This window comes from Paenibacillus sp. YSY-4.3, assembly GCF_054767475.1.
Window position 1 is genome coordinate 1 of the sequence record NZ_BAABMC010000006.1, and the last position, 115,343, is coordinate 115,343.

Consider the following 115,343-nt stretch of genomic DNA (forward strand, 5'->3'; position numbering starts at 1 on the left):
GAAGCACTGCTGATCTTTGTATCAGCAGTGCTTCTTTGTGTTTTTTAGTGTGATTTGCATAAGACACGCGGTCTAACGGACAAGAGATTCGCTATTTACTGTATTTTCGCGAAATCGGCAAGCTAACGGACACAGAAGTCGCTATTTAGTGAATATGAACATCGAAGCCATCGATTTTGCACGAATAAGGTCTGCTGTGTCCATTAGTTCCAGAAAAAGCAGCATTTATGCGAAATAGCGGAACCAGGGTCCGTAGGAGATCAACAGAACTAAATACAGAGGCAGCAACCCAGTTACTCGTTAATAGTCGACGCCCCCACACACCACGCCCTCCACACACCACGCCCCCCACGCACTGTGTACAGAACCCTACCAACCTTTCATTCCGTAGAATCCCTTTTCACGCTTTTCAACGGTACTAAACTCGCATATTGATGCGACAGGGGGGATACGTTGCAACTTTATTGATGAAGAATCAGAAAAATATCAACCATAAATCGCAATATCGCCATCTCAAAATCATTCCCTGAATTCGATAGACTTACGATGTAAAGATTTACACATTCGAAAGGGGTCTTGAAATGGATAGAATGAAACGCTTGGCGGTCGTTCTGGTTGCAGTCCTGCTGGTTGCTTCATTAGCGGCATGCGGCGGTGGCGGTAACAAGAATACGGCAAACGGTAATGCAGAAAATACGCCTGCTGCTACGGACAATGCTAGTGAAGGTGCAAAAACGGATTCTGGTGAGAAAATTGAGCTTACGTTCTGGTCGCTTGGAACGACAAATTATGAGGAACTGGCTAAAGAGTATACAAAAGAGCATCCGAATATTACTGTGAAGTTTCAAAATACGTCTGACCAAACCGCACATCATAACAATTTAACGACAGCTTTATCCGCTAATTCTGGAGCACCAGACATCTTTATGTTGGAAATCGCATTTATGGAGCGCTATATCAATGCTCAGGATAAGTTCTACAATCTATATGATCTGGGCGCCAAAGATATTGAAGGCGATTACCTGGATTGGAAGTGGAAGCAGGCAACTTCTTTGGACGGCTCCTTCCAATTGGGGCTGCCAACGGACATTGGGCCAACGGTTGTATATTACCGCACAGATCTGATTGAACAAGCCGGATTGCCAAAAGACCCGGATGAATTAAGTGCAGCGATCGATACATGGGATAAGTTCGCGACTGTAGCAAAGCAATTCAAAGAGAAGACGGGCAAACCATTTGCTGATTTGACGGATTTGGTTTATCACGGGGTGCGAGACCAAGCGGACGGTGAAATTTATTTCAGTAAGGCTGACGGCTCCTTCATTGGAGATAAGAATCCGCAAGTGAAGAAAGCTTATGACTTCACGGTAAAAGGCATTCAAGAAGGCTGGATCGGCAATACGCTGCTATGGTCTCCTGAATGGAACAAGGCGATTAATGACGGTGATTTCGGCGTCATGTTAGGCCCTGCGTGGATGGCTGGTACGATTCGCAACGCACAGGATTCCGCAGGCAAATGGGCCATCGCTCAGCTTCCTGAAGGTGCAGGCAACTGGGGCGGTTCATTCTTGACCCTGCCTAAAGAAGGCAAGCATTCAAAAGAAGCTTATGAGTTCATCTCCTGGCTCGTAAACAAGGATAACCAACTGAAATCCTTCAAAAGCAAAGGATTGTTCCCTTCGATTCCGGCAGTCTACTCGGAGCCGGCATTCAAAGAAGATAAGGACGAATTCTTTAGCGGACAAGTCATTTCCGAAGCTTACGCCAAATCGGCTGAACGTGTAAAACCGGTATACTATGGTCCGCTTCACGACCAAGTAGACACGATGTTCAAGGATGCGCTCAAGAACGTGCTTGAGAGAAAAGCGGATCCGGCCAAAGAGTGGGAAAGCGCAATTAAGCAAGCTAAGACATTGGCAGAACGCAGCTAATAAATGGTCGTTTCTTTATAGCTTGTCACCCAAATTCGCAAGAAGATGGTATCTTCTTGCGAATTTGGATTTATTAAAAACTGCCCTGGAGGTGCATCGATGGCTGACATAGCTACTGCCAAACCGATTCAAAATGCAAGTAAAAAGCCGTTTTGGACAGAGACAAGGCGAAGCCGCTTGACGGCGTATACGTTTATTTCCCCTTTCTTTATTCTGTTTAGCATTTTTGGGCTATACCCGATCTTCTTTACGATTTATTTGTCATTTTTTAAGTGGGATGCTCTCGGACCGATGAAATTTGTCGGATTCAAAAATTACGAGCTGATCACCAGCGATCCGACGTTTTGGATTTCTTTCAGCAATACGCTAATTATGGCGTTAATGGGGACTGTTCCGCAGCTCATTTTGGCGTTATTTGTCGCTATTATGCTAAATTCGGCTTTGAACAAGTTTAAGAATACGTCCCGGATATTGTTCTTCATGCCGAATATTACTTCCATTGTCGCCGTGACGCTCGTCTTCAGCACGATGTTCGGCAACAACGGGATGGTCAATTGGCTGTTAAACAGCATGGGGCTGGAAAACGTAGCCTTCAACTCGGGATGGTGGGGCGTAAAGATCGCGATCTCTACAATGGTCATGTGGCGCTGGATGGGCTATAACGCCATCATCTTCCTCTCCGGTCTGCAGAGTATTCCTACGGATATTTATGAAGCTGCGAAAATTGACGGGGCAAGTCGAGGACAGCAAATGATCTACATTACGCTGCCACTCCTGCGGCCGTTTATCATTTTCGTAACGCTGATTTCCACGATCGGGGCGCTTCAATTGTTTACCGAGCCTTACGTTTTCCTGGGCCAAACGGGAACAGGTTCTACTCGTCAGGAAGGGGTTACGATGGTCACTTATTTGTACAGTGAGGCGTTCCGTAACGGCTTTTTCGGTACAGCGGCCGCAACGGCGGTCATGCTGTTTATTTTCACCATTGTTTTCTCCGTCCTCAATATGATGATATCCAGCCGCATGGGCGGAGATACAGGAGGGACAAAGGCATGAGCACAGCCGCAATGAACGTGAAAAGAAGAAAACCGGACGATGCCGGGATCGCAGTCAAAGTATTATTCTATATCTTCATGGTGGTAGGCGCCCTCGCTTCCATATTCCCGTTCTACTGGATGTTCGTGATCGCGACAAATGACAAGTCCGCCGCATTCCATATTCCGCCGCTGCTTGTGCCTGGAACGGAGTTCTTTAATAATTTCGGACGCGTCTTGGAACGGACGGAGTTTTTCAGAGCTTTGATGAATTCTGTCGTCGTAGCATCAACAGTGACGGTATCCGTCGTATTTCTGTGTACGTTGGCGGGTTATGCTTTCGCGAAATATGAGTTTCCGTTAAAAAAAGTACTGTTTGTCTTCGTTATTGCCACCATGCTGGTACCCGTTCAACTCGGGGTTCTGCCGCAATACGTCATCATGGCAAAGCTGCACTGGATTGACAGCTATAAGGCGCTGATTGTTCCGGCTATGGTTAACGCCTTCGGCATATTCTGGATGAGGCAGTATATATCCTCAGCCGTTCATTCTGAGTTGATTGAGGCTGGGCGGATCGATGGCGGCGGCCATTTTCGGATATTCTGGAATATTGCGATACCTGTCGTTACGCCAGCAATGGCTACGCTCGCCATTTTGAATTTCATGAACGTCTGGAACGACTTTTTCTGGCCGCTCGTCGTGCTGAAGAACAAAGAAAACTACACGATTCAGCTTGCACTACAGCAGCTGTTCACGAACCGGGACGGCCTTGATTTCGGGATGATCATGTCAGCAACCTTTACGGCGACGCTTCCGCTCCTAATCGTGTTTCTGCTGTTTAGCCGCTGGGTCATCGCCGGACTTACTTCGGGAGCGATCAAAAGCTAGCAAGGAATATTGAACACGATGAAGAATAATACAGTTAGAAGATGGTGGGGAGGCAGCAAACGTTATGAAGCTCCGTCGAAAAATCTTACTGGCGATTATACTTCTCGTGTTCATTCCGGTTATCCTGATGGGCGGGGTGTCGTATTTCAGCTTCGCGAATGCCATGGAGAAGAAGTCGAGTCACTTCTATTGGATCTCTTTGCAGGAGAGCGACCGGAAGCTGAAATTTGCGCTAAATGAAATAACGACCATTTCGAACTCAGCGATTACTCAGGATGTTATTCAGCAGACGCTGAAGGTGCCGGAGGCGGGAGTAAGCTACGAGAACAAGCAAGAGATAAGCAAACTATTCAATCATCCGATGATTACTTCGTTTGCATTGTACACTGAACATCAATTGCTCTACAGTTCTAATGACTCTATGGCATTCCAAGAGCTGGATCAGCAGAGCTGGTACGACAAGATGAAATTGGCCGAAGGAAGACCGGTGTGGATCGGACCCGGGGAGAACGGTTCGGTCGCAACGGGGAAACCGGTACTCATTCAGGCCCGTTCGATCAAAGATTACTATTCATTAGAGGATATTGGGGCTCTCGTAATATATATCAAGCCGGACATTCTGGATCAGGTGTTCTGGGAAGCAGCAACGCTGAAGCAAGGAGATATACTGCTGGTGAATACCCAGGGGAATATCGTGTTTGACAAGTCTGGTGAGCATATCGGGGAACAGACTTCATTTCCCTTTCTTTCGGCTGGGTATTCCAACAGTAAAGGATATTATGTGGATAAGTATCTTGGAGAGAAATCGCTGATCACCTATCTGCCCTCGCATAATAAAGATTGGGTATTGGTAGCGATTACACCATTTAAGCTGATCGCATCGGAGTCTATGTCGATCCGCAACATCGCCGTGATTCTTGTGCTGGTGTCCCTGGTATCGGCGTTCCTGTTTGACCGCTTCTTTGTACGCAGGCTGGTCGGCAGCATCATTAGCGTCGTGAACGGAATGAAGCGAGTGCAGCAGGGGATATTTGTGCCTATTACTGCTGGGCTTCCGGCGGATGACGAGCGGGATTTGCTGGTGGACGGATTCAACCGGATGAGCACGCAAATCGACGAGCTGATCGAGCAGGTCGAGACCGAGCAGAACCGCAAGAAAGAGGCAGAGCTGCAGGCGCTCGTAGCGCAAATCAACCCGCATTTTATTTATAACTCCCTGGAATCCATCAATTCCATGGCTGTGCTGCAGGGGAACAAGAGCATCAGCAAGATGGTCGTCTCTCTCGGCAAGCTGTTGCGGATCAGCATCAGCGAGAATCAGGAGCTGATTCCGCTGCAGATGGAGATGGAGCATGTCCGGCATTACATGGATATTCAAAAATTCCGCTTTGAGGATAAGTTTGCTTATGACATGCAAATATCGGATGAGTTGAAATATTATAAGACGCAAAAGCTGATCGTTCAACCCATTGTCGAGAACGCGTTATACCATGCGATCGAGCCGATGGAAGACAGTGGATTGATCACGATCCGGGCGGAGGAGCAAGGCAGTGATATTTTCATCTATGTTATGGATAACGGGCTTGGGTTTGATCCGGAAACGCTGCAGAAGATGTGGAATAAGGACTGGGGCAAGCTGAGAAAATACCGGGAAAACGGCGTAGGCCTTAAAAATGTGTATGAACGGCTGCGTATCCGGTTTGGCGGACATTACGGCATCATGATATGTTCCTCCCCGGGATTCGGATCTACGATTCGAATTCGGATACCTAAGATTGTTTCATAAAATAACGATAGGTAAACAGGGGGGATCATGATGAAATGGCTGCTAAATTGGGGTTGGATGCTGCTATATGTTATCGTTCTCGCCGTATCGGTTCTTCTAATTACGGCGGGCAATCGCGATCCGATCGAGGAGAGTCAGACCGATAAGATTACGCTTACCTTCCGCCATTTTTGGACGAAGGAGCATGATCGGCCAATGCTGAGTATTTTTGAGGACGTAGTCGCGGACTACCAGAAACTTCACCCGAACGTTAAAGTGAATTTCGAAGGGATGGACCAGACCACGCATCGCGAGCAGCAGTTGAAGAGCGAGATGGTGACAGGAACTCCTCCGGATATGTTCGTCTTGTTCGGAGGAGCTGAAATCGAGCCCTATGCACGGGCGAACCGGTTGATGGATTTGAGTCAGTTCGTGAAGGACCGGGGGCTTCAGGGTCAATTTCACGATCTGAAGTTATGGACCTTCGACAACCATGTTTACGGGCTGCCGATTGAAGGCAATGCGGAGCCTTTGTATTACAATAAGACGATTTTTGACTCGCTTGGTCTTGAGGCGCCAAGCACGCTGGCTGAATTGGACCGTGTCATTCAGGTGCTGAGGGATAACGGTTATATTCCGTTTGCACTGGGCAATGAAGACCGCTGGCCGGCGGCCATTTTCGCTCATTACCTTATGGATCGGTATGCGGGATCCGAACTGATCCAGTCGCTGTCGCAGGGCGAAGAGGGATTTGATTTCCGAAACGAAAAATACTTGAAAGCCTATGAACACCTGGCCAACTGGGTCGAGGCAGGAGCGTTTGCCTCCTCGGCAAACAGCTATACCACGGAAGAAGCGATCACCCAGTTTACAATAGGCAGGGCAGCCATGTATTTGAACGGGAATTGGGATATCAATCTGTTTCGCCGCAGCGACGCGGTTGACGGTTCTGCATCGAGTTTTCAAGATGAGGTCGGCGTCATCCCATTTCCAGCGATGCGGCTTGGAGCAACGAGATCGATTGCCGGCGGGTATACGATCGGCATCGGGCTATCGTCCAATTTGGATGATGCGAAGAAGGAGGCTGCGCTGGATTTGCTGGAAGGTTTCTATACGAAGGAAGTGCAGAGCCGCATCGTTTATGAAGGGTTGCGTTTGCCGTCGATCAAACTCAACTTTGATCCCGAGAAGACGGGGCCGGTGTTTGCCCAGGTCATTACTTTGATGGAGCAGAGTACACAGAGCTTCGTACCTTATGACAACATTTTGTCGCCGGAGGTCAAGAGATCCTTTCTCAAGGGCGTAATGGAAATGATCGGCGGCCAACTGGATGCAGAGGAAGCGCTGAAAGAATTGCAGCTGAGCTCCACGCTTTATTGGAATCAGCGAAGAAGTTCTTTACCCTTTAAGAATTCGGGAGGTGCCACAAATGGGGTCGACGGAAGAGAAATACAGAGTGATTCTGGTCGATGATGAGCCTATTATTTTGCGCAGTTTGAAAGCGGCTATACCGTGGGAGGAGCTTCGATTGGAAATTGCCGGGGAAGCCAGAAACGGAGAGCAAGCCCTTCAACTGGTGCGCGAGACGGCACCGCATATGATTATTAGCGACATCCGGATGCCGGGTAAAGACGGAATCGCTCTGATGAAGGAAGTATTGGCCGAGAACCCGCAGAGATTGTTCATCTTCATTAGCGGTTATGGCGAATTTGAGTATGCAAGAGAGGCACTGCGTGAAGGGGCTTTTGACTATTTGCTGAAGCCGATTGATCATGATGAATTGATTGAAATGATTATGCGGGCCAAGAAGCATCTCAACAAGCAGCAAGAGAACGATAAGCTGCTCCACTCGGTTCAGGTGCTGTCTTTGCTTGCCAGGGAGAGGCTGTTTGCCGAGTTTATCGAAGGAAATCAGAGTCCGCTGCAGCATATGCGCTGGCTGGAGAACAGCGAGCTGGAGCAGGGATATTTCATGGCCGTCGTTCAGCTGGATCATTTTGTGAAGCTTAATGAGCAGTGGAGCATCGAAGAAAAGCGCCTTTGGCTGTTCGCAATACGGAACATCGTTAGCGAATGGTCGCTGAATCAGGGAGGGCTTACCGCCTTTCCTTTTCATAGTGGTGAATGGGTGATCTTGTTTCCCGATAAGCTGAGCGAGCGAAAGACGAGCTTAGGTAATGATTTGATCCGTCAAATCAAAGCGAATACGAAGCTGTCATGCTCTGCGGGCTTCAGTCCGAGCCTGGTCGGCATCGATCATTTGAACGAAGCTTACCAAATGGCGGCGAAGGCCTTGTACCAGCGTTTCTATTCCGGTGAGGAGGGTGTATACGTATACTCAGACAGCGACGAGACTGCTATAGCCTCTGAAGTGAAGTATCCGAAGAAGCTCGAAGAGTCGCTGCTGGAATGCGTTCGTAAACTAGACCGCCAACGGATGCTGCAGCTCTTTGACGAGACGAAGAGCGAATTTGAGAATCAAGCGTTAACGAAGGATCAGGCGGAGCGTATGATCGTTGAGCTGACTGTCGTGCTGTACCGGCAGTTCGAAGCGATGAATTTGCTGCTGGAGTGGTCATTGGAAGGATTGCTGCAGGAGATTCACGCTCTACCTACGCTAAGCGAGATGATTGCCGTCTTGAAAGACTGCTTTGGAGAGTGGATATTGCAAGGCAAGGACAATTATTCGCGGGGAGATGTTCAGGCCGTCATTGCCAAGGCGACCTCGTACATTACTCACAATTATCATAAAGATCTCAGCATTGAAGAGGTCTGCGAAGTGGCCGAGCTGAGCATAAGCCATTTCTGTATGTTGTTCAAGCAGGAGACCGGGTATACTTTCCTGGAATATTTGACGAAGTGCCGCATCGATAAAGCCAAGTTCATTTTACAGAATACGAACGTAAAGGTGTATCAGGTGGCTCCGCTGGTCGGATACCAGGATCCCCGGTATTTCAGTCAGGTGTTCAAGAAAATAACGGGGAAAACCCCTTCTGAATATCGGGAGGAGGCCGGTTAAGATTATTACAGGTAAGGATCATTTAGACAAGGACGGCCGGAAATTCCGGCCGTCCTTATACTACTATTAACTTAGCTATGCTCGATTAGCGATTTCTCTGCATGGAACCCATGATCAGACTGACGATGAAAACAAGGAGGATCGCCCCTATCAACGCCGGGACAAAATAGAAGTTGCCGATCACCGGCCCCCAATTGCCAAGAATGAGGCTGCCTAGCCATGCCCCGATGAATCCGGCAATAATGTTGCCGATCACACCGCCAGGGACATCTCTGCCCATAATCAATCCTGCGAGCCAGCCAATCACTCCACCGATAATTAATGACCATAAGAAACCCATTCTTATCACCTCTATCTTTGGATTAGCTTGTCTGTCTACTATTAACCACCTCCATCGATTTTAAACATAATGACCCTCCTTTTGACGTGAATTTGAGTTGGTCATATAATGATATTTTTAAAAAAATAATTTTTTTGTTAAAAAGGGTTGTTTAATAGGCAGCTGATCTGGTAAAATCCAACACAACAACTACCAAAAATAAGCAAAACTTACATTAATCTTATTGAAAGCACTTACATCAAGGCGTTTTGTAGTGGAGTTGATGTGGAGTGAAGGGAGGTAATGATTTTTTTAGCCTAAAATACAAACGTTTGCACTAATTATGGAATTACGGCTGTTAGAGGTGAATTGGGGAAGTTTTGCCTTTTGTGCAAACATTTGCACAAAGAGGGTGAAAGAGCTGAGGACTGGTGCTGAAAGTTAAGTTTATAAGATTGAGGAGGAGAAGTCATGTATAAGCAAGCTCAAAAGTTTATTGCCTTATGGTTGAGTATTATTTTTGTGGCAACTTCGCTCTTAATGAATCCTTTGGGGGCTGTAAAGGCTGAGAACACCCAGGAATTTCCACAACCCCAAGCTGTCAATGAGCCGCTTGTGCAGCTGGCCGCTGCAAACGCCGCCGCTCAGGCAAGTGCCGCGGAACCACAAAACGGGATTTTTAGCTGGGATAATGCAAACGTTTACTTTGTGCTGATGGATCGGTTCCTGGACGGAGATTCCAGCAATAACAATTCCTATGGGCGCCCGCAAAGGGACGCCACCGGGAAAAATATCGGCACGTTTCACGGCGGGGATTTGAAGGGCATGACGCAGAAGCTCCGGGAGGGTTATTTTACCGATTTGGGCACGAATGTGATCTGGATCTCTGCTCCCTATGAGCAAATGCATGGCTGGGTCGGGGGAGGAAACGGCGGAGACTTTGCCCATTACGGCTATCACGGATACTACGCGCTTGATTATACGATGATGGATCGCAACATGGGGACGGTCAGCGATATGCGGGAGTTTGTGGATTTGGCGCATACCCAGGGCATCCGTGTCGTATTGGACGTCGTTCTGAATCATCCGGGATATTCCACTCTGAAGGATATGGAGGAATACGGCTTCGGGGCAAGAAACGGCATCGGTGCCAGCTGGACGCCGGGCAGCGGCCAAACCTGGCATAGCTTTCATGACCTGATCGATTATAATAATGCGTCCGCATGGTCAAGCTGGTGGGGCAGTTGGGTTCGGGCAGGCATCGCGGGGTATGAGAATTGCGGCGGCAGTGACTTGACCCAGTGCGTGGGCAACCTGCCTGATTTCCGGACGAATGTGACCAGCAATGTGGGGCTTGCTCCTATTTTGAAGACGAAATGGGCGAAGGAAACGGCCGGGCATGATGCTTGGATTGTGCCGGCAGCCTCTGGTTTGCGCAAGGATCTGGGTATCGCTCCGGCTGATCATATTGTGAAAATGCTGGCTGCTTGGGTGGAAGAGTTCGGAATTGACGGCTTTCGGGCCGACACGGCAAAACATGTGGAGCTTAGCCGCTGGCAGCAGCTGAAGAACGAGAGCAATGCAGCGCTGCAAAGATGGAGACAGAACAACCCGAGCAAGCCGGGAGCGGATTGGAAGGACGGCTTCTGGATGACCGGAGAGGTCTGGGGACATGGCGTCGGCAAAAGCGAATATTTCAATTACGGCTTCGATTCGGTCATTAATTTCAGCTTCCAGGACAGCAATCTGAATGCCTTGGAAGGCACTTATGCTGATTATGCCTCCAAAATCAACAGCGATCCGAATTTCAATGTGCTGAGCTACATTTCATCGCATGACACCCGTTTATATGACCGCAGTCGGCTGATCCAGGCGGGCAGCGCCCTGCTGCTGCTGCCGGGAGCAGTACAAACGTTCTACGGGGATGAGGCGGCGAGAGCGTTCGGCGATACGGGCTCGGATCCGCAGCAAGGGACCCGTTCCTCCATGAATTGGAGCAGCCTGAATCAGGATGTCCTGTCGCATTGGCAGAAGGTCGGACAATTCCGCAGCCGGCATCTTGCCATAGGGGCTGGCAGCCATGCCAAGATCGCGGATGCTCCTTATACCTTCAAACGGACGTATTCGAAGAACGGCAGCGAAGATCGAGTCGTGGTCGTGATGGGGGCATCAGGTACGACGAAGGTAAATGTATCATCGGTGTTCTCTGACGGCAGCACGGTGCGCGATGCTTACACGGGAAATGAGACCGTTGTAACCGGCGGGTTGGCTACGTTTACACCGCATGCAAATGGTTTGATCTTGATCGAACAGACGGCCGAGTCGAACCTGCCTGCGGTGTCTGCATCGCCTGCGGGAGGAAGCTTCAAAACAAATAGCTTAACCGTTACGCTCCATGTCAAAAAAGCGGAATCTGGAAAATACACGCTGGATGGCAGCGACCCATCGCAGGGCATTCCGTATACAGACGGTACGGTAATTACGATCGGGAACACTATCGGATTTGACGAATCCATCACGTTGAGGCTGTATGCCGCGAACGGGGAGGGTTCTTCTGCACAGCAATACAGTTTTACGAAGAAGAATCCCGATGCCGGGCTGACCATTTACTTCAAGAAGCCAGCAGATTGGGGAGCACCTTACCTGTACTACTATAACACCTCGCCAAAGGTAAGCGAGCCGACATGGGCCGCATCTCCGGCGATGACGAAGGTTTCGGGGGATTGGTATTCCTATAAAATCGCAGGCGTGGACAGTGCAACGGTCATATTTAAAGACAGTTCGGGCAAACAGAACCCGGGTCAGAACCAACCGGGATTCGTCCGCACCTCGGATGGCTGGTATGACGGTCAGCAGTGGCATGACTCGAATCCGGACGGGACGGGCAGTCCTGGAACGGGTGGAAACAAGGTGACTGTCTACTATAAGCATGGCTTCACCGCGCCGTATATCCATTATCGTCCCGAAGGAGGAACATGGACGGCGGTTCCGGGCGTGGCGATGGAAGCCTCCGGGGCGGCGGGCTACAGCAAATACACCGTAGATATCGGAACGGCTTCCCGTCTCGAAGCCTGCTTCACGGATGGCAAAGGCAACTGGGACAGCAACAATATGAATAACTATTTCTTTGCAACTGGAACGTGGACGTACAACGGGAATGGACAAATCGTAGCGGGCGCTCCGGCAGCTGCAGGGTCTGCGAATGTATTGTATCTTGTGCCAGGGGCAGAGAGTTCTCAACCGGCAGAGGAGGAATTCTCGCTGGAAGAAGCTCCGCAGGAAGGTGCGGAGGCTGCTTAAAATAAGCAGGCAATTATTAATAGAAAATCAAATAGAGAATGCCCCGGGCATCTGTGATACCGGGGCATTCTTGCATATGGCCAAGCTATAGAAGTTGGGGCGAGGTTTCTAATATGCTAAAGCCGCTTTCGCCGGAAATAAAATACGAATACACAGGCAGCGAGCAAGGCAAGCAGCGATATGCCCGCTGTCATGGCCTCTGACGTACTGCCCTGCTGCTGCCGGCCTTGCTGTCCGGCCCCCCAAAATTCGCCGGGATCGCCAAAGCCATCTGGAGGGGCAAAGCCCATACCGTCCGGGGCACGTCTTCCGCCTTGGACCCCATCTTGGGGCGCTTGCCCATTAGGAGCAGCTGCCTGATTGCCGAGAGCAGGGGCTGCCCCTTGCTCTGCCGGTGCTCCTTGCTCTGATTGTGGTGAGTTAGCGCCTTGCAGTGCCGTAAGGTCTTGTCCCGTTTGGGCTGCTTCTACCCCCAGCTGATTCGGCGCTTGCTGATCTGCGGAAGCGCCTTGCTCTCCAGCGGCTGCGGGGGCATCGACATTATTGCGGATGCCCGGAGCTGCGCCCGCTCCGAATCTGCCGCCCATGCCGCCACCCATGCCGCCGCTGCCCGATCCGTCCCCGGAGGAAGGAATCGTTCCGGCGAGCTGCCGGGCAATGTTGTCGACCTGCTTCGCATTGGTCGCTAGTAAATCCGATACGCCTTGTTGATATTCTTCATACGTATAGAATGCAGTAGGGTCCTGCTCAACGTATTCGGAGATCATCTGCTTCAATTGCTCCACGCGTGACGAGAAACTATCCTCCGATAAATAGCCTTCGATCGCCTCTCTAATGATGTCGTGGTAATTATCTTTATAAGCATCCACCGCTAGCAGCTTGGCAATGAGAGGGCGATCGGCTAGCGCCCCTTGGGTAGGCTCGTCGATCAGCAGCGCTGCGCCGGTTTGTCCCGGCATCGCATCTGCTGCTTGACCCTCGTTGTTTACAGCAGGCTGCCAGGCGTCGCCGTTTGGCAATTGCGGCGGAGCAGCTGCATTATTTCCCGCATTGCCGTCAGCATTGCTGCCGACATCGGTAATTGCCTCGTCCGCTGCGTTCCCCGCTGTAGGGTTGCGCCACTGGCCGCCGCGTCCCATGCCCATTCCCATGCCGCCGCCCAATCCGCCGAAGGCCATGTTGTAGTCCCAAGGCAGAATGGAGAACACACCGTCTTCTTCGTACAAATAATAGTTTTGCTTGTTGCCGCCGATATAGCTGTCGGTATTGTTCGTGACTACGTTCAAGGCAATATACTTCAAAGCCTCCTCGACAAAGAGCACACTTTCATAGTCAGTGCCATGATTCAATTCGTCCAGCATAGCAGTCAGCACGTTTCCGTTATGGGAATTGGACTTCAATTCCAGCCCGGTGTATGATTCCGGGTTATCGTCAATCCAGAGCAGATCGCTGCCGCTGCCCGTCATGACGCCTTTGTACAAGGCTCCGTAAGCATTATCGAAATGACGCTCCAAGTACGCGGTCCCGATTTGCTCGACGGCCAGGTAGAAGCCCCACAGCTCGTCGTTGATATAAATGTTGACGAATGAATATTTCGGTGTCGGCAGCCCCATCGTTTCCGCCAGCTCGTAAGCGAGATACTCCCGCATATAAGAGGCATCGCTGTAATTGTTGTTCAGATTGATTTTTTCAAGCCCGCCCAAGGTTTGATTGACGTATTCGTTAAAAGACAGCTTAAAGCTGTACCTGTCCGAATCGCTCATTTGTACCACGCTGCGCAGAGTTAAGTTGCCTTTCGTGCGGATGCCGATATTGTCGATCTGCTGTCCGTTATAATTTACGGAGGCGGGTTTATATTCTTCGGCGCTGGCATTGTCCAGCATGTCCTGGAAATCGTCCGGATCGATCGTAATTTTTACGTCGACGACTTTTTCTTTGGGGAAAACAACCTCGTCGAGAAATTGGGCCGCAGCCGACCCGGATGTAGGGTTATAAGTGCTGGTGGCAGCCGTGCCATGATTGCTGGAAGACAAGGAGGCCGGCGCATTGGCAGCGGAGCACGCGGCGAGCCCAATGCACATAAGTACAAGGAACAGCACCTTCAGAGCGCTCTTCAGCCTAAAGATCATGATACATAATCCCCGTTATAGCTGATCAGCACGGCGTTTCTCACTCCGTCCAGCTCGGAGATCCGGTTGACGAACACGCCTTCGCTGTCGCGGAGGCGAACCTCCAGCGTTATCTCGATGTTGCCGGGAGATACGGTTTTTTGCTTCACATTATAGCGTTTGACAAGTCCGGATATGGCCCGGTGAATCGCCTGCTCGCTCTCATCGCCGCTGCAGTTGATCACGAGCAGATAAGGTGTCTCCAATGTGGAGTTCTTAATGAACAGGAATAGTACCAGCCCGATAATGACGGAGCCGATGGCCGCCAGAGTGTAGAAGCCTGCACCGGTGACGATGCCTGCGGCAGCGGCCCAGAACAGGAAGATCAGATCGGTAGGATCTTTGATCGGTGTTCTGAAGCGGACGATCGACAGGGCGCCGACCATGCCGAGCGACAGGATCAGGTTGGAATTGATCGCGATGATGACCATCGCCGTCACCAAGGTCATGCCGATCAACGAGACGTTGAAGCTTTTCGAGTACAGTACGCCGCTGAATACTCTTTTGTATAGAATAAAAATAAAGAGGCCGATGATGAACGCGATGCCTAGCGTGATGAGAATTTTGGACAGGCTGATATCGGATGTAAAGTTGCTTAGCACCGATTTTTTGATAATGTCGCTAAAGGTTGTGGATGATGCATTAGTTGTCGTTTCCATAGTGATCAATAATCCTCCCATGAGTTTTCTTTAAGATATTTGCAGCAAATGACGTATTTCGATGCGGATTGGCGGCTAAGCCCATCAAACTGGAGCGCGGCCCGGATTGTCTCGGGGATGAATTCATCGTATTTGACTTCTAGAATGATGAGCTTATCGTCGATCGCGGATACCGGCTGCAATTGGTGATCGAAAATATCGACCGCATGCAGCCCCGTTCTTAAATCCTTGTCAAACGTAATCCGGACGTTGCCGTTTGCAAAGACGAACGGCTCGCGCACGTAATCCACGATAACCTTCGGTCTGAGCAGCCGGTGGTTCATCTGCTGGTAGAGCTCCATTAGAAGCGGCTTCTCCGGTACGTTAAGAACCTGAAAGTCGCCGTCAAGTATGGAATGGTACATATCGCGGGTGATTGGCTCCTTCACCTTGGCGATGTAGTCGTTCAGTTTAATTTTTTTCTCAAAATGGATCACGTCGTCCTGCATATTGTAGATACGGATGCGGTATTTGCAGCGCTGGCGGATTCCCCCCAGCTTCTCGTGCAGCGCCGTATTATCAATGTCGTCGAAGTAGAGGCTGCGGATGTGGTACTCCCCGTTAGAGCCTGCATGCTGATCATGATCCATCAGGTTAGTCAATCGCTGCCGCAAAAGGAAGTATTGCTGCCGGTTGATTAAAAATTTGAGTTCGTGCCGAAAGTTGAGTTTCGTGTTCATGAATGCTTGTACACCTCTTTTCCTGGGGAATTTGCTATATCGTTCATAGCTGGTTCATACTCGCTGTGTGAGCTCAAGATACATCCTAACAACCGTTCCTGATTTCTCACTTAATGTAAACTGAATGTCAACTGAAAGTTAAAATATGTTTCGATATATTAAATTCGGGTAATGAATAATTTGGATATTATACATAGTCGCTTATTATCAAACAGGGAAAGGAACGTAAGACGAAGATGGCATGGAACCAGATGAAGAAGACAAGGACACACACGCAGAAATGGGATAAAAATAAGGGGCTGCGGCACTTATTTCTCATCGGCTCGATTATGGCTCTGATGGCTATGGTCGTAGCCGGCTGCGGAAAGGAAGGGGACGCCGTGAAGGCGGAGAATGTCCCGCCTGCTTCAGCGATGGATGGGGGCAATGCTTCCAGTGCCCCGCCTGAAATCGATGCGGCGGCAAACGATGGAGACGGCTCCAATGTGAACTTTGAAATCGAGACGAGCGGGAAATCCGAAGATGCTCCGGATGACCAAGGCGATCCAAACGTATGGATTAAAGCAATAGCCAAGCTGGAAAACGAGAGAGTCGTGATTTCGGGTACGACGAATCTACTGCCGGGCGCAAAAATGAAAGCCGATCTCACTGCTGCCGGCTACAATATGTGGGGATACAACGATGAGGCGGACGTGGGACGCGACGGCACTTTCAAGTTCGATATCAAGCAGCCGAATATCAAGGAAGGGACGCTGGACATTACGATCAGCTTCGTACCCAAGGAGCAAGCGGGCGAAATGGAGTCTTACGGCAAGGACGGCAGTAAGCTGACCGGTTCATATATTCACCAGTATGAGGAGTCGGATCAGGTATATCAGAAGGTGTTAGCCTTCATTCGCGTAAGCGCGGACCCGGAGAAAGCCGACAGGGAGTGGGAAACGGAAATTCCCGGAGAGAGGCCGGAGGACTACGGCAGCCCGACCGTATGGATGACCCCGGTAATTTCGTTTGACGGCACCCGCTATCAGATCAAGGCCACAAGCAATCTGCTTGAAGGGGTAAAGGTAAAGGCTGACGTGGACATCCCAGACCATTGGCATTTCGGGTACGGTGAGAGCGCCCGGGTCATGCCGGACGGTTCGTTCAGTCTGCAAATGAAGAAGCCGGACAAAGTGGATACGTTCTATATCATCTTGAAGGTCGTTCCGGACGAGGATATGCCGAAGGCGGCGAAAGAAGCTTATGGGGCTAACGGAGAGAAGTTCGATGGAGAGCTGGTCAAAGCGGAGCAGAGCGATCAAGGCTCCATATCGGTCATCCAGATGAAAATGAAGATAAAAGAAGAACAATGACAACAAGGGAGCCTATGGTATGAAGTTACCAGGGGCCCCTTTTTTATCGGGTGGGCGTTTAAAGCTTGGTCTGCGTATTTACATACCGTTTGCGGCCATGGAGCAGCAGGAGGAGCGCAGGCGGCAGGAAATAAAATATCATATTTATGGAAAAGAGGTACAGCTTGTCCGCAGTGACAAGCCGTACCTCTTTTAGGTTTAGTTCTCGATGACGATCCGATCGAGCTTTAAATTAACCGGGTTGGCGATCGTATCGCCTACCGGGCACTTGCTCTCCAGAAAATGTACGAATTCCTCTACTTTTTCACGAGGGGAGCTGGTTTTGACATAGAACGTATACCGTATATCGGAGTATCCCGGGCGAACTTCCGACCGATTGAAGAAGCCGTCCAAATCGATATCGCCTTCCACTTCCACCCGGAAATCCTCAAGTTTAACATCGAATTTCGGCGCGTATACCCGGGCGACAATCGCCTGGCATGCGCCGAGGGAGGCCAGCAGCGCCTCGACCGGATTCATGCCGGTATCCGTTCCACCCAGGCTCTTGGGCTCATCGATGATCAGTTCAAATTGGCGGGAAGACGTCTTGACTTGTACGCCGTTTTGCAGGTGCGCAGTTGCTTTGAAGGTTTGTACAGCAGACATTGCAGATCTCTCCTTTGCTTAAATCATACTTATCCGCTAGATTTTATTGAATTATAGGCTTGAATTATCCAAATGTCAATGCAAAAGTAAGCGGGTGGGACATTCACACATCCTAGGCTCCTTCAATACTGTGTACTACAAAGGGGGATGGGGAATTCATGCTTTACGATCAAGCTCTTTTGAATGGGTTGTCGCTCAAAGAAGACGGCTGGAAATATGATGCTTATCGGCAGTTTGCGCTTAAGTTGGCCGATACGGAGTATTTATTTCCTTGCATCCCGGCAACTATCGGATTTAAACGGAGACAATTCAGGTACGGATTCGTCAGCGACCCTCGCACAGATCGGGCTGCGGCGGAACTGGCCGGGCTGCTGGGGTGCTTCGGAGAGGAATCGCGAAGCTTCGGGAAGTATGCTTCTTTGGTTCTCTTCTTCGAGACGCCGCAGGAGCTGATCCAGAGCTGTACCGTGGCGGAATACAAGGATATTTTCTGGAGGCTGCTTCTTAAAGTTAGGGAGCTGGATGACCGGGATTGGCCTGTGCATGTTCCGGCAGATCCCCATGATCCGCTCTGGGAATACTGCTTTGGCCAGGAGCAATATTTCGTGTATTGCGCAACTCCGGCCCATCGCCTGCGGCAAAGCCGGTATTTTCCTTATTTCATCATGGCGATTACGCCCCGTTGGGTGCTCGAGGAATTTAATGCGTCCGGCGAAGCAGCAGCCCATATCAGGAATAAAATCAGGGAGCGAATCCTTGCGTATGATGCGGCCAGCATTCATCCCGATCTGAACAGCTATGGAAGCGGTGATAATTTCGAATGGAAACAGTATTTTCTCGGGGATGATTCGGCTCCATCGGCTTCGCGGTGTCCCTTTGCTAATATCCATTTGAACAAAAATTAAATTCGTTAGTCGTACAATCCTTCCTCCGGGAATAAAATGGTACAAGTTCGGGCGCTGATTTGTGCTACGGGAGGAGAGGATGAGGCATGAGCTTATTTGTAAGTTATATTTTGTTGGGGCTGTCGCTGGCTGCGCCGATCGGCCCGATCAATGCCGCGCAGATGGACCGGGGGATTCGCGGCGGGTTCTGGAATTCCTGGCTGCTGGGACTCGGGTCTTTGTGCGCTGATTTTATATTTATCGGTCTCGTATATTTCGGCACGGTTCACTTCCTGCAGGTACCTTTCGTAAAAACCTTTCTATGGCTGTTCGGCAGCTTCGTGCTCCTATACAGCGGCTGGGAGGGGCTCAGGGGAGCGAGGGAGGCAGCGGAATATCGGAACGCCAGGCAGGAGTCGTTATATAAATCCTTTGGCGCAGGCTTCGTTCTGTCGATCTCCAATCCACTGTCGATCATGTTCTGGCTGGGGATTTACGGCTCGCTCCTGGCGAAGGCAGCTCAAACCTACGGCATGAGGGAGCTTGTCTTGTATACCTCGGCGGTTGTTATGGGTCTCGTTATTTGGGATTTGGCCATGGCGGTCATGTCCAGCGGGTTTCGCCGGCTGCTAACCCCGCGCCTCTTAACGGGAATTTCCGTGCTTTCCGGGCTGTCGCTCATTGCCTTCGGCTTTTATTTCGGGTGGCAGGCCTGTCTTGAACTGCTGGGGTAACATCGTAAAAACGCACATAAGCTGCTTAGAGCTGGACATTTGGCGTTGTGGCTTCTTTGGATAATCTGGATATTGTACAGATTAGCACAAAGGAGTGGGAGAGCATGCCAAAGATCGCGGACAAATATTTGGCGGTAGACCCGTGGAAGGTCGTGGAGGAAGGTTTTGACTCGGAGCGGAACCGGGTGTCGGAATCGATTTTTTCATTGGGCAACGAATATATGGGGGTCAGAGGTTATCCAGAGGAAGGATACGGCGGGGATACTCTGCTCGGCAGTTACTTTAACGGGCTGTTCGAGGAAAACAAGGTGGATGCGCATTACAAAGGGATCATTAAATCGCTGCGCTTCATGGTCAATGCGGTGGATTGGCTGTACACGCGGATTACGGCGGATGGCGAAGCCTTTGACATGTCGACTAGCGCGTTCTCGGATTATCGGCGCGAGCTTGATTTCAGGAGCGGAATATACAAACGTGAATTGGTATGGCATTTGGCTAGCGGCAAGAGGCTTAAATTGACGTTCGAGCGTTTTGTCAGCATGCGCATATCGAGCCTGGGCTGTCAGCGTATTAGCTTCGAACCGCTGAATTTCTCCGGTACTGTCCGGGTTGTGGCAGGCCTGGACTTTGCCGTGCTGCATGAGGATCAGGGGCGCACATATTGGGAAGTGCTGCGGCGAGGGGCAGAGAACGGGATCACCGGCATGCTCGGACGGACGGTACAGACGAAGAACCGCCTGTTCTCCGGGTTTCGGTTGGAGGCTTCCAATGAGATAGAGAACGTGGCGTTGACGGGGGAGGACCGGCGCTTTATCGGCCGTGAGCTGCTGTTAGGGGTGGAACAGGGTCAAAGAACGACCATGGACAAGTTGACGATAAATCTGGCGGAAAAGGACACCAGCCGTCCGGATGAGGAAGTATGGAACGATGGGCTGGGACTGGCCTTGCGCTACGCGGACCTCGACTATGACACGGCCGCTGCGCAGCAGCGGGAGTATTGGGCGCATGTGTGGGAGACGTCCGACATTGTCATCGACGGCGATCCAGAGAATCAGCAGGGAATCCGGTTTTGTATTTTTCAGCTGCAACAGACGTATCATGGCGATAATCCGGGCTTTAACATCGGGGCAAAGGGGTTGACAGGCGAAGCCTACCGCGGGCTTGCCTTTTGGGATACGGAGTCGTATTGTCTGCCCTTTTATATATTCAACAATCCGAAGGCGGCCCGGAGCTTGCTGGAGTTCCGCTACAGGTCCCTGCCTCATGCTCTGGAAAGAGCGAAAGAGCTCGACTGCGAGGGGGCGTTCTACCCGATCGCCACGATCGATGGGACGGAGAGCTGCGATTTGTGGCAGCATTCGAACCTGCAACTGCACGTAGGCACAGCGGTGGCTTATGGAATTCGGCATTATGTGAACATTACGGGGGATACGAGCTTTTTACATGAAAAAGGCGCGGAAATGCTGATTCAGATTTGCCGGTTTTACGCCACTCGTGGGCAATTCGGGCAAAAGACGGGCGAATTCGGTTATTTCGGCGTGATGGGGCCTGACGAATTCCAACTGATGGTCAACAACAATTGCTATATTAACTGGATGGCTAAAAAGCTGTTCGAATACACGCTGGAAGTGATCGGTGAAATGCGTGAGGCCGATTTCGGGGCATTTGCTGCGCTGGCGGAGCGTCTTGCCTTGACGGAGGAAGAGCAGGCGGATTGGCGGGAAAAGGCCGCCCGCATGAAAATTCCCCAAGATCAAGAGACGGGAATTTATGAAGAGCATGATGGATTTTTCGATATGCCGCATTTGGATATCCATTCGATTCCGGTGGCGGAATTTCCGTTATACTCGCACTGGTCGTATGACCGGCTGTATCGCTACGACATGATCAAGCAGCCGGATGTGCTGATGTTCATGTTCCTATACAGCAGCGAATTCAACCTCGCGGCTAAGCGGGCTAATTATGATTATTACGAACCGAGATGCATTCACGAGTCCTCCCTCTCGCCGTCGATTCATTCGATTCTTGCCGCCGAGATCGGTCGGCCAGAGGAAGCTTATAAGTTCTTCGAATTCGCTTCCCGGCTTGATCTGGACAATTATAACCGCAACACGCGGGAGGGGCTGCATACGACCTCGATCGCTGCGGCCTGGATGAACATCGTGTACGGTTTTGGGGGCATGCGCTCCGACGGGGAGAAACTGGTCTTCCATCCGGGCATTCCGGATCGCTGGAAGCGGTACAGCTTCCAGGTGTTCTATCGGGGAACCAGGCTGATGGTCGAAGTCAACCAGGAATATGCGACTTTGCGCGTTACCTACGGTCCTGACGTAGAGGTTGATATTTACGGCAGGGGTTATCGCGTTGCTGCCGCCGGGGTAAAGGTCGAGTTGGAACAGGCGAAGGTGGGGTAACGGGATGAGCTGGATTGTGCGGGAAAGCGGTTTTGATCGACGGCGGATAACGGCGAACGGGAATAAATTCATGATCGGCAACGGTTATATGGGTTACCGGGGTACACTGGAGGAGTATGGCCGGACGGAGCTAACGGCAGTGACGCTCGCCGGCCTCTATGACCGGGCAGGAGATCAGTGGAGAGAGCCGGTCAATGCTCCGAACGGCTTGTTCACCCAAATTTACTGCGAGGGAGAACTACTCGGTGTGTTGGCCGGGGAGCCGGTGGAGCATGTCCAAGAGCTGAACATCCGGCATGCGGTGCATCGCCGCCGGACGGTGTATCGCATGCCGGGCTCGGCTGGCGGCCGGGTTACGGTGAGGACGGAGCGGTTCTGCAGCGCGGTGCGGCTGCATCTGCTCGCGAGCCAAACCTCCGTGCAGTGCAGCGAGGATTGCGAGCTGGTGATCCGGACGGGCATAGACGGAGATGTGTGGGATTTCAACGGCCCTCATTTGGAGGGGCTGATGGGCGCGGACGTGGAAGGCAGCCTGCTGGTCTCTGGGCGGACGCAAGAGCTGCTGGTGCCAGTCGCTGCAGCAGAGACATGGGCTTGGGACGGTGCTGGGGAGTCTAGAGATCTATCTGGGGAGAAGGCGGATGTTGGAGCGGCTGGGAGAATGTCCGCAGCGGCTAGGATTGACGTTCCCGGCGAATTGCCGGAAGCAGCCGTGATACAGGAACAGCTGCCGTGGAAGGCCGAAACGAAGCTTGGAGCAGGCTTTGCCTTCCGTGAAATCCGGCTGCGCTGCAAAGCTGGGGAGACTTACACGTTCTATAAGTATGTGTCCGTATTTACAGGTTTGGATGAGGGTGGCGAGGCCGGGGAAGCGGCGCTGAAGTACAGCCAGGAGGCGGCCGCACTCGGATACGAGGCCCTGCTGAAGGAGCATGCTGAGAGCTGGGAGCGGAAATGGGAGCGCTCGGACGTAGTCATTCATGGCGATGATGAGGCCCAGCTTGCTTTGCGGTACAGCTTGTATCAGCTGCATATCATCGCGCCGGGGCATTCCGAGAAGCTGTCCATCCCGGCGCGCGGCTTATCCGGTCAGGTCTATAAAGGGGCGGTATTCTGGGATACGGAGATGTTCATGCTGCCGTTCTACCTGCATACGCAGCCGGAGATAGCGCGCAATCTGCTGATGTACCGGGTGCATACGCTGGACGGGGCACGGCGAAAAGCAGCCGAGTATGGCTATGAAGGCGCGTTTTATGCCTGGGAAAGCCAGGAGACGGGCGACGATGCCTGCACGCTGTTCAATGTCAACGACGTGTTTACTGGCCGTCCGATGCGGACTTACTTTCGTGACAAACAGGTTCACATTAGTGCGGATGTCGCCTATGGCATTTGGCAGTACTATCTTTTTACCGGTGATGACAGCATTCTGCTCGAGGGGGGAGCCGAGGTTGCGTGGGAATGTGCGCGATTCTATTATTCTTACGCGTATTTTAATCCGGGGAAACAGCGCTATGAAATTCTCGATGTCACCGGCCCTGACGAATATCATGAGCGGGTACACAACAATGCTTTTACCAATGTTATGGTCAAAAAGTGCCTGTCCATCGCGCTGGAGGCGCTGGCTTATTTGCGGGAGGAGCATCCTTGGCGATACGAAGCGCTGATGTCCGGGAGCGCAGTCACTCCTGAGCAGCTGCGGGAAATGCATGATCGCTTGTACGTTCCGCTGCCGGATGCGAACAGCCGGCTCATTGAGCAGTTTGACAAATATTATACGCTGGAGGATATGTCCCTCGCAGAGCTGAAATCGAGAATGCTGAATCCGCATGAGTATCTTGGCGGGGGAAACGGACTGGCTGCGACGACGCAAATATTGAAGCAGGCAGACGTGGTGCTCCTGCTGCACTTGTTCGGGGAGGATTATGACAGGGACACGAAGCGGGCTAACTGGGAATACTATGAGTCCCGTACCGAGCACGGTTCAAGCCTGAGCTCCTGCATTTATGCCCTCGTTGCTGCCGATATCGGTATTCCCGACTGGGCTTACCCTTATTTCATGCGGACGGCCACGATCGACCTGACAGGGGACTCGAAGCAGTATGTCGGCGATTTGTATATCGGCGGGACGCACCCGGCGGCCAACGGTGGAGCCTGGATGGCGGCGGTGCTCGGCTTTGCAGGGCTGCGCATGGACGGAGGGGTGGTACGGATCAGACCGTCTTTGCCGAGCAAGTGGCAGGGGGCAGAGTTTCCGCTTTGCCTGCTGAATCAAATCTTTCGGGTCCATGTCGATCAAGCGAAGGTTACCGTCGAGGCGCATGCGGATAACGTTCGCGGCCTACAATTCCAATTGGGGGAGCAAATCGTATTTGTCCAGCCGGGTGAGATGGTTAGTCTAACATATGGATCGTTAAAGGAATGAAATAAGAAATTTGAAATAACGGGGACGGACATGGATCATCAAAGGAGGAGCATCATGCTGGATACGATGAAAGGCGCGATATTCGATCTGGACGGCGTGATCGTGGATACGGCGAAATATCACTACTTAGCCTGGCGAGTGTTGGCCGAGCGGCTCGGATTCGATTTTACAGAAGAAGACAACGAACGGCTAAAAGGAGTTAGCCGCATGGAGTCGCTGCGCATACTCCTTGAGGTCGGAGGCATAGAGGTCGGGGAGACGGAGCGTCTGGAAATGGCAGAGACGAAGAACAGGGAGTACTTGAACTATATCTCCAAGCTCGATCCCTCTGAAATATTGCCAGGTACGAAGGACTACCTGGAATTATTAAGGGGAAAAGGCGTTAAAATCGCTTTAGGCTCAGCCAGCAAAAATGCAGCCACTATATTATCGCGGCTCGGTATCACCGAGTTGTTCGACGCTGTGATCGACGGTACGAAAGTGTCGCAAGCGAAGCCCGATCCTGAGGTGTTTCTAGCAGCCAGCGAGGAGCTGGGGCTTAAGCCGTCCGAGTGCGTCGTTTTTGAGGACGCCGCAGCGGGCGTACAGGCGGGAAAGGCAGCCGGCTGCAAGGTGGTAGGGATCGGCAGCCCCGGCATTTTGCATGAGGCAGACCGCGTGATCGCCGGACTATATGAACTGATTTAATCACACCAAGCAAAATTAAATCTATTGGTTTTAGCGATCCTGCTTTTTTGCAGGGTCGTTTTTTTGGCGTGAAGCATAGAAAAGGGGAAGAGGACAATCCCCGGGTCCTTCGCAGCCAGGACGGGGTGCTGCGTTCCCTGGGCGGGATGCTCCGCTGTGAGTGGTACCCACCCTGGCACATAGCCATACCGAATCCCCCCTTTAATAAACTCCCGTTTAATTCAGGGGGCGTGTAGATAAATCAGTAGTTGTTGGCACTTCGATTGTTGGGACGGTGTTTTGATAGAGATTGATAGAGATTGATAGAGATTGTTAGATCGTTGATGGTGCATCGAGCCCATATCTTTACTAGGTCATTTTAAATCGAAATGCATTTTATACATCTAGTTAAGCTCTTTTAATAAAAAATACATGCGCTAAATGTAAAACATGCAGTTAGTTTGCTGGAATGGAGCTCATTCGTCGAAATAGCTTAAAACTAAATGTAGGTTTTGCAGTTAGTTCCCTCTAACACGACCAAAACCGATGAACTAACTGCAGGAAATACATCTAGCCAACTAGGAACAGTTAAATCTGTTGTCTAATTTATTGGAGAGCAAGACTTCTTTATTAGGGGCCGTGAGAAATAGGCCGTTTATGCAAACTATTGCTGCCAATGTGCAGGAATTTTTCCGGTGCAAGGCTAATTTGATGGAGAGCAGGCGATATTTCTGGACTTTTGCATCATTCGGACAAACCCGTGTGCTATTACATGGACCGAGTAGCGAAATCAAAGAAATGCCAATGATGTGCGTAGAAATGCGCATACTTGCTCGTTTTTGCAATTGATATAGTTGAAGTGCCGGGGGTGCATGGCAGGTGAAGATGAGAATGAAAAATCCGCTCTACAGAATGAATGTAAAACAGCAGCTCATTTTGCTGTTTCTGGTCGTTATTATTCCGTTATTTGTCCTGAACGCTTACGGCAACTACCGGACGGGGCAAATTTTGAAGCAGCATGTGACGAATGCATACATCGAGCTGAATAAGCAAAATTTCAAGCTGATCAGCCGCGATATTGAAGCGATCAACAAGGTGAGTTCCACGGTATTCCAGAATGCGCTGCTGCAAAAATTGAATCCGGTTTCAATGGAGGAGACGGTGCTGGAACGGGTAAAAAACTACGAAAACCTGGAGAAAGTTCTGGCCTCTTATTCCCAGGACAGCGATGAGCGCGAACCGCTCTATTATTCGCTGTACGTTTACGATCCTGACAATACATACAGCTTTGCCCCCTTCTATCCGGGACCTCGCAAATCAGGCGTATATTTCTTTGCCGACGCGGAGAAACCGGAATGGTTCGATGAGGCGATCGGGAAAAAGGGGCGCGGATATTTGCGGCTGGTGGAGCATTTGTCTCCGCCCACAAGAGGGCAGAGCAGCCAAAAAACACTGGCTTATATCCGGGCCATTAACAGCATTTACTCCAATGGTACGATCGGGGTCTTGGTCGTGACGAATTTGGATGCCCGGATCGGTGAATCACTGCGGACGGTATCGCTGCCAGAGGGGGAGCTGTTTTTCACGGATGGGGACAATCGGATTCTAGCCGCGAGTACGCCCGAGCACGAGGCCGTGCTGAACCTGCCTGCAGAGGCAGATTCCGGCGAAGCAATGATCGGAGTGATGGATGTTATTACCGACAAGTTTATTTATGTCATTAATTACAACTACGTTCTTCAGCAGAAGCTCGTATATAAGGTGCCTTTGCAGGCACTGCTCCAGCAGCAAAACGAAATCAAGCAGGTGATCCAGCTTATCTCGATCGTTTATTTTGCGGTTGGCCTGTTTATATTGCTGTATTTCTGGCGTTCGCTGATGACGCCGCTGCAGCGGCTGGTGTACTTCGTGAGGAAATACGAACCCGGAAACGTCGTTCCGGAAACACCGAGGCTAGGGAGGAACGACGAAATCAGTGTGCTGATTTATACGATATACGACATGGCGCGCCGCCTAAACTCGCTTGTGCATTATAAATACGCGATGGATTTGAAGCAGAAGGAAAGCCAGCTGCAGCTTCTGTATCAGCAGATCAATCCTCATTTGCTGTACAACACGTTGGAGAGCATTTATTGGAAAAGCGCGCTGGAGGGCAATACGGCTTCCGCTGAAATGATCAAGGAACTGTCCAAGCTGATGAAAATCAGCCTGAGCCGGGGTAGGGAGTTGATTACGCTGGAGGAAGAACTGGAGCATGCCTCGGCCTATATCAAGCTCCAGCAGCACCGGTACGAATATCAGTTTCGCGTTGGCATAGATATTCCGGTGGAGCTGCTTCCGGCAGCCATTCCCAAAATCACGCTGCAGCCGATTATCGAGAATGCGATCATTCACGGGGTGAAGCATATGGGGGAAGACGGCGAAATATGGATCAGCGCTTCCGGAGACGATGAGCATATGTTCATTCACATTGAGGATAACGGCTATAAGGCCGTTGATTATGAAAGGATCAATCGTCTGCTGCATGAAGAGAATCCTGATCCGGCGTTTGGTTACGGGATCCGTAATATTAACCAGCGCATCAAACTGCACTTCGGAGCGGCTTACGGATTGAGCTATGCCGGGCGTCCGGAGGGCGGAACCAGGGTGACACTGCATCTGCCGAAGACTTTCCAAGGCTGGGAGCAGCAGGAACCGGGCCAAGATAGCAAGCTGAGGTAACAAACAGACGTAGCAAATAGACGTAACAAGCGACATGGCATGCAGACGTAGCAAACAAAGGTAACAACAGACGTAACAAACAAGTGGTAACAAGCTAAACGTAACAACAACATGACAGGCAAGCATAACAAGCGACATAACAGACAGGGGGAGTGCATGTGTACAATATTTTGCTCGTTGATGATGAACCGTTGATTTGCAAAGGCTTGGCCGGATTGCTGGAGGAATCTGGGCTTGATCTGGACTTGGTGCATACCGCATACAGCGGCCAGGAGGCGCTCGATTACATTCGCATGGAAGAGATCGATTTGCTTGTGACGGACATTCAAATGGGAGAAATGAGCGGTATTGAGCTGATGCAGCAGGCCAAGCTGATCAAGCCCTGGGTGCAGACGGTCATTATTTCGGCCCATGAAACGTTTCAATATGCGCAGATGGCGCTTCGACTGGGGGCGAAGGATTATCTGATCAAGCCGCTGAACAGTGAACAATTCCTCGATTCGGTGCGGAACGCCCTGCTCAAAATGGATAAGCCGGTTCCGCCGATCCGTGAGTTTTTGACGCCGGAGGCGGAGCATTTTCAAATGGAGGAGCTGGAGCCGGAGCAGAGCGAAGGGCTGAAGCTCTTGCTGGCTGGCCCAGTCTCTGCTGCTGCCGGCATAGCATTGGATAAGGCCGTGGTGCAGCAAGGCAAGCTAGGGCTGCGGGGGCCTTATTTTGCCGTGATGAAATTGAAGCTGGAGCTGGCGGTCAAAGGCGATGGAGTCTATACATCCCAGGATCGCCGATTGCTCGAATATGCGGCTTTAAATGTGGCCAAGGAGCTGCTCTACGGGGAATGGAACGCATTGTCCTGCTGCTCTGCAGAGCGGGAAATCAGTATTGTGCTCCAATGGAATGAGCAGGAATACGCCGAACTGGACGTCAACAAAATCAATCAGCTGGAGATGATCGGCCGCAGCCTGCACCATCATGTTCATAAATATTTGGGTGTGGCTGCACGGATTGGAGTCAGCCAAATTCTGAAGGGAGCGGAGTTCCTGCCCGTGCTGGGGCAGCAGGCCGAGAAGGCGATGAAGTGGGGAGGAGGGCTTGCAGATTATCATGTGTTCTATTACGGCGATTTCAATTGGCATAACTATACTCAGGTCCCCTCAGCCGAGGAACTGACGACCCAAAGTAACCGGATCGTAGAAAGCGCAAGGCTTTACATTGAAGCGAATTACAATCAGAAGGGGCTAACCATCCATGAGGTCGCGAAGAAAAACCATGTCAGTCCCAACTATCTCAGCTATTTATTCAAAAAGAACACCGGCCACAATTTATGGGAATACGTGATCAAGCTGCGTATGGAGGAGAGTAAATCCCTCCTTCAAAATACCGATCTTCGCCGCTACGAAATCGCGGAACGCGTCGGTTACGAATCTCCAGAGCATTTCAGCAAAATTTTCAAAAAATACTTCGGCGTCAGCCCGAGCGAGCTGAAGAAGTAAGATCGGCTATAGTTCGCATAGTTTTGCACATGTTCGGCGCTCCCTCGTTTTTTTAAGATAAAAGAAGGTTCCAGGCTAGACACTACAGAGGAATGAGGGAGTCGCGTGAAAAAATATATGTGGGGGTATTTATTTCTCGTACCGGCGATAGCTGTGTTTATCGTTTTCTTATGGGTGCCGATCGTGAAAGGCATCGTGTACAGCTTCTATAATATCGATTTCGTGAAAGGGAATACGTTTGTCGGCTTCGACAACTATATCAAAATATTCAATAATCCCGATGTGCTGCTGTCGGTCCGAAACACACTATATTTCATGTTATTAACTTTGGTCATTGGCTTCTGGGTACCGATTGCTGCCTCGATCGCGATATCCGAGCTGAGATTCTTTCAAGGGTTTGCGCGGATCGCCGCTTATTTGCCGTTCGTCGTGCCCGGCGTCGTGCTATATGGGATGTGGAGATGGATGTATGATCCGGTTGGTCCAATCAATGCGCTGCTGGGCTGGTTTGGAGCGGAGCCGGTATCGTTTATTTCCGATGGCAGCTGGTCCATGGTGTCGCTGGTCGTCATGGAGACCTGGCAGCAATTCGGTTCGGCGATGCTGATTTACTTGGCCGGAGTGCTGAGCATTCCAAAGGACTGGTACGAAGCGGCGGAAATCGACGGTGCTGGCGTCTGGAACCGGATAAAATACATCACGCTGCCCTCGATGCGGAATTTGATCGTATTGATGCTGATTTTGCAGCTCATCGGTACCTCTCAGGCTTATCAATCGCAGTTGGCCATGCTGGACGGCGGACCGAACAAGGCTACACTGACCTATGCGCTGCTTACAGTAAAATACGCCTTTACGCAGCTCGACTACGGAGCGGGCACCGCGCTGGGCGTGCTGATGTTCCTAGTGCTGAGCGTGCTCGGAATTATGCAATACAAGCTGAACAGGGAGGATTATTAGGATGGAAGAGAGAGGTATTCTATCGGCAGCCGATTTGCGGAAGCCGCTCAATAAAGCCGTATACGGTCTGATGGTGCTGTGTATTGCGGTCATGGCGTTCACGATGCTGTATCCGATCGCCATGACGATGTTCAATGGGCTAAAGACGAATCAGGAGATCAATACGTTTCCTCCGCGCTTCTTCCCGACGGAATGGCATTGGGAGAATTTCACGAAGGGCTGGAACTACATCAAGCTCCCGGTGTTTTTGAAAAATACGCTGCTGATCTTTGGCGGCAACCTGATGATGACGGTTCTGGTGCTGGGGCTCGCTGCCTTTAGCATTTCGCGGATTCGCGTGCCGTACAGCCGGGCGATATATTTTTTCATCCTGATGACGCTGTTCATTCCGGCGGCCAGCTACATGATTCCGAATTTCGTTAACCTCAAGGAGCTTGGGCTGCTGAATACATATTGGGCATTCTGGCTTCCGGCAGGGGCGAGCGCGTACTATTTTCTGCTCATAAAAAATTTCTTCGACGGCATTCACCCGGAAATCTTTGAAGCGGCGCGGATCGACGGCGCCTCGGAGCTGACCAGCTTTGCGCGAATAGCACTGCCGCTGTCCGTACCCATCTTCGCTACGTTAGCGATCTTTATTTTCTCTACCGCCTGGAACGACTGGTTCTGGCCCTCGCTGGTCATGCATACAGAGGACAAATACACATTAGCCACCGCGATCTACAAATACGTCATCAACGCGAGATCGCTGGATAGCAGCGTTAAATTCAATATATTGTTTATGGTCATGGTTCCGCCCATATTCGTCTTCCTAGTCTTTCAGAAATTTATTATGCGCAGTGTCAGCCTGTCAGCAGTTAAGGGATAGCGTGCGCGAATCCGTAGCCTTGCACATGATCGCCATATGAATGCACATCGTGCATGGAACGGCCGTCGTTCTATGATAAAGATGCAACCAACAACAAATAGGAAAAGGGGAGTATCGATGCGCAAGTTCTCAGCAGTACTGATATGCCTTCTGCTGTTTGGTTCGCTGTTAGCGGCATGCAGCGGCGGCGGCAATACGAAGGTCAAGGAAGAGGGGGGGGCGGCCAGCAATGGGGGCGGCGGCAATAATTCCGGGCAGGCCGAAGCGCCGGCCGACGACATCGCCTCACGGAAAATCACGATTAAAGTCCATTATCCGCTGCCGGACGAAACGACGCTCAGACAGCAGGAGGACGATAAAATCGCCCGGTTCCAGGCAAAATATCCGAACGTGACAATTATTAAAGACGACTGGGCCTATGACGTGAATGAAATCGGCGTGAAAATGGCTGCCAACGAGGCTCCGACCTTCTACAATACCTGGGCCACCGAAGCGAACTTCCTCGTTGAACGCGGCTGGGTCGCTGATATTACGGATCTGTGGAACAGCTGGGAATACAAGGATCAGATGAATGAGGTATTGCAGAGCCAGTTTAATGTCGATGGCAAAATTTACGGCGTGACACAGAACGGTTATATTACGTCAACAGTTGTAAATAAAAAGCTGGTGGCAGACAAAGGCATCACGCTTCCTGCGTTGGACTGGACCTGGGACGATATGTATGACGTGGCCAAGGCGGCTGCTGATCCGAAGAAAGGCATTTCCGGCATCGCGCCGATGGGTAAAGGAAATGAGGCCGGCTGGAACTGGACGAATTTCCTGTTTGAAGCAGGTGGAGATATCGAGACAGTGGAGGACGGCAAGGTCAAGGCAGTTTTTAATTCCGAGGCCGGTGTAAAGGCGCTGGACTTCTACAAGAAGCTGAGATGGGAAGCGAATGCCATTCCGCAGGATTGGGCGCTGGGCTGGGGTGATGCGATCAGTTCCTTCCAGCAGGGCCGTACAGCAATGGTCATTGCCGGGGCGTTCGACGTGCTGCAGGCGGCATTGAACGAGGGCGGCATGAAGCCGGAGGACGTCGTGGCATATCCGATGCCTGCCGCAGAGAAGGGCGGTAAGCATTACGGGATTCTTGGCGGTAATTATCTCGTGATCAACCCGAATGCAACAAAGGATGAACAGGAGATGGCTTTCCGTTACATCACGTTCGACTACTTTACCGATGAAGCGCTGAAGTCCGTGGAAGATACGATACAGGCCCGCAAAGCGGAGGGCAAATATTTCGTTCCGACACCGCTGGAGTATTTCAGCGATGATTCCGAGTATGCGTCTAAAGTAAAGGCGATTTACGAAAAATACGACAATGTATACAAATATGATCCAGAGCTGTTCAAGCTGCTGGAAGGCAAGCCCGAAGCGCAGTTTGGCACACAGGATTACTATGCCACGATGTCCAATGTCGTGCAGGAATCGTTCTCGAAGAAAGGAACAGATTCCCAGAAACAGCTCGATGTCGCTGCGAAGTTTGTGCAAGAGAACTATTTCGATAAAATCGAGCAAAAATAGCAGATCGCAGATGGATGTTAGGGGCTCCGCATTGCGGAGCCTTTTTGACGTGCCGCCACTGCGACAGGCTGCCGCCTGAATATTTAAGCTCCCTTGTCAGCACAATAAGTCATGACTTTATGCGAATGCAAATATATGGATAAGGGAGTCACGGTGCGTTGGGTGAAACAAGCAAAGATACGAAGGACAAGCTGTTGTCGTGGTGGCAGCTTTCCTTGATGGGGGTTGCTTGCACGATTGGGACGGGTTACTTTCTCGGGACGGGCGTTGGCATCCAAATCGGCGGTCCGGCTATCATTCCGGCGTTTATTTTGGCTGCGGCCGGAACGTTCGTCGTGTTTGACGTGCTCGCCAAGATGTCCTCGAAAGACCCTCAGGAAGGCTCGTTTTGCGTATATGCACGCAATGCCTTTGGACGCTGGGCTGGCTTCAGCAGCGGTTGGGTGTATTTCTCTTCGGAGATTCTCATTATGGGGAGCCAAATGGCGGCTTTGTCCCTGTTCACCCGGCTATGGTTCCCGGGAATGCCGATGTGGATATTCGCTTCGGTTTATGCGGTGCTTGGCTTAATTATTATCATTCTGGGGACAAAAGGTTTTGAGCGGGCGGAGCATTTGTTTGCGGTGATCAAGCTTGCGGCGATCGTTGCATTCCTGGGGTTGGCCGGTGCCGCGCTTCTGGGCTGGCTCGGCGGTGGCAAGCATGCGCCAAGCTGGCCGGTACCTCTCTTTCCGACGGGAGCCATCGGCGGGTGGTCCAGCCTGATTTATGCCTTTTACGCTTTCGGCGGCATCGAGGTTATGGGGATGATAGCGATTCGTCTAAAGAATCCAGAGGATGCTCCAAAGGCAGGTCGGTGGATGATCGGAACTCTGGTCATCCTGTATATAGCTTCCCTGGTAGCGGCTTTAAGTCTGGCACCCTGGAAGACGATGGGGGCGAAGGAAAGCCCGTTTGTGGTAGCCCTGAAAGGGTACGGCTTAAGCTTTGTCCCTCACTTTTTTAACGGGATCTTCATTATTGCCGGATTCTCCACGATGGTTGCATCGCTGTTCGCCGTCATAACAATTCTTGTAACGTTGGCCAAAAACAAGGACGCTCCTCCACTGTTCGCCAAGGTAAGCCGCGGGCGGAAGAAAACGCCTTATTACGCGATCGGGATTACAGCCCTGGGACTGGGCGGATCTATTCTGCTAGCCCTGCTCCTGCCGGAGAAGATGTATGAATACGTAACGACTGCAGCCGGGCTTATGCTGGTGTACAACTGGATTTTCATTCTCTTCACGTCAGGCAAGCTGTTGAGATTAAGCGGATGGGGACAGGCCAAGCGTTGGGGCAGTATGGTCATTATTCTGCTGGCGGTAAGCGGCACGATGTTCCATGACAAGAGCCGGCCGGGACTGTGGATTAGCCTGGGATTTGTCGCGCTGATTGGCGGGATAACGCTGCTGATGAGGCGGATCTGGGGCAGGAGCTCAGACGAGATTAGGAGCAAAGGCAAGTTGGGTAGGGCCAGGCCCGAGGGCGAGTTGACCTAGTTCGGCACAGCAAGCTGGCTGTGGGATACAAAAAAGGAGGCAGCGTCGATCGCTGCCTCCTTTTTTGGGTATGCGTCCGTTCAGATGCAGCTGGTCTGGCAGGATGATCAGTGAACCCGATTTACCGATCATCTTGCCGTTCCCGTGCATCAGATCCCATCGCGAGAGGATCAGGACTATGTTTTGTCGAGAATTAGGGTATTGCTTTGTTTCAGGTATCTGTTAAACAGATTAACATAGACTATGACATACTTCACCTATAAGAAAGTATAGGGCAAAAGAATTGTAAAAATTGTCTATAAATAGGACATTCGACTGGCGATCGATACTGCTTCCGTACTGGATTGAACGCCGAATTTCTCGAAGATGATTTTTTTGTGGTGGTTCACAGTACATTCTTTAATGTTTAACTTAATGGCAATGGACTTTACCGTCTGTCCTTGGGCAATGAGTCTGAGCACATGAAGCTGGCGCTCGGTGAGCTGTACTAGGCGTTCTTCCGCCGGCGGAGATTCGGGCAGGTTCTGCATACTGCTCAGCATGTTGCCAGGGATCAGCTTGGCGATAGCGATCAATTCGCCTTTCATATTCGCGTTAATGGTCGAGACGTCTAAATATCCTATCGTTTTTGACCCCAGATTCAACGGCGTGGAGAAACAGTGCCAGTTCTGGAAAAAGGGACTTTCATGCTCTTCAGGAGGCAAATAGATCGGGCCCTGCTTGGCCATGGCTTCCGAAATGGCGTTTACCCCACAGCTCTTCTCCGTAAAATACATGCCTACCCGAATTTCGGATTGGCGTACGACTTCTTTCAGGCTTTCACAATAGTCCATAGCGATCAGCACACCTTCTGCGTCGGTTAATAGAAACAGATAGGCGCCTGACATATGCTCTTTTATGTGGGCGATGCAATCCTGAAATATAGTAATCAGTGATTTGTTGCTCTGCAGAATTTGTTCAAAATGCGATTTCGATGTAAAGACGGCGGCTGATTTTGAGGACGGCTGCTGAGATGCAACTTTTTTACCGGACATGATGTGTGACCCCCCTTACTGCCTTTCATGCAAAAAAATATAGTCCTATACCTATTTATCGGGTAAACAAGCGTAAAATTTGAATAATCATTGTAAATTTTGATAGAAAGCTTCAAAATGAAAGATAAATTAGGGATGAAGCAATGAAATAGGCAGAGGGAGACGAAAGAAATGAAGCTGGTTTCATGGAATGTCAATGGGCTTAGAGCATGTGTCAACAAAGGGTTTTATGAGTATTTCCGGGCAGCGGATGCCGATATATTTTGCGTGCAAGAAACGAAGCTACAGGCAGGGCAAATCGATCTCGAACTGGGCGAGGAATACGAGCAGTACTGGAATTACGCAGAGAAGAAGGGCTATTCGGGCACGGCCGTATTTACTAGAATCAAACCGTTGTCCGTGCGGTACGGGATCGAGGAGGATTCGGAGCCGGAAGGGCGGATCATTACGCTGGAGTTCGAGTCCTTTTATTTGGTAAACGTGTACACACCGAACGCGAAGCGGGACTTAACCAGGCTGCCGTACAGGCTGGAGTGGGAGGAACGATTTCGTAGCTATTTGGTGGAGTTGGATCGCCATAAGCCGGTTATCGCAACCGGGGATATGAACGTGGCGCACAGCGAGATCGACATCAAGAACGCCAAGTCGAATGTTGGCAATTCCGGCTTCACACACGAGGAGCGGGAGAAAATGACGCAGCTGCTGGATGCCGGGTTTATCGATACGTTCCGTTATTTTTATCCGGACCGGACGGATGTCTACAGCTGGTGGTCTTACATGCCGAAGGTCAGGGAGCGCAACATCGGCTGGAGAATCGACTACTTCCTGGCTTCGGCCAAGCTGGGCGAAAGCCTGGTGGATGCGCAGATCGATTGCCATGTGATGGGCAGCGACCATTGCCCCGTGGTTCTGGAGTTGGCGGATATTTAAAAACTAAAATTTATTTCTTATCATGCCGATATAGCTAAAAGACAATTTCCACGTATTTGAGTTGGAATTGGATTAAGGAGAGAGGAAAGTGGCGTTTTGAAGATTTTATTGATTGTAGTAGGCGTTATTGTAGCAATTGTAGTACTGCTTATCGTGGGTTTGATTGTATCAAGCAAGCGACTAGATAAGCAAAATAAGAAACAGCGGCTTGAAATGGAGCAGTCACACCGTTTGCCTAACGAGAAGCAGCATTTGTTGGCCTACGGGGCTAATCTTGCTCTATACCGTTCTGAGTCGCCAAGAATTCTGCCGGTGAAGACCGAGCTGGACACTTTGAGGCAGGGGCTTGCGTCTGCCTGGGACATTAGTAATTCAGAGGAAGCTGTTGAAACCCTCGAGTGGCTTCTGACAGAAGGACATCGTGCCGATTACGATGAACTGCTGGCGGCGCTTCATGCCGGGCAGAGCTTTACCGCAGAGGAAGTGGGCAAATCACAGGAGTGCTACGAATCTGCCAAAAAAGAGTTGATTAAGAAGCTTTCTTTTGCGGAATCCGATTTTACCCGGGTGGAGACGATTGCTGCCTGGGATTATGACCGGGCTGTAAACATCGCAAGGTGGAGCTTCATCGTCGGATACATAACGGAAGAACAGGCCTGGGAGTATATCGGGAGAGCGGCTGATGCTGCAAGCCTTATCTTTGATTCCTGGAAAGACTATTTCATTTCTTTCGCATTGGGTCGGGCTATTGCTTACGAAGGTGATATTTACGATATTCTCTGGAATGGCAAAGAACTGCTGGGGGAACAAGGTTCGATTTGGCATGAGTTCAGCATGAAGCGGACCTCATAAGGGATGGAACCATACATACATATTGATACATTTATAGTGAATAGATTATTTTGACGGTACAATGATGCAAAAATAGCGCATGCGTTCAGCATGCGCTATTTTAATATCTGCACCAATCACTTTATACTATAAGCCTAATTTATGCCCCTTCTCCAAACGTTGGATTTGCACCTCGCTGTTTTCGGCCAATTCTCTGAACTGATTAATGGTTTCCCGCATTTTAGGGAGCGCATCCTGCTTGTAAGTGCTAATGGAGTCCAGAGCCGACAGCACGTCGGTAAACGCTTGTTTCAGCGTGTCCACCGAAATGCTCGTTTCAAGAGATTGTTTATGAATGGCCGCACCTTGATCTTTTAACATTCTGGAGGTACTGCTTATTAAATTGTTCGTGGTTTGATTTAGCAGTTCGATCTTTTGCAGGACAATTTTTTGATTGTAAAGGGCGCTTGCTACGGTAACCGAAATTTTCAGGGCTGAAACCGTAACGTTTCTGGCTCTGTCCACTCCTCTAATCAGCTCTTTATTATTTCGCATGACGACTTCAATGGCCATGATTCCCTGTTGATTGACGACCAGCATTTGCTGCAGATCCATTACGCGCTGACGTAAAGGGAATAACACTTCTTCGGTAATGAATCTTATTTTTTCTTCGGATTCCTGGCGAAGCTTTGCTGCACCAAGCTGGGATTCGATTTCTTCGTCCATCAGCATGCCTAATTGGATTTCCTTTTGCAGCTTTTTCGTGAGATCTCGGAGCGCTTGCTGTTCAAACTCTAGCGTTGTATTATCATTTTTTAGCACGGACTTGCCTTTATCGAGCGAGCTTATAATGCCGGAAATGACGGCGTCGGCTTTTTCGAATTTGGCAAAGTAATACCGCAGCGGATTAAAGAATTTGCCCAGAATACCGCTCTTGGCGAAATCTACGACGCTTGGATCCAAATCTTTCAACTGGATATGCAGTTCTGTTAAGCCTCTGGCTACCTCACCGCCGTCATCGCCTGTTTTTGATAAATTTCCGACAGATACATGCAGCAAGTTGTTTTTTTCCGAGGACACCCTCATGGTGCTCATGCCGAAGCTGTCAATCGACTGTAATATGGCTTTCCGTTTCTCCAACGACTCGATATCTAAATCCAAAATCGCCGTGACATTGTTCAAGGCCAGCTCTTTGAGCTGCGAGACTTCCTCGTTATCAGGCTTTACCTGCTCTTCAATAGCAGACTTTATCTCTTCCGGGTTGATTACTTCCATTGAAAATGACATGCCATTCCTCCTCTTGAATATGAATTTACATTTGCACGTTCAGCAAGTTGCTGATTTTATATACTACATCGTCGGTGTCTGCATTGATGCTAGCTGCTTCATTAATGCTGGAAATGCTTTCGAGCGCCTTAATGTTTGCATTGTAGCCAATTGTGTAAATCGGGATTTTGTAGGTTTCGATCAGGCCTCTGATATCTTTAAGGGAGTGGCCTTCATTGGTTTCCCCGTCGCTTAATACAAAAATCAGCGGTTTAACGTCGGGATTAGCAGCCAACTCGTCTTGAAGCAATTTCATCGCGACCACAATGCCGTCGAATGTTGCCGTTCCTCCGCTAGCCTGAAGACTGTTTATTGCACCGACAAACATAGATTGGTGGTTTGTATCGTATTTTCCGATCGGCAGATTGATGGTTACGTTATCGGAATAAGAAACGAAGCCGATGCTGTTGTTCCGGCCCAGATATTTTTGACCGGTTAATAGCGATTCCTTCAAACGATTTAAAGGCTCGCCAGCCATACTGCCGGATACATCAGCTACGAACACGGCGGCAATCGGTTTGTTGCCGTCCTTTTTCTCCTTCCATAGCTTTTGCGCAGCCGCTAAAGTATTTCCATCGACCACATCCAGCTCTGCACGATAATCATCAAGGCCATTGAAGCCTTTTTTCTTGGCTAAGCTCTGATACTTATCCTGCTGAGTAAACTCTGCAAACTTCTTGATGATCTCCAATTTCTCCTGAGGCAAATCGCCTAGGGCATAGAGCGGGCTGTCATGCCGGACGCCAAAAGGCGTAAAGACATAGCCGCCCTTCAGATCTTGGGAATTCGCGTAAATTTGATATTCCAGTACGAAAGCATCCAGCATGCCTGTACTTGCAGCCTCACGCATTTGCAGTGTGGTAGAGGCGGTAAAAGGGACATTAGCCTGGAATTTCTCAAACCCTTGAACTGCTTTTTCACCAAGTAAATTGGAGCTGTCGAAAGTCTTGAGCGCCGTTACTAGAAAGTTGATGCCCGTGGAACTGGCGAAAGGATCCGTGTACCCCATGGACAGCTCGTTATCTACAATAGCCTCCGTGATCGTCTTGACGTTTAAAGCCCCGTATTTGTCTACCAGTTCGTCATACTTAGCCTTGCTGGATACAATGCCTGCCACGTTTCCTGTAAGACGATTGGAGATAAGCTGAGTTTTGATGCCTTGCGCTGCAACCATTTCTCCCCAAAGCTCATTTGAAGGCGTAAAAGCGTCCGGTATATACTTGCCTGATCTTATGTAATCTGCAGCTGTACCTGAGGCGATGTTGCGGATTTTTACGGAAACCGTTTTTCCGTTTACGGTGACATTAGAGCTATTGAAATCCTCAGCGACTTCATTTAGCCATCCATCGACACCCGTGCCGGATTTCTCCGTGGAGGAGAAAATCTCTACAAAGCTGTCTGTGGTGTTGTCTACGGATACCGTAAATTTAGAGATGTCGGGAAGGGAGTCGCCAACGGATACGGGATCAAGATCGATTTGCCCCTTAATGGCCTCCGCGCTAGTAACCCTAATATCTTTGTAAAGCTTCTCCAGGCGTTTATTTGCATCCTCCGAGGATATTTGCGTCTGGGATTTGCCCAAATTAGACGTTAAGTTAATGCCGAAATAAATAAGAGCGAAAACAACTACGGCAATGATCGCTAAAGTTAAAAATGCCTTGCCTTTGCTAGCCATTCACATCTTCCTTTCCTACTTATAGTATTTGGTCTGATTGATTAGAGCATCTATTTCCTTCATGCAGGGCATCTCTTCGATTTCACGATAATCCGTGCTTCCTAGCAGGGATATTTCTAATAGCAGCTTATCAAGCTTGAGCAGGATTTCTTCATTCGCTTCAAGGTACCCTGCCACATAAGCTAAATATTCGTGGTATAGCTTTGTTTTTTCCTGGACTAATTTCTCTGAAAAATGCATAGCGGTTTGTTGACCGGTAAAAATAGAGAACTCCGACGCATTGAATACGCTTAGCTTATTCAGAATGCCTTTGATATTGAGGTAGAACAACTGCTCAACCTCATAAATCACCGAATTGAACCTCTTATAGCTTAGTTCAGCCGGATCAAATCTTTGACTAAGAACATCGGCAAAGGTTTCCTTTTTTTTCTCCATGCGTTCCAGTTGATCTAGAGCGAGGAGAATATCCTTTTTAAGCGCTTTTTCATTTTTGTAATGGCTAAGAGCGATTATGTAGTCTTCATGTGTTTGTATGTCTCGTACAGGCGTTACAACAGGAACTTTAATAATCCAGATATAACTCCCGTAAAGCACGACAAGGATGCTAATGACTAACAGTGTAATGCCTGTTGCTGTCTGGACAGCGCTTGCCCCCCTGATCTGCACCCCTAATAAACCCGGGGACAACACTACAATATTCAGGAATACGATTCCGATAATAAGCCCCGCCAGCTTAAACATGTTCGAACTATTCAAAATACACACCTCCTCTGCTGATGCTAGGGGGATACGATGGATCATAGTGATAATTTTATCAGAGATTAACTGCAGTTGCTCCAATTATTTCCTAATCATTAAGATACCTTAATGATCCTGTTTCTGTTATTACGTTAATGCATTGGCAATTGTTTCAAAATGTATTTATCTAATCAAAAGGGCTGCCCAGCCCCGCCATTTGGCAGGCTGATGGCAGCCCCTTAAACTTATATATTTTGTTACGATGTAGCGGATCGATCACTCTTATTGCGTCCTCGGCCGCTCCATGGCGTTCCCAGAAGCGGGAGAGCCCAGCGGTCTAACCCGTACCATCCGGCTACCTTCCAGGCCAGCACAATCCACGTAGCGAGTATAAACAACAGCGGATTCGTACTCAAGGTGCCTGCAAAGAGGAAACTTGCATTCATGAAAGCGCCGAAGAAGGCGGCGATTCCCGTCAATAAGCCAAGGATGAGGCCAAGCCCTACGAGCAGCTCGCCGAAAGCAACGAAGTAAGAGAACAGTGTGGCATTCGGCAGCACCATATTTTCCAGAAATGACGCATACCATCCCGTTACGTCTTTGCCTTCGGCAGCTTTGCCAAGCGCTCCTTTTATGAATCCCGTCAGTCCTGCGCCTGCATTGCTACCAACCCATTGATCGCTAGTTACCTTACCCCATCCCGCACTTAACCAGGCGTAGCCTAGATATAAGCGAATGATTAACCAGATGGACGCCGATCTTGTGTTGCTAAACAGAAAATTAGATACCGGATTTTCAGGAACAATGATGTTTTTACCTTTAAGTTCCTCTTTGATCGCCATTTCATCATCTCCTCGTGATTTCAATTTTTAATTATTCAAGTTTTATCGTATCTCATTTGCAGTGAACGGAGAAGGATAATGCTGGATATTTTGATTCGCTATAGGAATAACCTTGACGTATTTTTTTTCCTGCTCTACGATGTAGGGAATATATGGAATATATGGAAAGAGGTTAAACTTCATTATTTATTATTTATGACAAAGGAGGAGTCATTCATTATGAAATTCGTTTGGTCTTCTAGTTTGCGTTTTGCTCTAATCGCGTTCCTGTGCATCTCGGTATTGGCCGCTCCGATAAGCTTCCCGGCTTCGGATATGCGTACTGCTCATGCAGCAGGAGAGATGAAACCGTTTCCGCAGCAGGTCAGTTATCCCGGTATCACTAAGCCAAACCATGTCAGCCAAGCTGCCATGAACTCTTCTGTAACAGCCTACTATGACTATTGGAAAGGCAAATATTTAAAAAACAATCTGGCCTCACTCCCTGGCGGCTACTATGTCAAAGGAGAAATTACCGGAAGCCCGGATGGATTTATTCCGCTGGGTTCTTCCGAAGGGCAGGGATTCGGCATGGTCATCACGGTGTTGATGGCTGGGTACGATCCGAATGCACAAACGATTTATGACGGCCTGTTCAAAACGGCTAGAGCTTACCGCAGCTCATCGAACCCGAATCTGATGGGCTGGGTGGTGGCCGATAACGTTAGGGCGCAAGGGCATTTCGGATCTGCTACAGACGGTGACCTGGACATCGCCTACTCACTTCTGCTAGCCGATCGGCAGTGGGGATCAAACGGTGCCGTCAATTACCTGGCGGAAGCCAAAAAAATGATTACAGACGGTATCAAAGCCAGCTATGTCACGTCGAACAACCGATTAAATCTGGGGGATTGGGACTCCAAATCCGCGCTGAACACGCGGCCCTCCGACTGGATGCTCAGCCACTTGAGAGCCTTCTATGATTTCACGGGCGACCAGACGTGGCTGAATGTGATCAATAATTTATACGATGTGTATTCCCAGGTGAGTAACACTTATTCTCCGACTGCGGGACTAATCTCTGATTTCGTCGTTGGCAATCCGGCAGTCCCGGCTCCCGAATGGTATCTTAATGAATTCAAAGAGACGGACGAGTATTATTGGAACGCTGCCCGCGTACCGCTGCGGGTCGTCATGGACTATGCCCTGTATGGCGAAGCAAGAAGTAAAACGATTTCCGATAAAATCGCAGGATGGATCAAAAGCAAAACCGGCGGTAACCCTGCCAACGTAAGGGACGGCTATCAATTGAACGGAAACGCGATCGGAAGCTATGCCACCGCTGTATTCGTAGCGCCCTTCATTGCAGCAGGCACTTCGAACTCCGCCAATCAGGCTTGGGTGAATGCCGGCTGGGATTGGATGAAGAACGCCAAAGAAAGCTATTACAGCGATACGTATAATCTGCTGAACATGTTGTTCATCTCAGGCAACTGGTGGAAGCCTGTACCAGGGACCGCAGCTGTAAACGGGAATTTGGCTGATAATCCCGGATTCGAGACGGGCGACACGACGGGATGGACCTATTGGAGCAATAGCGGAACACCATTTCGGGTCGAATACGGCGACACCCGTTCTGGCAACTACAGGTTGACCCATAACAACAACAACAATGCTGCTTACCAAGTGATAACGTCCCAGGTGAAGACCGTTCCGAATGGAAATTACACGTTATCGGTCTGGGTAAAATCGACGGGCGGCCATAACGCGCTCCGCCTGTTCGCTAAAAATTACGGAAGCACAGTGGAACTGCAGGCTAACGTAGGTTCGACAACGTTATCTTCCTGGACGGAGTATGTTATTCCGAATATCCCGGTGACGAACGGGCAGATCGAAATCGGTGTATACTCTAACGCAAATGCGAACAATTGGGCCGCTTTCGATGATTTCTACCTCACCCGGAACTATGTCAACAACCCCGGTTTTGAAACTGCGGACACTTCGGGCTGGATGGAGTGGCATGACGCCGGGCTCGCACAAAGGGTAGAATACGGCGGACAATATACCGGCAGCTATAAACTGGTGCATCAACATTCGGCTTCCTATAAGCAGCTGACTTCGCAGATACAGACCTTACCTAACGGATCGTACAAGCTGTCCGCTTGGTTTAGTTCCAACGGAGGACAAAAGGAGCTTCGCTTGTTCGCTAAAAACTTCGGCGGTACAACCGAACTGCAGGCGAACTTGGGGTCAGCCTCGGTTGCTTCCTGGACGCGCTATGACATTGACAACATTAACGTGACTAACGGGCAAATCGAATTTGGCGTATGGTCCGATGCCAATGCCAACAACTGGGCAGCTATTGACGACTTCATCCTAATCAAGAAATAAGGCTGAACAATATTCGGCTTGACTATAATAGAGAACGCGGCCCCTTTCAGGGGCCGCGTTTTTTTGTGGAAGATCAATGATTTTCTCGTAAACTTCTTTAATTCTCTAGTATACACATATTTTGGCAAATGATATAATCGAATGTAGGCGCTTACAATAATTGACAAAAGAAAGGGGGCGCGTTCCAAAAAAACGGAGCAGTATCATTCATCCTAAATTTTAAGGAGGGTATTATGATGCTACTACAGTCAAGATTGGTAAGCTTGTTCGGCGCGTTGTTGCTGCTGGTAAGCGGTTTGCTGTGGCCCTCAGCGACGCAGTCAGTCCGTGCGGCTCCGGCGGGTGTAACGCCAGGGACGCTGTCGCAAGTCGCGTCGTTCGGCAACAACCCGAGCGGCTTGAAAATGTACATCTATGTACCGCGCAATCTGGCTGCAAACCCCGCACTGCTAGTGGCCGTGCACTACTGCTCGGGCTCAGCGACGGCATTCTACAACGGTTCGTACGACTACGTTGCGGCCGCCGAGCAGTACGGTTACATCATCGTCTTCCCGGAGTCCACGCACAGTGAATACAGCAACTGTTTCGACGTGTGGAGCCCGCAAGCGCTCACACGCGGCGGGGGCAGCGACCCGGTCGGCATCATGTCAATGGTATCGTGGACCACAGCTAACTACAACATCGACAGCAGCCGTATCTACGCGATGGGCGTATCCTCCGGCGCGATGATGACCAACGTCCTGCTCGCTGAGTATCCGGACGTCTTTGCCGCCGGTGCGGCGTTTATGGGCGTGCCAGCGACTTGTTTCGCGACCGGCAGCGCTACTAACTTCTGGAATAGCCAGTGTTCGAATGGTCAAATATCCAAGACCGCGCAGCAGTGGGGCGACGCCGCCCGTGCCATGTATCCAGGCTACAAGGGCAGCTACCCGCGCATCCAGCTCTGGCACGGCAGTACCGACAGCGTGCTCAGCTATAACAATTTTGCAGAGGAAATCAAGCAGTGGACCAACCTGCACGGCGTCTCTGCCACCCCGGCCGTGACCGACAGCCCGAAGTCGAACTGGACCCGTACTCGCTATGGCAACACTACCGCTCAGCCTCCGGTCGAAGCGATCAGCGTGCAGGGCACTGGTCATGACATGTCCCTAGCGGGGATGCCCGCCTATGCGATCGCCTTCCTCGGCCTGAACAGCAGCGGCAGCGGGGGCAGCCCGACGGTACCGGCAGCTCCGGCAAGTTTGACGGCCGCAGCGGGCAACGCCAGCGTATCCTTAAGCTGGGCGGCTTCACCGGGTGCTACCAGCTATACTGTAAAACGCGCCACAACGAGTGGTGGTCCTTACACGGATGTGGCAACCGGAGTCACGACGACGAGCTACACGAACACCGGGCTGACGAACGGAACAACATACTACTATGTTGTAAGCGCATCCAATAGCGCGGGCAGCAGCGTGAATTCCGCGCAAGCGAGCGCAACGCCGGCTAGTGGCGGCACCAGTACGGGGAACCTGGTTCTCCAATATAAAGCTGGCGACACGAATGCCACCGATAACCAAATCAAGCCGTACTTCAACATCAAGAACAACGGTACGACCCCCGTTAACCTGAGCGGCCTCAAGATTCGCTACTACTTTACGAAAGATGGTACCGCGGACATGAACGGCTGGATTGATTGGGCGCAAATCGGCAGCAGCAATATTAGCGCGGCATTCGCTAACTTTACCGGCAGTAATACGGACACTTACGTAGAGCTAAGCTTTAGCGCAGCGGCAGATTCGATCCCGGCAGGCGGACAAACGGGCGATATCCAACTGCGGATGTCCAAAGCCGACTGGTCGAACTTCAACGAAGCAAATGACTATTCTTATGATCCGACAAAAACCGCTTATGCGGATTGGAATCGTGTAACGCTGCATCAAAACGGAACTTTGGTATGGGGAGTTCAACCATAACCGATATGCCAAGAATACGGATTTACACAAGAGAGGAGATGAGCTTTTATGAAAAAGTTATCGTTCAGGGCAATGACGATGCTCCTTGTCCTTTGCCTTATCGGTCCCCTGTATGCCGCGGTTCCTGCAGCAGCTAACACCGTTCTCCTTCAACATGGCTTTGAGGACAGTACAACACAGGGCTGGGCCCCGCGGGGAGAAAATGAAATGCTGTCATCCGCGACCGGAACGGCTGCGCGAACCGGAACCAGGGGGCTGCACGTCAGCGGCCGTACCGAATCGTGGAATGGAGCATCCCTGGATGTTACTTCCCAAATGCAGGTTGGACAAACGTATTTGTTCGCCGGCTGGATCAAGCTGGCGTCCGGGTCGGGTACGGTGTATATGTCGCTGGATACAACCAAAAGCGGGACAAGATCGTACAGCCAGCTATACTCAGCAACGGCAACGTCCGGCGGCTGGGTAGAATTCAAGGCGGAATACAAATACCGCGAACCGCTGGAGAATGTATCCGTTTATTTTGAGGTTCCGAACAACCCGACCGTCGATTTTTATTTGGACGACTTCCGTCTGGAGCAGCTCCCGGATCGTGGGCCAATTACGATCGAGCCCAATATTCCATCCTTGAAGGACGTGTTCGCGGGAGATTTCCTGTTCGGGGCAGCCTTTGAGAATTTTGAGTTAATCGAGGCGGCCGACCGACAATTATTGGCGAAACACTTTAACAGCCTAACACCAGGCAATGTGCTGAAATGGGACAGCACGCAGCCTCAGGAGGGCGAGTTTAACTTTGACCCTTCCGATGAGGCTGTACAGTTCGCACTTGACAACGGACAGCAGGTTCGCGGCCATACTTTGGTCTGGCACAATCAAACGCCTGATTGGGTATTCCGCGACAGCAACGGCAATCTGGCTAGCAAGCAGCTGCTGTATCAGCGCATGCAAGCTCACATTAATGCGGTAGTCGGGCGGTACAAAGGCGAGATTTATGCTTGGGACGTGGTCAATGAGGTAATTGACGCTTCACAGCCTGACGGTTTACGCCGCAGTCTGTGGTATCAGATCGCAGGCGAAGAATTTATCGAGAAAGCGTTCGAATACGCCCACGCAGCGGATCCTAACGCCCTGCTGTTCATTAACGACTACAATACGCACGAATCAGCCAAAAGCCAGGCGCTCTACAACCTGATCAGCCGGTTGAAAGCGAAGGGCATCCCGGTGCATGGCGTCGGACACCAAACCCATCTCAAGATCAATTATCCGACGATGAGTGAGATCGATTCTTCTATAACCAAGTTTGCGGCTCTGAACATCAAGCAGGAAATAACGGAGATGGACATCGATATTTACAGTGACGATTCCACGAAGTACGATACGTTGCCGGACAGCTTGGCACAAACGCAGGCGACCCGGTACAAGCAATTGTTTGATGTTTTGCTCAAACATAAGGATAAGATCGACAATGTGACCATCTGGGGCAAAGACGACGGAAACAGCTGGCTGCGGTCGTTCCCGGTCAACCGCAACAACTGGCCGTTGCTGTTCGATGAACGTCTGCAGTCCAAACCGGCATATTGGGCTATTGTGGACGGCAAATCGACGCAGCAGCCTCCTGTCGCACCGACCGGCTTGACTGCGACAGCCGGGAACGCACAAGTATCCTTGACTTGGAGCGCAGTCAGCGGCGCAACCAGCTACACGGTGAAGCGCGCGACGACGAGCGGCGGTCCGTACACGAACGTAGCGACTGGCTTAACAACGCCTAGCTATACGAACACCGGCTTGACGAATGGCACGACGTACTATTACGTCGTCAGCGCGACGAACAGCGCGGGTCAGAGCCCGAACTCCGTGCAAGTGAGCGCGGCTCCGACCAGCGGTGGCGGCAATCCGACCGTACCGGTAGCACCTGCTGGTCTGACGGCGACATCCGGCAACGCACAGGTGTCCTTGAGCTGGAACGCGGTGAGCGGCGCGGCGAGCTATACGGTGAAGCGTTCGACGACGAGCGGCGGTCCGTACACGAACGTGGCGACCGGTCTGACGACGCCTAGCTATACGAACACCGGCCTGACGAACGGCACGACGTACTATTACGTTGTCAGCGCGTCGAACAGCGCGGGTCAGAGCCCGAATTCCGCGCAGGTGAGCGCGACGCCGACGAGCGGTCCAATCGCCTCGAATCTCGTGCTGCAGTACAAAGCAGCCGATACGAATGCAACGGACAACCAGATCAAGCCATCCTTCAACATCAAAAATAACGGCACTTCGGTTGTTGATTTGAGCACGCTCAAAATCCGCTACTTCTTCACCAAAGACGGTTCTGCGGAGATGAACGGCTGGATTGACTGGGCGCAGCTCGGCGGCAGCAACATTCAGATTTCGTTCGGCAACCATACCGGTACAAATTCGGATACGTACGTGGAGCTGAGCTTCTCGTCCGGCGCAGGCTCGATCGCGGCGGGCGGCCAATCCGGCGAAATCCAGCTGCGCATGTCCAAGACGGACTGGTCGAACTTCAACGAGGCGAATGACTACTCGTTCGATGGGGCGAAGACGGCGTTCGCCGACTGGGATCGGGTCGTATTGTACCAGAACGGCCAGCCGGTGTGGGGAACCGCTCCATAAACCGACACAGGGGAATATGTCGGTCCCGCTCTCATGCAGGGCGGATCGGAGGTATCCCTTGCTAAAATGAATATTCCTGGGAGGGATCAATAATGAGGACAAGACAAAGAAAACAGCTGTTCGTCTCTGCGGCGCTGGCAGTTTCCTTAACAATGCTCGTACCGATGCCCGCTTCCGTATATGCAGCTGAGAGCAACGTCACTTTCACGATTAATACGCAGTCGGAGCGAGCGGCGATTAGCCCTAATATTTACGGGACAAATCAGGATTTGAGCGGGACGGAGAACTGGGCTTCTCGCAGGCTCGGAGGCAATCGGCTGACGGGTTACAACTGGGAGAACAACGCATCCAGTGCCGGAAGTGATTGGCTTCATTACAACGATGATTTTCTCTGCAGTAACGGCGGGGTTCCGGCCATCGACTGCGACAAGCCGGGCGAGGTTGTTACCGCGTTCCACGACAAATCTTTGCAGAATGGAGCTTACTCCATTGTAACGCTGCAAATGGCGGGCTATGTGTCCCGGGACAAGAACGGTCCGGTCGCTGAGAATGAGACGGCCCCGTCACCGCGCTGGGATAAGGTCGAGTTTGCCAAGAATGCGCCGTTCACCCTTCAGCCTGATCTGAACGACGGACAAGTATATATGGATGAAGAGGTCAACTTCCTGGTCAACCGTTATGGAAGCGCTTCAACCTCGACGGGCATCAAAGCGTATTCGCTGGATAACGAGCCAGCGCTGTGGTCCAATACGCATCCGAGGATTCATCCAGAGCAGGTACAAGCATCGGAGCTCGTCGCCAAGAGCATCGACTTGTCAAAGGCGGTGAAGAACGTCGATCCGCATGCTGAAATATTCGGACCTGCCCTTTACGGTTTCGGCGCATATTTGTCTCTGCAGGACGCTCCAGACTGGCCGAGTTTGCAAGGCAACTACAGTTGGTTTATCGATTACTATTTGGATCAGATGAAGAATGCCCATACGCAGAACGGCACAAGATTGCTTGATGTGCTGGATGTCCACTGGTATCCCGAAGCACAGGGCGGAGGGCAGCGAATCGTCTTTGGCGGAGCGGGCAATATCGATACGCAGAAAGCCCGCGTACAAGCGCCAAGATCGCTATGGGATCCGACTTACCAGGAAGACAGCTGGATCGGCACGTGGTTCTCGAGTTACTTGCCATTAATTCCGAAGCTGCAATCTTCAATTCAGACGTATTATCCGGGCACGAAGCTGGCGATAACAGAGTTCAGCTACGGCGGAGACAATCACATTTCGGGAGGCATTGCTACGGCAGACGTGCTCGGTATATTCGGAAAATATGGCGTTTATGCCGCGAATTACTGGCAGACGGAGGACAATACCGACTACACAAGCGCTGCTTACAAGCTGTATCGAAACTACGATGGCAACAAATCGGGATTCGGCTCGATCAAAGTGAACTCCGTTACGTCCGATACGGAGAACAGCTCGGTATACGCTTCGGTCACTGACGAGGAAAATTCCGAACTCCATCTGATCGTGCTGAATAAAAATTTCGATGATCCTATCAACGCTACTTTCCAGCTGTCTGGCGGCAAAACCTACACATCGGGGAGAGTATGGGGCTTCGATCAAGCAGGGTCCGGCATTACGGAAAAAGCAGCTGTACCGAATATCAACAACAATCAATTTACGTATACGCTCCCTCCATTGTCTGCTTACCACATTGTTCTAAAAGCGGATAGCACCGAGCCGATCAGATCCGACCTCGTCGTGCAGTATAAGGACGGTGACCGCAACAATGCATCCGACAACCAGATCAAGCCACATTTCAATATTCAAAATAAAGGGACCACCCCGGTAGAGATGAGTTCTCTTACCCTGCGTTACTATTTTACCAAAGACAGCTCTGCGGCGATGAACTCGTGGATCGATCACGCCCGGATCGGAGGACACAACATCAACAGGACCTTCGCGAGCGCTTCCGGTCATAACGCGGATACGTACGTCGAGCTCAGCTTTACATCGGATGCGGGCTCGATACCGGCGGGCGGCGACAGCGGAGAAATTCAGCTCAGAATGTCCAAGGTTGATTGGTCGAACTTCAATGAGGCGAACGATTATTCGTTCGATCCGGCGAAGACGGTCTATATGGATTGGGATCGCGTGACGTTATACCAAGATGGACAACTCATATGGGGAATCGAACCGTAGAAGATGATTAGACAATATTTTTCGCTGGGGCGCGGCCCGCCGCAATGGTTGTCTTGACCTTGGTCCGATCAAACAATAATAGCAAAGGGGATGAAATTAATGAATAATGCGATTCAAAAGCGATTCGGATTGCTATTGATGACCACCGCACTGATTATTAGCTTGTTGCCGTTAGGCAGTGCCAGAACTTATGCTGCAGAGCCTCATGTAAACAATCCGTTTGTCGGGGCGACACAATATGTGAATCCAGATTACGCGGCCTTGATCGACACGTCGATTGCCCGTGTCAGTGACAGCACGCTGAAAGCGAAGATGCAAACTGTGAAAAGCTACCCTACCGCTGTATGGCTGGACCGCATTGCGGCGATACACGGCGGAGAGGCAAATGGCGGCAGAAGAAGCCTTGAAGAGACGATGGACAATGTGCTCGCTCAGAAACAAGGCAACACGCCGATCGTGGTAACGCTTGTTATTTATAACTTGCCGGGCCGCGACTGTCACGCCTTGGCTTCGAACGGCGAACTGCCGCTGACGGCGGCAGGGCTGCAGCGCTACAAGACAGAATACATCGATGTCATTGCTGGCATTCTCTCCAAACCCAAATACCAGGATATTCGGATTGTGACGGTCATTGAACCGGACTCTCTGCCGAATCTGGTAACGAACCTTAGCGATCAGAGATGCGCGCAAGCCAATTCGACGAACATCTATCGCGATGCGACTCGCTATGCGTTGGACAAGCTGCATGCAATCTCTAACGTGTACACCTATATGGATATCGGTCATTCCGGCTGGCTTGGCTGGGATACAAACCGCCAACCTACAATCGATTTGTTTACTTCCGTCGTTGCAGGTACGGCAGCCGGACTTGCGAGCGTTGACGGATTTATCTCGAATACGGCCAACAATACGCCGCTCGAAGAACCAAACTTGCCGAATCCGGATTTGAATATTGGCGGTCAACCGATCAGGTCTTCCAAGTACTATGAGTGGAACCCGTATTTCGATGAACTCGACTTTACCGCTGCCTTGTATGCCGGATTCGTGGCCAAAGGCTGGTCGCCGAACACCGGTTTCCTGATCGATACTTCGCGTAACGGCTGGGGAGGCCCAAATCGGCCGACCGGCGCAACCGGATCCAATATTAACGATTACGTGAATTCGGGAAGAGTCGACAAGCGTCTGCATCGCGGCAACTGGTGCAATCAGTCGGGCGCCGGCATGGGTGTGCCTCCCACAGTAGCTCCAGCGGGTTATTCCCATATCGATGCATATGTGTGGGTGAAACCGCCGGGCGAGTCGGATGGATCAAGCTCCGCCATTCCGAACGATGAAGGCAAAGGCTTCGACAGAATGTGCGATCCGACTTATACAACGGTAGACGGCACACTGTCGGGCGCGCTGGCGAATGCGCCGGTATCCGGTCACTGGTTCCATGAGCAGTTCGTGCAACTGGTTCAGAATGCATATCCCGCCGTACCGACCAGCGGTGGCGGTGATCCGACTGTTCCGGCAGCACCTGCCGGGCTGACGGCGACAGCGGGCAATGCGCAGGTGTCCTTGACTTGGAACGCGGTAAGCGGTGCAACGAGCTATACGGTGAAGCGCGCGACAACGAGCGGCGGTCCGTACACAAACGTGGCGACTGGCCTGACGACGGCGAGCTACACGAACACGGGTCTGACGAACGGTACGACGTATTATTACGTCGTAAGTGCTTCGAACAGCGTAGGTCAAAGCCCGAACTCCGCGCAAGTGAGCGCGACGCCGACCAGCGGTGGCGGCAATCCGACCGTTCCGGCAGCACCTGCCGGGCTGACGGCGACAGCTGGCAACGCACAAGTATCCTTGACCTGGAGCGCGGTCAGCGGCGCAACGAGCTATACGGTGAAGCGCGCGACGACAAGCGGCGGTCCGTATACGAACGTGGCGACCGACCTGACGACGGCGAGCTACACGAACACGGGTCTGACGAACGGTACGACGTACTATTACGTCGTCAGCGCGTCTAACAGCGCGGGCCAGAGCCCGAATTCCGCGCAAGTGAGCGCGACGCCAACCAGCGGTGGCGGTACTCCGACCGTTCCGGCAGCACCTGCCGGGCTGACGGTGACAGCCGGCAACGCACAGGTGTCCTTGACTTGGAGCGCGGTGAGCGGTGCAACCAGCTACACGGTGAAGCGGGCGACGACAAGCGGCGGTCCGTACACGAACGTGGCGACCGACCTGACGACGCCGAGCTATACGAACACTGGCTTGACGAATGGCACGACGTATTATTACGTCGTCAGTGCGACGAACAGCGCGGGTCAGAGCCCGAACTCCGCTCAGGTGAGCGCAACGCCGGCGGGCGATCCAATCGCCTCGAACCTCGTGCTGCAGTATAAAGCAGGTGATACGAATGCAACCGACAACCAGATCAAGCCTCAATTCAACATTAAAAATAACGGCACTTCGGCTGTCGATCTGAGCACGCTCAAAATCCGCTACTACTTCACCAAAGACGGTTCTGCGGCGGTGAACGGCTGGATCGACTGGGCGCAGCTCGGCGGAAGCAACATTCAGATTTCCTTCGGTAACCATACCGGTACGAATTCGGATACGTACGTGGAGCTGAGCTTCTCGTCCGGCGCAGGCTCGATCGCGGCGGGCGGTCAATCCGGCGACATCCAGCTGCGCATGTCCAAGACGGACTGGTCGAACTTCGACGAGGCGAACGACTACTCGTTCGATGGGACGAAGACAGCGTTCGCTGACTGGAACCGAGTCGTGCTGTATCAGAACGGAACAGTTGTATGGGGGATCGAGCCTTAAGTGAATTCATGATGACCGGAGCGCTTAACAGCGCTCCGGAATAACATTCAAATGAACAAATGAATGGGGGGGTTATATGGCAAATCAGCTACTCATGCATCATAAACAGTCAACACTCAGATTGCTGATCATGGCTGCAGGTGCAGCAATAACGTTGATCGTATGTTCATTGCTGTTTACCGATCGCGCTTCTGCGCACGGTTGGATAGAGAACAGTCGTTCCGACTTGTGTTATGACAAGATCAATACAGGCTGCGGTGCAGTTATGTATGAGCCATGGAGTATTGAGGGTCGCGGCGACTTTCCGGAAATCGGCGTACCCGACGGCCAGATTGCGGGAGGAAGCAAATACCCGGAGCTTGATGTTCAGACCCAAAACCGCTGGAACAAAATCAATATGAAAGGCGGACCTTTTACTTTCCATTGGGATATGGTAGCGAACCATAGTACCAACTATTGGGATTACTATATTACGAAAAAAGGCTGGGATCCGAATTCTCCGCTGAAGCGTGCGGATCTCGAGCTGTTCTGCAGATACGAGGATAATGGCGCGATACCGCCGATGGCCGTGGAGCATGACTGCTTCATTCCAAACGATCGGAGCGGCTATTATGTCATAGTCGGGGTATGGGATATCTTTGATACTGTGAATGCTTTCTATCAAGTCATGGACGTGAATCTGACGATCGATCCTTCGCAACCGACTACGCCGGCTCCTGGGCATCCTGGTGATCCGAACCGTTTCGGGAGTATCCGCGACTGGAGCCCGATCCGTCCTTACGATCCAGGTGAGAAAGTCGCTCACAAAGGAAATACTTGGCAAGCAAGATGGTGGACGCAAGGACAGGAACCCGGTGTGCACGAAGTCTGGCAGCAGATCGGTCCGTCTACAGGCAATCCGACCGTACCTGCGGCACCGGCGGGCCTGACGGCGACGGCGGGCAATGCGCAGATCAACTTGACTTGGAACGCGGTGAGCGGTGCGACGAGTTATACGGTGAAGCGTGCGACGACGAGCGGCGGTCCGTACACGAACGTGGCCACTGGCCTAACGACGCCGAGCTACACGAACACGGGTCTGACGAACGGCACGACGTACTATTACGTCGTTAGCGCTTCAAATAGCGCGGGCCAAAGTCCGAATTCCGCGCAAGTGAGCGCGACGCCGACCAGCGGCAGCGGCAATCCGACCGTTCCGGCAGCACCTGCCGGGCTGGCTGCGACAGCGGCCAATGCCCAGGTGTCCTTGACCTGGAACGCGGTGAGCGGTGCAAGCAGCTACACGGTGAAGCGTTCGACGACGAGCGGTGGTCCGTACACAAACGTGGCGACCGGCCTAACGACGCCGAGCTACACGAACACGGGTCTGACGAACGGCACGACGTACTATTACGTCGTTAGCGCTTCAAATAGCGCGGGCCAAAGTTCGAACTCTGCGCAGGTGAGCGCGACGCCGGCGGGCGTTCCAATCGCTTCGAACCTCGTGCTGCAGTACAAAGCAGCTGATACGAATGCAACCGACAACCAGATTAAGCCTCACTTTAACATTAAAAATAACGGCACATCGGCTGTCGATCTGAGCACGCTCAAAATCCGCTACTATTTCACCAAAGAAGGTTCTGCGGCGATGAACGGCTCGATCGACTGGGCGCAGCTCGGCAGCAGCAACATTCAGGTTTCGTTCGGCAACCATACCGGTACGAACTCGGATACGTATGTGGAGCTAAGCTTCTCGTCCGGCGCAGGCACGATCGCAGCGGGCGGCCAATCCGGCGAAATCCAGCTGCGCTTGTCCAAGGCAGACTGGTCGAACTTCAACGAGGCGAACGACTACTCGTTCGATGGAACGAAGACCGCGTTTGCCGACTGGAACCGAGTCGTTCTGTATCAGAATGGCACGGCTGTATGGGGGAATGAGCCGTAAATCAGTCGGTTGATTAATAATTTGTGCGAGAGATCTGCGTCATGCGAATCTCTCGCATGAACCAAAAAGATAAATCAGGAGGATATATAATGCAGATTCATGCGATTCGGCAATCTTGCCGCCTGTTATTGACACTGGTTTTGATGTGTGGTCTCCTGTTGCCTATGGGCGCTCCCAGAGGCTATGCCGCTCCGGCTGTTCCTTTTGGTCAATTAAAAGTTCAGGGCAATCAATTGGTAGGACAGTCCGGGCAAGCTGTTCAACTGGTAGGCATGAGCTCACACGGATTGCAGTGGTATGGCAACTTCGTCAACAAGTCGTCGTTGCAATATATGAGAGATAACTGGGGCATCAACGTCTTCCGTACCGCCATGTATACGGCCGAAAAAGGATACATTACGAATCCGTCCGTCAAGGACAAGGTGAAGGAAGCGGTTCAGGCATCCATCGACCTGGGCTTGTACGTCATTATTGATTGGCATATCTTGTCTGATGGCAATCCGAATACGTACAAAACGCAGGCGAAAGCGTTCTTCCAGGAGATGGCTACATTGTACGGCAACACGCCGAATGTAATCTATGAAATCGCGAACGAGCCCAATGGGAATGTGTCCTGGGGAGATGTCAAGTCGTATGCAGAAGAAGTGATCACGGCCATCCGCGCGATTGATCCGGACGGAGTGGTCATCGTCGGCAGTCCGACCTGGAGCCAGGATATTCATCTGGCGGCCGACAATCCGGTCTCACACAACAATGTCATGTATGCGCTTCATTTTTATGCAGGCACGCACGGACAGTTTTTGAGAGACCGAATCACCTATGCGATGAACAAAGGAGCGGCAATCTTCGTTACCGAGTGGGGCACCAGCGATGCTTCTGGGAACGGCGGTCCATATTTAACTCCATCCAAAGAGTGGATCGACTTCCTGAACGCCCGCAAAATCAGTTGGGTGAACTGGTCGCTTGCTGATAAAGTAGAATCGTCCGCTGCTCTTCTGCCAGGTGCATCGCCTACTGGCGGCTGGACCGATGCCGAGTTGTCCGCATCAGGAAAATGGGTTCGCGATCAAATCCTGCTAGCAACCGGAGGAGGCAGCGGCAATCCGACTGTTCCAGCTGCCCCGACCAGCTTTACGGCAACAGCCGGCAACGCCCAGGTATCTTTGACCTGGAACGCAGTTAGCGGTGCAACGAGCTATACCGTGAAGCGAGCAACGACGAGCGGCGGTCCGTACACGAACGTGGCGACCGGCGTCACGGCGACGAGCTACACGAACACCGGTCTGACGAACGGCACGACGTATTATTATGTCGTCAGCGCATCTAATAACGCGGGCAGCAGCGCGAACTCCGCGCAAGCGAGCGCAACGCCAGCTGGCGGCGGCACCAGTACGGGGAATCTGGTTGTCCAATATAAAGTCGGCGACACGAGTGCTACGGATAACCAAATCAGGCCGTACTTCAACATCAAGAACAACGGTACGACCCCCGTTAACCTGAGCGGCCTCAAGCTTCGTTATTACTTCACGAAAGACGGTACTGCGGACATGAACGCATCGATCGACTGGGCGCAAATTGGCGGGGGGAACATCAGCACGACATTCGTGAGCTCTTCCGGTACTAACACGGACACGTACGTTGAGCTAAGCTTCAGCACAGCGGCAGGTTCGATCCCGGCAGGCGGACAAACGGGCGACATCCAGCTGCGGATGTCCAAAGCCGATTGGTCGAATTTCAACGAATCAAACGACTATTCTTACGATGGGGCAAAAACCGCTTTTGCGGATTGGAATCGTGTAACGTTGTATCAGAATGGAACTTTGGTATGGGGTACGACGCCTTAAATAGTTGAAATTAATTCTTGTTGAAATTCAGCCGTCTAGCGGTAAAGAATGCCGACTACCTTTCAATGCGAAAGGGGTCGGTTTTTTTATGTTTGTTAGGAGGAAAAAGAGAAGGAGGAAGGCAGGAAATGAGTTTCCAAATGGAACATGATAAATGGATAAGTGATCATCTTAGACGAAGAAGAGGGGAGCGTCTCGATGCTCTAAAACGCGGTCATGGCTACGGGAATCGTTTGTTCGTTGAAACAATATGGTGGCCGCTTGCCGGACATTTTCATGGATTGCATCCTGAATATGAAGTAAAGGACTGGAGGGGCGGTCCTACTTTGTGGATTTTATGTGGGTTATAGGAGCGATACGTATTATTTTTGAGGTCATGGATTTTGGCTCCCACGGTACAGACCGAACCAAGTATAGAAGGGACTTGAATCGGGGGCTTTTTCTCCAGGCACAAGACTGCACGGTCTACTACATCTCTCTGGATGAGTTGAAGGAGAATCCTTCGTTCATTCTTTCCGCATTGCGAAACGCTCTATCCCCAAATCTGGCGGCAGAGTTTGGTGCTAGAAGAACAGTAGCTAGACCTTATTCCAAAATCGAACGAGACTTGATGCGGGCAGCAATTCGCCACAATCGTGTCATTCGCCCAACCGCGGCGGCAAGGGAGCTGGAACTGCACACGATGACGGTCATTAAATACTGTCGCTTGCTGGTGGATAAGGGAAAGTTTAGAGCTGTAGCAAGAGGAGTCTCTGGGCGGGTCATCTATTACGAATATGTGGGTTCCATCCAAAGTCCGGATTTGGTTTGAGCGCTTGATGTGATGGGTTAGGTTGGTTCGGCGGATTCGCTGGATTCGCTGGATTCGCTGGATTGCACGGATTCGAAGAACTCGATTGTTCCTTCGCACGATTGTGTATGAATAATCATATAGATTTTACGTTGAGCAGGCAAAATGGATGAATCTGTATGAAAAATCAAATAGAATTTATCATTTAGCGGTTATTTCGATAATTCTATACGGAAAATCATACAGATCAATAGGTGTGCAGGCGTTGACCGAAAGTTCCATAAAAGGGCCGCAACAGCCTGCTCATCGGCAACTTGTCACAGCGTTAAATCTCCCACCAGACGCAGATTCCCGGTATTTACTATACACGTTGTGCCCGTCAAACCTCCTCTTTCTGCACCAGAACATGGGAATATAGGAGCAACATTTCAAAATCCCTGCTGTGCTATAACTGAAATTGAAATAAGAGGAGGAGTTGATAAAATATGAAAAAACTTAGTGGGAAGGTTGCTCTCGTTACAGGTGCGAGTCGGGGGATTGGACGTGCCATCGCGCTGCGTTTGGGGCAGGAAGGCGCTTTAGTAGCCGTTCATTATGGCAAGAATCGGGATTACGCAGAAGAAGTCGTTCGCGAGATTGAGCACAGTGGAGGAGAAGCATTCACCCTGGGCAGGGAGCTGGGTTTAGCAAATAGTGTAACGGCTCTGTATGAAACATTGGATGATGCGTTATATAATCGCACGGGGAACAATCATTTTGACATACTAGTAAATAACGCTGGGATCGGTCTAGTAGAATCCCTTGAAGAGACTACGGAAGAAGCCTTTGATGAAGTCATGCGGATCAATGTGAAAGTACCGTTTTTTCTGATACAAGGAGCTCTTCAGCGTTTGCGGGACGAAGGGCGAATTATTAATCTGTCATCCGCTGTAACCAGAATTTCCCTGCCCGGCATCCCTGCGTACAGCATGAGCAAGGGAGCAATTAACACACTCACACTAGCATTATCCAATCAATTAGGACCTCGCGGGATTACAATCAATGCCATCCAACCTGGATTCGTTGCCACAGACATGAACTCTGCAATGCTGCAGGATCCTTCTGCTAATCAATTCAGTGCCGAGTATTCGATCTTCGGAAGATGGGGAGAACCGTTAGATATTGCAGATGTTGCAGTATTTTTAGCCTCCCTGGAAAGCCGTTGGATCACCGGCCAATGCATCGACGCAAGTGGAGGATCACACTTATAATTTTTTCAACGATAGACGCTGCGCAAACAGCAGATTGCTTTGCTGGGGCAGCGTCTATCTTTTTCCCGTAAACCACCGTTCCTGTTAGCTTCGATAGTAGGACAACACCCAGCATACCCCGTTCCGGTCGTTCACGATGGTCAGGAGTCCGTTAAACGGTGCTTCGTATACTTCCGCAATGATCGTTCCGCCGACAGCCAATCCGTCATAGATTCTACGGAATTTCTCTTCCGTTTCTATTTTTAGAAATACCCTTACGAAATCACCTTTCTGTTCCGGCTTTGCCGCTTGTATGTCGGCGAACTTCAGTGTAGCCCCCTCTACATGTAAATCCGCATTAAGCACCTCTTCTCCTTGCTTGCGCAAAATTTCAATTTCGCCGCCAAAAACGCTTTGATAGTGCTTGATTTCGTCCTTGCAGTTTTCCACTGCGATAAACGGTAATGCTAGCATAATTTACACCCTCCTCAGAATCATTTGGTGGAACGCGCGATTTCAATCGCATGAGCGATATCCAGCTCGATGGGGATGGATGTTACCCCCGCCCAAGAAAGCAGTTCCTCGGTTAACCGCTCCCCACCGTAAGTGCTCATTCCGGTATCTCTCCCTGCTCGCTAAGATTGCCAAGCACGATCTTCAGCAGGTCTAACAATAAGTCATAATCCTCGTCGGTAATGCCCTTACTGGTTTTGCTCTTAACGCGTCCCAGTGCTTCCTGCACTTTCGGCACCACCTTGCGCCCTGAATCTGTCAGATATAGCAGGTGGTAGCGATTATCGGCAGGATCGACTTCTCTCCGCACATACCCTTCCGATTCCAACTTAGCAATTGCCTTTGCAGTCGTCGTCTTGTCAATGAGCAGCTTCTCGCTAAGCGCCTTCTGCGTAATCGGCTGCCGGGACGCGATCGCCATGAGAAAAATATACTGTCCGGCCCCGATCCGGTACGGCTCCAGCTCTCTCGAAATCAACACCTGCATATGACGATAGATAGCGGAGATGTAATGACCATGCGATTCCGTGGTGTTCTTGCCATTCGAATGTGTTTCCCAATGCTCGCTCAGTTTAGCTCCTCCTTTATATAGGATGCTATTGCAACTAATGGCAGTATATGCTCAATAGGATGCTATTGCAACTATTTTTTTGCCAAATCGATCAAATGATTTCACCCCCAACCGTCAGGTGAAGGGGGCGACTTAGTTATGCTGCCGCGATAAAAAAGAAACAAGTGCTTGATCATACTCGGCAGAGTGCTTCCCGATCCATAAAAGATGCCCCCATGAATCAAGCAGGCATACTTCCGAATGGGGGATTAGCGATTTTGCGTTTTCCGGATGACTTAGGGAGACCGAGCTATCGTTTTGACTGTGCATGATTAACGTTGGCGCTTGAATGGCCGCCAGTTCCTTAGAATAATCGCATTGGGTCTGTTCCAAGTCAATAAAGAAGCCCGAGTAGGAGCGCTGCCGGTTGTTCATTCTTCGGAACGCATCAGCGTAGTGATCGTCAAGCCGTATCCGAACCTCAGAATAAGGTAATTTAGAGAAAGAAGATGCCATCATCCTGAAGGTTAGCTTCGGAAATAGATTATTCATCGCCGCAAGGATGTTCCAAGTTCTATTTTCCGTTTCCGGTTTGAAAAGACGACTTGCCATTCTGTACTCTCTATCCTCTGGTGTAAGCCACGGCTTCGTAACCGCACATTGAAGCGTGAAACTGGAAACCCGCTCAGGGAACATGGAACAAAACACGATTCCGGTAGGGCCCCCTGCGGATACCGCGATAACATGAACTTTGTCGATGGCCAGATGATCCAATAATGATTTATAAAGGCGAGTGGCTTGCTCCAAGTCCGTAATAGGGGAAGAATGGCCGTATCCCGCGCGGGAAGGGGTGATGATGGAATAGCCCTCGTCAAGCAACCTCTGGTAGCCGAACTCCTCATGACAACTCGAATGGCCGCCATGGAACAGCAATACAGGGAGTCCCTTTCCGATAACCGAATATTCTAACGTAGTTTCTCCAGATTTGAATATGCTAATTTCCCGATTCATAGGATCATCTTCTCCTGGATACTGAATTTGTTGAACTTAAGATACATGGATTGGAGCGAGAAATCAATGAAAAATAAGCGCCGCCGTTAGTTTTTCGAAAAGGGAGGTAAATTCATTGAAGATTAGGTATTCAACCGTTTTATTTCCGTGACAAATAATGCTCAGTAGAATGAAAGCTGCTCCGACGTAACCTTTTATCGGCAAAAATTCATATGTGAAAAAAATAAGCGAATACACCCGCAAAGAACAGGTTCCAAGGAAAAAATGAGGCTCTTACGCGTTGTTCCTAACCCCGCTAAAAGTACTTATTTCACCAAACAGTAGCGTCCGTGTCCGTTATGTTTTTGGTGATCGAATAGGTAGTCCGCGCGAGCCCCGAGGGCCAGATCGCACGCAGAATATCAAAGTGGACGGGACGCTTTAGTTTACGACTGCTGTTATTCTAACAGTTGCTAGGGCCAGGGTCGGCGCCTAACGATTGCTATTGCCGTTAATTCGCGGATTTTTCACTTTTTGAGAATCTAACGGTTGTATATGCGGTTATTCTAACGATTTTATTATGCTGCGACGTATTTCTGCACAAATAACGTGGATTATAACCGCAAGAACATCGAAGTGCTCATTTTCGACTGATTAGCGGTTGTGGCAACCGTTAGAAAATCTCGGTTCTACGAGGCATTTCCAAAGAGGCTGGTTAAGACCGGAATCTCCCTTCGCAATCCGATTCTTCATATACGAGATGCAATCGCTGCAACAGCCTGTTGGCAGTTGGTTGAAAACAACAATTAAAGCCACCAATTATGTTGAGGTAACAAACAAATATTTACTGGGAAGTTTCGTGAAAACCAACTTTTCATCTGCGTCCTCATAACAAGATTAGGTAAGCACCCTGCAATCATTGAGATTGCTGTAATAGGAACTCCTATGTCAGATGATGGTGAAGAGGTCACTGCGGTGGTCGTACTAAAAAAACAATTCTCACTTACCCTGGATGATATAAAACACTTCTGCCGCCAGCACATAGCCGAATACAAGATGCCTACTCGCTTGGAGACCGTCGAAACCCTTGCTAGAACATCCGTAGGCAAAATAGACAAACAGGCGATTAAAAAACAGTTCTGGCTTGGGAGGTCACGCATGATAAACTGAAATGGCAAGCTGTTGACAGATAAGCCCAAAGAAGGCCGCGCAGACCGCCACTCGGTAACCTGCTTGCCGCATAATTCTCTCGATTCTTTGTGCCTACTCTATTGACAGAGGTATACTTGCTCTCTAGTGTAGAATGTGGAAATACGTTCCATTTAATCTTATTTTAGGATCTATCAATCAAAATGGAAAATGGTATGGTTCGCCGTACACCTTCATGTCCTTATGCATATTCGGCTCAATTTAAAATTCAGAGAGGAGCAACGCCATCTTGGATCAAAATATGAAACAAGCGATAGCCAGGGGAGAAACCTCGCTTGGCATCGAATTTGGATCCACACGAATCAAGGCTGTACTGATTGATTATAAATTTGAAACAATCGGTTCCAGCAGCTATGAGTGGGAAAATCAATTGATCGACGGTTATTGGACCTACGATCTCAATGAAGTGATTAACGGGTTGCAAGAAACCTATCGCCAATTAAAGCAAGAGGTTGAGAATAATTATGGCGTAACATTGCAAAAAATCGGATCAATCGGATGTTCTGCCATGATGCAGGGCTATATTGCTCTTGATCAAGCAGGGGAGCTATTGGTTCCGTTCCGTACATGGCGCAATGCCATAACGGGTACTGCTGCATCGGAGCTAACCGAGAAATTCCAGTTTAAGATTCCAGAGCGCTGGAGCATCGCACATTTGTATCAAGCGATTTTGAACGATGAAGAGCATGTCGCCAACATAGATTATATTACGACCTTATCGGGTTACGTTCATTGGGTGTTGACGGGCAGCAAGGCTCTTGGTTTGGGGGATGCCTCCGGTATGTTCCCAATCGATGAATCTGCGCAGCAATATAATGAAGATATGATGAAGAAGTTTGACGATTTAATTGCCGATAAGGGCTACCCGTGGAGTCTTAAAAATATTTTGCCTAAAGTTTATACTGCAGGCGAACATACTGGATATCTCCATGAAGCTGGTGCCCGACTATTAGATCCATCAGGCAGCCTACTAGCAGGTATTCCGCTATGTCCTCCAGAAGGTGATGCCGGGACAGGCATGGTCGCTACGAATAGTGTCAAGAAGCGTACCGGCAACATTTCCGTAGGAACGTCGATTTTTGCCATGTTTGTACTGGAAAAGGATTTGTCCAAGGTGTACCCTGAGATTGACATCGTGGCTACACCTGATGGCAGCCCTGTCGGCATGGTTCTTGCTAACAACTGCTCCAGCGATATTAATGCATGGCTCGGCTTGTTCCGTGAATTCTCTGAAGCAATGGGGCTGAAGCCCGATATGAACCAATTATTCAGCGTCCTGTTCCATAAAGCGTTGGAAGCAGACGCTGATGGCGGCGGCTTGCTGAGCTATGGCTACTATTCAGGCGAGAACATTACCGGGCTTGCCAAAGGTCGTCCGCTGTTCGTGCGTTCTCCAGAAAGCCGCTTCAATCTGGCGAATTTTATGAGGGTACATCTGTTTACCGCGTTTGCTGCACTAAGGCTGGGGATGGATATTTTGACACAGAAGGAGCATGTAACGATTGACCGTATTTTGGCGCATGGCGGATTGTTCAAAACACCACTAGTCGGTCAAAAAATATGTGCCGCAGCACTGAATGTTCCTGTTTCGGTCATGTCTACGGCTGGTGAGGGCGGCGCATGGGGGATGGCCATATTGGCATCCTATATGGTTAATAAGGAGCAGCACGAGGGCTTGGCTGATTATCTTGCCACTAAAGTGTTCAAGGGTGCAGAAGGACAAGAGGTTTATCCTGACAGCGCAGATGTAAATGGCTTTGCCTTGTTTATGGAGCGTTACACGGAAGGGCTGGCAATTGAGCAGGCAGCGGTAGATCATTTTGTAGAAAATTGGAAGAAATGAGACCGGTGGGGAGTGGCTTTCGGGCTGCTCCCTTTTGCTGAATCCGGTGGCCGAGCAAAGCAATAACCCCAGGAATGCGGCAGCATTCCTGGGGTTATTTAATGAAGTGGCTATGACTCTATTTGAAGATACGCTGAGAGAATTGATAGAGCCCGCTGCTCCACACTTTACCTTCATGCCCGCCGACATCCAGATACCACATGTGGGGAATATTCATGGAGTTCAAGCTGTTATGAAAGTTTTGACTTACCCACAGTAGATTGTCCGACGCGCCGCAAGACAGCCATAGCAGGTTTAGTTTACTGGCCGTCTGGGACGGGTTGGTGATGAGCTGCGACGCCGACTTTGTATTAGGTGCGGATGAAAATGCGCCAATCCAGGAGAATTTGTCCAAATGCTTTAACCCGAAGTTCAGCGATTGTCCGCCGCCCATCGACAGACCAGCCAAAGCTCGATGCTGAGCATTGGCATATACCGGAAAATGAGTGTCAATGTAAGGGACGAGGTCGTTGATCAGATCAAACTCGAAGGTTTCGAAGGCAGCTACCTTGTCTGGTGCAAAAATATCGCCGATTGGACGATCATCCTTCATGGCGCGGCCGTTCGGGAAAACAACAATCATCGGCTCCAGCTTGTTGTCGGCGTACAGGTTGTCTAAAATATTTCTAGGGTTCATCTGATTGAGCCATTCATATTGATCCCCGCCAATGCCGTGCAGCAAGTAGAGGACATTATAGGTTTTCGACGTTGTATAGCCCGGAGGAGTATAAACCATTGCATTCCGTGTTTTGCCAACTGTTGTAGAATAATAGGAAATTTGCTGCACATTTCCGCGAGGAATATTATGACGGTAAGCGTCGTATCCCTGGGGTGCCGGAATTATGGTTCCACCGGGAGAGGCGGCAGCACCGATTGTATTTTGCGTTGGAGACTGGGCATAGGACATCGATGGGACGAGCAGCGCAATGAGCACAACGAGAGTAAAAAGTTTTTTCATTTCACTTGTCCTCCTTGTTTTTAGATGTTCTGGCCTTGCACATTGGAGTGAGTTATGAATGCTTCAGTTCTGTTACTCTCTTAGCAGCTAATCTCCTTACTACTATTGAAATGTAACTCCTCTCAAAAACTGTGGCGGCTCCCCCTTTCGAGACCAGCGCCAATGCTTCAGGAAGCAAGTCTCGCATGGTTATAATGTAAGCGCTCTTATTATGATTTTACTATATTTAGCAAATCATGTAAATATTTATAATTTCTTCTCTCTATCAGGACCAAACGAGGATACCCGGTGAATCCCCACTTTTTCGAAGCAGGTGGCTTGAGCCTGCTGACTCTGCGGGCATGGAAAAATGCCGCTGGAAGCCCCTTCGCTCCGAGCGGCAAGGTTGCCGGGGTACACCTGTATCCCGGCGTAAGCTGTCACTCCCCGGCCGTGGCAACGGGATTATCCGGATACGAAATCCAATCGCTCCAGCTCCCCGCATACAACCGAACATTGGAATACCCAAGCGAGTGAAGCGCCACGATGTTCGGACAAGCACTAACGCCGGAGCCGCAATAGACGATAACCTCGCGACCGGCATCCAGAGCATCGATCACTTCGGATAAACCGGCTCGGCGCTGTTCTACAGACGTCCATTTTCCATCAGCGTCCAGGTTGTTCTTCCAGAAAGCGTTGACCGCGCTGGGGATATGTCCTGCCTTGGCGTCGATCGGCTCGGTCTGTCCAAGATACCGGGGCGCTTCGCGGGAATCGACCAATAGAACATCAGGACTGCCGATCGCACTGCGGACATCCTCCATATCGGCGATCAATTCATCACGTACCGCAGGCTGGAAGGACGAAGGGATAACAACTGGTTGATCGGCAGTTACGGGATAGCCGTCTTGTTGCCATGCCGCGAATCCCTCATCCATAACATACACCTGATCATGGCCGAGCCAGCGTAGCAGCATCCAGAGCCTGGAGGCGTTCAGTCCTCCCTGGTCGTCATAAGCAACGACGACACTGTCGTTGTTGATGCCGGCCCGGCCGAGGCGCTTCGCGAGAATGTCCGGGTCTGGCAGCGGATGCCGGCCCCCATGTTCGCCAATGGGAGCGGAAAGGTCGCTCTCCAAATCGAGGTAGATTGCGCCGGGGATATGGGACTCGGCGTAAGCTGTCCTGCCGGCCTCTGGCGCTCCGAGTTGAAACCGGCAATCGACGATGACCATATTAGGCTCGTACATGCGGGCGAGAAGCCATTTTTTAGATACGAGTGGGTTTGACATAGTATTGCGCTCCCTTCAAACGATTTATTTTCTCAACTCAAAGAACTGGCAGTTGCTGCGGTTATGATAAGCAAGATCGCTGACGCTGGATTGCGTAATCACGGTATCTTCGGTGAGGCGGATAATGATCGACCCCGATTCGACGAGGTGGCTGTCGCGAAAGACGCGGATACGGAGCCCTTGCTCCAGGGCCATTTGCAAATCATGCTCAGTAATAAGACGTCTAACCGTTGGCATACGGATTCCAACCTCCTTCAAGCAGAGTGATCTGCTCATTCACTTTTACATATTTCTTTTGACTTCTCTATTGTAGAGACAACAGCCCAGCCATGACAAGCGACTACTCCATATATTATAGAAAAGTATAAGGAGGAAGGGGTATGGGAAGGGCAAGATGGCGGGGAAGAAGCGGAGGCTGCGAGTGTGGATGCGGGTGCAGATGCGCCAGTTTCAACAAATCCAAGGTTAATGCGAGCGTATTGCAAAAGACAGCGGCCAGCATGCTGCCATTCTATAGCGCCGTCGCGACAAACAAAAAGTTTGCGACCCTATGGAGCAGGGCGGTCGTCACGGCGAACTTGAAATTGATGAAAAGGCTGCTCGCCTCGGCAGCCCCGCACGCGGCCAGGCAGGGCCTTGGAACGAACGGAATCGGCTATTTTGTAGATTTTAGCTTCCCAAAACTGGTGTATACGAACGGCACGACAATTCCGCCGGGAACCGTGCAATTCGTGTTCGATCCGAAGGTCCATCAGGCGATAGCCCGGGCCATGCTGCCGTTATACCGCAGACTTGCCTGCGACAGAACCTTTGCTTGCAAGCTGGCCATCGCGATTCGGCGCGGCAATCGACGGCTCGTGAATCTGCTTGTGCGCAGCAGGGTGCATACGGCGGCTTTGAAGGCGGTCAAAATAGAGGATGAGGGTATCGCCTTATCCTTCAAATATCCGTTCAGCAAATTCAAGTATCGGAACTTGTTATTTCGCGATAGATTTTTTAAGCGGAGAAGGCGATGAAGGAGAGTTACAAGGAAATTAGCCGAAGAGTGAGAGCGAAGCACTAGAGTAGAACCCTTATCTAAAAAAAAGAGCGCATGCAGAAGCATGCGCCTTATTTTTTCTATAACGGAGGATTGCGGTGACATTTCCGGCATACCGGATAATACGATTCATTGCCGCCGATCTGGATTTGCTCTCCCGTATAAACAGGTTTCCCGTTCTCGACGCGCAGGTTCATTGTGGCTTTGCGCTCGCAGAACCAGCAGATCGTCTTCATTTCTTCTATTTTATCCGCATAAATAAGCATGAGCCTGCTGCCCTCGAACAGCTGATTCTGGAAATCGTTCTTGAGGCCGAAGCCCATCACCGGGACATTTAACTCATCCACGATACGGACAAGCTGTTCGATGCTGTTCTTGTTCAAAAATTGGCACTCGTCCACGAGCACGCAATAGGGCCGCGGTTCCTGATGGCTGACCATGCTGAAGATGTCGGTATCGTCCTTGATCGGGATCGCTGGCTTGCGCAGGCCAATGCGTGAGGAAATATAGCCTGCCTCGTCCCGGTTATCGAGCGCCGAAGTGAAGATCATCACCGGTTTGCTCTGTTCCTCGTAATTATGGGCCACCTTCAGAATCTCGATCGATTTGCCGCTGTTCATCGCCCCGTACTTAAAAAATAGCTGTGCCATCACTGCGCTCCTTCTCTTGTTGGATCATGCCGTTAATTATATCGCGGGCACGTCCCATCGCACAATGAGTCCGGCATGAGTCAGGCCGCTGCCGAAGCCATAAATGAGCAGCCGGTCACCGGTCTTCAATTGGCCGGCGTCGATTCCCGCCTGCAGGGCGAGCGGGATGGAGGCAGATGAGGTGTTGCCCATAAGCTGCACGCTTTGCAATGTTTTGCCCAAAGGGATATTCGCTTTCTCGCAGATCGATTCGACCATGCGCAAATTGGCACTATGCGGGATGAACCAATCGATTTCCTCCCGGCTTAGGTCAGCCTGCCCCAGCAGTTCCTCAATGCCGGCGGTTACGGTGCGTACGGCCCATTTGAACACTTCTTGCCCGTTCTGGACTATCCTTCCACGGCCTTCCAAAGGCTGGCCGTTCATCGTCTCAGAAAGTCCGGAACGATATACGCTGATTCCCCCGCTTCCCTGCGTCCCCATGACGACGGCTTCAAAGCTGCCAGAATCCGCATCATCGCGCTCAACGAGAACTGCTCCTGCGCCGTCGCCAAACAGGATACACGTGCTGCGATCCGTGTAATCCGTAATTTTGCTCATGGTCTCGCCTGCGACGACCAGCACCTTCTGATGCAGTCCTGCCGTAATCAGGGCATTGGCGAAATGAAGAGCATAGGAGAAGCCAGCGCATGTTGCATTCAAGTCGACCGCTCCAGTACTGGCCATTCCGAAATGCTCCTGAATTCGGCACGCTACGCTGGGAAAAGAGTAATCGGGCGTCGTCGTGGCCACGAGAATCAGATCGACGTCATCCAATGTTTTGTTGTAAGTATCGCGCAGCTTCTCGACAGCCCGAATACATAGGTGCGAGGTGAATTCATGATCAGCGGTAATGTGCCGTTTCTGAATTCCTGTCCGCTGGACGATCCACTCGTCGCTTGTCTCGACCATTTTCTCGAGATCTTCATTCGTTAAAATTTTCTCTGGAACATAGGTGCCGATGGCGGTAATCCGTGATTTGGATACAAGCGTCAAAACAATCACTCCTTCATATGCGAAATAGTTTTGTGAAAAAAACAAGCTGTTATACCTTTTATGAAAATCTGGAATGTAGTCTGGTGCTATTATCAGGTATTAGTACCTGGTTATAATATATATGACTTTAGCTCCGTTGTATAGCTTTTCTGTAAATTTATACAGGCCAACTAACCGCGCCTCTCATTCACGAATCGGTTGATCCGTTTCAAATTGTCAATCGTCATTTTCTCGTTATTGCACATTCTTTTCGATATTGAACATTGAGGGCCAGGGACGTCTCCGATACATTGATGGAGTAACAGCGCGGCAGGGTCAAGTCCTGTCAGGGTTAATTTTTCGTAAGGATGTGATGGCGCAGGTGGCAGCTCGTACACAAGTCAAGGCGGCAGATACAAATTCCCTTTGGAGACACGTTAAGAAGGAATGGAAGCTGTATTCATTCCTAGTCGTACCCGTAATCTACTTCATCATCTTCAAGTATGCGCCGATGGTCGGAAACATTATTGCTTTCCGGAAGTATAGAGGAGGTCCCAATATCTTTGGATCAGAATGGGTTGGGTTCACATACTTCGGGATGTTTATGAAGGATCAGACGTTCTGGAGAGCCTTCTTCAACGATCTAAACTTAAGTGTGAGCTATCTCGTGGTCAAATTCCCCATTACCTTAATATTTGCGCTGCTGTTGAACGAACTGCGGAGAATCAAGTGGAAGAAGTTTGTGCAGACGGTATCGTACCTGCCCCATTTTATATCCATGGTCATCGTGGCGGGAACGGTGAAAGAAATGCTTTCCTTAACGGGACCAATCAACAATTTATTAGCCTCGCTCGGCATAGGCAAAATCTCATTTATTTCATTGCCGCAATGGTTTCCGGCGATTTACGTTACTTCCGGCGTCTGGCAAAGTCTAGGCTGGGGAACGATTCTGTATTTGGCGGCGATGACCGGCATCAATACGGCACTCTATGAAGCCGCGAAGATCGATGGCGCCAGCCGGTTGCGACTGGCGATGCATGTGACGATTCCCGGCATTCTGCCCACGGTCATGGTGCTCTTAATTTTGGATATCGGCAGCATCCTGGGATCGAATTTCGAGAAAATCCTGCTCTTGTACAATCCTCTAACTTATGAAACGGCAGACGTTATTTCTACATACGTTTACCGGATGGGTATCACTGGCGGCAACTTTAGTTATGCGACGGCGGTAGGGCTGTTCGAAGGTATCATTGGACTGATTTTGGTGACGATTGCGAACACCGCATCAAAGAAGACGACGAAAGCCGGTTTGTGGTAGAAAGGAGCGATTCAGTGAAGAGGACTTCATCTTTTAGCACTTTTAATATTGTAAACGGTTTAATTATGATTCTGGTCGTCTTATTTACCTTATACCCGTTTGTATATCTGGTGGCGCAGTCCTTCAGCTCGGAAGCTGCTATCTATGCCGGCAAGGTAACTATCTTTCCCGTGGAATTTACGACTAAGACTTACGAAGTCATATTGAGCAAACCTGACTTCTTCCGTTATTACGGGAATACGATTGTTTATTCCGTGGCAGGCACGTTTATCGCGGTGGCCGCAACGGCGGTTATGGCCTATCCGCTTTCAAAGGATAAGCTGCGCCTCAATAAGTTTTTTATCCCCTTCGTGCTGTTTACGATGTACTTCGGCGGCGGACTCATTCCGAACTACATTCTGATTGCAAAGGCATTAGGCATGAGAGATACGATTTGGGCCATCATTATCCCGGGTGCGATTAGCGCATTCAATGTCATCTTGATGAAGACCTTCTTCGCCAGCTTGCCGCAAGAATTGGAAGAAGCGGGGCGCGTCGATGGTCTGGGTGTGTTCGGGATTTTTACAAGAATTATTGTTCCTTTATCGAAGCCGATCCTCGTAACGATTATGTTGTTCGTCATGGTTGGCATGTGGAACAACTGGTTCGGACCTTCCCTTTATTTACAGTCGAAAGAGAAATGGCCCGTGGCTCTGTATTTGAAACAAATTATCGATAACGCGGTCAGTCCCACCGAAATCGGGGCCGCGTCCGATCAGACCAGCCAAATCGCAGCAAGCGTCAAATCGGCGGCTATGGTACTTACTGCGCTGCCTATTATATGCATCTATCCTTTTATCCAAAAGTATTTCGTGCAAGGGATGATGATCGGGGCCGTCAAGGGTTAATTGATATAATCGGAGAGGCTGCAGCTGTTTCCGTTATATAAATATAAAGCTCGAACCAAAAAAGGGAGGCAGAACGATGAGATTCAGTAAATCATTGGCAATGATAATGCTGACGTTATTGCTCGTGTTGACAGCGGCATGCACGTCGGGGTCGGGGAACAAAGGCTCCTCACCCGCTCCATCGGATGCAGCAAATCCAAAGGATCCAGCAGCTGCTGAAGCGGCGGACTACACCTTTGGGGAAGACCAGACGTTCCATTCCAATGAACCGGTAATCTATTCGATGATGTACAGTGATCATGAGAATTATCCTTATAAAAAAGACTGGAGACTCTGGAGCGCCATTCAAGAAAAAACGAACGTGACCTTTGATTTGTCTATTACAGCCCGAACAGAATACGAAAATCAAAAGTCGTTGCTAGTTAACAGCGGCGATGCGCCTTACATTATTCCCAAGACATATGATGAGTCCGCATTTGTGGCAACGGGGCAAATTGTGGCTGTCAGTGACTGGGTACAGTACATGCCGAATTATATGAAAGCCGTGAAAGATTGGGGCATGGAAGAGGATTTAAAAGCGAAGCTGAAGGAAGACGGTAAATATTACGTTCTCCCGGGCATGTGGGAGATCGCTGGCGGCGGTTATTCCTACATTATACGCAAGGATGTGTTTGAAGCGGCAGGCGTGGACGTTGAGGGCCAGCAAGGGGATTGGACCTATGAGGACTTCTACTCAGCGATGAAGAAAGTCAAAGATCATACCGGTGCAAAATACGTCATCTCGGATCAGTTCAAGGGTGAATCTGCTTTGAACATAACCGCCGTTCAATACGGTGTCACCGGAGGATGGGGACTGTCCAACGGTCTGGTTTTCGACCATGATAAGCAGCAGTTTTTATTTGCCGACGCGTCGGAAGATTTCAAAGACTATTTGGGCTATTTCAATAAGCTGATTACAGAAGGCATTATGGATCCCGAATCCTTCACGCAAGAAGATGAAGCAGCAAGGGCCAAGTTCTTCAAAGGCGATACGTATGTAATCAGCGGAATTTATCAGGTGCTGGCGGATTTCAAGAGCAAAATGCAAGTTCCGGATAGCGAGCTGTACATGATCACACAGCCTGGCGGACCAAAAGGGAAGCTTCAGGTCGAGAGCTCGCGTTTGGAGAACGGGGTTATGATCAGCAAGAACGCGCTCGATGAATTGGGAGAAGAAGGGTTTATTAAGATGCTGCGGTTCATCGACTGGTTCTGGTATTCCAACGAAGGTCAGATGCTCAGTTTGTGGGGCGTAGAGGGCGAGACGTATACCCTTGATGCCGATGGAAACGTCGTGCTTCATCCGGATATTTATTACAATGGAATCAATGAAGGAGCGTCGAAGCAGCTGAACGTCGATTTTGGCTTTGCCGGAGGGATGTTCGCATATGGGGGCTCTGAAAAGCTGAGAATGTCCAAGATGACCGACGGAGAGAAGGACTTTGTGAACCGGATCCAGGCGACGCGAGTGCCGCGCAAGCTGGCGCCGCCGATCATGGCCACGCCGGAGGAAACCGAGCAGATGCAATTGATCTCAACGCCGCTGATGGATTTCGTCAAGACGATGACCTTAAAATTCATTATCGGTCAGGAGAGCTTTGATCATTGGAGCAAGTATACGGCTCAGGTTGAAGCGAATGGCAGCACGCGGTATACGGACATGGCGAATGAGGTTTTCCAGAAGACGAAGAGCTTGTTAGGTTATTAAATTGTTAGCTTAATGATTTCGTCCCCTACTCCTGCGGATGTTATAATGAACTCTGAAAGGAGTGCATCAGTGAACTCATGAAAACATTAGTATTGGCGGAAAAGCCGTCCGTAGCGCGGGAAATCGCGCGAGTGATGGGCTGCCGCGATAAGCATAAGAGCCATTTGGAAGGACCTAAATACGTTGTGACCTGGGCGCTTGGTCATCTGGTCGGATTAGCCGAGCCGGAGGACTATGACGCGAAATTTCGAACTTGGGCCTTGGAAGATCTGCCGATTTTGCCTGACAAAATGAAGCTGAAGGTGCTGCGGGAGAGCAGCCATCAGTACAAGGCGGTACAGCAGCTGATGAGAAGGCAGGATATCAATTCCCTGATCATTGCGACGGATGCTGCGCGCGAGGGAGAATTGCTCGCCAGATGGATCATGGACATGGCGAAATGGAATAAGCCGTTTCAGCGGCTGTGGATTTCTTCGCAGACAGATAAGGCGATTAAGGAGGGCTTTGCGTCGCTTAAGCCGGGAAATCAATACGATCGGCTGTATCACTCGGCAAGATGCCGGGCGGAAGCGGACTGGATGATCGGGCTGAACGTGACCCGGGCGCTTACCACCAAATTCGGATCACCGTTATCCGCGGGACGGGTCCAGACACCGACGCTGGGCATGATTATGCAGCGGGAGAGGGAAATTCTGTCCTTCCGCTCGGAGGAATACAGCACGCTGCGCGTTGACCTGGGCTCGTTCGAGGCGGTATGGCGTGGCGCGAATAACGACTCGCGGATTTTTGATCCGGAGAAGGTGAAGCAGCTTCAAGGGAAGCTCGATGGCCGCAGCGGTAAAATCGTGAAGCTGAAGAAGAGCGAGAAGAACGTTCCGCACCCTCTGGCTTATGATTTGACGGAGCTGCAGCGGGATGCGAACCGTCTGCTCGGGTTTTCCGCCAAGCAGACGTCCAATGTACTGCAGCGGCTGTACGAGCAGCATAAGCTCGTGACCTACCCGCGAACGGACTCGCGTTATTTGACGTCCGATATGCAGGATACGCTCAAGGAGAGATTGACGAGCGTGGCTATCGGCCCATACGCTCCGCTGGCAAGAGCGCTGCTGCGCAAACCGCTTCCTTTGAGTAAACGGATCATCGATGACAGCAAGGTCACCGATCATCACGCGATCATTCCGACGGAGCAGACGGTGCTGTTGAATACGCTCACCACAGAGGAACGTAGGTTATACGATCTGATCGTCCGGCGGTTTATTAGTCTGTTCTATCCGGCGGCCCGCTTCGACCAAGTTGCCGTTACTTTGGATGTGGCCGGGGAGACTCTGCACGCCAAAGGCACGACGATGAAGGATAGCGGCTGGCGCGCTGTGTACGACGGGCAGGCGGTCGACGAAGACGATGAGGACGAGGATTCGCTTGAAGGCAGCGGTGCCTTGCTTCCAGAGCTGAAGGAAGGCGAGAGCGTAACCGTGAAGCGCTGCCGCATTCAGGGCGGCCGCACGCTGCCGCCGAAGCGGTACAGCGAAGCGGCTTTGCTGACGCAAATGGAGAAGCACGGTCTAGGCACGCCGGCGACCCGCGCCGATATTATCGAGAAGCTGGTCAGCTCGGATACGATCGAGCGGCAGGGCAACCTGCTGCATCCGACCGGCAAAGGCAAGCAGTTGATCGAGCTGGCTCCGAGCGATCTGCGCTCGCCGGATCTGACAGCGAAATGGGAGGCTGAGCTGGAGCGAATCGCTCGCGGGCAGGGTAAGCCAGGGCCGTTCCTGGAAGGAATCCGGGACATGGCTCAGGGGCTCGTGTCCGGTGTGAAGAAAAGCGAAGCGACCTACAAGCCGCATAACGTATCCAACAGCCATTGCCCGGATTGCGGAACCCGTCTCCTGGAGAAAAAGACGGGGCGCGGGCTGATGCTCGTCTGCCCAAGCGAGGATTGTGGCTATCGCCGTTCCGGCGAGAAACGCCTGTCGAACCGCCGTTGTCCGCAGTGCCATAAAAAAATGGAGATGAAGGAAGGCAAGGCGGGCCGGTACGTGCAATGTCTGCCTTGCGGCATTACGGAAACAATGAGCAATAACGATCCTAAACGCATGAACAAGCGGGAGGAGAAAAGGCTCGTAAGCCAATATACGCAGAAGCAGGAATCCATCGGCTCCAACTTGGGAGAATTATTGAAGGCGGCCATGGAGAACAAGGACAAGTAAAATAAGAGTTCGCATAAAATAGGGGCATGCTCGGAAACCTATGAATAGGAGGTGATGAGCATGCCCCATCACAAATCAACCAAGATTAGAGATCGGCAGAATAAATCCAGCATTATGGAAGAAACGATAGAGCCGAAGACGGAGAAGCAGGCCAAGAAGCCGCCCAGCTTGAACGAAGTTCCGAAGATGTAAAGCTGATGAGAAGCGGATTGTCTCGTGAAAACGCGATGCATTTTTCAATCGAAGCAGTTTCCTAATTAAGCAGAGGCAGCTTAAGCCTAAGCCGGGCTCCCGTTGAGGGAGCCTTTTGAATTTATTCGGTTAGAGTTATAATAGAGCTAAGGGAAACAAATTGCCAAAGTCGGACGAAGATGGGGGCGGTAAGCATGAAATCCGGGCTGCTGCTCTGGTTTCTAATCATTAATATAGTATCGTACCTGGTGATGGCCGACGATAAACGCCGTGCCCGTCAGAGGCGCGATCGGATTCCTGAGCGGACATTGTTTCTCTTGGCAGCCATCGGGGGTTCGCTCGGTGTGCTGACGGCCATGAACGTGAAGCGGCACAAAACGAAGCATGCCAGCTTCCTGGTCGGGATTCCGCTGTTGCTATTGTTGAATGCGGTACTGCTGGGTTATTTTTTGTTCTAATGGTTATTTAATTTAAGTAGAGTTTTATTGTGCACGTTCACGCTTCACTTGTATTCATAAAATAGACAAGGAGAGGTGCTGACTTATGTTATTTAACAAAATTGTTGCAGCTTATGATGGTTCAAAGGCAGCTACTAAGGCGCTGGATAAAGCGATTGAACTGGTAAAATTATCGCCGGATGCTAGTCTTGAAGTAGTGCATGTTTTTGACTTTCCGCGTTTCTACGTTGCAGAGGGATACGCCCCTGTACCGGCTTCGGTGAACCAGGATTTCTATGATCTGGCGGAGAAGACGGCAGAGGAAGCAAGAAGCCGCTTGCAAGCTGCAGGCGTGAGAGGCAACGTCGAACTGATCCAGGGAGCGCCGGCAGAAGTTATTCTGGACTACGCGAAGAAACACAATAACGACGTCATTATTATCGGCAGCCGCGGCCTCGGAGGAATCCGCGAGTTCGTGCTTGGCAGCGTCAGCCATAACGTTGTTCAGCATGCCCGGGTGCCTGTGCTGGTAGTTAAATAAGTATACATGGAGAGTGTCCTTAGAGTTTAGGGGCACTCTTTTTGTTTTAGCTAACTTTGGAGGGGCAGGAAGAGCGTTGTGATGTCTAGGTGGTGGGCTGATCGGCATGATGCAGCTTGTATGGCGTTCTGGGAACAGTGCGCTGGTGGGAGTAAGTTAGAGTCTTGTTACTTTGAAGCTCGATTAGTTGATGCTTTGATGCTTAGTGGAATATGGAATATGGAATATTAGTGGATAAAAGGCTTGCAGTTTGCCCGGCTTGCTCGGTGCTAACGGACACAGAAGGCGCTATTTGGAAAAAATGCAGGGATTTGCGGGATTAACGGACACAGGAGACGCTATATGGTTAAAAAGCTCAAGTTTTGTATGGGTTTTCGGTTAATAAGGTCCCCTGTGTCCGTAAGCAAGTTTATTTTGGTCAAAATGGGCAAATAGCGGATCTCTTGTCCGTCAGCGATGTTCAAAGGGGCTTAATACGCGAATCCCGGAACGTGATGATCAAAGTGGGACAAGCAAACCCGTCTATTCGCCAACCCAACTTGCTGAGTAACCAAAAAAACGAACATTCCCTTTATTGAGTTTATTAATGTTCGGGTTTGAGTTGACATGAGCTATCCCGGGTTGTTACACTGATAGAGGACGGCGGGAACCCGCCAATATGTTTTGAACTCGTATAAACCCGGGGATATGGCCCGGAAGTCTCTACCTGAAAACCGTAAATTTTCGGACTACGAGCGGATACATCTTTTTTCGTTTGATTGCAGAATGTTATGGCTGATCAGTCCCCTGATTCGGATATTTACGTGGTCGCGCCGAAATTACATTCATTCTGTCATCAGACACTTACAGTACCGCAGGCGGCTGGGTTATCTATATAACAACGTATAGAGCAAGCTGTTTGTAAATCTGTAATGAGATGTGTTCTCTCTGGTCCGGGAATCTGAAAATACTCGTTATTTCCAGAATGCTCCGGACTTTTTTGATGGGCTTGGCCGGAGCAATCAAATACTTAGATTAAGAGGAGTGGGTTGAGGCATGTCAGCACAGGCACAGGTGGCAGTGATCATGGGCAGCACGTCAGATTGGGAGACGATGTCCCATGCTTGCGCCGTTTTGGAGGAGCTTCAAGTACCTTATGAGAAGCAGGTGGTATCCGCGCACCGCACGCCGGATTTGATGTTTGAGTTTGCGGAGCAAGCGGCAGACCGCGGGCTAAAGGTCATTATCGCCGGTGCTGGAGGAGCCGCGCATTTGCCGGGCATGGTCGCGTCGAAGACGGTGCTTCCCGTGATTGGCGTGCCGGTGAAATCGGCGGCCTTGAACGGACTCGACTCCTTGCTCTCCATCGTGCAAATGCCGGGCGGAATTCCGGTGGCGACGGTGGCTATCGGCAAGGCTGGCGCGATTAACGCCGGACTGCTGGCGGCGCAAATGATCGGAGCATTCGATCCTGAAGTGGCGTCCCGAGTGCAGGAGCGCCGCGATCGGATTCGCGAAGAAGTGCTGGCTAGCTCAGCCGATCTGGGGGAGATCAAGTAAATGAATCAATCCTCTATATATAAAGTGATCCCGCCAGGATCGACGATCGGCGTGCTTGGCGGCGGACAGCTTGGGCGGATGATGACGCTGGCCGGAACGAACCTCGGCTATCGGTTCGTTACCCTCGATCCGACGCCGTCATCGCCATGCGGCCAGGTGGCCGAGCAAATCGTTGCAGGGTACGACGATCAGGAGGCGGCGAAGAAGCTGGCCGAGCGCTCGGATGTAATCACGTACGAATTCGAGAATGTGGACGCCGGGGTGGCGGCGCTGCTTGAGGAGCTGTCGCATGTGCCGCAAGGCAGCAGGCTGCTCTATACGACGCAGCATCGCCTGCGCGAGAAGCGGGCCGTTGAAGCGGCGGGAGCTACGGTGGCTCCCTACGCGGAGATCGGCAGCGAGCAGGAGCTGCGCGAGGCCGTTGCACGGCTGGGCATTCCCAGCGTGCTGAAGACGGCGACGGGCGGATACGACGGCAAAGGGCAGTGGGTGATCCGCTCGGAAGCGGAGATTGGCCCTGCTTATGCTGAGCTAAGCAAAGCGGGCACCGAGCTCGTGCTGGAGCAATTCATTCCCTTTGTGAAGGAAGTGTCCGTCATTGCGGCCCGCAGCCCGCGCGGCGAAATCCGAACGTTCCCGGTTGCCGAGAACATTCATGTCGATAATATTCTGCATGCATCCATCGTGCCGGCGAGAATCGATCAGGAAGTACAGCGTGAAGCGGAACGGCTAGCTTCGCAGATTGCGGAATCGATGGAAGCCGTCGGCCTCCTCGCCGTCGAGATGTTCCTGACCGGGGACGGACGGATCTACGTGAATGAACTTGCGCCGCGTCCGCATAATTCGGGGCATTATACAATGGAGGCCTGCACGACGTCGCAATTCGAGCAGCATGTCCGGGCGGTTTGCAATTTGCCGCTTGGCGAGGCGAAGCTGCTCACGCCGGTCGTCATGGTGAACGTGCTCGGCGAGCATGTCGAAGCCGTAACGGAAGCCGTGGCGACGGGACGATGGGGCGAGGTTGAAGCAGGCAGCACCGCAGCGGCGAACGTTGTGCCGAAGGTGCATTTGTACGGCAAGGCCGGATCGGCCGCCAAACGCAAAATGGGACATGTTAACGTGCTGTGCAGCGATGTTCAGGACGCGGTTGATTTTATACAGCAAACTACAATTTGGAGGAATCAACTCATATGATCGAACGTTACAGCAGACCCGAAATGAGAGCGATCTGGACTGAGGAGAACAAGTTCAAAGCGTGGCTGGAAGTGGAAATCTGCGCGTGCGAGGCTTGGGCTGAACTTGGGATTATCCCGAAAGAGGACGTAGCGCTGCTTCGCCGGAATGCATCCTTCGATATGGACCGCATCTACGAAATCGAGCAGGAAACCCGCCATGATGTGATCGCGTTTACCCGTGCCGTATCGGAAAGCCTGGGAGCGGAGCGCAAATGGGTGCATTACGGCCTGACCTCCACGGACGTCGTCGATACCGCTCTAGGTTATCTGCTGAAACAAGCGAATGAGATTCTGGAACAAGACATTGTGAACTTCATCCAAATTTTGCGCGACAAAGCCATCGCCTACAAGGACACGCCGATGATGGGCCGTACCCATGGCGTGCACGCGGAGCCGACGACGTTCGGCCTGAAGATGGCTTTGTGGCACGAGGAAATGAAACGGAACCTGGAGCGGTTCCGCCGGGCAGCGGACGGCGTCCAGTTCGGCAAAATCTCCGGTGCTGTCGGCACCTACGCGAACATCGACCCGTTCGTCGAGGAATATGTCTGCACGAAGCTGGGCACGAAGCCGGCTCCGATCTCGACGCAGACGCTGCAGCGTGACCGCCATGCCGAATACATGGCGACCCTGGCGCTGATCGCGACATCGCTCGATAAATTCGCAACCGAAATCCGCGCCCTGCAGAAGAGCGAGTTCCGGGAAGTCGAGGAAGCCTTCGCCAAAGGCCAAAAAGGCTCCTCGGCCATGCCGCATAAGCGCAACCCGATCGGCAGCGAGAATATTTCCGGCTTGTCCCGCGTCATTCGCGGACATATGGTGTCCGCTTACGAGAACGTGACGCTGTGGCATGAGCGCGACATCTCGCATTCCTCGGTCGAACGCGTTATTCTGCCGGATGCGACGATGCTGCTCAACTACATGCTGAACCGCTTCGGCAACATCGTGAAGAACCTGACGGTCTTCCCGGAGAACATGAAGCGCAACATGAGCCGCACGTTCGGCGTTCCGTTCTCCGGGCGCGTCATGACGAAGCTGATCGACAAGGGCTTCAGCCGCGAGCAGGCTTACGATACGGTTCAGCCCCGGGCGATGCAGGCCTGGGAGACGCAGCGCCAGTTCCGCGAGCTGATCGAGGAGACGCCGGAAATTACGGGCGTCCTAAGCAAAGAAGATATCGAGGATGCCTTTAATCCTTCCTGGCATTTGAAGCATGTAGACACGATTTTCCGCAAGCTCGGATTGTCTGAATAACTACGAAGCGGGAGGGGGCTGAAACAATGGCATCACATGCAATTTCAACCGCAGTGGATCTGGTGAATGCGCCGCTGCTGTATAAAGGCAAAGTCCGCGAGCTGTACGATTTGGGAGAGCACTACCTGATCGTGGTGACGGACCGCATTTCCGCTTTCGACTACGTGCTCGAGCCGGCCGTGCCGGACAAGGGCAATGTGCTCAATCGCTTAAGCGCTCACTGGTTCTCGTTGACCAGCGGATTGATTGACAATCATGTCATCCATACCGACATTGAGCGTCTTGGCGAGGTGATCAACCTAGAGTACAGGCACCTCTTGAAGGATCGGATTATGGTCGCTCGTAGAGCGGAGCGCATTTCCATCGAATGTGTCGTGCGCGGTTACGTAACGGGCAGCGGCTGGCGGCAGTATGAAGCGACCGGCGAGATCAACGGCACGAAGCTGCCGGGAGGTCTGCGGAAGAACGCCAAGCTGCCAGAACCGATTTTTACGCCAGCGGCGAAAAACGACGTCGGCCATGATGAGGATATTTCCTTTGAACGGATGGCGGAGCTGGTCGGTGCGGACTTGGCGGAGCAGCTGCGTAACCGGAGTCTCGAATTGTACGAGTTCGCACGGCGGCATTGCGATGAGCGGGGGATCATCCTCGCGGACTGCAAGCTGGAATTCGGCTCCGTGGACGGCGAACTCATCCTGATAGACGAAATGTTCACCCCGGATGCCGCGCGCTTTTGGGCCAAGGAAAATTACGCGCTCGATACGGATATCGACAGCATGGATAAAGAGCCCGTGCGGACTTATTTGGCCGGTTCCGGCTGGGGCAAGAACAGCAAACCGGCGCCATTGCCCCCTTTCGTCGTTGAAGAGACGGCCCGGCGATACCTTGACATATATGCCCGACTGACGGGCGAACGGTTATCTTGAAGCATTTTTAACGAGAGTAAAGCAGCAATGCTTTTACTATATATAGCAACACTAGCAATACTAGCAACACTAGCAGCACCATAACAATGATCATTCATTATTATTTTTTAGGAGGAACACGAGGAATATGATTAAAGCGTCCGTTTATGTCACCATCAAGCAAAGCGTACTTGATCCGCAGGGGGTTGCCGTACAAGGTGCACTGCATTCCATGGGATTTGCAGAGGTTGAAAGTGTCCGCATCGGTAAATATCTGGAGCTGCAGCTCGATACCAATGATCGCAACGAGGCGGAAGCCCGTGTCAAAGAAATGTGCGAGAAGTTGCTGGCCAATACGGTCGTTGAAGATTACCGCTTTGAATTGGAGGGCTAATCCATGAAATTCGCAGTACTCGTATTTCCCGGTTCCAACTGTGACATCGACTGCTACAAAGCCGTTGAAGACGCGTTAGGCGAGCCAGTCGATTATGTGTGGCACACAGCCACAGATCTTTCCGCTTATGATTGCATCCTAGTTCCGGGCGGATTCTCTTACGGCGACTATCTGCGCTGCGGAGCGATCGCGAGATTTGCTCCGGTGATGGCCGAAGTCGCCAAAGCCGCCGAACAAGGCAAATATATTCTTGGCATCTGCAACGGATTCCAGATTCTGACCGAGGCGGGGCTGCTGCCAGGCACGCTGCGCCGCAACACGTCGCTGAAATTCCGCTGCCACGATACTGTGCTTCGCGTAGAGAACAACGATAATCCATTCACGACCCAATACCAGAAGGGCGAAGAGATTCATATTCCGATCGCTCATGGCGAAGGGAACTACTACTGCGATGAAGAGACGCTCGCGCAGCTTAAAGCGAACAATCAAATTATTTTCACATATGTGAACAATCCGAACGGCTCCCTAGACGATATCGCCGGTGTCTCCAATGAGCGCGGCAACGTCGTCGGCATGATGCCGCACCCTGAGCGTGCGGTGGACAGCCTGCTGGGGTCTGAAGACGGCAAACGTATGTTTACATCGATATTAAAGGCTTGGAGGGATCGGCATGAGTCAGCAAGTGTCCGCTAAGGAACCGAATGCAGAGCAAATCGCTGAACAGCAAATTTACAAACAAATGGGCGTGTCCGACAGTGAGTACGAGCTGATCTGCGGATTTCTAGGGCGTAAACCGAACTACACGGAAATCGGCGTATTCAGCGTCATGTGGTCCGAGCACTGTGCCTATAAAAATTCCAAACCGCTGCTTCGCAGATTCCCGACCGACGGACCGCGCGTCCTGATGGGGCCAGGCGAAGGCGCCGGCATCGTGGATATTGGCGACAACCAGGCGGTCGTCTTCAAAATCGAAAGCCATAATCACCCTTCCGCGGTTGAGCCTTACCAAGGCGCGGCGACAGGCGTGGGCGGCATTATCCGTGATATTTTCTCGATGGGTGCAAGACCGGTGGCACTTCTGAACTCCCTGCGTTTCGGCAAGCTGGAGAGCGATCGCGTGAAATACTTGTTCGAGCATGTCGTTTCCGGTATCGCAGGCTACGGCAACTGCATCGGCATTCCGACCGTCGGCGGCGAAGTGGTATTCGATGAAGCTTATGAAGGTAACCCGCTCGTTAACGCGATGTGCGTAGGCCTGATCGATCATGACAAAATCCAGCGCGGCGTAGCAAAAGGCGTAGGCAACCCGGTATTCTATGTGGGGCCTCCGACAGGCCGCGACGGCATCCACGGGGCAACCTTCGCATCCGAGGAGCTGACGGAGGAGTCCGAATCGAAGCGGACGGCGGTACAGGTCGGCGATCCATTTATGGAGAAGCTTGTCATGGAAGCTTGTCTCGAGCTGATCGATTCCGGCATTGTCCTTGGTATCCAAGATATGGGCGCGGCAGGACTGACTTGCTCAAGCGCGGAGATGGCAAGTAAGGCTGGGAACGGTCTAGAGCTGTATCTGGATGAGGTTCCTCAGCGCGAAGAAGGCATGACGGCTTATGAAATGATGCTCTCCGAATCCCAAGAACGCATGCTGTTTGTCGTCGAGCCGAAGGATGAAGCTCAGGCGATGGAAATTTTCGAGCGTTGGGGCGTTATCTGTGCCAAAGTCGGTAAAGTGACCGACGACGGACGCCTCAAACTGATCCACAAAGGGGAAGTCGTTGGCGACATGCCGGTAACGGCTCTCGTTGACGAATGTCCAATCTATAACAAGCCATCCGCAGTACCGGCTTATTATGAAGAAAACGCGAATGTAGATACGCAGCGCTATGACGAAGTTACGGATTTGAACGGTGCGCTGGACAAAGTATTGTCCTCCCCTTCCGTAGCGAGCAAAGCGTGGGTATATAACCAATACGATTACATGGTTCGCACTAGTACGGCGGTTCAGCCAGGCTCCGACGCGGCGGTCGTGACGATTCGCGGTACGCGCAAAGGGCTGGCAATGACGACGGATTGTAACGGACGGTTCGTTTACCTGGATCCGGAAGTCGGCGGACGCATCGCAGTCAGCGAAGCGGCGCGCAACGTCGTTTGCTCGGGCGCCGAGCCGCTGGCGATTACGGACAACCTGAACTTCGGAAGCCCGGAGAAGCCGGATATTTTCTGGCAGATGGAAAAAGCGGTTGACGGTATGGCTGAAGCCTGCCGCGTGCTGAATGCGCCGGTAATCGGCGGTAACGTCAGCTTGTACAACGAGAATGCTAAAGGCGCGATTTACCCGACGCCTGTAGTCGGCATGGTCGGTCTCGTGCATGATACGGATCACATTACGACGCAAGGCTTCAAAGCCGAGGGCGATGTCGTATTCCTGCTCGGCGAGACTTTCGCTGAACTGGGCGGCAGCGAGTTCCAGGCGGTAGTTCATGGTGTGACGGAAGGACGTCCGCCGGCGCTGGATCTGAATGTGGAGAAAAAGTTGCTGGACGGCGTGCTGGCCGCGATTCAGAAAGGCCTTGTACAATCGGCTCACGACTTGTCCGAAGGCGGTTTGGCCGTAGCTTTGGCTGAATCCAGCATCAGTGGCGGCCTTGGCGCGAAAGTCGATTTTGCGACAGACCTTCGTTCTGACTTTGCTCTATTCAGCGAATCGCAATCCCGCATCCTGTTGTCGGCAACGCCGGACAAGGCTGCTGAGCTCGAGCAATTGATCGCGTCCTATGGCGTTCCGGTTCAAAAGATCGGTCAAGTCACAGGCGACAAACTGGAGATTTCTGTGAATGCCCGCTCCGTGCTGGCTAGACCAGTAAGCGAGCTGAAGCAGGTCTGGGAGGATGTAATTCCATGTCTGATGCAATAATACCGCAAGGGCTTTGGACAGGAGACTATTATAATCAAGGAACAGGCAAGAGCGATATTTTTGACACATTAAAAGAGGAATGCGGCGTTTTCGGGGTGTTCGGTCACCCCGAAGCCGCCTCTTTGTCCTATTACGGGCTGCATGCGCTGCAGCACCGGGGGGAAGAGAGCGCGGGAATTTGCGTCACGAACGGCGATGAGTTCAATTACCATCGCGGCATGGGACTGGTGAAGGAAGTGTTCGACCGGGACCTGCTCGCTTCGCTGCATGGCAGCCGTTCCATCGGCCATGTCCGCTATTCCACGAATGGCGACAGCAGCCTGATGAACGCACAGCCGCTCATTTTCAAATACCGGGACGGGGACCTCGCGGTAGCCACGAACGGCAACATCGTCAATGCTCCGCAAATCCGTCATCAGTTGGAGCAGAGCGGTTCCATCTTCCAGACGACGAGCGATACCGAAGTGATCGCGCATCTAATCGCCCGCTCGCCGAAGGATTTCGTCGAAGCGGCAAGAGATGCGCTCGCACAATTAGTCGGAGGATTTGCGTTCATGCTGCTGACGAACGATAAAATGATCATCGCCAGCGATCCGCACGGGCTTCGCCCGCTGACGATGGGCCGTCTCGGCGACGCCTATCTGTTCTCTTCCGAGACTTGCGCGTTCGAGGTGGTTGGGGCGGAGTCGATCCGCGATATTTTACCGGGTGAAATGCTGGTGCTGGATGCGGAAGGCGTGCATGAGGATCGTTATGCAGAGCCTCAGCGCAAGGCGTTATGCGCCATGGAGTATATCTACTTCTCCCGTCCGGACAGCGACATGAACGGCTCCAATATGCATGCGGCCCGCAAACGGATGGGTCAGGTCATGGCCCAGGAATCGTTCGTCGATGCAGACGTCGTTACTGGCGTGCCGGATTCCAGTATTTCCGCGGCCATTGGTTATGCCGAGCAGACGGGTATTCCTTACGAGCTTGGTTTGATCAAAAATAAATATACGGGACGCACCTTCATTCAGCCGAGCCAGGAGCTGCGCGAGCAGGGCGTGAAGATGAAGCTAAGCGCTGTGCGCCGGGTCGTCGAAGGCAAGCGCGTCGTTATGATCGACGATTCGATCGTCCGCGGAACGACATCGCGCCGCATCGTCAATCTGCTGCGCGAAGCCGGAGCGACGGAGGTGCATGTGCGGATTACCTCGCCGCCGTTCAAGAACCCCTGTTTCTACGGCATCGATACGCCGAGCCGGGCCGAACTGATCGCTTCCTCGAAATCCATTGAAGAAATCCGTAAGGAAATCAATGCGGACTCGCTGGAATTTTTAAGCGCCGAAGGATTGATCAGCGCGGTGGAAGGGGATAACGCGAAAGATTATAAAGGCGGCCTGTGCATGGCCTGCTTCGATAATGATTACCCGACGCGGAAGGATTTTGCGGGGGAAGAGAAGTCCGGCTGCAGCTGTTAAGCTAATGTGATTAAATTAATATGATTAAATAAAATGATTGTTTAAGGAGAGTGTCCTTCGTGTCTGAAGCCTATAAAAATGCCGGTGTGGATATCGCAGCGGGCAATGAAGCGGTAGAGCGGATGAAGAGTCACGTCAAGCGGACGTTCCGCCCTGAAGTGTTAACGGATTTGGGCGGCTTTGGAGCTTTGTTCGGTTTGAACAAAGATAAATATGAGGAGCCTGTCCTGGTATCGGGCACCGATGGCGTGGGAACAAAGCTGAAAATCGCGTTCGCAATGGATAAGCACGATACGATCGGAATCGATGCGGTGGCGATGTGCGTCAACGACATTGTCGTTCAAGGCGCGGAGCCGCTCTTCTTCCTGGACTATCTCGCTTGCGACAAGGTCATTCCTGCTAAGATTGAAGCGATCGTGTCGGGTATCGCAGATGGCTGCAGCCAGTCTGGATGCGCCCTGATCGGCGGAGAAACGGCGGAAATGCCGGGCATGTACGCTGAAGGCGAGTATGATATCGCCGGCTTTACGGTAGGCGTGGTCGATAAGAGCAAGATCATCAACGGAAGCACGATTGCGGCAGGCGATACGGTAATCGGCCTGGCTTCGAGCGGCGTGCACAGCAACGGCTTCTCGCTCGTTCGCAAGCTTCTGCTTGAACAATGCGGCTACAGCCTTCATGATACGCTGCCTGAGCTTGACGGAGCCCGTCTTGGCGATGTGCTGCTTACGCCGACGAAGCTGTATGTGAAACCGGTTCTGTCCCTGCTGGAAGAAGTAAAGGTTAAAGGAATGGCGCATATTACGGGCGGCGGATTCATTGAGAATATTCCTCGCGTACTGCCTGACAACGTCAACGCCGAAATCGATCATGGCACATGGCCGATCCTGCCGATCTTCGAGCTTCTTCAGCAGAAGGGCGATGTCAGCAACCGCGACATGTTCACTACCTTTAATATGGGAATCGGACTGGTCATCGTCGTGGCGAAGGAAGATGCCGAGAAGACGGTTGAGGCGCTGCGTGCGGCTGGAGAAACTCCTTATGTGATCGGCCGGATTACGGAAGGCAGCCGGGAAGTGAAATTTACGGGAGCGGACGTATAATGACGGACAAAACTGTGGGGAGCCGAAGGCCATACCGGATCGCGGTTTTCGCTTCGGGGCAGGGCAGCAATTTCCAGACGCTGCTGGACTCCTCCCGCGAGGGCAAGCTTGGAGCGGAAATCGTGCTGCTCGTCTGCAACAAGCCGGAGGCACCCGTTGTCGAACGGGCGCGCCGCGCTGGCGTGGAATGCTTCCTGTTCGAGAAGAAAGCCTATGCCCGCCGCGAGGATTACGAAACAGAAATCGCTCAGGAGTTGGAGCGCAGAGGCGTTGACCTGATTGTGCTAGCTGGATATATGCTGCTGCTGACCCCGGTTCTGGTTGAGGCTTATCAAGGGCGCATGATCAATATCCATCCGTCCTTGCTCCCTTCTTTTCCGGGGAAAGACGCGATTGGGCAGGCTTGGGAATACGGCGTCAAGATCACCGGGGTGACGGTGCATCTGGTTGACGGCGGCATGGATACGGGGGCGGTTATTGCCCAAAAGGCCGTAGAAATCGCGCCGGAGGATACAGTCGAATCTCTGGAGGATAAGATTCACGCCGCTGAACGGGATTTGTATCCGCAGGTAGTAAGCTGGTTTGCCGCGGGCAAGGTCCAGATCGATGAGCGGCGCATCACAATAGGATGAAGCTAGATCATCATGCTGATTATGACAGGCAGGTGTTTCGCTGCATGCTAAGAACGAGCTTAGTTGCGGATTCCGAACATGTTTTAGCGAAATTACGTTGTCGTTTTGCGGGTACTGCCGCGAATAGCGGACGATTTTCTTAGCGTGGATGTCGATTGCCGTTTTTCTTGTTGAAGTTATAGTATCGTTTTCGATATTTCCCGAGAAATATCGGGTCATGGATCCGAGCGAATAGAGGAGTATTATTGCTATTAGCCAGTCCGGCCTAAGCCGTGGCGTTATTCTTGCCATAATATAGAGGAGGAAGCCAATCGTGAGTATCAAAAGAGCGCTGGTTAGCGTTTCGGATAAAACGGGTATCGTGGATTTTTGCCGCGGGCTGTCGCAATTAGGAGTAGAAATCATTTCAACGGGGGGCACGAAAAGCCTGTTGTCGAAGGAAGGTATCCCAGTCATCGGTATTTCCGATGTAACGGGATTCCCGGAAGTGCTTGACGGCCGCGTGAAGACGCTGCATCCTGCTGTTCACAGCGGGCTGCTGGCGGTACGGGACAGCGCAGAGCATCAAGCGCAAATGAAGGAGCTTGGCCTGGACTACATCGATCTGGTTGTCGTTAATCTGTATCCGTTCCAGGAAACGATTGCGAAGCCGGATGTCACATATGAGGATGCGATTGAAAATATCGACATCGGCGGGCCGACCATGCTGCGTTCTGCTGCCAAAAACCATGCCTTTGTCTCGGTAGTCGTGGATTCCGGCGATTACAGCAAGGTATTGGATGAGATCGCGGCTGACGGGGATACGACCCTGGATACGCGCAAACAGCTTGCGGCCAAAGTTTTCCGCCATACGGCGGCTTACGATGCCTTGATTTCCGATTATTTGTCGAACGTGAACGGTGATCCGCTTCCTGAACGCCTTACAGTTACTTACGAGAAAATTCAGGATCTTCGTTATGGCGAAAATCCGCATCAGAAGGCAGCATTTTATCGCAAGCCGCTGGCTGCGGCGGATACGCTCACCTCGGCTGAGCAGCTGCATGGCAAAGAGCTATCCTACAATAACATCAATGACGCGAATGCAGCTCTGCAAATCGTGAAGGAATTCGAAGAGCCTGCGGTTGTCGTCGTTAAGCATATGAATCCTTGTGGCGTTGGCATTGGGGAAAGCATTTACGAGGCGTTCCGCAAAGCGCATGAGGCTGACCCGGTATCGATTTTCGGCGGGATCGTTGCGGCCAACCGTATTGTTGACGAAGCGACAGCACTGCTGCTGAAGGAGATCTTCCTGGAAATTATCCTTGCTCCAGGCTTTACGGATGAAGCCCTGGCCGTGCTGACACAGAAGAAGAACATCCGCCTGTTGAAGGTGAACGGATTGGAGCTTGGAGCCAATCGTAAGAGCCAGCTCGTGGTCACTTCGATCGACGGCGGCATGATCGTTCAGGATAGCGACGTTCATTCCTTGCAGGAGTCCGATTTGAAGGTTGTTACCGATCGCGCTCCTTCCGAGGAAGAGCTGAAGCAGCTGCTGTTTGCCTGGAAAGTAGTTAAGCACGTTAAATCTAATGCGATCGTATTGGCGAATGACAACATAACGATCGGCGTAGGCGCTGGACAAATGAACCGGGTCGGCTCGGCGAAAATCGCCATCGAGCAGGCTGGCGACAAAGTAAAGGGTAGCGTGCTGTCTTCCGATGCGTTCTTCCCGATGGGCGATACGGTAGAAGCTGCGGCTAAAGCTGGCGTGACGGCGATCATTCAGCCTGGCGGCTCGGTCAAGGACGAAGAATCGATCCAGATGGCGAACAAGTATGGGGTCGCTATGGTCTTCACCGGCATCCGCCACTTCAAACACTAGAGGGGTAGTTTTAAAAGTTAGCTTTTGATCACGATGTAATTCCAAGGAGCATAGTCGGCGTCGAATCTTGAATTCAGCCGGGGCTTTCGGTGCTCACATAGGTTCTGCCTATGCTGCGCTCCTCAGCCCCTGGCTTCATTCAAGTTTCTCGGTGCTGAAAACCCGACTTTTAAAACCTTCATTGTAAGAGGTAGTTTTGAAAGTCGGCTTTTGATCACGATGTAACCTTTATATAAACAATGCAGATGGACAGGGACGGTGGACCGCGGCGGCGGCCTGCCGTTTGCTGTTTGGATATGAGAGGAGCAACGGTATGGACATTTTAGTGATTGGCGGCGGCGGCCGGGAGCATACGATTTGCTGGGCGCTGGCCAAGAGCCCGAAGGCAGGCAAAATTTATTGCGCGCCGGGCAACGCAGGAATCGGTCAAGTAGCGGAGATCGTTCCAATTGCGGTGAACGAATTTGATAAGCTGACGGCGTTCGCTCAGGAGAAGCAAGTAGGCCTGGTGGTTGTCGGACCGGATGACCCGCTGGCGGATGGCATCGTGGATGCATTTGAGGCGAAGAGCATTCCGGTGTTCGGGCCGCGCAAAAATGCGGCTCATATCGAAGGCAGCAAGACGTTCATGAAGGATTTGCTGAAAAAATACAACATTCCGACAGCCGCTTATGAGAAGTTTGACAATTACGAGGAGGCTAAGGCGTATCTCGATCAGCAGAAGCTGCCAATCGTCATTAAGGCGGACGGACTTGCTGCGGGCAAAGGGGTAACGGTAGCCTTCACCCGTGAGGAAGCGGACGCGGCCTTGAAGGACATTATGGTGGGCAAAGTATTCGGCAACGCGGGCAGTCAGGTGGTCATCGAGGAATTCCTCGAAGGGCAGGAAATGTCGATCCTGGCATTTGTGGATGGGGAAGTCGTACGTCCGATGTCGGCTGCGCAGGATCATAAGCAAGTCTATGATAATGACAAAGGACCGAACACGGGCGGCATGGGCACGTATTCACCGCTGCCTCACATCGCGGATTCCATCATTGAGGAAGCGGTTGAAACGATCATTAAGCCGACGGCCAAAGCAATGGTCGCAGAAGGCCGTCCTTTCCGCGGCGTGCTATTCGCCGGATTGATGATCTCGCCGGACGGCAAACCGAAGACGATCGAGTTCAACGCCCGGTTCGGAGATCCGGAGACTCAGGTCGTGCTGCCGCGGCTGAAGAGCGATTTGCTGGAGATTTTCCTGGCTGCCGTTAACGGCACATTGGACAAGGTAGAAATCGAATGGAGCAATGAAGCCGCTGTATGCGTCGTGCTTGCTTCCGGCGGTTATCCTGCATCTTATCCGAAGGGACTGCCGATCTCCGGGCTTGACGCAGCCGGGGATGCGCTTGTATTCCATGCTGGAACAGCGAAAAATGAAGCCGGAGAGTGGATAACGAACGGAGGTCGTGTGCTGGGAGTCGTTGGGCTGGGACAGGACATCGCCGAAGCTCGCGATAAGGCCTATGCGACTGCAGAACGCATTACCTTCGAGGACAAGCATCAGCGCTCCGACATTGCGGCTAAAGCGCTGCGATAAAATATTGAACTAAATAGAAAAGGGCTGTCCAAGCAATTGGAACGGCCCTTTTTTTATCCCATGAATTGTAAACTTATTTACCAACTTAAATGAACAGATCTTCCACCAGATGCTATTGTTATATCGCCTACAGTAATCGCTCCACTAGCTTCACCTTTAAAAATTTTATCAATAGAAGAGGCTATTTGGCTAACATCCCCACTTCCACCTAATTTATTTGCAACCTCTGCGGCAACAGTGTAATTATCAAAACTACCAGTATTGAGAACAACTAATGTATTATTAACATAAGATTGGCTAATGCCACTGCCTCCGGCAAAGTATTCGTTAATGTCTCCTTCAAATTTAGCACCCGTATTTTCATAAATACTCTGTACTTCCGCAAGCACGCTATTCGACTCATTAGGTTTTATTTCAATCTTCCCACCGATAAATACTGTTTTTGTTGATTGTTCCCACTGAACGTCTTCTCCTAACGCTTCTCCGATAAAACGCAATGGAACCATTGTGCGATTGCTGATTGTTTTTGCTTCTACGTCTAATTTATGTAGTTTGCTATTGATTTTAGCATGATTAGAACCAATGGTTAGTTCAATCATTTGATTGTCTTTAGTTGCGCTCACCTTTTTCTCGACTTGGTTCCAATTTACTTTTGCGCCTAATGTTTCAAAAATGCCGCGTAACGGGACTAATGTTCTTCCATTCTGTAAAACTGGTGGTTGATCATATTGTTGTTTTTCTCCATTAATAATAACTGTAATTTCCTGTGTAGCAGATTGAGTTTGTGTAGGCAATAAAACTATTGAAAAAATAAGCATTGATAATAAAAAAGTAAGTTTTCTTGTCATTTTTTCTCTCCCGTATTTATTAATTTATTAATATTTTACCACGTTTTTGAGGGCAGAGTTACACTATCACGGTCCCTTGCGACTAAAACACATACCTTGTTCGTTGCTTAGACCCCGTTTCTTTGCAAAACCGCCACGTTTACGCGGTTTTCTACCTTTGATTTAGCAGTATGTGTAAGGTTAGTTGGCTATAAACATCGCCAAAGTGCTTAAAGTATCTGTTGAGGAGCTGTTTTCTGAATAATACAATCCGGAATTTCCGGATAAGCAGCCCGATTCTGACGCATCTTAACGATAAGATCATTTGTGATTTATTGTTGAATGGAGGCGTCGAATCGATTATGAGTAAGGAAAAGAAGGATATGCTCCCCATCTCGCGCGAGAGGGTGGAAGTGGAAGGGCTTTACACGGATGAAATGGGGCGCTCGGAATATTTGTACCGCGGGCAGGAGTTTCCGGCGGATCTCATTATGGGTTCAACGGAATGGAAGCTCACGGAGCTGGCGGACGATCCCGCTGAACACGATATTGCGGATGACTTCGAGAACACAGGGCATTCGGGGAAACGCCGCAGCGGGCAAGTGGAGTGATCATACAGCAATAACAGTATTCTAGAGCAGACCGTGTCAGCTACAGCGTCAGATAAAATCTGGCGCTGTTTGCATTTTTTTTCGGCCCTTATTTTGCGATAGAAGATGAATTGTTGGCTCAGGTTACGTATAATAACGAGAAGAAGTTTTTTCGGGAGGACGAGCCATGCCAACCACGGCAGGAATACATCATATAACGGCGTTTGTGGGAGATGTTCAGGGAAACGTGGATTTCTACGCAGGCGTCCTCGGTTTGAGATTGGTCAAGAAGACGGTAAATTTCGATGCACCGGAAGTGTATCATTTATATTTTGGGAACGAGGCTGGCGATCCGGGAACAATCATTACCTTCTTTCCGCAGGATGGCGCAGAGAGCGGAATGATCGGGGGAGGGCAAGTCGGGGTAACGGTGTATGCCGTTCCGCCTGGGAGTCTGTTGTTCTGGCGCAAACGCTTGAAAAAGTTTGGGATTCCCTTCATGGACATTGTTCGTTTCGGCGAGGATTATGTGCGGTTCACGGATAATTCCGGTTTGCTGATCGATCTGGTGGAGCGTGCGGAAGGTCCGGCAAGCACATGGTCTTTCAGCGGGGTACCGCTGCAATCCGCGATTAAAGGATTTGGCGGCGCATTGCTGTTCAGCAGCGATAGCGAAAACACGGCAAGGGTGCTGGAGCTGATTCTTGATATGAAGCGGGTGGGCGAGGAAGAAGGGCTGATTCGGTATCAAGCAACAGGCGAGCTTGGGAACTGGATCGATTTGAATGCGGAGGATATTCCGCGCTGCGGCGGCGGCGCCGGAACTGTTCACCATATCGCTTGGCGAGCCAAGGATAATGTGGAGCAGGAAGAGTGGCGGCAGATGATCGAGCAGTGTGGTCTCCGTCCAACACCGATCGTGGATCGCGAGTATTTCAAGGCTCTGTATTTCCGCGAGCCTGGCGGCATTTTGTTCGAGATCGCTACAGATCCGCCGGGATTCACGATCGACGAGCCGCTGATGCAGCTCGGTGAGAATCTAATGCTGCCGGCCCGGTACGAACCGCATCGCAGCGCGATACATTCCCATTTGAGCAGCTTTCAGGTGCGATCTTTGGAAGAATTCGAAGAGGAGGCAGAAGAATGAGGCATTTATTTCACGAAGGCAAGGATGAATCAGCGCCAGTACTGGTGCTTCTGCATGGCACGGGCGGGACGGAGAGTGATTTGCTGCCGATTGCCGCGTCTCTGTCACCGGAATCTTCGGTTCTAGGCATTCGCGGGAATGTGCTTGAAAACGGGATGTCGCGTTTTTTCCGCCGGTTGGCCGAAGGGGTGTTCGATGAGGAGGATTTGGCGCTGCGGACCCGTGAGCTGTATGATTTTCTCGATGAGTCGGCCGTGAAATATGGGCTTGATCGGCGCAATTATGTTGCTGTAGGATATTCGAACGGGGCCAATATCGCGGCGAGTCTGTTGTTTCATTATAACGATGCGCTTCGTGGCGCCGTGCTGCATCACCCGATGGTTCCATTGCGCAGCGTGGTGCTGCCGGATCTGAAGGATGTTCCTGTGTTCATCGGGGCCGGACGAAATGACCGGATGTGTCCCCCAGCCGAGACGGAGGAGCTGAGCAGCCTGCTGGAAGGAGCGGGGGCCAAGCTGACGGTGCACTGGGAAAATGCGGGACATAGCTTGACCGGAACGGAGATTGACGCTGCTGCTGTCTGGTTCAGACAGGCATTTGCGCTATAAAATGATAAGAGGGCAATCAGGACTGCATTATATTTTCATATAGATGAATCTAATTTTGTGTATAAGAAGTGGGGAGAAAAGATGAATCAAACGGAACAAGAGACAGAACAACGTACGGTAGGGATGGAAGAGATCGTTCGGGCCCATCATGTGCTTAAGGAAGTCGTCGTGCGCACGCCGCTGCAGCTGGATGCGACATTGTCGGCGAAATACGGATGCCGGGTGTTTTTGAAGCGGGAGGATCTTCAGGTTGTCCGTTCTTTCAAAATCCGTGGGGCCTACAATAAAATTCGCAGCCTGAGTCCGGAGGAGCTGGAGAAGGGGATAGTCTGTTCAAGCGCGGGCAACCATGCGCAGGGCGTGGCCTTCTCCTGCAATGCGCTGGGGATTCCAGGCGCAATCTATATGCCAAGCACGACGCCGAATCAGAAAGTGAAGCAGGTTAAACGGTTTGGCGGCTCGCATGTGGAGGTTATTTTGACGGGTGATACGTATGACGACGCTTATGAGGAAGCGATGAAGGCGTGCCGGGACCGCGGCATGACATTCATCCATCCGTTCGACGATGCGAAGATTGTGGCAGGCAACGGAACGATCGGCATGGAGATTATGGAGAACCTGGATGCGCCGGCGGACTATGTGTTTGTAACGATTGGCGGCGGCGGATTGGCTTCAGGCGTCGGCTCGTATATCAAGGCGATGAGTCCGGGGACAAAATTAATTGGGGTTGAGCCGCTGGGGGCTGCCTCCATGAGCGAATCGTTCAAGCAGGAGCAGGTGGTGACGCTAGAGACGATTGATAAGTTCGTAGACGGTGCCGCCGTGAAACGGGTCGGTGATCTGAACTATCACATTTGCGCAGAGCTGCTGGACGATATCGTAAAGGTGCCGGAGGGCAAAGCCTGCACGACAATTCTCGATTTATATAATGATAGTGCTATCGTGGTAGAGCCTGCCGGGGCGCTTGCGGTGTCCGCTCTTGATATGTATAAGGATGAGATCCGCGGGAAAACGGTCGTTTGCGTCATCAGCGGCGGCAATAATGATATCGACCGCATGCAGGAAATGAAGGAGCGTTCGCTCATTTATGAAGGATTGAAGCATTATTTCATGGTTAATTTCCCTCAGCGTGCCGGGGCGCTGCGCGAGTTCCTGCAGGACGTGCTGGGGCCGAACGATGATATTACCCGGTTCGAGTATACGAAGAAGCATAATAAGGAGAACGGGCCGGCACTGGTGGGCATCGAGCTGAGCGATCCGGCGGATTATGAAGCCTTGATCGGCCGCATGAAAGCAAAAGGGATTACCTATACGGAGCTGAACCGGGATTTGAATTTGTTTAATTTGTTGATTTGAGCCTGAAGTTGGGCTTGAGTAGAGCTTGAGTTGGCGAGTTTAAATCGTCGTCAGAATAATCTGGTTGTAGGAACGGAGGTCGGTGCAGATGAGCATGGATCCAAAATGGTTAGAGTGGGCGAAGCAAATTCAGGCGCTTGCTCAGACCGGGCTTGCCTATACGAAGGATGTCTACGATGCGGAGCGTTATGAGGCACTCCGGGAAATCAGCATTGATATTATGAACAGCTATACAACGGTGGACCGGGAGATTATTGAGCTGTCATTCGCCAATGAGCGCGGGTATGCAACACCTAAGGTGGATATTCGCGGCGTTGTTTTCAAGGATAACAGGATCTTGCTCGTACAGGAGAAGCTTGACGGTGACTGGGCATTGCCCGGGGGCTGGGGAGATATCGGGTTGTCTCCATCCGAAGTAGTGGTGAAGGAAATCAAGGAGGAGTCCGGCTACGAGGCGAAGCCGGTTCGTCTGCTCGCTGTTCTGGATAAAAAGTTTCATCATCACCCTCCTGAGCCGTATCACGTCTATAAATTTTTCATTCAATGCGAAATTGTCGGCGGTGAAGCCGCGGAGGGGCTTGAGACGAGTGACGTTGCCTTCTTTGAGGAGGCTCATCTTCCGAAACTATCCCTCCAAAGAAACACCGAGGAACAGATCAAAATGATGTTCCAATTTCTGAACAACCCGGATAAACCGGTAATTGTTGATTAGAATGAAGCAGCAACCAGTTTGAAAAAAATGCATATTAAAAGCAGCCTACAGCGCCATTGAGCTGTGACCCGACTTATGGAATGGGTCATAGTTCAATGAGCTGGATGGGCTGCTTTTTTTGGTTGCCAGCAAGCTGCTAACGGACTAAGGATCCGCTATTTTCGCAAAATGGAGCAAACAACATAAGCTAACGGATCTTTGGAACCTTATTCAGCTAAAAAAGAGCACTGGAGGGTGATTCACAGCGAATAGCGTCTTCTGTGTCCGCTAGACATGGTTATTTGCAGTTTTGTCACAGATAGCGTCTCTGGTGTCCACGCATATGTTGGGCGATATTACGGACAAGCTGCCCCAGGATGCGGAATTCAGGATAACATGCCCCTGGGCGGACGGGATACCTTCACCTATGAGGACAAAACTTATTCGATTTTCGTCTTATCCAGCGGCGTATCGCTCTGGTATAATAAAGAAATCTTCACTCAGAACGGCTTGACTCACATGATGAACTTTTAAGTATGGTGGTCAGCTGAGCGAAGCCGTTCGAGAAGGCGGGAAATCATGAAGCCGATTTCACGTAGGACAGCTTCGTGCAGGCCGGAGGGATGCTTAGAGAGCTGAATGATGACAGAAGTGGTTATGTAAACGGATTCTTTAGCTCGGGTCAGCGACAATCTAGGAAAGCTTCTTCGGCTACTTCGACCAGATGCTTGATGCGAGATGGGCAGACCAGTCCTGGATCTGGTGGGCGCTAACGTCGGCCAGAACAACAATGATGTGAAGGAAGAACTGGCGAAGATCAAGTAAGGGCGGGGAATTGTATAAGTTGAATTAATAAATGAGATGCAGGCAAGGGAGAAAAATGATTCCGAAGAAACAGAAAGCTATCAGGAAGAAAGCTGCTTCTAGAGCATAAGCTTGTGGTCGCCTTTGTGACCGGAATTCTCCTATTATGAATCTAAATTCAAGAAATCTGGATTCATTTCCATAGTTCAACCTATATAAATGGATTTTTAGCAGTTAGTTTCTGAGTCAAGGAAGGGAAAGCAGATTTAAGTGTATTTCATGTCATTAGAAGAAAGGAAACGGCCAACATGGGCTGGATTCTTGATTTTAGGTGCATAAAATCCATCTAATCCCTTGAAACATTCGTCGAGAGCATAATTAGATACATGATTTCCATTTAGTGTACGACGCAGCTTAGTATACAACAGCTTAGTGGCACGTGGCTTATATAAGATGAACTAAAGAATGGATGTAGGCATGGGGAGAAAATGATTCTGAAGAAACAGAAAGCTATCTGGAAGAGAGCTGCTTCGAAAACATCAGCTTGTGGTCGCCTTTTGGCCGGATTTTATCCTATTATGAACCTAAATAATCCAAAAAATCTGAGAGCAACAGCGAGCGCAGGAACATTTTACGTACTTGCCCTACATTCATTTCAATTGTCCAACTTATATTTTTCAAAGGAGAAAGTTGTGCAGTAAAGACGGCAGCGATGCAGACAAACTAGAACAGAAGTGGAGGAATATGCGGTGTCTGAAATTATCAATCCGATTTTGAGAGGCTTTAACCCGGATCCATCGATCATTCGAGTGGGCGATGATTATTATATCGCGACTTCAACGTTTGAATGGTTCCCGGGGGTCCAGATTCATCATTCCCGGGATTTGAAAAACTGGCAGCTCATCGGCCATCCGCTGAGCCGGACGAGCCAGCTAGATATGATGGGGAATCCCGACTCCGGCGGAGTGTGGGCACCTTGCCTGAGCTATCATGAAGGAACTTATTATTTAATATATACCGATGTCAAAAGCCATATGGGGCCGTTCAAGGATACGCATAACTACCTCGTTACAGCGAAGGATATCCGCGGCCCGTGGTCGGAGCCGGTCTACCTGAACAGCAGCGGCTTCGATCCATCGATGTACCATGAAGAAGACGGCACGAAATGGGTACTGAACATGGTCTGGGATCACCGTAAGGGGAAAAACCATTTCGGCGGCATCGTCATCCAGCAGTACTCGGAAGAGGAGCAGCGACTAGTCGGGCCGATCCATAATATCTTCCGGGGGACGCCGCTGGGGTTGACGGAAGGGCCGCATATTTATAAAGCCAACGGCTATTATCATCTGATGACGGCGGAAGGCGGGACCCGGTACGGTCATGCCATTACGATGGCGCGTTCGACCACGCTGCTCGGCGCATACGAGGCTGACCCGGACGGTCCGCTGCTGACCTCGGCGGATCGCCCGGAAGCGGCGCTGCAGCGGGCAGGCCACGGCTGCCTGGTGGAGACGCAGCATGGTGAGCTGTACGTCGTGCATCTGTGCGGACGGCCGCTGCGGCCATCGATGTGCTGCACACTCGGCCGAGAGACGGCCATTCAGAAAGTGGAATGGTCGGAGGACGGCTGGCTGCGCTTGACGTCGGGCGATCATGAGCCGCAGGTGCATGTGGCGGGGCCGAGCTTGCCGGAGCATCCTTTTGCGCCGGATCCGGAGACGGAGCATTTCGACGGCGGGGAGATCAGCCGCCACTTCAGCACGCTGCGCGAGCCGCTCGCCGAAGCATGGGCGTCGCTAAAGGAACGCCCTGGTTATCTCCGGCTGAGAGGGCGGGAGTCGCTGTATTCGCATCATCGGCAAAGTTTGGTGGCGCGCCGGCAGCAGTCTTTTCTCGTGGAAGCGGAGACGGTCGTTGAATTTGCTCCTGACACTTACCAGCAGATGGCCGGCCTGATTTATTACTACAATACGAAAAATTATTATTATTTGCGGATCAGCTGGGATGAGGAATTGGGCAAATGCCTAGGCATCATGTTGAGTGACCGCGGCGTCTATGACGAGCCACTGGAGACCCCGGTCTCGATCGATGGCTGGGAGCGCTGCTACATGAAAGCAGTCATTCGCCACGAGTCGCTGCGGTTCTACTATTCCCGGGACGGGAAGGAGTGGCTGGCGATCGGCGGGGAAATGGACGCGACCAAGCTCTCGGATGAAAACGCGGAGCTGGTTAAGGATGGAATCGCCCTCGATCAGGGCTTTACCGGAGCATTTATCGGCATAAGTGCTCAGGATTTGAGCGGCCGCCAGCTGCATGCCGATTTCGATTATTTTACGTACCGCGAGCTGGATGAATAGATACAAGCTGCGGTCGGCTAGTCAAAATAAACGAAACATAGATTGTAACTGTTAAAGAACCGGATAGACACAATTTTAGGCTAAGGGAGAGCTGACTGACTATGTCGAACAATATACCAAGTGTTATGGATGCAGCTGTATTGAACAAACCGATGGATATCGAAATCAAGCAGGTGCCCGTTCCAAGCATCAAAGAGGATGAAGCTCTGATTAAAGTGTATTGCATCGGGGTTTGCGGCTCCGATGTTCATTATTACGAGCATGGGCGGATCGGCCGCTATGTCGTGGAGAAGCCGATCATTCTCGGCCACGAGCTGGCTGGGGAAGTAGTGCAGGTCGGAGCGAAGGTGGCCAACGTCTCGGTAGGCGACCGGGTCGCCGTAGAGCCGGGAGTGGCTTGCGGACGCTGTGAATACTGCAAGTCGGGGCGTTATAATTTATGCCCGGACGTCGTCTTTATGGCTACTCCGCCGGTAGATGGAGCATGGGCGGAATACGTGGCCGTGCGCAGCGACTTCCTGTTCCGGCTGCCGGACGAGATGAGCTATGAGCAGGGGGCTTTGCTGGAGCCGTTGTCCGTGGGCATGCACGCGATGATTCGCGGCAAGGTCAGCCCGGCGGACCGGATGCTCGTGACGGGGCTCGGCCCGATCGGACTCCTGGCGATCCAGGCTGCGAAAATTTATGGCGTCACGGAAATTTACGCGACGGATGTCGTTCCGTTCCGCCAGGATCTCGCGTTAAAGATGGGCGCTACCGCCATCATCGATCCATCGAAAGAGAACTTGAAGGAGCGGCTTGCCGAGCTGACCGGCGGACAAGGCGTGACCGTCGTCGTGGAATCGTCAGGAAACGGACGGGCCATCGCGGATGCATTCGGTGCCGTCAACCGCGGCGGGCGCGTCGTGCTGGTCGGCATGCCGGCAGCATCGGAAATCCCGGTCGATATCAACACAATCATCGACGGTGAGATCGATGTATACGGATTGTTCCGTTACGCCAACACGTATCCGTCGGCCATTCAGGCTTTAAGCAAGTCCGATATCGACATCGAGCAGGTCATTACGCATAAATATGCGCTCAAGGATATTCAGGAAGCGGTCGAAGTTGCACGTACCGAGAAGGAAACGAGCATCAAGGTCATGATTTATCCGAAGCTGTAATCGGGGACGCCAAAACAAAAGATTGTCAGATAGCGTAAGGCCATCAGAATGATGGTCTTTTTTTTTGTCTCAAATACCAACATGATTGTTTAACTGAGCTTTGTACAAGAAATTAGGGCTTTACAGTAATTCATCACTAGTGTACTATTCAACTATAACACTAGTACAAAGGAGTGGGATAATGAGCGTACTTGAACTAGGGACATATCCTACCGTGCTTTCGGTGAATCAGGTGAGCAAGAAAATCGGAGGCAAGGCTCTTGTGAATCGCTTGTCCTTCGATATTCATAAAGGGGAGATCGTCGGACTGCTAGGCCCTAACGGAGCGGGCAAGACGACGACGATTCGGATGATCGTCGGGTTAATCTCCATGAGCGAAGGTGATATTTTCGTTAAGGATAAGAGTATTCGCCGGAATTTCACCGAGGCGGTTGCCCATATCGGTGGGATCATTGAGAATCCAGAGTTTTATGGGTATATGAGCGGCTATGATAATTTGAAGCAGTATCAGCGGATGACAGAGGGAATTCCGGAAGAGCGGATCATGGAGGTCGCGAAGCTCGTAGGGCTCGAACAGGCGCTGCATAAGAGAGTAAAGGCGTATTCGCTCGGCATGCGTCAGCGGCTCGGCATTGCCCAGGCGCTGCTGCATCGGCCATCGATCCTGATCCTGGATGAGCCGACGAACGGCCTTGATCCGGCAGGCATTCGGGAGATGCGGGATTATTTGAAGCAGATCGCCCGGGATGAGGGGATCGCGATTCTTGTCTCCAGCCATTTGCTGTCGGAGATGGAGCTGATGTGCAGCCGGGTTATCGTTATCCAGCAAGGAGAGCTCGTGACGGAGCGAAGCCTGGAAGAACAGCAAAGTGAAACGGAATACGTGAAGCTGAAGCTCCGGGTGGATGATGCCCTGCGGGCTAAGGAACGGCTGCAGCGGATGGAGGAGGTCTCCATCGCCGGCATAGCGCCGGAGAGCAAGGAAATCACGGTTAACGTTCGAGAATGTCATATACCTCGGATTGTACAGTCGCTGGGCGAGGAGCGGATCGGGCTGTACCGGATGGAAGAGACCCGGGATTCACTGGAAGACGAATTCCTTAAATGGACGGGAGGGAATTACATTGCGTAGTTTTGTTAACTTAGTGTGGAATGAATGGCTCAAATTGTTCAAAAAACGCAGTTTCTTTGTACCATATGCGATCATTGCGGCCTTCATTATCTTTTTGGCCTATATGACTCAATTCATGGGCGGGCTGCAAAGCGTCCTGACGGCTCCGCAGATCGCGGAGGTGGTCATCGCGAAGAATGGCCTCGGACAATTCCTCGTGATGCTGAGTATCATCTGTACGGCGGGCGTCGTCTCCAAGGAATTCAGCGGCGGAACGATCAAGCTGCTGTTGATCCGGTCCGTAAGCCGCAGTAAAATCCTGGCTTCCAAATATGCGATCGTGCTGTTGTACTCGTTATCGCTAACGCTGTTTGCATTAATCGTTGGCTGGGTCATAGGCAGTGTAATGTTCGGCTTCTCAGACATGACCGGGTTAGGCAATCTGCTTAGCGCCACACTGTACCACGTCGTATACATGGCGATCTATGTGAGCGCCGCGTTCATGATCGGGACGCTTACCAGATCAAGCGGAGCGACGATTGGCATCGGCATGACGCTGCTGATGCTGGAAGGGCTCATCGTTGCCCTGCTGTCCAAATATTCGTTCGTTAAATATCTGCTGTTCACTAATGCTGATTTGTCGGTATATGCAAATGGCCGGCCGCCATTTGAGGGGATGACTATGGCTTTTTCGCTCATCGTATTGGCTGTCTACATGTTCTTGTTTCTCGGGGCCAGCTTTGTTACGTTTAAGAAGCGTGATGTCGCCTAAGGGGCATAGCCCCATGGGAAAGGGCGGAAAGGGGTACGACACATTGTGAGTATTGAATTTGATAATAATTTGCCGATTTATTTGCAAATCATGGACTATATCAAGAGAGAAATTGTGACGGGCAAGCTGAAGGCGGGAGACAAGATCCCGTCAGTCCGCGAGCTTGCTGTAGAGCTGCAAATCAACCCGAACACCGTGCAGCGGACGTTCCAGGAGCTGGAGCGGGAAGCAATTGTGGAGACTAGAAGAGGATTAGGAAGATACGTGACAAGTGAGGAATCGAAAATTATGATGATCAAAAAAGAAATGGCGGGAGATTTGCTGGAACGGTTCATTCATGGAATGCAGGAGCTCGGATTCTCGAGTGAGGATATCGCTTCGATTGTTGCAGAAGCAGTTCAAGACGGGGCAAACAAATCAAATCGATCAAACGGTTAGTAACTAGGCAGGGATCATCAGTATTGAATCATCAGTATGAGAAGGGGAACGAGTATAGTGGAAAATATACTGGAATTTCAAAGTGTATCCAAATCATATGGTTCCAAGAAAGCATTGCGCGAGGTGTCATTCACCGTCGGGGCAGGTAAAATCGTTGGCCTCTTGGGAACGAACGGCAGCGGCAAGAGCACGATCATGAAAGTTGCGGCCGGTCTGATCCAGCCGTCTCAGGGAACGGCTGCGGTGCTCGGGACTCCTGTCGGCCTTAAGACGAAATCGGACGTGTCCTTTATGCCGGATCAGCCGCTGACGGAATCCTGGATGAAGGTCCGTGATGCGGTAAGGTTTTACCAGGATTTCTACGATGATTTTGACGAAGAGAAGGCGCACCGGATGCTCGACTTCATGAACCTGAACGAAAAGGAGCGAATCAGCTCCTTGTCCAAAGGGATGAACGAGCGGCTGCATCTGACCTTGTCTTTGTCTAGAAATGCCAAGCTGTACTTGCTGGATGAGCCGATCGGCGGGGTGGACCCGGTGGCCCGGGATAAAATTCTCGATGCCATCGTGGAGTTCTATAACGAAGACAGCAGTCTGCTGATCTCTACCCATCTCGTGCGGGATATCGAACGGATTTTTGATGAAGTGATTTTTATCCGCGAGGGTGAAATCGTGATGCAGCGGGAGGTAGAGGAGCTGCGGATGAAGTATGGAAAAAGCGTAGATGACATGTTCAAAGAGGTGTATGCGTAATGTTGAAGCTGCTTAAGTACGATTGGAAGCGAAATGCGAATTTGTCGCTGGGGCTGCTCGCTGTGCTGGTTTTTCTGCAAATCGTCATCGGGGTCGTAGGCAATGCCAGGGGCTGGGAGCAGTCGATCATAATTGTCCTCTCCTTCATGCTGTATACGATGACCGGGATCATTCTAATCATCATCGCCTCCAAGACATTCGAGAATAATATAAAGGCTTATAGCCGCAGGCTGCTGCCGGTTCGTCCGGTCTGGACGGCCGTGTCCAGCATCGTGCTATGGTGGCTGTTTACTGCGGTGTTAGCGGGAATCGCCTTGCTCCACTATTATATTTATGTTAGTTTGGTCCATTCGACCCCGGTGTGGCCGGAGGAAATGACGGTAACCAGCCTGCTGGAATTGTTTAAATTCATCTTTGCCATCTTCTGGACGCTCACCTATCTGATGCTGATGATCCTCTTGTCCATGACGATCGGGGCCAGCGTCAGTCTGCGCGGCAAAGCCGGCACATGGGTTGGGATCATAGCATTTTTCGTGATTCAATATGTATTAAGCCTGGTGGAGAGCGCACTGTTCGGCGGATTTGACGCGAAGCTGTTTAGCATAGGTGTTATAGAATCCTCCAATGACTCCATTAACGCCCAGGTCATGTCGAGCGCGCCGCTGCTGCAGGCAGGGCAGCTGCTGTTTGATGCAGCCATGTTTGCCTTGATGCTGCTGCTGATCAACTATTTATTGAGCAAAAAGGTTGAAATATAGAAGAGCCCAATCGCATTTACTCGATGGGCTCCAGGCTGATCGATCTGACTTTGAGATCAGATCCGTATTCCAGGATGGCATTTACGGTAAACGCTGCGGGGGAGACGCTACCCGGGACAGTAGCGGTAATCACGCCGTCAGCAGCACTGTATCCGATGACCGATCCGAATGAAACTTCCTCATTCCAGAGTACCGCATCCGATTCAAGGTAGTTTTGTTCTACATTATCGGTGTCTGTCTTCACGACGACTTTAACTTGATCCTGCTCGTGCAAGATTTCCGAGGTTACCTCGTCTTTAATGGCCAGGAGGGGGTCCTCCAGCGATAGCTCAGTCAAGTCCTCCTTGTTCAACACGTGGATTTCCTGTTCGTTCATCCCTGTTCCGTAGCCCGTGGTCAGGATAATGACGATTTCATTCTGATCGTCGCCGTTAATGTCTGCGATATGAACGACGGGGTAATAGGTCTTGTTCGTTACGTTGGTCCAATCGAAATGTTCGCTGAGCTGGTCGACCTGAACGATAAGCCCCTTGAAAACATCCGAATCCGTATGCTTCGAAGCGGAAATAATGACGTCGTTTGCTTTGACCAAATGGATTAGGCTATCATTTGGCACGGAGGATGGAGAGGTGCTGGCAGCGTTATCGCTGGTATGGCCGCAAGCTGCAAGCGTAAAGGCGATAATCGTAAGTAATATGCATTTATTTAAATATTTAATAAGCAAAATAAGCAACTCCTTCGATTAGAAATCTCATTGAGTAGTATACATGATGCAGGAATTGCAAATGTATCTAAACGGTAATCGCTTTGTCAATATTTTATTTTGGCATATGCAGCTTAAAGGGCCAAGCAGGTTATGCTGCTTGGCCCTTCTGTGTACTGCGTTAATAGAATGGTGTTAAGACTTGCTCTTTCGGCTAAAGATCAGCTTATGGCCGATAATTCCTACAATAAAAATAATAAGACTGTCCCAAGGCGAGACGGTGAAGGCGGGCAGCAGCCAGTTCAATCCTAGGCCGACTACAGCTACGGCGACAGCAATTCCGATATAAACCCCCAACGCTTTAGGGTCGAACTTCGATGACTGGGGCTGGGAATGCGCCTGTTCTTGTTCGGCTTTGCGCTTCGTTCCCGGGCCGAGATACCGGGTAACCCCTTCGACAAGAGCGATCGAGAGAACGGCGATGACAAGCAGCGAAGCCGTACTGATCCGGGTATATTCCAGTTCTCCGCCGAACCATTTGCTAAAGAAGCCAGTGAGCATGTAAATAAAGAATACCCAAGTCAAAGCGACCCAGGGAATCATCGTATAATATTTGATTTTTTCCTTTAAGGTTCGCGGCTTTTTCATCATGACGTCATCCGCAAGCTGCTCGCAGTAAGCTCTCGGATCATCGCCGAATAATTCGGCGGCGGAAATATTCTTCTCTTGATTTTTGATGATGCGCCGGGCAAGCTCTAGAAGAACTTCTTCACCCTTCGCCTCCGTCAGCGAACTGGAACCGGAGCGGAAATACATCACCATTTCTCCGAAATAAGCCTCATTAGCCGGGGACATCTGCCCTCTTAATTGATTCGTCTCTCTGATCATTTCGTGAATGTACATGAATCTCTCCTTCCAGGCGGATTGGCTAATTATGCAATCTCCCAATTCTGTGTGTGAATTACCGATTTTCTCCAGTAGTATACTGCATATTTCACGTCTCCCGCAAGGGTCCTCGGAAGTGTCGCCGGAGTGAGTCTGGAGAATCATCGAGGAACTGGAATAAAAATACGGCATCCCTCCAACACTATAGGGCAGGAAGAAATGAGCAGCATTCTTCCAGGATCATTAAGAAGTGAGGTGCACAGCCATGGGAAAGTTCCACTCGGAGCTGACTCGGAAATATTTGCTTAACAGCCATTCGAGGGGCAGTCTTGAAGAGGTGACGGAGATCGATGCCGAGGCAGAATTCGCGGCGCAGGAGCAGCCGTTGCAGGACGCTGAGCCATGGCTTGCCGGGGACATTCCGGGGGGCGGCTCCAGCGAAGGCCAGGAGTTGACCCAAAGTTATTTTCGCCAGTATTATGATTAATTCAGGAAACGATTGACACTCTGCCTATTGACACTCAGCCTCCTGAGATGCTAAGATAAGTTTATAATTCATATTAAACTTATCGGATTAATAGATATATTGCATGGCATAAAGGGAGGCTTGAGCGGATGGAACGGCAAATCGTCATTAACCATGGAGAAGAGAAAATAACGGCCAGTATTCATTACCCAGGCGAGACAGTCAAGAGAGAGGGGCGCTGCAAAGACCGCGTGCCGCTGATCATCATCTGCCATGGATTCGTTGGCAGCCGGATTGGCGTGGACCGCTTGTTCGTGAAGGCCGCCCGGGAACTGGCTGCCGAGGGCAATCTTGTCGTCCGGTTTGATTATATCGGCTGCGGGGAGAGCAGCGGAGAATACGGGCAGGAAGGCATCGAATCCATGATCGCTCAGACGCGCACAGTGCTGGATTACGGATTGAGCTGCGGGGATATTGATCCAACGCGGGTCATTCTTATCGGGCACAGTCTCGGAGGCGCGATTGCTCTTCTTACCGCGGTACGTGACCGCCGTGTCAAGAAGCTCATTTTGTGGTCCTCCGTCGGCTATCCGTTCAATGACATCGTTAAAATTACGGGACGTCACGTCTACGATGAAGCGCAGGAGAAAGGCGTCGCCGATTATCTCGGTTACGGATTCAGCCCGGTGTTCTTCGACTCGCTTGGCACCTATCAGCCATTCCAGGAAGCCATTAAGTTTAGCGGGGACGTGCTGGTTATTCATGGCACTTCGGATGATGCGATACCCGTCGATTATGCGTTCCTGTTCCAGAAGGTATTCTGGATGCGTCCGGAAGGCCGCTGCGATAAGGAAATTATTTTTCAGGGGGACCATACGTACTCCTCCGGCGAGCATCGCAATCAACTGCTGCTGAAGACGAAGGAGTGGCTCAACCATCTGGAAACCGTTCAAAGCGATTGGCAGCATTGGATGATATAGTGGACGTAAATGAAGGAAAAATCGAAATTTCATATCAGCAGGACTCCCAAGCGCAGTGCCGTGGAAATTGGCACTGCGTTTTCTTTTGTTGAAGTCTTTTCGTGATGCGGACAATCAGCGTATAATATGAGGAAAAACATGGTCTTCGGAGGATATTATTTTGAAATGCTCAAATGGATCGAAACGATCAAAACATGTGCTGTTGCTCTTATTGTTGCTTAGCTTATTTATTATACCCGCTTGCGGGCAAGGGAAGGCTGCTGTAATTGGCGAGAACGAGGCTCAGGACATCCCGGTGCAGATAGAGGAGCCGACTATTGAGGAACCGTCGGTAACTTCGAAAGCGCCGCTGACCGGTCTGCCGGTGGAGGAGCCGGTTACCCGGAGGCCGCTTGCGGTGATGATTAACAATGCCCCGGCAGCCAGGCCGCAATCCGGATTGGGACAAGCGGATATCGTGTATGAAGTTCTGGCGGAAGGCGGGGTTACCCGGATGATCGCCATCTATCAAAGCGGTGACGAGACGACCCGGATCGGTCCGGTGCGCAGCATACGCCCTTATATGATCGATCTTGGCGAAAGCCATCACGCTGTGACTGTCCATGCGGGTGCGAGCAATGACGCGTTTGCTATACTTCAGCAGCAGCGTAAGGAGGATCTCGACGAGATTACGAATGCCGGCGCGTATTTCTGGCGGGATAAAACACGGAAGGCGCCTCATAACCTTTACACCAATTTGGAGAAGCTGCTGGAGGGGGCAGCCAAGCGAGGTTATGGAACCGAGGCTGAGGACGTTCCGGCCTATCCTTTCCGTAACGAGGAAGACCCTGGGGAAGGAATCCCAGCCGGTCAGGTGGAGGTTAAATTTCAACTTAACAATTATCGGGTAACTTATGAATATGATTCCGCTACGAAATTGTATAAGCGATTCATCAATGATGCGCCGCATAATGATCTCGATACAGGCAGCCAGTTGACTGCCGCGAATGTTGTCATTATGGGAGCGGATCATAAAGTGCTGGACGAGGTTGGACGGTTGGCTGTGAACCTGGAAACGGGCGGAGAAGCGGTTGTTTTTCAGCGGGGGAACATGATTCGCGGCCAATGGATACGCAAATCCGGCGATATTATCCGTTTTGTGAAGGACAATGAAGAGATTCCGTTTTACCCTGGGATTACATACGTTAACGTTGTGCCAAATGAACCCGGATTTGACAGTCGTTTTACGGTTGAATGAGTCGAAAAATAGGGAATTATTTCATCACCATGCAATATAAGGGATAGGAACCGCTACCAAAAGGGTATTATAAATTGAAGACGTGAAATGTTTGTAACAATAGTGTTCACGTTGTCGCTAATTGTGTTAAGATATTCAGGGTTATGTCATCCGAGTGTATCAGAAACACATGCAGAGAAAAGGGGATAAGAGATGCGAGCGAAAAAGAAAGATATCTTTTTCCAGACGTTAGAAAATATGGCGGATACGATCGTGCATTCGGCAGATTATTTCGCCCAGCAGGTATCGGAGCTTAAGGATGTTGAGCAATTCGCGAAGCAAATGAAGGAATTCGAGTCGAAATGTGACGGTTTTACACACACGATTATTGTCGAACTGAACAAAACGTTTATTACACCGATTGAACGTGATGACATCATGAACCTGACGACGACACTCGACGATGTGATGGACGGCCTGGAGGCGACGACCTCCCGATTCTTCATGTACCATTTGAGCGAGCCGGACGAGCATATTGTTCAGTTTGCAGAAATACTGCGTACCTCTGCTTATGAAATCCAAAAGGCAGTTCATTTGCTATCCCAGAAGAAGCTGCTTGCGATTCGCGAGCATACGATTCGTTTGAACGATCTCGAGAACCAGGGGGACGAGCTGCTGCGTATTTGCATTAAAGAGCTGTTCGCTAAAGTAACCGACCCGATCGTTCTGATCAAGAAAAAGGAAATTTATGAACGTCTCGAAACGACGACAGATGCGTGCGAGCACGTTGCCAATATGCTGGAATCCATTATCATGCGCAATTCATAAGAAAACTTCGCTTTATCATTCAATTTTCGGGAGGTTGGAATTGCGCGGATGATATACAAATACAACGATCTGTGCAATAAATGAGACTATGGATACGAGTTTAATCATCATACTGATTGTCATCTTTCTGGCGCTGGCTTTCGACTTCATCAATGGGTTTCATGATACCGCCAATGCGATAGCGACCTCGGTATCGACCCGCGCGTTGAAGCCGCGTACTGCGATCTTGCTCGCTGCGGTCATGAACTTTGTCGGAGCCATGATGTTCACGGGCGTCGCGAAGACGATCGGCGGCAGTGTAGCTGATCCGGCCAAGCTGGATAACGGTCTGGAGATCCTTGTCGCAACATTGCTTGCCGCGATTATATGGAATTTGGTTACCTGGTGGTTCGGTATCCCTTCCTCATCTTCGCATGCTTTGATCGGTGCTCTGGCTGGTGCAGTATTCGTTGGAGCTGGCTCTGAGAATTTGAACTGGAGCGGGTTTACTACGATTCTTCAAGGACTGATATTTTCTCCGTTGATTGCCTTTGCGATCGGTTATGTCGTGATGATCATCCTGAAATGGGTTTTTGCGAAGCGCAGCCCGCATACGGTCAATAAAGGGTTCCGCTCGATGCAGGTCATTACGGCGGCCATTCAATCTTTCACGCACGGTACCAACGACGCTCAGAAGGCAATGGGGATTATCACTTTTGCTCTTGTAACGGCTAAGTACCAGGACAATATGGATGTTCCTCTATGGGTTAAGATCGCAGCAGCAACGGCGATGGCACTTGGTACATCGATCGGCGGCTGGAAGATCATCAAAACCATGGGGACGAAAATATTCAAGATCGAGCCTGTTAACGGTTTTGCGGCAGATATTTCTGCGGCATCTGTTATTTTTGGCGCAACGCTGTTCCACTTGCCGGTAAGTACGACGCATGCTATTACATCCGCGATACTGGGTGTTGGATCGGCCAAACGCTTCTCTGCTGTCAAATGGGGAGTTGCCGGACGAATCGTCATCGCTTGGGTGATTACGATTCCGATTGTAGCAGTTCTTGCCGGATTAATATATATAATACTGTTTTAGATCGTAACGAAAAAGCCAATCACTTAGGATTAATGCCGAGGGTTGGCTTTTTTTAAATGTGTCAGGATCTTATGTAGCGGGCGAGGAGGATGGATCATGCTGCGAATCATGGGCGTTACGCGAGATCATAAAGTAAAAACCGATCTATCGTTGGAAGATGTTCGCCTGGGACAATATGTTTGGTGCTGGGTCGATTTCAATGAACCGTCGGAAGAGGAATCGGAGCTGCTCGCTTCCTTCTTTGGATTTCATCCTCTGGCCATTGAAGATTGCCTGCACGTCCTGCAGCGGCCGAAGTTGGATTATTATGAGGATTATCAATTTCTTGTTCTGCATGCGATGAAGCCGGACACCTTGAGCACGGTGGAGGTCGATTTGTTCATCGGCAGCAGTTATCTCGTGTCCTACCACAAGAAGCCGCTGAACGAGGTGGATCAGGCGTGGGAGAACATGCTGAGCCGGACGCATAACCGCAAGATTTGGACCCAGGGCCCTTATGCCGCCGCATATATGATTATCGATAGCTTGGTGGATAATTATTTTCCATGCGTATATTCGGTCGAGGACGATCTGGATGAATTGGAAAAGCAGGGGAGCCGCGAGTCGGTGGAGGTTCTGTTGAATCAAGTGTTTGCGCTGAGGAGCCGCTTGCTCAAACTGCGGCGCACGATCGTTCCAATGCGGGATTTGATGTATCGCATCCTGAATTCCCAGCATATCCAGGGAGAGAAGGAGCCGAGAGTGCACTTCTCAGACATCTATGACCATCTGCTGAAGCTGTCTGAAATGATTGACAGCAATCGTGAGATGACTGCCGATCTGAGGGATTCCTATATTTCGCTGAATTCCAACCGGATGAACGGAATCATGAAGACGCTGACGGTCATTACGACGGTGTTCATGCCGCTCACGCTGATTGCCGGGATTTACGGAATGAACTTCGTGAACATGCCTGAATTGGAGTGGAAGTATGGGTATTTCGGTGTACTTGTCCTAATGGGCGTGCTCAGCATCTGGATGATTCTCAGCTTCATGCGGCGGGGCTGGTTCAAGTAATAAAGACGGTCATTTCCCAATCTAAGGCGGGAAGTGACCGCTTTTTTTTGTTGCGCTGGACGGGCATTCAATTATTTTTTGCCGGATTAGATAGATGTCCACTATACAATGGCTTCGCTGGCATACGATGACATCATATACAACTGCATCATGAAGGAGGAGGACCACTTGAAAATTCGTAAGGCGATCATACCAGCAGCAGGTTTCGGAACACGGCTTCTTCCAGCAACCAAAGCAATGCCCAAGGAAATGCTTCCGATTATTGATAAACCAACGATTCAATTTATTATCGAGGAAGCAGCAGCAGCCGGAATTGAGGAGATTCTGGTTGTCACCGGCAAAGGGAAGAAGGTCATCGAGGACCATTTTGACTCTGCACATGAGCTGGAATACTTCCTGGAACAGAAGGGAAAGTTCGAGGAACTTCGCAAGGTGAGAGAGTTTACTGGTCTGGCAGACATTCATTATATCCGCCAATCCGAGCCCAAAGGGCTGGGCCACGCGATTCATGTGGGCAGAAAGTTTATTGGGAGAGAGCCTTTTGCCGTTCTGCTTGGAGATACCTTCTTCGAGTCAGAGCCTCCGGCACTGGGGCAGTTGATCGAAGGCTTTGGCAGATTCCAGACTTCCATTCTGGGGGTTCAGACGGTACCCGAAGATAAAGTATCCAAATACGGGATTGTGGATGCCAAGCCATTAATTGATGCATTCGCCTATGTTAATCAATTAATCGAGAAGCCCCAGGCAGGTGCGGCTCCTTCGCGTCTGGCTATGGTAGGGCGCTATATTCTCACACCATCGATCTTTGATATTCTGGAGAATCAGCCACCCGGCTTAGGAGGTGAAATTCAGCTCACCGACGCGTTGAACAGGCTCCTGACCAAGGAAGCTGTCTATACTTGCGAGATCAACGGCCGCTGGCATGATGTTGGAGACCCGATAGGCTATCTTAAGGCCATTCTCGCTATTACAAGGCATCGTGGAAATCTGAAGAATGATCTGCAAGAAGAGATAAACGGGCTGCTGCAAGCTGACGATGATATCCCTAGTTCCGAGCAATAACTATCTACGTTTAATCACTAGAAACGCAGGTTCCAAGAGGCCGTGAGAATAATGAGTATGGCAATCATGGGCTGCGTTATTTTCTAAAAAGCAGGGAGAGGTGTTAATCGTAAATGGTTGAATTGGCTTTAGCATTTACTGATAAGGATGGAAGTTATGCAGAACATGCGGCTGTCGTTCTTACATCCGTCTTCCTCCATACAGGTTCACAAGTTAACGTTCATATCCTTCATGACGAGTCGTTGACCGAAGAGAACAAGCTAAGAATTAAACAACTGGTTACCTATTATAATCATACTGTCAAATTCTACTCTATAGTCTTGCCTCATGACTTGGCCGAAGTTGTTGAGGGGGCCCAATCGGTTAATACGTGGACCCTGGGGAGCATGTACCGTCTGCTCCTGCCATTTCTGCATAATGTGGGCAAAGTCATTTATCTGGACTGCGATGTGCTGGTAAATCTGGATATTCAAGAGTTGTGGGATATCGATTTGAACGGTTGCTATCTGGCCGCGGCCCGAGATCTAGGCGTCGCAGCACTCACCGACATTCTTTTACCGTTAGGTTTAAATCCGGATAATTACTTCAATTCGGGTGTTATCGTGTTTGGACTGGACAATATCCGCCAAAACTCGGAGTGGTATGAGAAGATGAAGGATTTTCTCCGGCAGTATCCCAGCACGACCCTACCGGACCAGGATACACTCAATCACGTTTACGGTGGAAACTACTTACAACTTGGTGGGGAATTTAACACCTTTAGCTTCAGCAATCCGGATCTAGACTTCAATCATAAAATTGTGCACTTTGCTGGCGAGACGAAGTGGTGGGATCCAGCGTCTCCAGATTTCGCGCTGTATCAGGAATATCTTAATCTGACACCGTGGATATTGCCTGAGCCGCACTTTGAACTGCCGCCTGAGATAAAGGTGGATCAGTGGTCGCTCATGCCTCGATTGGAACATGAAGTGCCAGAGCTGCCGGAGGATTCTATGCAACGGCATACTCATCCTATGAAGAGGGTGGGGATGAAGCGGCAATCGAGATTGAAGAAGTTCAGGAGATGGCCGAAGCAGAAGTCATTGAAGAGACAGGCCGGCTCCGCCCGAACGCTCAAGCCTTCGCGACAATATCAGGCAGCACCGGTGCAGCGGAAATACCGATTGAAGAGTAAAAGAAGAGTGCGGAGTTTCTATCCAGGTAAAGTTATGCTTCCGGGAAGGAGTGGGCTGGCCGAAGTACCTCGGCGAAGAATGGTTACCAAACCCGCTTCAAAGACGGTACATTCCCGGACCAAGAACGGGTAGAGAAGGACGATTGTGCATATGGAAACGCGCAGAAATTAGCACAGTTTATCGGTGCCTCTATTTTGTAACTATGATTGGGAAAAAAATAGCTGCCGAGACTTCTCGACAGCTCTGCAGCCCGAATATATTCATCTGCGGGATTGTGGAATTAGCGGCGGCGTTTGGTTTTTCCGCTGCGTGTACGAGAAGTGGGGCGCTTACTGCCCTTTCTGCTGCTTTTCCGGCCGCTCCCTTTGCTCCGCCGCCGGCGTCGCGGCCTGTATTCGTCCAGCTTGTTGCCTCCCCCTTTGGCTCCTTTGCCGCCGGGGAGAAGGCCTGTGATCAGTTTGGCCATGGGCGCAAACTGCTGGACGGTCTGCATGGCCTTTTGCACTTTACCCATCGTTGCTAGTATGCCGTCGATCCCGCCGAGCTTGTCGACTATGCCTTTGAGATCGCCCATGTTCGGGAGGGAGAAGCCTCCGCCCGATTTTGCGGCTCCAGCTCCGGCTCCGGCTCCGGCTGAAGCAGCCGGCAGTACGGTGGTCTCGCCTGCTGCGGCTGGCGGTGCATAAGGAACAAGCGCGGAAGCTTCCGCTGTATTCGTAAGCGTCGTCTCGTACGGAATGACCCCGGGATAATAGTTCGTATAGGGGGAGGGCGATATGCTTCGATGGGGAGGATAGTAATGAGGCATAGTATCACTTTCCTTTTTAAATATTTAGGGTGAAGATTAGGCGTTTGTATACTACACTGTATGTGCCTTGCGTATCGAGTGTATAGACGAATGTCCCGGGTGCGGTGGGCTTTTGCGTATTTTGGGCGTTATTTCTGTGCTGCGTGAAATCGTTAACGCTTGAAATGAAGGCCATAGCTCAGGTACAATGTAGGTGTGTTTATAGTAACCGTAGGGGATGATTAATCAGTGCAACTT

The 115,343-nt window shown here is 51.0% G+C and carries 96 protein-coding genes, 2 pseudogenes and 1 riboswitch (1 of these 99 running past the window's edge); of the genes and pseudogenes, 75 read left to right on the forward strand and 23 right to left on the reverse strand.

The features are described from left to right. Window positions 1-581 precede the first annotated feature (581 nt). From ACYUJT_RS18295 to ACYUJT_RS18320, 6 genes are all read left to right on the forward strand, one after another. Window positions 582-1,931, forward strand: coding sequence for an extracellular solute-binding protein (locus ACYUJT_RS18295; RefSeq protein WP_460324851.1), 1,350 nt, complete (start codon window positions 582-584; stop codon window positions 1,929-1,931). A gap of 99 nt (window positions 1,932-2,030) precedes the next feature. Next, a complete protein-coding gene (locus ACYUJT_RS18300; protein ID WP_460324854.1) occupies window positions 2,031-2,987 on the forward strand; it encodes a carbohydrate ABC transporter permease in 957 nt (318 codons plus the stop codon). Then, window positions 2,984-3,853 (forward strand): carbohydrate ABC transporter permease, encoded by an 870-nt coding sequence (locus ACYUJT_RS18305; protein WP_460324857.1) that lies wholly within the window; start codon window positions 2,984-2,986, stop codon window positions 3,851-3,853. Before ACYUJT_RS18300 ends, ACYUJT_RS18305 begins: the two co-directional genes overlap by 4 nt. Window positions 3,854-3,917: 64 nt before the next feature. Beyond that, a complete protein-coding gene (locus ACYUJT_RS18310) occupies window positions 3,918-5,639 on the forward strand; it encodes a cache domain-containing sensor histidine kinase (protein ID WP_460324860.1) in 1,722 nt (573 codons plus the stop codon). A gap of 30 nt (window positions 5,640-5,669) precedes the next feature. Next, window positions 5,670-7,091 carry an ABC transporter substrate-binding protein gene (locus ACYUJT_RS18315; protein WP_460324863.1) on the forward strand — a complete coding sequence of 474 codons (1,422 nt, stop codon included), beginning with the start codon at window positions 5,670-5,672 and terminating at the stop codon, window positions 7,089-7,091. Continuing rightward, window positions 7,048-8,637 carry a response regulator transcription factor gene (locus ACYUJT_RS18320; protein ID WP_460324866.1) on the forward strand — a complete coding sequence of 530 codons (1,590 nt, stop codon included), beginning with the start codon at window positions 7,048-7,050 and terminating at the stop codon, window positions 8,635-8,637. The genes ACYUJT_RS18315 and ACYUJT_RS18320 overlap by 44 nt, the downstream gene beginning before the upstream one ends. Before the next feature lie 85 nt (window positions 8,638-8,722). On the opposite strand, the gene ACYUJT_RS18325 is transcribed toward ACYUJT_RS18320, so the two are convergent. Then, entirely contained in the window at window positions 8,723-8,977 is a 255-nt protein-coding gene (locus tag ACYUJT_RS18325; RefSeq protein WP_155609948.1) for a GlsB/YeaQ/YmgE family stress response membrane protein, read from the reverse strand. Between the two features lie 450 nt (window positions 8,978-9,427). Here ACYUJT_RS18325 and ACYUJT_RS18330 point away from each other — a divergent pair, with 450 nt between their 5' ends. Next, entirely contained in the window at window positions 9,428-12,256 is a 2,829-nt protein-coding gene (locus ACYUJT_RS18330) for a carbohydrate binding domain-containing protein (RefSeq protein ID WP_460324870.1), read from the forward strand. A 116-nt stretch (window positions 12,257-12,372) separates the two neighbouring features. Here ACYUJT_RS18330 and ACYUJT_RS18335 read toward each other — a convergent pair whose 3' ends face one another. The 3 genes from ACYUJT_RS18335 to ACYUJT_RS18345 are packed head-to-tail and all read right to left on the reverse strand — an operon-like array spanning window position 12,373 to window position 15,802. Beyond that, complete coding sequence (locus ACYUJT_RS18335) at window positions 12,373-14,385, reverse strand: CotH kinase family protein (protein WP_460324873.1); 2,013 nt, start codon at window positions 14,383-14,385, stop codon at window positions 12,373-12,375. Then, window positions 14,382-15,083, reverse strand: coding sequence for a DUF4956 domain-containing protein (locus ACYUJT_RS18340; protein WP_460324876.1), 702 nt, complete (start codon window positions 15,081-15,083; stop codon window positions 14,382-14,384). The genes ACYUJT_RS18335 and ACYUJT_RS18340 overlap by 4 nt, the downstream gene beginning before the upstream one ends. 5 nt (window positions 15,084-15,088) lie before the next feature. After that, entirely contained in the window at window positions 15,089-15,802 is a 714-nt protein-coding gene (locus ACYUJT_RS18345; RefSeq protein WP_460324879.1) for a polyphosphate polymerase domain-containing protein, read from the reverse strand. A gap of 251 nt (window positions 15,803-16,053) precedes the next feature. On the opposite strand from ACYUJT_RS18345, the gene ACYUJT_RS18350 reads away from it, so the two are divergent. Together ACYUJT_RS18350 and ACYUJT_RS18355 are read left to right on the forward strand one after the other, a co-directional pair. After that, entirely contained in the window at window positions 16,054-17,154 is a 1,101-nt protein-coding gene (locus ACYUJT_RS18350) for a hypothetical protein (RefSeq protein WP_460324882.1), read from the forward strand. A gap of 19 nt (window positions 17,155-17,173) precedes the next feature. Next, window positions 17,174-17,350 carry a hypothetical protein gene (locus tag ACYUJT_RS18355; RefSeq protein WP_460324884.1) on the forward strand — a complete coding sequence of 59 codons (177 nt, stop codon included), beginning with the start codon at window positions 17,174-17,176 and terminating at the stop codon, window positions 17,348-17,350. A 2-nt stretch (window positions 17,351-17,352) separates the two neighbouring features. Here ACYUJT_RS18355 and ACYUJT_RS18360 read toward each other — a convergent pair whose 3' ends face one another. Further along, a complete protein-coding gene (locus tag ACYUJT_RS18360; RefSeq protein ID WP_460324887.1) occupies window positions 17,353-17,799 on the reverse strand; it encodes an OsmC family protein in 447 nt (148 codons plus the stop codon). Window positions 17,800-17,957: 158 nt separating this feature from the next. Between ACYUJT_RS18360 and ACYUJT_RS18365 the strand changes: the two genes are divergently transcribed. The 11 genes from ACYUJT_RS18365 to ACYUJT_RS18415 all read left to right on the forward strand — a co-directional run bounded on the left by ACYUJT_RS18365 (window position 17,958) and on the right by ACYUJT_RS18415 (window position 34,062). Further along, the gene (locus ACYUJT_RS18365; RefSeq protein ID WP_460324890.1) at window positions 17,958-18,704 is read left to right on the forward strand and encodes a YqcI/YcgG family protein; all 747 of its coding nucleotides are present in this window, start codon (window positions 17,958-17,960) and stop codon (window positions 18,702-18,704) included. Between the two features lie 86 nt (window positions 18,705-18,790). Next, complete coding sequence (locus ACYUJT_RS18370) at window positions 18,791-19,417, forward strand: LysE family transporter (protein ID WP_460324893.1); 627 nt, start codon at window positions 18,791-18,793, stop codon at window positions 19,415-19,417. Window positions 19,418-19,521: 104 nt separating this feature from the next. Further along, window positions 19,522-21,831 (forward strand): glycoside hydrolase family 65 protein, encoded by a 2,310-nt coding sequence (locus ACYUJT_RS18375; RefSeq protein ID WP_460324896.1) that lies wholly within the window; start codon window positions 19,522-19,524, stop codon window positions 21,829-21,831. Between the two features lie 4 nt (window positions 21,832-21,835). Then, the gene (locus tag ACYUJT_RS18380) at window positions 21,836-24,253 is read left to right on the forward strand and encodes a glycoside hydrolase family 65 protein (protein WP_460324899.1); all 2,418 of its coding nucleotides are present in this window, start codon (window positions 21,836-21,838) and stop codon (window positions 24,251-24,253) included. Window positions 24,254-24,307: 54 nt separating this feature from the next. Then, window positions 24,308-24,940 carry a beta-phosphoglucomutase gene (gene pgmB / locus ACYUJT_RS18385; RefSeq protein ID WP_460324902.1) on the forward strand — a complete coding sequence of 211 codons (633 nt, stop codon included), beginning with the start codon at window positions 24,308-24,310 and terminating at the stop codon, window positions 24,938-24,940. An 891-nt stretch (window positions 24,941-25,831) separates the two neighbouring features. Further along, a complete protein-coding gene (locus tag ACYUJT_RS18390) occupies window positions 25,832-27,640 on the forward strand; it encodes a cache domain-containing sensor histidine kinase (RefSeq protein ID WP_460324905.1) in 1,809 nt (602 codons plus the stop codon). A 158-nt stretch (window positions 27,641-27,798) separates the two neighbouring features. Beyond that, window positions 27,799-29,133: a response regulator gene (locus tag ACYUJT_RS18395; protein WP_460324908.1), complete on the forward strand. Its 1,335-nt coding sequence runs from the start codon at window positions 27,799-27,801 to the stop codon at window positions 29,131-29,133. 117 nt (window positions 29,134-29,250) lie between these two features. Then, a complete protein-coding gene (locus ACYUJT_RS18400; RefSeq protein ID WP_460325392.1) occupies window positions 29,251-30,090 on the forward strand; it encodes a carbohydrate ABC transporter permease in 840 nt (279 codons plus the stop codon). Between the two features lies 1 nt (window position 30,091). After that, complete coding sequence (locus ACYUJT_RS18405; protein ID WP_460324911.1) at window positions 30,092-30,958, forward strand: carbohydrate ABC transporter permease; 867 nt, start codon at window positions 30,092-30,094, stop codon at window positions 30,956-30,958. Between the two features lie 117 nt (window positions 30,959-31,075). Beyond that, a complete protein-coding gene (locus ACYUJT_RS18410) occupies window positions 31,076-32,524 on the forward strand; it encodes an ABC transporter substrate-binding protein (RefSeq protein ID WP_460324914.1) in 1,449 nt (482 codons plus the stop codon). A gap of 158 nt (window positions 32,525-32,682) precedes the next feature. Beyond that, window positions 32,683-34,062, forward strand: coding sequence for an amino acid permease (locus ACYUJT_RS18415; RefSeq protein WP_460324917.1), 1,380 nt, complete (start codon window positions 32,683-32,685; stop codon window positions 34,060-34,062). A gap of 296 nt (window positions 34,063-34,358) precedes the next feature. On the opposite strand, the gene ACYUJT_RS18420 is transcribed toward ACYUJT_RS18415, so the two are convergent. After that, window positions 34,359-35,096 (reverse strand): helix-turn-helix transcriptional regulator, encoded by a 738-nt coding sequence (locus tag ACYUJT_RS18420; protein ID WP_460324920.1) that lies wholly within the window; start codon window positions 35,094-35,096, stop codon window positions 34,359-34,361. 171 nt (window positions 35,097-35,267) lie between these two features. Here ACYUJT_RS18420 and ACYUJT_RS18425 point away from each other — a divergent pair, with 171 nt between their 5' ends. Next, complete coding sequence (locus tag ACYUJT_RS18425; RefSeq protein WP_460324923.1) at window positions 35,268-36,026, forward strand: exodeoxyribonuclease III; 759 nt, start codon at window positions 35,268-35,270, stop codon at window positions 36,024-36,026. Window positions 36,027-36,122: 96 nt separating this feature from the next. Next, window positions 36,123-36,878, forward strand: coding sequence for a DUF1266 domain-containing protein (locus tag ACYUJT_RS18430; RefSeq protein ID WP_460324926.1), 756 nt, complete (start codon window positions 36,123-36,125; stop codon window positions 36,876-36,878). A gap of 126 nt (window positions 36,879-37,004) precedes the next feature. On the opposite strand, the gene ACYUJT_RS18435 is transcribed toward ACYUJT_RS18430, so the two are convergent. The 4 genes from ACYUJT_RS18435 to ACYUJT_RS18450 form a co-directional block, all read right to left on the reverse strand. Continuing rightward, entirely contained in the window at window positions 37,005-38,144 is a 1,140-nt protein-coding gene (locus tag ACYUJT_RS18435; RefSeq protein ID WP_460324929.1) for a toxic anion resistance protein, read from the reverse strand. A 25-nt stretch (window positions 38,145-38,169) separates the two neighbouring features. Beyond that, window positions 38,170-39,858, reverse strand: a complete 1,689-nt coding sequence (locus ACYUJT_RS18440; RefSeq protein WP_460324933.1) for a vWA domain-containing protein — start codon at window positions 39,856-39,858, stop codon at window positions 38,170-38,172. Between the two features lie 15 nt (window positions 39,859-39,873). Then, on the reverse strand, window positions 39,874-40,698 hold the full coding sequence (locus ACYUJT_RS18445; RefSeq protein ID WP_460324936.1) for a hypothetical protein: 825 nt from the start codon (window positions 40,696-40,698) through the stop codon (window positions 39,874-39,876). 155 nt (window positions 40,699-40,853) lie between these two features. After that, window positions 40,854-41,438 (reverse strand): DoxX family membrane protein, encoded by a 585-nt coding sequence (locus ACYUJT_RS18450; RefSeq protein WP_460324939.1) that lies wholly within the window; start codon window positions 41,436-41,438, stop codon window positions 40,854-40,856. A 330-nt stretch (window positions 41,439-41,768) separates the two neighbouring features. On the opposite strand from ACYUJT_RS18450, the pseudogene ACYUJT_RS18455 reads away from it, so the two are divergent. From ACYUJT_RS18455 to ACYUJT_RS18500, 10 genes and pseudogenes are all read left to right on the forward strand, one after another. After that, window positions 41,769-43,808, forward strand: a pseudogene (locus ACYUJT_RS18455) (glycosyl hydrolase family 8); the annotation flags it as partial. Between the two features lie 236 nt (window positions 43,809-44,044). Beyond that, the gene (locus ACYUJT_RS18460; RefSeq protein ID WP_460324942.1) at window positions 44,045-45,763 is read left to right on the forward strand and encodes an extracellular catalytic domain type 1 short-chain-length polyhydroxyalkanoate depolymerase; all 1,719 of its coding nucleotides are present in this window, start codon (window positions 44,045-44,047) and stop codon (window positions 45,761-45,763) included. Window positions 45,764-45,811: 48 nt separating this feature from the next. Beyond that, complete coding sequence (locus tag ACYUJT_RS18465) at window positions 45,812-48,391, forward strand: endo-1,4-beta-xylanase (protein WP_460324945.1); 2,580 nt, start codon at window positions 45,812-45,814, stop codon at window positions 48,389-48,391. A 92-nt stretch (window positions 48,392-48,483) separates the two neighbouring features. Beyond that, entirely contained in the window at window positions 48,484-50,586 is a 2,103-nt protein-coding gene (locus ACYUJT_RS18470) for a glycoside hydrolase family 44 protein (protein ID WP_460324948.1), read from the forward strand. A 99-nt stretch (window positions 50,587-50,685) separates the two neighbouring features. Then, window positions 50,686-53,400 (forward strand): glycoside hydrolase family 6 protein, encoded by a 2,715-nt coding sequence (locus ACYUJT_RS18475; protein WP_460324951.1) that lies wholly within the window; start codon window positions 50,686-50,688, stop codon window positions 53,398-53,400. A 76-nt stretch (window positions 53,401-53,476) separates the two neighbouring features. Next, window positions 53,477-55,324, forward strand: a complete 1,848-nt coding sequence (locus tag ACYUJT_RS18480; protein WP_460324953.1) for a lytic polysaccharide monooxygenase — start codon at window positions 53,477-53,479, stop codon at window positions 55,322-55,324. Between the two features lie 89 nt (window positions 55,325-55,413). Then, complete coding sequence (locus tag ACYUJT_RS18485) at window positions 55,414-57,168, forward strand: cellulase family glycosylhydrolase (protein ID WP_460324955.1); 1,755 nt, start codon at window positions 55,414-55,416, stop codon at window positions 57,166-57,168. A gap of 128 nt (window positions 57,169-57,296) precedes the next feature. Continuing rightward, window positions 57,297-57,518 carry a hypothetical protein gene (locus ACYUJT_RS18490; protein WP_460324957.1) on the forward strand — a complete coding sequence of 74 codons (222 nt, stop codon included), beginning with the start codon at window positions 57,297-57,299 and terminating at the stop codon, window positions 57,516-57,518. Then, window positions 57,497-57,979: a hypothetical protein gene (locus ACYUJT_RS18495; RefSeq protein ID WP_460324959.1), complete on the forward strand. Its 483-nt coding sequence runs from the start codon at window positions 57,497-57,499 to the stop codon at window positions 57,977-57,979. The genes ACYUJT_RS18490 and ACYUJT_RS18495 overlap by 22 nt, the downstream gene beginning before the upstream one ends. Before the next feature lie 464 nt (window positions 57,980-58,443). Then, a complete protein-coding gene (locus tag ACYUJT_RS18500; protein ID WP_460324961.1) occupies window positions 58,444-59,208 on the forward strand; it encodes an SDR family oxidoreductase in 765 nt (254 codons plus the stop codon). Window positions 59,209-59,292: 84 nt separating this feature from the next. Here the strand turns inward: ACYUJT_RS18500 and ACYUJT_RS18505 are convergent, their stop codons facing one another. The 3 genes from ACYUJT_RS18505 to ACYUJT_RS18515 all read right to left on the reverse strand — a co-directional run bounded on the left by ACYUJT_RS18505 (window position 59,293) and on the right by ACYUJT_RS18515 (window position 61,261). Next, window positions 59,293-59,661 carry a VOC family protein gene (locus ACYUJT_RS18505; protein WP_460324963.1) on the reverse strand — a complete coding sequence of 123 codons (369 nt, stop codon included), beginning with the start codon at window positions 59,659-59,661 and terminating at the stop codon, window positions 59,293-59,295. 136 nt (window positions 59,662-59,797) lie between these two features. Continuing rightward, window positions 59,798-60,187 (reverse strand): MarR family winged helix-turn-helix transcriptional regulator, encoded by a 390-nt coding sequence (locus tag ACYUJT_RS18510; protein WP_460324965.1) that lies wholly within the window; start codon window positions 60,185-60,187, stop codon window positions 59,798-59,800. Window positions 60,188-60,403: 216 nt separating this feature from the next. Further along, entirely contained in the window at window positions 60,404-61,261 is an 858-nt protein-coding gene (locus ACYUJT_RS18515; RefSeq protein WP_460324967.1) for an alpha/beta fold hydrolase, read from the reverse strand. A gap of 867 nt (window positions 61,262-62,128) precedes the next feature. On the opposite strand from ACYUJT_RS18515, the gene ACYUJT_RS18520 reads away from it, so the two are divergent. Next, complete coding sequence (locus ACYUJT_RS18520) at window positions 62,129-62,410, forward strand: AMP-binding enzyme (protein WP_460325394.1); 282 nt, start codon at window positions 62,129-62,131, stop codon at window positions 62,408-62,410. 268 nt (window positions 62,411-62,678) lie between these two features. Then, complete coding sequence (locus ACYUJT_RS18525) at window positions 62,679-64,292, forward strand: xylulokinase (RefSeq protein ID WP_460324969.1); 1,614 nt, start codon at window positions 62,679-62,681, stop codon at window positions 64,290-64,292. A 118-nt stretch (window positions 64,293-64,410) separates the two neighbouring features. Here the strand turns inward: ACYUJT_RS18525 and ACYUJT_RS18530 are convergent, their stop codons facing one another. The 3 genes from ACYUJT_RS18530 to ACYUJT_RS18540 form a co-directional block, all read right to left on the reverse strand. Beyond that, entirely contained in the window at window positions 64,411-65,289 is an 879-nt protein-coding gene (locus ACYUJT_RS18530) for an alpha/beta hydrolase (RefSeq protein ID WP_460324971.1), read from the reverse strand. Window positions 65,290-65,708: 419 nt separating this feature from the next. Further along, window positions 65,709-66,560, reverse strand: a complete 852-nt coding sequence (locus ACYUJT_RS18535) for a sulfurtransferase (protein ID WP_460324973.1) — start codon at window positions 66,558-66,560, stop codon at window positions 65,709-65,711. A gap of 24 nt (window positions 66,561-66,584) precedes the next feature. Then, window positions 66,585-66,797 carry a hypothetical protein gene (locus tag ACYUJT_RS18540; protein ID WP_460324975.1) on the reverse strand — a complete coding sequence of 71 codons (213 nt, stop codon included), beginning with the start codon at window positions 66,795-66,797 and terminating at the stop codon, window positions 66,585-66,587. Window positions 66,798-66,940: 143 nt separating this feature from the next. Here ACYUJT_RS18540 and ACYUJT_RS18545 point away from each other — a divergent pair, with 143 nt between their 5' ends. Continuing rightward, complete coding sequence (locus ACYUJT_RS18545; RefSeq protein WP_460324977.1) at window positions 66,941-67,576, forward strand: hypothetical protein; 636 nt, start codon at window positions 66,941-66,943, stop codon at window positions 67,574-67,576. Window positions 67,577-67,679: 103 nt separating this feature from the next. On the opposite strand, the gene ACYUJT_RS18550 is transcribed toward ACYUJT_RS18545, so the two are convergent. Both ACYUJT_RS18550 and ACYUJT_RS18555 read right to left on the reverse strand, forming a co-directional pair. Beyond that, the gene (locus ACYUJT_RS18550) at window positions 67,680-68,249 is read right to left on the reverse strand and encodes a thymidine kinase (RefSeq protein WP_460324979.1); all 570 of its coding nucleotides are present in this window, start codon (window positions 68,247-68,249) and stop codon (window positions 67,680-67,682) included. A gap of 36 nt (window positions 68,250-68,285) precedes the next feature. Beyond that, window positions 68,286-69,284, reverse strand: coding sequence for a beta-ketoacyl-ACP synthase 3 (locus ACYUJT_RS18555; RefSeq protein ID WP_460324981.1), 999 nt, complete (start codon window positions 69,282-69,284; stop codon window positions 68,286-68,288). A 352-nt stretch (window positions 69,285-69,636) separates the two neighbouring features. Between ACYUJT_RS18555 and ACYUJT_RS18560 the strand changes: the two genes are divergently transcribed. From ACYUJT_RS18560 to purD, 19 genes are all read left to right on the forward strand, one after another. After that, window positions 69,637-70,581 carry an ABC transporter permease gene (locus ACYUJT_RS18560; protein WP_460324983.1) on the forward strand — a complete coding sequence of 315 codons (945 nt, stop codon included), beginning with the start codon at window positions 69,637-69,639 and terminating at the stop codon, window positions 70,579-70,581. A gap of 14 nt (window positions 70,582-70,595) precedes the next feature. Continuing rightward, complete coding sequence (locus tag ACYUJT_RS18565; RefSeq protein ID WP_460324985.1) at window positions 70,596-71,468, forward strand: carbohydrate ABC transporter permease; 873 nt, start codon at window positions 70,596-70,598, stop codon at window positions 71,466-71,468. A gap of 76 nt (window positions 71,469-71,544) precedes the next feature. Beyond that, entirely contained in the window at window positions 71,545-73,215 is a 1,671-nt protein-coding gene (locus ACYUJT_RS18570) for an ABC transporter substrate-binding protein (protein WP_460324987.1), read from the forward strand. A 77-nt stretch (window positions 73,216-73,292) separates the two neighbouring features. After that, on the forward strand, window positions 73,293-75,425 hold the full coding sequence (locus ACYUJT_RS18575) for a DNA topoisomerase III (protein WP_460324989.1): 2,133 nt from the start codon (window positions 73,293-73,295) through the stop codon (window positions 75,423-75,425). Window positions 75,426-75,485: 60 nt separating this feature from the next. Continuing rightward, window positions 75,486-75,617, forward strand: a complete 132-nt coding sequence (locus ACYUJT_RS18580) for a hypothetical protein (RefSeq protein ID WP_460324991.1) — start codon at window positions 75,486-75,488, stop codon at window positions 75,615-75,617. 194 nt (window positions 75,618-75,811) lie between these two features. After that, the gene (locus tag ACYUJT_RS18585) at window positions 75,812-76,075 is read left to right on the forward strand and encodes a DUF1294 domain-containing protein (protein ID WP_460324993.1); all 264 of its coding nucleotides are present in this window, start codon (window positions 75,812-75,814) and stop codon (window positions 76,073-76,075) included. A gap of 85 nt (window positions 76,076-76,160) precedes the next feature. Next, entirely contained in the window at window positions 76,161-76,595 is a 435-nt protein-coding gene (locus ACYUJT_RS18590; protein WP_460324995.1) for a universal stress protein, read from the forward strand. Window positions 76,596-77,244: 649 nt separating this feature from the next. Next, a riboswitch (purine riboswitch) is annotated at window positions 77,245-77,346 on the forward strand. 284 nt (window positions 77,347-77,630) lie between these two features. After that, window positions 77,631-78,134, forward strand: a complete 504-nt coding sequence (purE, locus tag ACYUJT_RS18595) for a 5-(carboxyamino)imidazole ribonucleotide mutase (RefSeq protein WP_460324997.1) — start codon at window positions 77,631-77,633, stop codon at window positions 78,132-78,134. Next, window positions 78,135-79,328, forward strand: coding sequence for a 5-(carboxyamino)imidazole ribonucleotide synthase (gene purK, locus ACYUJT_RS18600; RefSeq protein WP_460324999.1), 1,194 nt, complete (start codon window positions 78,135-78,137; stop codon window positions 79,326-79,328). After that, window positions 79,325-80,623, forward strand: coding sequence for an adenylosuccinate lyase (gene purB / locus ACYUJT_RS18605; protein WP_460325001.1), 1,299 nt, complete (start codon window positions 79,325-79,327; stop codon window positions 80,621-80,623). Before purK ends, purB begins: the two co-directional genes overlap by 4 nt. 26 nt (window positions 80,624-80,649) lie before the next feature. Continuing rightward, window positions 80,650-81,549 (forward strand): phosphoribosylaminoimidazolesuccinocarboxamide synthase, encoded by a 900-nt coding sequence (locus ACYUJT_RS18610; protein WP_460325003.1) that lies wholly within the window; start codon window positions 80,650-80,652, stop codon window positions 81,547-81,549. Between the two features lie 127 nt (window positions 81,550-81,676). Then, complete coding sequence (gene purS / locus ACYUJT_RS18615; RefSeq protein WP_055109705.1) at window positions 81,677-81,922, forward strand: phosphoribosylformylglycinamidine synthase subunit PurS; 246 nt, start codon at window positions 81,677-81,679, stop codon at window positions 81,920-81,922. Between the two features lie 3 nt (window positions 81,923-81,925). Next, on the forward strand, window positions 81,926-82,615 hold the full coding sequence (gene purQ / locus ACYUJT_RS18620; protein ID WP_460325006.1) for a phosphoribosylformylglycinamidine synthase subunit PurQ: 690 nt from the start codon (window positions 81,926-81,928) through the stop codon (window positions 82,613-82,615). Continuing rightward, on the forward strand, window positions 82,593-84,836 hold the full coding sequence (gene purL, locus ACYUJT_RS18625; protein WP_460325008.1) for a phosphoribosylformylglycinamidine synthase subunit PurL: 2,244 nt from the start codon (window positions 82,593-82,595) through the stop codon (window positions 84,834-84,836). The genes purQ and purL overlap by 23 nt, the downstream gene beginning before the upstream one ends. Then, a complete protein-coding gene (gene purF, locus ACYUJT_RS18630) occupies window positions 84,821-86,299 on the forward strand; it encodes an amidophosphoribosyltransferase (protein WP_460325010.1) in 1,479 nt (492 codons plus the stop codon). The genes purL and purF overlap by 16 nt, the downstream gene beginning before the upstream one ends. 59 nt (window positions 86,300-86,358) lie before the next feature. Then, window positions 86,359-87,402 (forward strand): phosphoribosylformylglycinamidine cyclo-ligase, encoded by a 1,044-nt coding sequence (gene purM, locus ACYUJT_RS18635; protein ID WP_460325012.1) that lies wholly within the window; start codon window positions 86,359-86,361, stop codon window positions 87,400-87,402. Further along, complete coding sequence (gene purN / locus ACYUJT_RS18640; protein WP_460325014.1) at window positions 87,402-88,034, forward strand: phosphoribosylglycinamide formyltransferase; 633 nt, start codon at window positions 87,402-87,404, stop codon at window positions 88,032-88,034. Before purM ends, purN begins: the two co-directional genes overlap by 1 nt. Window positions 88,035-88,347: 313 nt before the next feature. After that, window positions 88,348-89,895: a bifunctional phosphoribosylaminoimidazolecarboxamide formyltransferase/IMP cyclohydrolase gene (purH, locus tag ACYUJT_RS18645; protein WP_460325016.1), complete on the forward strand. Its 1,548-nt coding sequence runs from the start codon at window positions 88,348-88,350 to the stop codon at window positions 89,893-89,895. Between the two features lie 313 nt (window positions 89,896-90,208). Further along, window positions 90,209-91,474, forward strand: a complete 1,266-nt coding sequence (gene purD, locus ACYUJT_RS18650; RefSeq protein WP_460325018.1) for a phosphoribosylamine--glycine ligase — start codon at window positions 90,209-90,211, stop codon at window positions 91,472-91,474. Window positions 91,475-91,551: 77 nt separating this feature from the next. Here purD and ACYUJT_RS18655 read toward each other — a convergent pair whose 3' ends face one another. Then, a complete protein-coding gene (locus tag ACYUJT_RS18655; RefSeq protein ID WP_460325020.1) occupies window positions 91,552-92,322 on the reverse strand; it encodes a copper amine oxidase N-terminal domain-containing protein in 771 nt (256 codons plus the stop codon). A gap of 56 nt (window positions 92,323-92,378) precedes the next feature. After that, window positions 92,379-92,484, reverse strand: a pseudogene (locus tag ACYUJT_RS18660) (IS1595 family transposase); the annotation flags it as partial. A gap of 179 nt (window positions 92,485-92,663) precedes the next feature. Here ACYUJT_RS18660 and ACYUJT_RS18665 point away from each other — a divergent pair. The 12 genes from ACYUJT_RS18665 (at window position 92,664) to ACYUJT_RS18720 (ending at window position 104,849) form a co-directional block, all read left to right on the forward strand. After that, a complete protein-coding gene (locus tag ACYUJT_RS18665) occupies window positions 92,664-92,912 on the forward strand; it encodes a hypothetical protein (protein WP_460325022.1) in 249 nt (82 codons plus the stop codon). 166 nt (window positions 92,913-93,078) lie between these two features. Next, window positions 93,079-94,038 (forward strand): ring-cleaving dioxygenase, encoded by a 960-nt coding sequence (locus tag ACYUJT_RS18670; RefSeq protein ID WP_460325024.1) that lies wholly within the window; start codon window positions 93,079-93,081, stop codon window positions 94,036-94,038. Further along, window positions 94,035-94,646, forward strand: coding sequence for an alpha/beta hydrolase (locus ACYUJT_RS18675; RefSeq protein ID WP_460325026.1), 612 nt, complete (start codon window positions 94,035-94,037; stop codon window positions 94,644-94,646). Before ACYUJT_RS18670 ends, ACYUJT_RS18675 begins: the two co-directional genes overlap by 4 nt. A gap of 81 nt (window positions 94,647-94,727) precedes the next feature. Beyond that, window positions 94,728-96,002: a threonine ammonia-lyase IlvA gene (gene ilvA, locus ACYUJT_RS18680; RefSeq protein ID WP_460325028.1), complete on the forward strand. Its 1,275-nt coding sequence runs from the start codon at window positions 94,728-94,730 to the stop codon at window positions 96,000-96,002. 94 nt (window positions 96,003-96,096) lie between these two features. After that, window positions 96,097-96,714, forward strand: coding sequence for an NUDIX hydrolase (locus tag ACYUJT_RS18685; protein ID WP_460325396.1), 618 nt, complete (start codon window positions 96,097-96,099; stop codon window positions 96,712-96,714). A 1,532-nt stretch (window positions 96,715-98,246) separates the two neighbouring features. Then, entirely contained in the window at window positions 98,247-99,854 is a 1,608-nt protein-coding gene (locus ACYUJT_RS18690) for a glycoside hydrolase family 43 protein (protein WP_460325030.1), read from the forward strand. Between the two features lie 101 nt (window positions 99,855-99,955). Then, window positions 99,956-101,017 (forward strand): NAD(P)-dependent alcohol dehydrogenase, encoded by a 1,062-nt coding sequence (locus tag ACYUJT_RS18695; RefSeq protein ID WP_460325032.1) that lies wholly within the window; start codon window positions 99,956-99,958, stop codon window positions 101,015-101,017. A gap of 181 nt (window positions 101,018-101,198) precedes the next feature. Next, window positions 101,199-102,149, forward strand: a complete 951-nt coding sequence (locus ACYUJT_RS18700; protein ID WP_460325034.1) for an ABC transporter ATP-binding protein — start codon at window positions 101,199-101,201, stop codon at window positions 102,147-102,149. After that, complete coding sequence (locus tag ACYUJT_RS18705) at window positions 102,142-102,900, forward strand: ABC transporter permease (RefSeq protein WP_460325036.1); 759 nt, start codon at window positions 102,142-102,144, stop codon at window positions 102,898-102,900. Before ACYUJT_RS18700 ends, ACYUJT_RS18705 begins: the two co-directional genes overlap by 8 nt. Window positions 102,901-102,945: 45 nt before the next feature. After that, on the forward strand, window positions 102,946-103,338 hold the full coding sequence (locus ACYUJT_RS18710; protein ID WP_460325038.1) for a GntR family transcriptional regulator: 393 nt from the start codon (window positions 102,946-102,948) through the stop codon (window positions 103,336-103,338). A 57-nt stretch (window positions 103,339-103,395) separates the two neighbouring features. Then, entirely contained in the window at window positions 103,396-104,091 is a 696-nt protein-coding gene (locus tag ACYUJT_RS18715; RefSeq protein WP_460325040.1) for an ABC transporter ATP-binding protein, read from the forward strand. Next, window positions 104,091-104,849 (forward strand): hypothetical protein, encoded by a 759-nt coding sequence (locus ACYUJT_RS18720; protein ID WP_460325042.1) that lies wholly within the window; start codon window positions 104,091-104,093, stop codon window positions 104,847-104,849. The genes ACYUJT_RS18715 and ACYUJT_RS18720 overlap by 1 nt, the downstream gene beginning before the upstream one ends. Window positions 104,850-104,865: 16 nt before the next feature. Here ACYUJT_RS18720 and ACYUJT_RS18725 read toward each other — a convergent pair whose 3' ends face one another. Next, window positions 104,866-105,573 carry a hypothetical protein gene (locus tag ACYUJT_RS18725; protein WP_460325043.1) on the reverse strand — a complete coding sequence of 236 codons (708 nt, stop codon included), beginning with the start codon at window positions 105,571-105,573 and terminating at the stop codon, window positions 104,866-104,868. Between the two features lie 174 nt (window positions 105,574-105,747). Continuing rightward, complete coding sequence (locus ACYUJT_RS18730) at window positions 105,748-106,455, reverse strand: DUF1129 family protein (protein WP_460325045.1); 708 nt, start codon at window positions 106,453-106,455, stop codon at window positions 105,748-105,750. Between the two features lie 247 nt (window positions 106,456-106,702). Between ACYUJT_RS18730 and ACYUJT_RS18735 the strand changes: the two genes are divergently transcribed. The 8 genes from ACYUJT_RS18735 to ACYUJT_RS18770 all read left to right on the forward strand — a co-directional run bounded on the left by ACYUJT_RS18735 (window position 106,703) and on the right by ACYUJT_RS18770 (window position 114,430). Next, window positions 106,703-106,924, forward strand: a complete 222-nt coding sequence (locus ACYUJT_RS18735) for a hypothetical protein (RefSeq protein ID WP_460325047.1) — start codon at window positions 106,703-106,705, stop codon at window positions 106,922-106,924. Window positions 106,925-107,052: 128 nt separating this feature from the next. Continuing rightward, entirely contained in the window at window positions 107,053-107,883 is an 831-nt protein-coding gene (locus tag ACYUJT_RS18740; RefSeq protein WP_460325049.1) for an alpha/beta hydrolase, read from the forward strand. Window positions 107,884-108,094: 211 nt separating this feature from the next. Further along, entirely contained in the window at window positions 108,095-109,120 is a 1,026-nt protein-coding gene (locus ACYUJT_RS18745) for a DUF3048 domain-containing protein (RefSeq protein ID WP_460325051.1), read from the forward strand. 192 nt (window positions 109,121-109,312) lie between these two features. Then, complete coding sequence (locus ACYUJT_RS18750) at window positions 109,313-109,927, forward strand: DUF47 domain-containing protein (protein ID WP_155609876.1); 615 nt, start codon at window positions 109,313-109,315, stop codon at window positions 109,925-109,927. Window positions 109,928-110,015: 88 nt separating this feature from the next. Next, complete coding sequence (locus ACYUJT_RS18755; protein ID WP_460325053.1) at window positions 110,016-111,005, forward strand: inorganic phosphate transporter; 990 nt, start codon at window positions 110,016-110,018, stop codon at window positions 111,003-111,005. Window positions 111,006-111,101: 96 nt separating this feature from the next. After that, window positions 111,102-112,061, forward strand: coding sequence for a magnesium/cobalt transporter CorA (gene corA / locus ACYUJT_RS18760; RefSeq protein WP_460325055.1), 960 nt, complete (start codon window positions 111,102-111,104; stop codon window positions 112,059-112,061). Window positions 112,062-112,229: 168 nt separating this feature from the next. Further along, window positions 112,230-113,123, forward strand: coding sequence for a UTP--glucose-1-phosphate uridylyltransferase GalU (gene galU, locus ACYUJT_RS18765; RefSeq protein ID WP_460325057.1), 894 nt, complete (start codon window positions 112,230-112,232; stop codon window positions 113,121-113,123). A 113-nt stretch (window positions 113,124-113,236) separates the two neighbouring features. Beyond that, complete coding sequence (locus tag ACYUJT_RS18770; protein WP_460325059.1) at window positions 113,237-114,430, forward strand: glycosyltransferase family 8 protein; 1,194 nt, start codon at window positions 113,237-113,239, stop codon at window positions 114,428-114,430. Between the two features lie 148 nt (window positions 114,431-114,578). Here ACYUJT_RS18770 and ACYUJT_RS18775 read toward each other — a convergent pair whose 3' ends face one another. Then, window positions 114,579-115,106 carry a hypothetical protein gene (locus ACYUJT_RS18775; RefSeq protein ID WP_460325061.1) on the reverse strand — a complete coding sequence of 176 codons (528 nt, stop codon included), beginning with the start codon at window positions 115,104-115,106 and terminating at the stop codon, window positions 114,579-114,581. A 228-nt stretch (window positions 115,107-115,334) separates the two neighbouring features. Here ACYUJT_RS18775 and ACYUJT_RS18780 point away from each other — a divergent pair, with 228 nt between their 5' ends. Continuing rightward, window positions 115,335-115,343, forward strand: partial view of a YerC/YecD family TrpR-related protein gene (locus tag ACYUJT_RS18780; protein ID WP_055109624.1) — the start only. 282 nt of this gene lie beyond the right edge of the window; 9 of the gene's 291 nt are visible here — the first part of the coding sequence; its start codon is at window positions 115,335-115,337; its stop codon lies beyond the right edge, outside the window.

Bases quoted from the DNA above. Each gene is read 5' to 3' on its own strand.
- ACYUJT_RS18675 (WP_460325026.1), top strand. From the start codon at position 94,035: ATGAGGCATTTATTTCACGAAGGCAAGGATGAATCAGCGCCAGTACTG.
- ACYUJT_RS18700 (WP_460325034.1), top strand. From the start codon at position 101,199: ATGAGCGTACTTGAACTAGGGACATATCCTACCGTGCTTTCGGTGAAT.
- ACYUJT_RS18545 (WP_460324977.1), top strand. From the start codon at position 66,941: ATGGGAAGGGCAAGATGGCGGGGAAGAAGCGGAGGCTGCGAGTGTGGA.
- ACYUJT_RS18380 (WP_460324899.1), top strand. From the start codon at position 21,836: ATGAGCTGGATTGTGCGGGAAAGCGGTTTTGATCGACGGCGGATAACG.
- ACYUJT_RS18325 (WP_155609948.1), bottom strand. From the start codon at position 8,977: ATGGGTTTCTTATGGTCATTAATTATCGGTGGAGTGATTGGCTGGCTC.
- ACYUJT_RS18530 (WP_460324971.1), bottom strand. From the start codon at position 65,289: ATGAAAAAACTTTTTACTCTCGTTGTGCTCATTGCGCTGCTCGTCCCA.
- ACYUJT_RS18435 (WP_460324929.1), bottom strand. From the start codon at position 38,144: ATGTCATTTTCAATGGAAGTAATCAACCCGGAAGAGATAAAGTCTGCT.
- ACYUJT_RS18480 (WP_460324953.1), top strand. From the start codon at position 53,477: ATGGCAAATCAGCTACTCATGCATCATAAACAGTCAACACTCAGATTG.
- purB (WP_460325001.1), top strand. From the start codon at position 79,325: ATGATCGAACGTTACAGCAGACCCGAAATGAGAGCGATCTGGACTGAG.
- ACYUJT_RS18300 (WP_460324854.1), top strand. From the start codon at position 2,031: ATGGCTGACATAGCTACTGCCAAACCGATTCAAAATGCAAGTAAAAAG.
- corA (WP_460325055.1), top strand. From the start codon at position 111,102: ATGCTGCGAATCATGGGCGTTACGCGAGATCATAAAGTAAAAACCGAT.
- purK (WP_460324999.1), top strand. From the start codon at position 78,135: ATGAATCAATCCTCTATATATAAAGTGATCCCGCCAGGATCGACGATC.
- ACYUJT_RS18485 (WP_460324955.1), top strand. From the start codon at position 55,414: ATGCAGATTCATGCGATTCGGCAATCTTGCCGCCTGTTATTGACACTG.
- ilvA (WP_460325028.1), top strand. From the start codon at position 94,728: ATGAATCAAACGGAACAAGAGACAGAACAACGTACGGTAGGGATGGAA.
- ACYUJT_RS18505 (WP_460324963.1), bottom strand. From the start codon at position 59,661: ATGCTAGCATTACCGTTTATCGCAGTGGAAAACTGCAAGGACGAAATC.
- ACYUJT_RS18450 (WP_460324939.1), bottom strand. From the start codon at position 41,438: ATGGCGATCAAAGAGGAACTTAAAGGTAAAAACATCATTGTTCCTGAA.
- ACYUJT_RS18550 (WP_460324979.1), bottom strand. From the start codon at position 68,249: ATGGCACAGCTATTTTTTAAGTACGGGGCGATGAACAGCGGCAAATCG.
- purS (WP_055109705.1), top strand. From the start codon at position 81,677: ATGATTAAAGCGTCCGTTTATGTCACCATCAAGCAAAGCGTACTTGAT.
- ACYUJT_RS18390 (WP_460324905.1), top strand. From the start codon at position 25,832: ATGAATGTAAAACAGCAGCTCATTTTGCTGTTTCTGGTCGTTATTATT.
- ACYUJT_RS18655 (WP_460325020.1), bottom strand. From the start codon at position 92,322: ATGACAAGAAAACTTACTTTTTTATTATCAATGCTTATTTTTTCAATA.
- ACYUJT_RS18755 (WP_460325053.1), top strand. From the start codon at position 110,016: ATGGATACGAGTTTAATCATCATACTGATTGTCATCTTTCTGGCGCTG.
- ACYUJT_RS18375 (WP_460324896.1), top strand. From the start codon at position 19,522: ATGCCAAAGATCGCGGACAAATATTTGGCGGTAGACCCGTGGAAGGTC.
- pgmB (WP_460324902.1), top strand. From the start codon at position 24,308: ATGCTGGATACGATGAAAGGCGCGATATTCGATCTGGACGGCGTGATC.
- ACYUJT_RS18665 (WP_460325022.1), top strand. From the start codon at position 92,664: ATGAGTAAGGAAAAGAAGGATATGCTCCCCATCTCGCGCGAGAGGGTG.
- purE (WP_460324997.1), top strand. From the start codon at position 77,631: ATGTCAGCACAGGCACAGGTGGCAGTGATCATGGGCAGCACGTCAGAT.
- ACYUJT_RS18475 (WP_460324951.1), top strand. From the start codon at position 50,686: ATGAATAATGCGATTCAAAAGCGATTCGGATTGCTATTGATGACCACC.
- ACYUJT_RS18320 (WP_460324866.1), top strand. From the start codon at position 7,048: ATGGGGTCGACGGAAGAGAAATACAGAGTGATTCTGGTCGATGATGAG.
- ACYUJT_RS18470 (WP_460324948.1), top strand. From the start codon at position 48,484: ATGAGGACAAGACAAAGAAAACAGCTGTTCGTCTCTGCGGCGCTGGCA.
- ACYUJT_RS18400 (WP_460325392.1), top strand. From the start codon at position 29,251: ATGTGGGGGTATTTATTTCTCGTACCGGCGATAGCTGTGTTTATCGTT.
- ACYUJT_RS18340 (WP_460324876.1), bottom strand. From the start codon at position 15,083: ATGGAAACGACAACTAATGCATCATCCACAACCTTTAGCGACATTATC.
- ACYUJT_RS18460 (WP_460324942.1), top strand. From the start codon at position 44,045: ATGCTACTACAGTCAAGATTGGTAAGCTTGTTCGGCGCGTTGTTGCTG.
- ACYUJT_RS18500 (WP_460324961.1), top strand. From the start codon at position 58,444: ATGAAAAAACTTAGTGGGAAGGTTGCTCTCGTTACAGGTGCGAGTCGG.
- ACYUJT_RS18590 (WP_460324995.1), top strand. From the start codon at position 76,161: ATGTTATTTAACAAAATTGTTGCAGCTTATGATGGTTCAAAGGCAGCT.
- ACYUJT_RS18410 (WP_460324914.1), top strand. From the start codon at position 31,076: ATGCGCAAGTTCTCAGCAGTACTGATATGCCTTCTGCTGTTTGGTTCG.
- purL (WP_460325008.1), top strand. From the start codon at position 82,593: ATGAGTCAGCAAGTGTCCGCTAAGGAACCGAATGCAGAGCAAATCGCT.
- ACYUJT_RS18560 (WP_460324983.1), top strand. From the start codon at position 69,637: ATGGCGCAGGTGGCAGCTCGTACACAAGTCAAGGCGGCAGATACAAAT.
- ACYUJT_RS18720 (WP_460325042.1), top strand. From the start codon at position 104,091: ATGTTGAAGCTGCTTAAGTACGATTGGAAGCGAAATGCGAATTTGTCG.
- ACYUJT_RS18750 (WP_155609876.1), top strand. From the start codon at position 109,313: ATGCGAGCGAAAAAGAAAGATATCTTTTTCCAGACGTTAGAAAATATG.
- ACYUJT_RS18490 (WP_460324957.1), top strand. From the start codon at position 57,297: ATGAGTTTCCAAATGGAACATGATAAATGGATAAGTGATCATCTTAGA.
- ACYUJT_RS18315 (WP_460324863.1), top strand. From the start codon at position 5,670: ATGAAATGGCTGCTAAATTGGGGTTGGATGCTGCTATATGTTATCGTT.
- ACYUJT_RS18425 (WP_460324923.1), top strand. From the start codon at position 35,268: ATGAAGCTGGTTTCATGGAATGTCAATGGGCTTAGAGCATGTGTCAAC.
- purQ (WP_460325006.1), top strand. From the start codon at position 81,926: ATGAAATTCGCAGTACTCGTATTTCCCGGTTCCAACTGTGACATCGAC.
- ACYUJT_RS18670 (WP_460325024.1), top strand. From the start codon at position 93,079: ATGCCAACCACGGCAGGAATACATCATATAACGGCGTTTGTGGGAGAT.
- ACYUJT_RS18580 (WP_460324991.1), top strand. From the start codon at position 75,486: ATGCCCCATCACAAATCAACCAAGATTAGAGATCGGCAGAATAAATCC.
- ACYUJT_RS18770 (WP_460325059.1), top strand. From the start codon at position 113,237: ATGGTTGAATTGGCTTTAGCATTTACTGATAAGGATGGAAGTTATGCA.
- ACYUJT_RS18695 (WP_460325032.1), top strand. From the start codon at position 99,956: ATGTCGAACAATATACCAAGTGTTATGGATGCAGCTGTATTGAACAAA.
- purF (WP_460325010.1), top strand. From the start codon at position 84,821: ATGTCTGATGCAATAATACCGCAAGGGCTTTGGACAGGAGACTATTAT.
- purN (WP_460325014.1), top strand. From the start codon at position 87,402: ATGACGGACAAAACTGTGGGGAGCCGAAGGCCATACCGGATCGCGGTT.
- ACYUJT_RS18685 (WP_460325396.1), top strand. From the start codon at position 96,097: ATGGATCCAAAATGGTTAGAGTGGGCGAAGCAAATTCAGGCGCTTGCT.
- ACYUJT_RS18740 (WP_460325049.1), top strand. From the start codon at position 107,053: ATGGAACGGCAAATCGTCATTAACCATGGAGAAGAGAAAATAACGGCC.
- ACYUJT_RS18295 (WP_460324851.1), top strand. From the start codon at position 582: ATGGATAGAATGAAACGCTTGGCGGTCGTTCTGGTTGCAGTCCTGCTG.
- ACYUJT_RS18365 (WP_460324890.1), top strand. From the start codon at position 17,958: ATGCTTTACGATCAAGCTCTTTTGAATGGGTTGTCGCTCAAAGAAGAC.
- ACYUJT_RS18310 (WP_460324860.1), top strand. From the start codon at position 3,918: ATGAAGCTCCGTCGAAAAATCTTACTGGCGATTATACTTCTCGTGTTC.
- ACYUJT_RS18535 (WP_460324973.1), bottom strand. From the start codon at position 66,560: ATGTCAAACCCACTCGTATCTAAAAAATGGCTTCTCGCCCGCATGTAC.
- ACYUJT_RS18360 (WP_460324887.1), bottom strand. From the start codon at position 17,799: ATGTCTGCTGTACAAACCTTCAAAGCAACTGCGCACCTGCAAAACGGC.
- ACYUJT_RS18775 (WP_460325061.1), bottom strand. From the start codon at position 115,106: ATGCCTCATTACTATCCTCCCCATCGAAGCATATCGCCCTCCCCCTAT.
- ACYUJT_RS18730 (WP_460325045.1), bottom strand. From the start codon at position 106,455: ATGTACATTCACGAAATGATCAGAGAGACGAATCAATTAAGAGGGCAG.
- ACYUJT_RS18585 (WP_460324993.1), top strand. From the start codon at position 75,812: ATGAAATCCGGGCTGCTGCTCTGGTTTCTAATCATTAATATAGTATCG.
- ACYUJT_RS18370 (WP_460324893.1), top strand. From the start codon at position 18,791: ATGAGCTTATTTGTAAGTTATATTTTGTTGGGGCTGTCGCTGGCTGCG.
- ACYUJT_RS18610 (WP_460325003.1), top strand. From the start codon at position 80,650: ATGGCATCACATGCAATTTCAACCGCAGTGGATCTGGTGAATGCGCCG.
- ACYUJT_RS18355 (WP_460324884.1), top strand. From the start codon at position 17,174: ATGAAGTTACCAGGGGCCCCTTTTTTATCGGGTGGGCGTTTAAAGCTT.
- ACYUJT_RS18515 (WP_460324967.1), bottom strand. From the start codon at position 61,261: ATGAATCGGGAAATTAGCATATTCAAATCTGGAGAAACTACGTTAGAA.
- ACYUJT_RS18510 (WP_460324965.1), bottom strand. From the start codon at position 60,187: ATGCAGGTGTTGATTTCGAGAGAGCTGGAGCCGTACCGGATCGGGGCC.
- ACYUJT_RS18735 (WP_460325047.1), top strand. From the start codon at position 106,703: ATGGGAAAGTTCCACTCGGAGCTGACTCGGAAATATTTGCTTAACAGC.
- ACYUJT_RS18440 (WP_460324933.1), bottom strand. From the start codon at position 39,858: ATGGCTAGCAAAGGCAAGGCATTTTTAACTTTAGCGATCATTGCCGTA.
- ACYUJT_RS18570 (WP_460324987.1), top strand. From the start codon at position 71,545: ATGAGATTCAGTAAATCATTGGCAATGATAATGCTGACGTTATTGCTC.
- ACYUJT_RS18350 (WP_460324882.1), top strand. From the start codon at position 16,054: ATGAAGAAGACAAGGACACACACGCAGAAATGGGATAAAAATAAGGGG.
- ACYUJT_RS18405 (WP_460324911.1), top strand. From the start codon at position 30,092: ATGGAAGAGAGAGGTATTCTATCGGCAGCCGATTTGCGGAAGCCGCTC.
- ACYUJT_RS18420 (WP_460324920.1), bottom strand. From the start codon at position 35,096: ATGTCCGGTAAAAAAGTTGCATCTCAGCAGCCGTCCTCAAAATCAGCC.
- ACYUJT_RS18305 (WP_460324857.1), top strand. From the start codon at position 2,984: ATGAGCACAGCCGCAATGAACGTGAAAAGAAGAAAACCGGACGATGCC.
- ACYUJT_RS18335 (WP_460324873.1), bottom strand. From the start codon at position 14,385: ATGATCTTTAGGCTGAAGAGCGCTCTGAAGGTGCTGTTCCTTGTACTT.
- ACYUJT_RS18540 (WP_460324975.1), bottom strand. From the start codon at position 66,797: ATGCCAACGGTTAGACGTCTTATTACTGAGCATGATTTGCAAATGGCC.
- purD (WP_460325018.1), top strand. From the start codon at position 90,209: ATGGACATTTTAGTGATTGGCGGCGGCGGCCGGGAGCATACGATTTGC.
- ACYUJT_RS18465 (WP_460324945.1), top strand. From the start codon at position 45,812: ATGAAAAAGTTATCGTTCAGGGCAATGACGATGCTCCTTGTCCTTTGC.
- ACYUJT_RS18575 (WP_460324989.1), top strand. From the start codon at position 73,293: ATGAAAACATTAGTATTGGCGGAAAAGCCGTCCGTAGCGCGGGAAATC.
- ACYUJT_RS18345 (WP_460324879.1), bottom strand. From the start codon at position 15,802: ATGAACACGAAACTCAACTTTCGGCACGAACTCAAATTTTTAATCAAC.
- ACYUJT_RS18330 (WP_460324870.1), top strand. From the start codon at position 9,428: ATGTATAAGCAAGCTCAAAAGTTTATTGCCTTATGGTTGAGTATTATT.